The organism is Janibacter sp. GXQ6167 (assembly GCF_041365945.1).
Classification (GTDB): domain Bacteria; phylum Actinomycetota; class Actinomycetes; order Actinomycetales; family Dermatophilaceae; genus JBGFSK01.
On record NZ_JBGFSK010000001.1, the window covers coordinates 227,459 to 340,254 of the forward strand.

Sequence of the window (112,796 nt, forward strand, 5' to 3'; positions counted from 1 at the left end):
CTCGAGCCCGCGAGCAAAGTCCGTGGTGAGGAGGCGGGTGCGCAGGTGGCGCCCGACGAGTCGCCAATGGGCGAGATCCGCCTGTGCGATCTGCGGGCCGGTCAGCCGTTCGGTAGCCATAGGAGAACCGTAGGGGTGATCCCCGTCACGTTGAGCGAACCGGTCCGGGTGCTTCGGCGTCTTTGAGAGTCGAGGACGAGGCGAGAGCGTCGGACTCGACGCCCGGGTGCCGGTGGCCCGCGGGCCCGCGTGAATTTTTGAGTAGAAAAGACGTGTGACGCGATGAACCTGCGGCCCCTGCGCGCGCTCCTTGTCCTCACCACGGCGACCGCCGTGATCGGTGCCTCCGGTTCGGTGGCGACAGCCGACCCGACTCCTGCGCCGGGGGCAAGCGCGACCACGGCTCCCGATTCCACCGGTCTGCCACCGGGCTGGTCGAACACCACCCTGGAGGATGGGCGCCCGGGTCTCGAATGGACCCCGAAGGCCCCGGTCCCGGCACGCTCGGCCGCCATCACCGCGAGGATCGGCGACACCGAGATCCCCGCGCAGCTGACGGCGGCGGGCACCGTCGTGATCCCCGCCGATGGCCTCCCGGCCAACCTCTCCGGGCTGGCCGTGTATTCGGGTGAGACGCCCCTCGCGGACCTCCCGGCGTTGGTCCCGGGGAGCGCCACTCCGCCGAGCGTGGCGCCGCCGGCGGTCGCGCCGAAGCGCTACGACGTCGCGTCGGCCGACTACGACCTCGGGGAGGTCGCGGTCCCGGGGCTGAAGGGTCGCCAGCCCCTCAAGGGCCACGTCGTTGCGCCGAAGGGGGCGCCGGGCGCACGGCCGGTGGTCCTCTTCCTGCACGGTCGACATGAGGCGTGCTACGGCCCGAGGGAGGACGTCGAGGCCCCGCCGTGGCCGTGTGCGAAGGGCGAGAAGCCGGTCCCGTCACTGCTCGGTTACGACTACGCGCAGCGCGTCCTCGCCGGGCGAGGGTACGTCACCGTCTCGATCGATGCCAACGCGGTCAACGCCCTTGATGACGTCACGACCTGGGATTACGGCAACTCGGCCCGCTCCTTCGTCGTGCGAGAGCACCTGCAGCGGCTCGCCGCCTGGAAGGGCGGGGCCACGGCGCCGTGGTCCGGGCGCGGACTGAGCGCTTACGACCTCTCCCGGACGCTGCTCGTCGGCCACAGCCGCGGCGGTGACGGTGTCAACCAGGCGACCGTCGACAGCACCGGCTCGGATCCCTGGCAGGTCAAGGGTTTGGTCCTGCTCGCGCCGACCAACTTCTTCCGGCAAACCGCCCCGACGACGCCGACGCTGACCCTCCTTCCCGCGTGCGACGGGGATGTGACGAACTGGATGGGCCAGCGCTTCACCGACGCGGCGCTCGCGTACGGGCCGGGCGCGGCCCTGCACACCTCGGTGCGGGTCCCCGGAGCGAATCACAACTCGTTCAACACCGAGTGGACGCCCGGCCTCTCCAAGGCGCCCTCCGTCGATGATGGGCAAAACACCGACTGCCGCCGCTCGCAACGAATCTCCTCCTCGGCGCAGCGCTCGGTCGGTGCCGGCTACATCCTCGACGCAGCCGACAGCTTCCTCACCGAGGGCGCGGCGATCCGACCCTCGCTGACCGGCAAGCGCGGATACCCCACGGGTAGCAGCGTGCGCGGGATGGTGGTCACCTCCGTCGGCGGCGGTAGCACCCCGATCTGGCAGGGCCTCACCGCCGGACAGCGCGATGTCGGCAGCCCCCGCGGGGTCGCCAAGCGCTGCGGCGGCGTCAACTGCGCCCCCGAGGCCACTGGACAGGGTCAGCCGCACTGGGCCGGACTCGGACGACGCGATGGCAATGCCCTCAGCGTGAACCTCCGTCGGACCGGCGACCGCGGGGGGATCACCCTGGCCCGCCCGACCGATCTCAGTTCGGGATCGGCCCTCGAAGGGCGCGTGATCGTCCGGGGCCCGCGCGGCGAAGCGCGCCTTGCCGTGCGCCTCACCGATGCCCGCGGCCGGACCACGACCATCGCCCCCGATCGGGGAGCGGTCCTGCGCTCGCTGCCGTACCGCGCCGGGAGCGAGGCCGTCGCGGAGCGTGCTTGGGGCCGCGCGCTTCGGATCCCGCTCACGACGAAGAAGGTCGACCTCCGCCGCATCACCTCGGTCGAAATCGTGAGCACGAAGGGGGCTGCGCGGGTCGTCTTGCTCGATCTACAGCTGGTCGCGGGGTCGACCCCTTCGGCTCAGGCCGCGCCGAAGATTTCCCTCGGCACGCTTCCGCGCGTGCGGGAGGGCTCGACGGTCCGGTGGGTCGACATGCCGCTCACCATCGATCGTCCGCTCACCGCTGACGTCGAGATGGCCGTCACCACCTCGGAGCCCGGATCGGGCGACAGCGGTCAAACGAAGTGGGTCTCGTTGCGCCGCGGGCAGACGAGCGCGAAGGTCCCGGTCCGGATCCCCGGCAATACGACCGACGACGCCGACCACGATCTCGTCGTGGCGATCGAGACGCGGGGTGCGGCGACGGTGCGTACCGCGAGCAGGACGGTCACGGTGGTCGATGACGATCCCGACCCCGTCCTCACCGTCGACCCGCGGAGCGTGAGCGTCACCCCCGGCGGGACGATGCGCTGGACGGTCCGCAGCGATCGCCCGTCGAGTCGGACGATCACGATCGAGGCCGCGGCCATTGAGGTGCCGGGTCGCCCCCTTCGCGGCCGTGACCTCACCGCCAGTTCGCGGGCGGACTGGGGCGTGAAGTCCTCGGCGACCCCACTGGCGCGGGCGAAGGCCAAGCAGGTCGTGGTGATCGAGCCGGGACGTCGCTCGGCGCGGGTGGAGATGGCGACGACGCGCAGCATCGATGGCACACCGCGGCGGGTGAGGGTGCGTCTGACCAGCGAGATGACCCTGCGCACACCCGTTCTGGACGGCGCCGTGCGGGTCCGAACTGGTCGGTAGCCTTCCCCCCATGAGCGGCGCTGCTTTTTTCGATCTCGACCGAACCCTGCTCCGGCACGCGTCCGGGCCCGTGCTCAGCGAGGCGATGCGTGAGGTCGGGGTCGTGAGCGCGAAGCTCCCGCTCGAGGGTCTGCTCTTTGGGGTGTTCAACTGGTTCGGGGAGACGCTGCCCTCCATTGCGCTCGCCCGCCAGGCGGTATTGGTCGCGCGTGGGCGGGAGGTCGGGGCCTTCGATGAGGCTGCCGAACTCGCCGGCGAGCGCCTCGCCGAGCGGGTCGAGCCCTTCGCTCACGCCCTCCTGGAGGAGCACCGGGCAGCCGGGCGCCCGGTGGTGCTCGCGACGACGACCCCCGAGCATCTGATTCGCCCCTTCGCCGAGCGACTTGGTCTCGATGAGGTGATCGCGACGCGGTACACGGTAAAGAAGGGCCGGTACACCGGGGGGATCGATGGCCCCTTCGTCTGGTCGACCGGCAAGTTAGCGGCGGTCAAGGACTGGGCACGGGAGCACAACGTCGATCTCGCCGAGAGCTTCGCGTATTCCGACTCCATCTACGATCTCCCGCTGCTGTCGGCGGTCGGGAATCCCGGAGCGGTGAACCCCGACCCGCGGCTGCTCCCGGTCGCGGCACTGAAGCGCTGGCCGGTGCTCTACTTCGACACGCTGCCGGGCGTGATCAAACTCCCGCTGATCGACCTGGAACTCCAGCAGATCGGGATGATGCTCTCGCGGCCGGAGACCTTCCCGTTCGCGCGCTTCCATATCGAGGGCTTGGAGAACGTCCCCGAAGTAGGCGGGGCGATCATGGCGGGCAATCACCGCAGCTACTTCGACCTCGCGACGATGATGCTCACGATGGGGCGCTCGGGGCGGACCGGGCGCTTCCTCGCGAAGAAGGAACTCTTCGATGTCCCGCTGGTCGGGTCGATCCTGCGAGCCGGTGGGGGGATCAGCGTCGACCGTCAGCACGACGACCCCGATGCGCCCGATCCGCTCACGGCCGCGGCGATGGCCCTGCGCGGCGGCGAGCTTGTCGGAGTGATGCCGCAGGGCACGATCCCGCGCGGGCCGGACTTCTTCGACCCGGTCCTGAAGGGACACACCGGCGCGGCCCGGCTCGCCAAACTCTCCGGGGCTCCGGTCATCCCCTTCGCCGTGTGGGGGACCGAACAGGTCTGGCCGCGCTCGGCCGCCATGCCCAACATGCTGAGCCTGCTCGACCCGCCGCACATCACGGTCCGGATCGGTGAGCCCGTCGAGCTGAAGTTGCGCTCCGCGCCCGCGGACACCCGCCGGATCATGGCGGCGATCAGCGAGCTCCTCCCGGAGGAGGCTCGATCGGGCAAACGGCCGTCGCTCGCCGAACTCGCCGAGACCTACCCAAGCGGTGTCGTGCCGCCGGAGGACCGGGCCTTCGCCTGGGACGGTTAATAGTCCCTGCGGTTTAGCGCAGGTCCTCGACGGCCGAACGCGCCTCTTCAACGATGAGGCGCGCTGCCTCTTCGGCCCGCACCGCATCGCCAGCACCGACCGCGGCGGCGATCTCGACGTGCCAGGCAATCGCTTGCGGTTCGGGGGTTGCCGGCATGAGGTCGTGCGTGGTCCGCCCCGTGAGGGCCTCCTTGACGAGGCCGGTGAGCGAAGCGAGCATCGGGTTCCCGCTGGCCTCGAGCAGGCACTGGTGGAAGTCGACATCGTGCGCCAGGTAGGCGGTGAGGTCCCCGGCGGGTCCCGTCACCGACATGCCGGTGACGGCCGCGCGCAGACGTTCGATCTGATCCCGGCTCGCGCGCTGCGCGGCGAGGGCGGCGGCCACGGGTTCGATGCCACGGCGCAACTCGCTGATCTCGCGCAGGTGATCGAGTCGTCGAGGTCCATCGAGGCGCCACTGAACGATGACCGGGCTGAGCGCCTCCCACGCGTGCTCGGGCTGCACGGTGATGCCGACCCGGCGACGTGAGGTGACGACTCCGAGAGACTGCAAGACCTTGATGACCTCTCGGACCACCGTGCGCGAGACGCCGTAACGGTCTTCGATCTGCTCCATCGTGAGGACGGTCCCGGCAGCCAGCTCGCCGGTGACGAGATCGTCGCCGAGGCGCCGCAAGAGCGCATCGTGCAGGCCAGGCTTACTCATGGGTTTAAGTGTGCCCTGCCCGGGCGGCTATCCGGGTTTTGAACGATTTCTTGCCAAAGATGACATCTTTACTCCATGATGAAGTGATAAATCCCACCAAAGAAGGAGGGGCGAACAATGGTGTTCGTCGACGCCGTGCCCGAACCGGCCTATAGCTCGGGAGTTCTGCTGGGGATCGCCGTCGGCGCCGTCCTGCTGCTCCTCGGGCTGATCATCTACCTGCGGGTTCACGCCTTCATCGCGCTTGTGCTGGTGAGCTTGCTGACCGCGCTCGCGACCAAGGTGCCGGTGGCCGAGATCGTCCCGACGATGCTCGACGGGTTCGGCTCCACTCTCGCCGCCGTCGCCCTCCTCGTCGGCTTGGGCGCGATGATCGGCCGGCTGCTCGAGGTGACGGGCGGTGCTCAGGTCCTCGCCGATACCTTGATCGCCCGCTTTGGGGAGAAGAGGGCGCCGCTCGCCCTCGGTGTCGCCTCCTTGCTCTTTGGCTTCCCGATCTTCTTCGATGCCGGCCTGGTGGTGATGCTGCCGATCATCTTCAGCGTCGCTCGTCGCTTCGGCGGCTCCGTGCTCACCTACGCTCTGCCGGCCGCGGGTGCCTTCGCCGTCATGCACGCCTTCGTCCCCCCGCACCCCGGCCCGGTAGCGGCCGGAGAACTCGTCGGGGCCGACCTCGGGCTGGTCCTTCTCGTCGGCCTCGCCATCGGCCTTCCGACCTGGTTCCTCGGGTCGTACCTCTATGGCCTCTACGCAGGCAAGCGCTTCGAGTTGCCGATTCCCGCCCTTCTCGGGGGCAGCGCCGACGACGAGCCGGTCGGCAACCCGCCGTCCTTTGCGCTCGTACTGTCGATCCTGCTGCTGCCCATGATCTTGATCTTCCTCGACACCGGACTCAATACGGCCATCACGGCGGGCTTCGTCGAAGGTGACCTGGCGTGGGTCGAGGCGCTGCGCCTCGTCGGTAAGACGCCGGTGGCCCTGCTCATCACCTCGCTCTACGCCATGGTCGTCCTCGGTTGGCCGCGTCGGACGAAGTCCGAGGTGGAGAAGATCTTCAACGATGCGCTCGCTCCCGTGTGCGCGATCATTCTGGTGACCGGCGCGGGCGGGATGTTTGGGTCGGTCTTGCGGGCGAGTGGCATCGGTCAGGCGCTCGCGTCCAGCCTGGAGGACACGGGGCTTCCGATCATCGTCGCCGCCTTCGTGGTCGCGACCGCGCTGCGCGTCGCGCAGGGTTCGGCGACCGTCGCGCTCACCACGACCGCGGGTCTGATGGCGCCGGCGATCGCGGCGACCTCGGGCCTGACCGAGCTGGACCTCGCCCTGATCGTGATCGCCATCGCTGCCGGCTCGACGGTGCTCTCGCACGTCAACGACTCCGGCTTCTGGCTCGTTGGCCGCTTCCTCGGGATGGACGAGAAGACCACCTTGAAGACCTGGACGGTGATGGAGACCCTGCTCGGCGGGATCGGGTTCGCCTTCGCCTTCGCGCTCAGTTTGGTGCTCTAGATGGCTGCGTCGCCCCAGCACATTGTCGTCATGGGAGTCTCCGGCTCGGGCAAGACGACGCTCGCCGCGACCCTCGCGGAGCGGCTTGGCTACACCTTCGCCGAGGCCGATGACTATCACCCCCGCGCCAACGTGGAGAAGATGTCCGCGGGGATCCCCTTGACCGATGCGGACCGCGAACCGTGGCTGCGCACGCTCTCGCGCTGGCTGCAGGCTGAGGATGTGGCCGGCCGCAGTTCGGTGATGACCTGCTCGGCGCTCAAGCGGCGGTATCGAGACATCCTGCGCGAAGGGCTCCCCGACCTGATCTTCATCCACCTCGATGGCAGCCTGGAGCTGCTGAGCGAGCGCATGGTTCACCGGATCGGGCATTTCATGCCCGCGAGCCTGCTGCGTTCTCAGCTCCAGACCCTGGAGGCCCTCGAGCCCGATGAGCACGGCATCGTCTTCGACGTCGGCCGCTCGCCGGAGGAGTTGGTGGCCGCGGCGCAGGAGTTCGTGACGACTTGACAGCAGAACTTAGGTCAGGCTTACCTTAACCTCGCCGAGGTGAAATCGCCCCGACATGCCACCAGAAAAATGCCGGGATCAAAGGACCTCGCCCATGCTCGTCAGCAATGCGCTCATCGGCCTGCGCGAAGGCCTCGAAGCGGCTCTCGTCGTCGTCATCTTGATCGCTTTTCTCGTCAAGACCGAGCGCACCTGGGCGCTGAAGTGGGTCTGGACCGGTGTCGCCGTCGCGATCGCGCTGTCGGTCGCGCTCGGCGCCCTCCTCACCTTCGGGACGCGGCAATTGACCTTCGAGGCCCAGGAGTTGATCGGGGGGACCGCCTCGATCCTCGCCGTCGCCTTCGTGACGGTGATGGTCTTTTGGATGAAGTCCGCCGCCCGGTCCATCTCTGGAGAGCTCAAGGGCCGACTCGATCGCGCGATCGAGCTGGGGCCGATCGCCATCGCCACCGTGGGCTTCCTCGGGGTCGGGCGCGAGGGCCTCGAAACCGCCATCTTCTTCTACGCGACAACCCAGGCGGCGGGCGCGGGTAGTTGGGCGCCGATGCTCGGCTGGGTGATCGGGCTCGGCGCCGCCGTGGTCCTCGGCGTGCTGATCTATCGCGGTGCCTTGAAGATCAACCTCGCCGTCTTCTTCAAGGTGACCGGCGTCTTCCTCGTCATCGTGGCGGCCGGGATCCTCGCCTACGGGATCCACGACCTGCAGGAGGCGGCGGTCCTGCCGGGCCTGAACAACCTTGCCTTCGACGTGAGCCACGTGATCGACCCGAGCAGTTGGTACGCCGCGCTGCTGAAGGGGATCTTCAACTTCACCCCCGCGACCACCTGGCTGCAGGCGATCGCCTGGACCACCTATATCGCGATCGTCCTACCGCTCTTCTTAAAGCCCGCCGCTCCGGCTGCGCCCGCCCGCGAGGCTGCGCCGGCGAGCACCGCCACCGCCTGAGCCTCCCGCCACCGATCCCACCGACTCCAGAGAGCACCTCATGAACCGCACGCGCACCGCCCTTCGCTCCACCCCCGCCCTCATCGCCGTCAGCGCGCTCGCCCTCACCGGCTGCGGGCTCACCGAGGACAAGGCCTCCAGCGATGCGAAGGGGGCGATCGCCGTCAAGGCCACCGACGACGCGTGCGAGGTGGCGCGCGCGGAGGCGCCGGCGGGCACGATCGAGTTCACCGTGACCAACAAGGGCAGCAAGGTCAACGAGTTCTACGTCTACGCCGAAGGCGATCGGATCATGGGCGAGGTCGAAAACATCAGCCCCGGGCTCACCCGCACCTTCCATGTCCAGGTCGCCGAGCCCGGCACGTATGAGACGGCCTGTAAGCCGGGCATGGTCGGGCAGGGGATCCGCGCCCCCTTCACCGTCACTGGGGCGTCGGCGGCGCCGAAGACCGAGGATGCCCTGCTTACGGACGCCACCGCGTCTTACCAGCGGTACGTCAACAGCCAGGCCGACGCCTTCCTCACCGAGACCGAGAAGTTCGTCACCCTGGTCAAGGCCAAGGACGTCGACGGGGCCAAGGCGCTCTACCCGACGGCCCGGTCGTACTGGGAGCGCATCGAGCCGGTCGCGGAATCCTTCGGCGACCTGGACCCGAAGATCGACGGCCGCGAGGACGTGATCGATGACGGGATGGAGTTCACCGGCTACCACCGCCTGGAGCGCGACCTCTGGAAGGACGGGCTGCAGGACGATTCCGACGAGATCGCCGATCAGCTCCTCGCCGACACGACGACGCTCGTGGGCCTCGCGAAGAAGGTTGAGCTCAACCCCCTTCAGCTCTCGAATGGGTCCAAGGCGCTGCTCGATGAGATCGCGACCGGGAAGATCACCGGCGAGGAGGAGCGGTACAGCCACACCGACCTCTGGGACTTCCAGGCGAACTTCGAAGGGTCCAAGGCCGCGATCGCGACCCTGCGCCCGTATCTCGCCAAGAACGACCCGGATCTGGTGGCGACGATCGACAAGCGGACCAAGGCTTTAGAAACCGCGCTCGAGCAGCACCGCACCGATGACGGCTGGGCTCTTTACACCGACCTGTCCACCAGCGAGGTGAAGGAACTCTCCGACGCCCTGGATGCTCTCTCCGAAGAGGTCGCGAAGGTCTCCTCGGTCGTCGCCCAGGCCAAGTGATGGCCGAAGGGGTGAGCCGTCGCGGACTCGTCGGGACGGCGGCCGGGACCGCCATCGCCGGCGGGCTCGCGGCCAGCGTCGGGTTCCTCGGCCGGGATGCGAAGGCGCCCGCGGCGCCCACGTCCGGCGGTGACCCCACCGAGGTGCTGCACCCCTTCCGCGGCGCGCACCAGCCCGGGATCACGACCGCGGCACAGGATCGGATGCACTTCGTCGCGCTTGATGTGACGACCGATGACGCTGCGGAGCTGCGCGACCTGCTGACGGCGTGGACTCGCGCCGCCGAACGGATGATGGCGGGAGCCGAGGCGACGCCCGGCGGCGCGGTCGGGGGCGGACCGTACGGCGTACCGACCGATACTGGGGAGGCGCTCGACCTGCCGCCCTCGGGGCTCACCATCACGATCGGGTACGGCGCCTCCCTCTTCGACCGCTTCAACCTCGCCGGGCGGCGCCCAGCGGCGCTGCGCGACCTCCCTCGCTTCCCCCTCGACCAACTCGACCCGAAGCGAAGCGGCGGGGATATCTGCATCCAGGCGTGCGCCAATGACCCGCAGGTCGCCGTCCATGCCGTGCGCAACCTGGTCCGGATGGGTTTCGGCGCGGTCTCGGTCCGCTGGAGCCAGCTCGGCTTCGGCCGGACCTCATCGACGGTGCGCGAGCAGCCGACGCCGCGCAATATGTTCGGCTTCAAGGACGGCACGGCCAATATCACCGCCGATGACACGGCCGGTCTCGACGAGCATGTCTGGATCGCGCCGGCCGATGTGAGTGGCGGAGCGTCCTGGGCCGCGGGCGGCTCGTACCTCGTCGCGCGCCGCATCCGGATGCACATCGAGGTGTGGGATCGGGCCCATCTGCAGGAGCAGGAGACCGTCTTCGGGCGCTCGAAGGGGGAGGGCGCGCCCCTTGGCCAGCGGGCCGAGTTCGACGAGCCTGACTTCGAGGCGCGCGGCGCCGATGGGAACCCGCGGATCGACGTGGCCGCGCATGTGCGGCTCGCGCATTCCGCCAACCTCGATGGCGTGAAGATCCTGCGCCGCGGCTACAACTTCACCGACGGGACCGATGGGCTAGGGCACCTAGACGCGGGCCTGTTTTTCATCGCCTTCTGCCGGGACGCGCATCGTCAGTTTGTCCCGATGCAGCAGGCGCTCGCGCGTGCCGATCTGCTGAACGAGTACATCGAGCACACCGGCTCGGCCCTCTTCGTCATCCCGCCAGGACTCGGTGATGGGTCGAGCGCGCGCCCCAGTGACTGGGGCTCCCAACTCTTCGGGTGATCAGCGACCGGCGCCCGTGCGCACGATGAGGGACTGCTTGTTGACCCCGACGTGGAGGCGACGGGCTTCGCCGAGGACGTCCCCGTCGATCTGGACCGGCTTGGGGTCATCGACCTCGACGATGAAGTCCGAGCCCCGCGATCGCGTCAGTTGGCTCGTCTCCTTCTCGGATTTGCGCAGCACGGTCGCCGCCAGCTTGGACCAGCCGAAGAGGGACTTCGGCGCCACGAAGACGCAGTCGAGGACCCCGTCATCGATCTGCGCGGCCGGCATCAGCTGGATGCCGCCGGTGAGCGTCCCGCAATTGCCGAAGACGACGGTGCGGACCTTCTTCGCCGGCATCTGAGAGCCGTCGGCGCGGACCCGCACGGCGAAGCGCTCGAAGAAGAGCGACCTGATCCCGGTGACGAAGTACGCGGTCCAGCCCACGCTCGACTTCAGTTCCTCGCTGGTGCCGTCCATGATCGCGGCGTCGAAGCCCATGCCCGCCATGACGAGGAAGGGGTGGCGCGTCACCTCGGTCGTCGCGACGGCCTCGTCGGTGATCACCTCCGGGGAGGGGGCGGGCTCGTCGGCGCCGCGCTCGTCGAGATCCACCTCGGCCACCTCGGGATCGAGTTCCACCCAGGCGACATCGATCGCCCGATTGCGTCCCGTGCAGGCGACGCGGAGGCCAGCGGTCACATCGCCGAAGGGGACATCGAGGTTGCGGGCGAGGAGGTTGCCGGTCCCGCGGGGGAGGAGTCCCATGGGGGTCCGGGTGCCCATGAGCACGCTCGCGACCGCTCGGATCGTGCCATCGCCGCCGAGCGCACACACGAGGTCGACCTTCTCGGCGAGCGCCTCGCGGGCCTGCTCGGCGCCGGTCTGCTCGATGGTCGTCTCGAGGAAGAGGGGGTCTTCCCAGTCGAGGTCGCGGGAGGTTTGGGTGAGCTCGGCCTTGGCGATCTCGACGTCATCGAACTTCGTCGGGTTGATCACGATGGCGGCCCGCTTCTTGGCCGCCGGCTGCTCGTGTGCCGTCCGCGAGAACGCCGAGCGCGGAGGCCGAGTCGCCGCGTGACGACCGCCGCGGGCGCCGTAGGTCGAGCCGTTCAGCACGAGCCACGCAGCGGTACCGATGAGGAGCAAACAGATCGCGAGAGCGACGAAGAGGAGGGGCCAGGATCCGGACACGACCCCGAAACTACCCGACGGAGCGGGTCCGACCGGCCTCCGAGGCCTTGCTCCGTCGTGCGGGGGAGGCGGTCACCGGCCCCCCTTCATAGAGTGAGGTCATGCCCACCCCGTCCGCGATCGTGCGAAGCCTGCGCGAATACTTCGCTCTTGACGACGAGTGGCAGCGTCCCGGTGGGCGGATCGACAGGGGCGACATCACCCTGGTCGTGGTGATCGCGACCCTCAGCCTCTTCATCTTGGAACTCATGCGCAGCGTGGGCAGTCTCGACCAGGTCCCGTTGCCCGTCTGGGGGCAATGGGCACTCACCGTCGGCCCCGTGGTCCCGCTCGTCGCCCGCCGCCGGTGGCCGCTCACCGTCGCGGTCGTCGTGAGCGCGACCTTCTTCGCGATCTCGATGTTTAACGAACTGATGGCGAGCCTGCTGTCGACGCAGGTCGTCTACTTCGTCGCGATCCTCTCCGGTGTGGCCTGGGCTCGCAGCCGGGTCCGGATGGCTCAGGTGATGCTGGCCCTCGTCGCCTTCAACTTCATCTGGCTCACCTGGGAAGCTGCCCTCGGCAATGCGATCGGGCGTCAGATTCCAGACGACCTGCGGATCGGTCTCTTTGACGCCCCGGTCGCTGCGGTCCTGCTCGCCTTCGTGATCAACATCGTTTACTGGGGCGGGGCGGTCCTTTGGGGGAACTCCCTGTGGCGCAGCGCCCGCCAGCAGGCGCACCTCGCGGAGCAGGCCGACACGATTGCGGCGCAGGCCGATTCGCTGCGCGATCAGGCGGTGGTCGATGAGCGGCTACGAATCGCCCGGGAGCTGCACGATGTCGTCGCCCATCACGTCGCGGTGATCGGGGTGCAGGCGGCGGCGGGCCGCCGAGTACTCGACGGCGACCCGGATGCGGCGAAGGGGGCGCTGCTGCAGATCGAGCAGTCCAGCCGCGAGGCGGTGACCCAGATGCGGGGGCTGCTCGGCACCCTTCGGGCGGCGGCGTCGGCCGATGACGATCCGCCGGTGGGCCCTGATCGGGCGCCGATGCCAGGGCTCGCCGAGGTCCCCGAACTGGGCTCGTCGTATGCCCCACGCCTGCAGGTCGATCTCGATGTCGTCGAGCACATCCCTCGAGCGATGGACGCAGTCCCGGCGGCGATCGGGCACTCGCTCTACCGCACGGCCCAGGAGGCCCTCACCAATGTGGTCAAGCACAGCACCGCCACGAGCGCGCGTCTGGTGGTTCGCGTCCAACCCCGCTATGCGGAGGTGGAAGTGACCGACGAAGGGCGCGCGCGTCCAGGCACCCTCGGCAGCGGGCTCGGGCAGACCGGGATCCGCGAGCGGGCCCGGTCCCACGGGGGGAGCGTCGAGATCGGCCCACGAGCGCTGGGTGGCTACCGGGTCCGGCTGCGGATCCCCACGGATGAGTGCCCGACCTCATGACCGACCGTCCCGCTGCCCAAGGAGATCGCCGATGACCGCGGCTACTGGCCCCCTTCGGATCCTGCTCGTCGATGACCAAAAACTGATTCGCTCGGGGTTTGCGATGATGCTCTCCGTCGAATCCGATCTGGACGTGATCGGGGAGGCAAGTGATGGGGCGGAGGCGATCACCGCCGCCCGTGAGCTCGATCCCGATGTCATCCTCATGGACGTGCAGATGCCAGTGATGGACGGGATCGCTGCCACCGAGCAGATCGTCACCGAGGGGTTGGCGAAGGTCGTCATCCTCACCACCTTCGACCGCGACGATTATCTCTTTGACGCCCTACGGGCCGGGGCGAGCGGCTTCCTGCTGAAAAACGCCGAGGCCGATCAGTTCGTCGAGGCGGTCCGCGCCGTCGGTCACGGGCACGCGCTCCTAGCGCCGGAGGTCACCCGGCGGGTCATCGAGCAGATCACCGCGCCGGATGACGGCGGAGCCCCCGAGAAGACCGCCGCCGGCTCGCAACCCATCGAGCCACCCGCCCTGGCGCAGCTCACCGACCGGGAGCGCGAGATCCTCACCCACCTCGGGCGCGGGCGGTCCAATGGCGAGATTGCGGCCGAGCTGTTCATCGGCGAGGCGACGGTCAAGACCCACGTGTCGAATGTGCTCGCGAAGTTGCAGTTGCGCGACCGGATCCAAGCGGTGATCTTCGCCTACGAAGCCGGGTTGGTCCGCGCCGGGGATTAAACGCCGCACGCGGCCTCCGCCGAGGGACGAAGATCGAGGCGACGCGGGCGCGGCTATCCCCCGAACGGCCGATTCCCGCGCGGGCCACCGTCGGCCAGGATGGACGGCATGAGCGATGTGGCCATCTCAGCCCGCGGGCTGCGCAAGGTGTACGGGGACCATGTGGCGCTCGGGGGGATCGATCTCGAGGTCTATGCCGGGGAGACCTTCGCGCTTCTTGGCCCGAACGGCGCGGGCAAAACCACCGCGACCGAGATCTTCGAGGGATACCGAGACCGCGACGCTGGCGAGGTCCGCGTCCTCGGCCATGACCCGGCGGTCGACGATCGGGGCTGGCGGGACCGGATTGGGATTGTCCTGCAGACCTCGACCGGCCTGGACCTGCTCACCCCGCGAGAGGCCCTCGCGAGCACGGCCCGGGTCTACTCGCGGCCGCGGCCCGTAGAGGAGGTGATTGACGCGGTCGGTCTCACCGAGAAGGCCGATGACCGGATCCGCAATCTCTCCGGCGGGCAGCGCCGCCGGCTCGACGTCGCGCTCGGGATTATCGGATCGCCCGAGCTGCTCTTCCTCGACGAACCGACGACCGGCTTCGACCCGCAGGCTCGCCGCGACTTCTGGCGGCTGATCCACTCCCTTGCCGACGACGGCACGACGATCCTGCTCACCACCCACTACCTCGACGAAGCCGAGCATCTCGCGGACCGACTCGGGGTGATTGCCGCCGGCGAGATCATCGCCCTCGACACCCCGGAAGGACTTGGGGGCCGGGGCAGTTCGGCCGCCACGGTGTCCTGGGAGGAAGGGGGCGAGCGCCGCATGGTCGAGACCGCGACCCCGACCGCGGTGGTCCGCGACGTGGCCACGCGTCTCGCGCGGCCCGATGGCGAAATCGAGGGCCTCACCATTACCCGCCCGAGTTTGGAAGACACCTACCTTCGCCTGGTTGGGACCGCAGCGCAGACCTCTTCGACGACCCCTTCGACGCTGGCAGGAGCGCGTGCATGAGCGCCGTCGCCTTGGGGTGGGACCGCACCCGCCTCGAGCTCAAGCAGTATTTTCGTGAGTGGGAGGCGGTGGTCTTCAACTTCGCCTTCCCCATCGTCTTCCTCGCCCTCTTCGCGGTGATCTTCTCGGGCAACTTCGATGACGCGGGCGAGATGACGGCCGCCCGCTTCTTCCTGCCGGGGATGATCGCCGCCGGTGTGCTGCTCTCGAGTTTCCAGACGATGGCACTATCGGTGGCCACCGAGCGTGATGACGGGACCCTCAAACGGCTGCGGGGGACGCCCATGCCGCCGCTGGCCTATTTCCTGGGGAAGATCGGGCTGGTGGTGATCACCTCGCTGATCCAGTTCGGCCTGCTGCTCGTGGTCGCCCGGGTCGTCTACGGCGTCGAGCTGCCCACTGACGCCGAGCGATGGGGCCGCTTCGCCATGGTGTTCGTGCTCGGCATCGCCGGCGGGACCGCGCTTGGGATCGCGTACTCGTCGCTGGCGAGCTCGGCGCGCACCGCGGGCGCCATCGTGATCATGCCCGCGCTGATCCTGCAGTTCATCTCCGGGGTCTACTTCCCCTTCAACGATTTGCCCGAATGGATGCAGCAGGCGGCCTCGATCTTCCCGCTGAAGTGGATCGCCCAGGGGATGCGCTCGGTCTTCTTCCCCGACGGTATGGCCGGTCAGGAGATGGCTGGAGCGTGGGAGACGGGGCGCACGCTGATCATCCTCGGCACCTGGGCGATGGTCGGCCTCATCATCTGCGCGACGACCTTCCGCTGGACGAGGCGCCAGTGACCGACCCCGGGGGAGGTGCGGCTCCCCCTTCGCCCGATGCGAGCGAAGGGGGAGCTTCCGCAGCGGCGTTGGACCGGATGTGGGAAGAACAGCAGGTCCGCTGGCACCTCGCCTTCGGTGCGATTACGGCCATCACCGGCGTCATCGGGCTGATCGATATCGACGACGCCCGTGGACGTCTCATCCTGCTCACGGCGTTATCGATCCTGGTCGGGTCGTATGTGGTCTTCGGTCGGCGCGGGTTGCTCGGCGACGGCAGGGCTGCATGGATTCACCTGGCGACCGGCATCGCTGCGCTCCTCGTCATCCTCGGGGTGACCGGGTCGGGCGCCGGGTGGCTGCTCGCCTTCATCCTGATCCCCCAAGCATGGGCGGCCCTGCCCATCCCCGGCGCACTCGCCGCTGTCGTCGTGATGATGTGCGGCGGCGGTCTCGCGCAATGGCGGGCGCACGGCTACGACCGAGAGATGGTGAACCAGCTCGGCGTCACGGTGGTCCTCTCGCTTGCTGCGGCGATCTTCCTTGGGCTCTTTATCAACCGGCTCGTCGAGGAAGCGAACCAGCGCGCCCTGACCATCGATGAGTTGCGTCGGACCCGCGCCGAACTCGCCGCTGCCGAGCGCAGCCAGGGGATCTACGCCGAGCGCGAGCGCCTGGCCAGAGAAATCCACGACACCTTGGCGCAGGGTTTCACCTCGGTGATTGCCTTAGCGCGGGCCACCGAAAGCGCCCTCGCGAAGGGGGATCAGGAGGCCGCCGTCGAGCGCCTCGAGATGATCGAGCAGGCCGCGAGCGACAACCTGAGCGAGGCGCGCCTGCTCGTCGCCGAACTCACTCCGGGGCATCTGACCTCGCGGACCTTGCCCGAGGCGCTCGATCGACTGGCGGGCGCGCTCCGACGTGAAAGCGGCCTGGACGCGAGGTTCGTCCTGATCGGCGAGCCCCAACCGCTCGGCAGCACGGTCGAGGTGGTGATCCTGCGCGCGGTGCAGGAGGCCTTATCCAACGTGCGGCGTCATGCTGCGGCGAAGGGAGTCGAGGTGCGCCTCGACCTCACCGATCGCGAGGTCGTGCGCGTGAGGATCGCGGATGACGGGCGCGGCTACGACACCGAAGCGCGGCGCGATGGATACGGCCTGGACGGGATCGCCGAGCGAGCGCGTCGGCTCGATGGGGCCGTCCAGATCACGAGCAACCCCGGCGAGGGGACCACGTTGACGATGGAGGTACCACGGTGAGCCCCCTTCGACTCCTTCTCGTCGATGACCATCCGGTCGTGCGCAGCGGTCTTGCCGCGATCCTTGGGGACGAGGAAGACCTGGCGGTCGTGGCGCAGGCTTCGGACGGCGCCGAGGCGATCGCCATCGCCGCGAGGCAACCCATCGACGTGGTGCTGATGGACCTGCGGATGCCCATCCTGGATGGGACCGAGGCGACCCGGCGGCTTCGGGAGCGGCCCGATCCCCCGGCAGTGCTGATCCTGACCACCTACGACAATGACGCCGATATCGTGCGGGCGGTCGAAGCCGGGGCGTCGGGATATCTCCTGAAGGACGCGCACCCGCAGGACCTCGCGGACGCGATCCGCGCCGCGGCTCGGGGGGAGACGGTCCTCGCCGAACCCGTGGCCGAGCGCCTCCGCGTCCGCGAGGGCCAGGAGCCGCCGAGCCTCAGTGCCAGGGAACGTGAGGTGCTCTGCCTCGTGGCGCAAGGTCTATCGAATCTGGAGATCGGCCAGCGGCTTTACATCGGCGAAGCCACGGTCAAGACCCACCTCCAGCGCTCCTTCGCCAAACTGGGCGTCGGTGACCGCACCGCCGCGGTCACCGCGGCCTACCAGCACGGGCTGATCGACCTCGCGCGCTAACCCCCGCCGGTACCGACTTTGCTTAAGCAACTCCTCGTTGCTCACCCTGGAGGGTAAGCAACGAGGCCGTGCTTAAGCAGGTGCGTCGCGAAGGGGGACGTGGGGCGCGCGTCAGGGGCGGTCCACGTCTTCGGACGCTTCGATCGTTTCTTCGATGACCGACTCGACTGCCTCGCCGGCCGGGCTGTGGCTCCCCTGGCGGCGGTGGCGCCAGTACTCAAAGACCATGGGGAGCACCGAGACGAAGACGATGAGCAGGATCGCGGCCTCGAGATTGTCGTGAACGAGCGGGATGGAGCCGAGGGCGTACCCGATCAACGTGATGCCGGTGGCCCAGAGGACCGCCCCGACCGCGGACCAGGTGAAGAAGCGCTTGCGGTCCATCTTCGATACGCCCGCGACCACGGTGATGAAGGTCCGCACGATGGGGACAAAGCGGCCAATGACGAGGGCCTTGTTGCCGTGCTTGTCGAAGAAGGCGTTGGTCTTATCGAAGTACTCACGCTTAATGAAGCGGCCATCACGCTCGTAGAGCGGCTCACCGAGTTTGCGCCCGATCTCGTAGCCGGTCACATTCCCGATGAAGGCCGCGAGCGACAAGATGAGGCAGGCGAGCGCGATATGGAGATCGACATCGCCGCGCCGGATGAACAGCCCGACGGAGAAGAGGAGGGAGTCGCCGGGGAGGATCGGAAAGAGCAGTCCGCACTCGATGAAGACGATCGCCACCGATACCCAAAAGAAGGCATTGCCGAACTCTTTGAGCAGCCACTCAGGGTCCATCCAGTTCATGAGGAGCGAGCCTAGGGGGCGAACCTGTGCGCCCGGCGCGCCCACGCTGTGGCCCTCGCCTCATCGCGATGTGAGATGACCGCACGAAGGGCGCCGAGCGGTGGCGCTCGCCGCCCTTCGTCCGGACGCGGGCCTTACAGGTGCAGGTCCTTTTCGATCCGGCCGAGGCGGAAGCGGGCCATGGCGAGGTTCGCGCGGCCCTTGTCGAGGACGAGGTAGAGGAACATCCCGTCCTCCTTGCCGAGCGTGCGAATGATGTGGAACTGGCTGTCGAGGGTGATCAAGATGTCCTCGATCTTATCGTTGAGGCCCAGGTCGCGCATCGTGCGCAGCTTCGCCTGCACCACGCTGCTGTTACCCGCGGCGGCCACCTCGAGGTCGATGCCCACGGGGCTCCCGGCGGTCGCGAGAGCCATGCCGCTGCCGGCGTCGACGAGCGCGACGCCGAGGGCGCCCTCGATCTGCATGGCGTCGGCGAGGGAGGCGTTGTAATCGGTCATGGGGACTTCTCCTGCAGGGGTGTCGTGGTCCGCGGCGGGCGCCGGGGCCGGTTCGGGGACGGTCTCGGGCTCTTCTTCACGGACCGGTTCGGGCTCGGGGTCCGGCGCAAGGTCCGCGGGAGGCGGGATGCTCGGAAGGGGGAAGGCGCCGCGGGGAGGGGGTGGAGCGTCGGGGCTCTCGGGCGCAGGCGCCTCGTGCGACTCGGGCGGGTCCCATCCGCTGATCCAGGCTGCGGATGAGGTCGCAGCCGAGGATGCGGGAGTCTCCTCCGGGGGCGCCGTCACGAGATCGTCGGGCGCTAACGCCCCATCCTCAGATTCCGTTGGTGACCCATCGGGTCGTTTCCACCATGCCACGACGGTAGGTTACCCAGAGGTATCCCCGCTCCGTGACATCGGGGATCGACTCCTTTGACCCACGCGAGACGGAAAAGAGAAGGATCGGGTGCGCGAGCAATTCAAGGTCGACCTGCGCGGAATCGTCGACATCCTGAGTCATCATCTCTACAGCAGCGAGCGCGTCTACCTTCGCGAGATTCTGCAAAATGCGCGTGATGCCATCGAGTCGCGAATTCGCATCGACGAGAGCTTTGTCGGCGGCGTCGCGATCACCCCGGCCGTGGGGAATGCACCGATGGTGATCCGCGATAACGGCGTTGGGTTGACCGATGACGAGATGCGCTCCCTTCTCGCGACGATCGGCGGATCCTCTAAGCGCGACGACTTCGAGACCCAGCGCCGCCTCTTCCTGGGACAGTTCGGGATCGGGCTGCTCTCCTGCTTCCTCGTCGCCGACACGATCGATGTCCGCTCCCGCTCCGCGCGCACCGACGATGCACCGACCATCCACTGGGTGGGGCATTCCGATGGGACCTTCGACATTGCCGAGGCAGCAGATCCGCTCCCGGAGCCGGGGACCGAAGTGCGGATCACCCCGCGGCATGGGGACGCCCACTGGTGCTCCCCGGAGACGGTGACCGAACTGGTCGAACTCTTCGCCGAGCACCTCGATGTCCCGATCACCGTCGATCAGCACGTGCTCTCGCAGCAGACCCCGCCCTGGGGGCTCGACGTCGAGGCGCAATTGCAGTGGTGTCGGGAGCGCTTCGGCTTCGAACCGATGGGGATCGTCACCCTCGACGCCTCGCTGCTCGGGGTGAAGGGGCTTGGGTTCGTCCTGCCGTACAGCGCTCAGCCGGGGCACCGCACGGGCGACCGGCTGTATGCCCGCGGGATGCTCGTCGCCGACACCGACGACAGCCTCCTGCCGGACTGGGCCTTCTTCTGCCGCGGGGTCTTCGACGTCGGTTCGCTGCCGCTCACCGCCTCGCGCGAATCGCTGCAGGAGTCGAGCTCCCTTCGGGTCATCCGCGATCAGCTGGGCCAGCGGATCCTGCAGGAATTGATCCAGGTCCACGGTGCCTACCCCGAGGTGTACGAGCGCCTTGTCACCTTGCACGCCACCGGGCTGAAGTCCCTCTCGCTCGACGGGGTCGACATGCGCGATCTGATCACGTCGACCCTGCCCTTCCCGACAACGCGTGGCCCGATGACCATCACCGAGCTCCAGCGGGCAGGCGACTCGATCCCCTTCGTCACCGACTCCGAGAAGTTCGCGGCGATGAGCGACGTCGCGATCCACGCGGGGATCCTGCTCGTCGATGGCAGCGGAACCCACGATGCCGCGCTCCTGCGGCGAGTCGACGAAGTGGACGGCACCGAGCGCTTCCGGGAGGTCGATGTGGATGCTCTCGTCGAAATGGTCCGGCCAGCCCCCGCAACCGACCAGCGGGCGGGGGCTCGGCTCGCCCGCCGCGTGGAGAGCCATCTCGAAGGGGAGGAACTCCAGGTGCAGGTGAGCGCCTTCGAGCCGGCGGCCCGGCCGGTGCTGTGGTGGCCGTCGCGGGCCAGCCTGGTCGACGGCGGCGAGGTCGCCGGCGACGGCTCGGCAACCCTGGTGCTCAATGCCGCGAACGACGCCGTGCGTGCCCTGATGAGCTCCGATGTGCCCGACTCCGTCGTCGGACCGGCGGCTCGGGTGCTGCTCACGGTCGCGCTGTTGCAGGGCCGCGCGGGGGCGACGGTCGATCAGGCGACTCGACTGAGCGATGCCAGTCAGGCGATGATTCTCGCGGCCGCAGTGGATTCGGCCCCCAACGGTGTCGTTGCACCCCCACCTCCAGGAGCACCATGAGCATCACCCCCCGGCGCGCGACGGTCCTCGCCGCGCTCGTCGCCGTCGCCCTCACCGGCTGCGGCGCCCCGCAAGACGAGGCCGCCTCGACCACGACGACCGGCGCCGACCAGTGCGCCAAGGACAACCTGGCGCTCGTCGCCGACGGCAAGCTCACCATCGGTACCGACAAGCCCGCCTACCCGCCGTGGTTCGTCGATGACGACCCCAGCAACGGCAAGGGCTACGAGTCTGCCGTGGCCTACGCGATCGCCGACCAGATGGGCTTTGCCAAGGGTGACGTCACCTGGACCGTCGTCCCCTTCAACAAGGCGGTCGCGCCGGGTAAGAAGGACTTCGACTTCGACATCAACCAGGTCTCGATCAACGACAAGCGCAAGTCGGCGGTCGACTTCTCCTCGGGGTACTACACCGTCGCTCAGGCGGTCGTGACGACGAAGGGGTCCAAGGTCGCCTCGGCGAAGACCGTCGCCGACCTCAAGGACGCGAAACTCGGCGCCCAGGTCGGGACGACCTCCTATGACGCGATCGGTGAGCAGATCAAGCCGAGCGCCGAGGCCTCGGTCTTCGACACCAACGATGTCGCGGTCCAAGCCCTGAAGAACGGCCAGGTCGATGCCCTCGTGGTCGACCTGCCCACCGCCTTCTACATGACCGCGGCGCAGCTCGACGATGGCGTCATCTTCGGGCAGCTCCCGTCCACCGGGTCCACGCCCGAGGAGTTCGGCGCGGTCCTCGACAAGGGCTCGGCGCTTACCCCGTGCGTCAGCGCCGCGGTCGATGCGCTGCGTGAAGACGGCACCTTGGATGAGCTCGCCAAGGAGTGGCTGGCCAACAAGGGCGCGCCCGAACTGAAGTGACGCCGGACATGACCACCCCGTCGACGGGCGCCGGCGAGCCGGCGCCCGTCGCCACGTCCACAGCCCCCTCGCTCGAGTGGGTTCCGTCGCCTGAGCAACGCGAGCGAGATCGCTGGCGCGCTCGCCGGACCCTGCGTTCGGGCGTCATCGCGGCCCTCAGCACGATCGTCCTGCTCGGGACGGTCACCGCACTCGTGGTGACCTCGCCCGGGTGGCCCCGGGTGCAAGAGACCTTCTTCGACTGGGAGAAGGCGGTGGATTCCTTCCCCGCCGTGTTGCGGGGGCTCTGGCTCAACATCCGGGTCATGGCCGTCTGCGGTATCTCCATCGCGATCCTCGCCATGACGATTGCGTTGATGCGCACCCTGCGCGGGCCGGTCTTCTTCCCCCTTCGGCTCGTCGGCACCGTCTTCGTCGATGTCTTCCGCGGCCTGCCGCTGCTGCTCGTGATCTTCCTGCTTGGTCTCGGCGCACCCGCCCTTCGGCTCGAAGGGCTGCCGAGCAGCGCCCTCTTTTGGGGGTCCGTCGCGCTCGTGCTGTCCTACTCGGCCTATGTCGCCGAGGTCTTCCGGGCCGGGATCGAATCGGTCCATCCGAGTCAGCGCATGGCGGCTCGTTCGCTGGGGCTGAGCTATCCGCAAACGCTGCGCAAGGTCGTCCTCCCACAGGCCGTGCGGCGGGTCATGCCGGCCCTGATGAACGACCTCGTCTCGCTGCAGAAGGACTCCGGCCTGATCGCGGTCCTTGGGGTGATCGACGCGATCCGGGCGGCGCAGATCGAGACGGCGAAGGACTTCAACTTCACCCCCTACGTCGTCGCCGGCGTCCTCTTCATCGCGCTCACGGTCCCGATGGCCCGCCTCACCGACTGGTATGCCCGCAAGAAGGGTTTCCACGGCGCCGGGGGGTTGATGTGAGCGACCCCCTGCTGCGACTGACCGGTGTGCGCAAGTCCTTCGGCGACCACGTCGTCCTGCGCGACATCTCCTTAGACGTGCACCGCGGCCAGTGCGTCGTGCTGATCGGTGCCTCCGGCTCCGGCAAGTCCACGCTGCTGCGCTGCATCAACGTGCTCGAGACCGTCGACGACGGAGTGATCACCCTCGACGGGACCGAGCTCACCGACCCGCGCCTTGATGTCGATGCTGCGCGAGCGCGGATTGGTGTGGTCTTCCAGTCCTACAACCTCTTCCCGCACCTCAGCGTCCTCGACAACGTCACCTTGGCGCCTGTCCTCGTGCACAAGCGCTCCAAGGCCGAGGCCAAGGAGCGCGCGATGGCGATGCTGGAGCGCGTCGGGCTGGCGGACAAGGCACACGCTCGCCCCGACGATTGCTCCGGCGGCCAACAGCAGCGGGTCGCGATCGCCCGCGCTCTCGTCAACGAGCCGGAACTCATGCTGCTCGATGAGGTCACCTCCGCGCTCGACCCCGAGCTCGTCGGTGAGGTTCTCGACCTGCTTCAGCAACTCAAGGCCGAGGGCATGACCATGGTGCTCAACACCCACGAGATCGGCTTCGCCCGAGACGTCGCCGACACGGTCGCGTACCTCCACGACGGGCTTATCCACGAGGTCGGCCCGCCTGCCGAGGTCATCGACAACCCGCAGCAGGAGCGGACGCGGCGCTTCCTGGCCCGGGTGCGTCACTGATGTCCGAGCGTGAAGCGTCGGGCGAAGGGGGTCGCGCCACCCCCTTCGCCGAGACCGTCGGGGTGGGGCCGTGGGACGGACCATGGCCCGATGACGAGCGCTACGACCCGGACCTGCTCCGCGAGGGCGATCGGCGCAATGTCCTCGACCGCTATCGGTATTGGCGGCTCGAAGCCATCGTGGCGGACCTCGACGCGTCCGGGCGCCATGGCTTCCACGTGGCGATCGAGAACTGGGCGCACGACTTCAACATCGGCTCGGTCGTGCGCACGGCCAATGCGCTCGGGGCGGGCGCCTTCCATATCGTTGGCAAACGCCGCTGGAACCGGCGCGGCGCCATGGTCACCGACCGCTACCAACACGAGCACCACCATCCATCGGTGGCGGATTTCGCGCAGTGGGCGCAGCGCGAAGGGGTGACGCTCGTCGGGATCGACAACGTCCCCGGCTCGGTCCCGCTCGAGACCTACCCGCTGCCGGAGCGCTGCGTCCTCGTCTTCGGGCAAGAGGGCCCGGGGATCTCTCCGGAGATGCTCCAGGCCTGCGACGTGGTCCTGGAGATCAGCCAATTCGGCTCCACGCGCTCGATGAACGCCGGCGCCGCCGCCGCGATCGCGATGCACGCCTGGGTGCGCCAGCACGTCTTCGACCAACGCCCCTGAGCCTCCCGCCCTTCGTCGCGGGAAGTTCCGGGATTCTCGTGGAACTCCAGGGGATGTCGGGAGTTTCCGGTGACCCACCCCGAAGGGCGGGGACCGGGCGGTGTCGAGCGCGCCCGGGGCCTCCCGCCCTTCGTCGCGGGAAGTTCCGGGATTCTCGTGGAATTCCAGGGGATTTCGGGAGTTTCCGGTGACGCACCGCGAAGGGGGAACACCACGGCCCGGCGGAGAGGTCACCGAAGGCCGCCGACGTGCCATGCTCGATCCCATGCCCACGATCACCCCCGTCCTCGGCGACATCACGACCCAAGAGGTCGACGCGATCGTCAACGCAGCCAACAACGCCATGCGCGGCGGGGGCGGCGTGGACGGCGCGATCCACCGAGCCGGGGGACCGGACATCTTGCGCGATTGCATCGCCCGATTCCCCGACGGTCTCGCGACGGGAGACGCCGGATGGACGACCGCGGGTGACCTCCCCGCGCGCTGGGTTATCCACACGGTGGGGCCCAACTACGCTGCGGGGCAGCGCGATCGCGCCCTCCTCGAGTCCTGCTACCGACGCGTCCTCGAGGTTGCCGACGAGCTCGGCGCTCGCACCGTAGCCTTCCCACTCATCAGCGCCGGGGTCTACGGGTGGCCGCTTCCCGACGCCGTCGCGGTCGCGGTTGAGACGATCACATCGACTCCCACGAAGGTCGAAGAGGCGCGCCTGGTGGCCCTGGGCGACAACCCCTTCGCGCTCCTTCGCGAGGCCATGCCCCCTTCGGCGTGACGTCGAATCAGGCGGTGACCGCCCGCCGACGCAGGGCCACGGCCACTACAGCGACAGCGACGATGGCCGCGGCGATCGCCACCGCGATCGACTGAGGTTCGGTGGCCCAGCGCCCGTAGGCGATCCACCCGAGCCCCCAGGCCATCGCGCCAGCGACCGCGATGCGACCGCCAAGCGCGCGGGCATAGAGGACACCCAAGCCGGCGACGACGGCGAGCACCACGATGGTGATGATCTCGACCGCGGGCTTACCAGGCTCGACTCCGGCGTCCACCAGCGTCGCGGCGATATTGGCGCAGGTCGCGACGCTCACCCAGCCGAGGTAGAGGCCGAAGGTGCCGTCGGTGATGACGCGGTCGGCAGTCGAGTCGGCCGGATGCGTCGTCAACCGACCAAGGAGCACGCCGAGGCTCAGGACCAGAGCGACGATCACGACGACGCTCACCCACAGCCAACCGGCACGGATCGTGAGCAACCACGCAGCGTTGAGGACCATCGTCGCGGCTGCGAGCCACCCGGTCGCCCGATGCCGAGCTGAGGTCGCCTGGGCGGGGAACCATTGCCAGATCGTGTACGCCGCGAGACCGACGTAGATGACCGACCAGATCGCGAAGGCGGGACCCGCCGGAGCGATATAGGTGGCATCCGCGGCCAGCGCGCCGCCGGCGGCCTCCGGGACCGTCGGGCCGCCGAAGACCCCCGCTCCGATCATGCTCCCGACAACGCACACCACCTGCGCGACGGTGACGGTGATGCGCCGGTAGAGGTCGGTGGACGTCGTCGCTTCGCTCATGGGTCCATCGCACCACAACACCCGGTGCGGCGAAGGGGGGCACGCGCTGGCTGCGGCGCGTGTGCTGAAGTGAGACGGGCGAGTCCCGTGGACCGCGGCGCTAGGCGAAACGGTCCGCGATGGCATCGAGCCTCGTGACGTAGGCCGCCCACTCCTCGGGGTCGTCGGTCGCCATATTGGTGTTGTCGGCGCGCAACCCGACCGCGCCGTCGATCCGTTCGCGCAGGATGTCGGCGTGGCCGGCGTGCCGAGCCAGGTCAAAGAGCACGTGCGTGATGACGCGGTGCAGGCTCGGGTGGCGACGCTCCTCTGGCCACCACCAGACGCTCCCTTCGTCACTTAGGTCGTGGGCCGCGATCGTCGCGTCGGCGTGCTCCCACGCCCGGCGGTACCCGGCGATGATGTCGTCCATCGATTCGTCCGCCGTCGCGTACATATCCTGAAAGGGGTCGGCCTCCCCTTCCCACGTGGGCCCATCGGCAACCGGGCGACCGAAGACCTCCCCCAGGTAGCCGTTCTCGACATAGGTGCAGTGCTTGATCAAGCCGAGCAGGTTCGTCCCCGTGGGAGTCATCGGTCGGCGGACCTGTTCTTCGGTCAGCCCGTCGAGTTTCCAGACGAGAGCCTCCCGAGCGGATTGGAGGTACGAGGTCAGCGTCGCGCGCACGGGGTCCATGCCCCTCGACGATAGGGCCGCTCGAGGGTGCCCGTCGATGATCGGCTCAGGGGTCCCGCGGGTGGGCATCCATCAGTAGGGTCGACCTCGCACCCCAGCGATCAGGAGAAGGGGGACCACGATGACCTACCTCACGATGGAACCGCGCGACGAGGCGGACTACTTCGATGCGCCCGCCATCCCGACGGTGGTCGTCCGCGTGACGGACTACCCGATGGCGCAGATGCCACAGCTGTTCGATCGGGCCTTCTCGGCGCTCTATCCGGCGCTTGCGCGCGAAGGGATCGAGGTGGGTGGCCCCGCCTTCTCCCTGCACTCGCGCATGCCGACGGAGACCGCCGATCTCGAAGTGGGCGTCCCGGTGGTCAGCGCGCTCACTCACTACCTCGAGGTCGGCGAGGTGACGCTGCTGCCCTCGACGCTCCCGCCCGGACCAGTCGCCGTCACGAGTTACCACGGCGGGTACGAGGGTCTCGCGGGAGCGTGGGGTGACTTCATGGAGGCCGTCGGCGCGTCCGGTCGAAGCCCCGACCTGCCCTTCTGGGAGGTCTACGTGAGCGAGCCCAGTCCGAAGGCGGATCCGGCGACGTTGCGCACGGACCTCTACACGAGCCTGCGCTAGGTGAGCCGCCCGACGCTGCGGACGGCACGCCTTGAGTTGCGGCCGATGACGACCGAGCATCTGCCGCTGCTGCAGGTCCTAGACCGAGACCCCGAGGTGATGCGCTATCTGCTTGGGAGAGCGCGCACATCGGAGGAGATCACGACGTATTGGGGGCCGCGATGCGCCGATCAAGACGCCGATGCGCGCGGCTTGGGCTTTTGGGCGGGGTTTGCGGGCGAGCGGTTCATCGGGTGGTGGGACCTCGACCTCGCCGACTGGCGTGACCGTGAGGTGACGCCCGAGACGATCGCCGAAGCTGGCTGGCGGTTGCGGCGCGACGCCTGGGGAGAGGGGCTCGCGACGGAGGGCGCGATGGCGGTGCTCGACTACGGGTTCGACGCTCTAGGGCTCGACCAGGTGTGGGCCGAAACGATGGCGGTCAACGCGGCGTCGCGAGGCGTGATGCGCAAACTCGGGATGCGTCACGTCCACTCCGGCCACCGGCTCACGGATCGCTCCCTTCCCGGTGTCGAAGAGGGCGAGGTCGTCTACGCGGTCACGGCCGAGCAGTGGCGGCTTCAGCGCGCTCGCGGGTGAAGTCGGCGACCCGACGCTGGAAGGACTTCCCGACGTAGTGGCTGAGCGCGATCCCGCCGACGATCGCGATCGCGAGGAGCCCCCATGTCGCGCCGGCGACATACTCATGAGCGACCTTGCCGAGGGTCGCGACGAGCAGGGTGATCCCGCCAGCCCAGGCCGCCGCTCCGATGGCGTTAGCGGCAAAGAACCGGGGGTAGTGCATGCGAAGGGAGCCGGCGAGCGGCCCGGCGACGATGCGCAGCAGGGCGACAAACCGCCCGCCGAAGACCGCCCCCATCCCGTAGCGGCTGACGAGGTGCTCGGCGTAGGCAATGTGATCCGGCGAGAGGTGGCGTGGGAAGCGGCGTCCGAGCTTGGTGAAGAGGCTCGGCCCCATGCGGCGCCCCACCGTGTACCCGATCGAGTCGCCGAGGACCGCTCCGACGAAGGCGGCGATCCCCACCCAGAGAGTCGCGATCGGCGCATGCGGGTGCACGCTGATCAGCGCCGCCCCGATGAGGGTGGTTTCGCCGGGAAGGGGGATGCCGAGGCTCTCGACCCCAACCACCAGTCCGACGACGGCATAAATCACCTCGGGCGGGAGGGCTTGGAGGAGTGACGAGATGTCCATAGGTCGCCTTTCAGGACGGGTCGCGGCCGGTGGGCCTCGCTCACTGTAGGGGCCGAAACCTGTGCTGCGCCTGAGAACCGGCTATGGAGGAGGGCGCGCTAGGCGTCTCTCGGCCGGACATCCCCCTTCGCCGCCCGTCGTCAACGCTCGCCGTGATTACGCTGGTGGGCATGGGGTGGCAGGAGTCGCAGCGTCGGCAACGCGATGTCGCGGAGCAGGCGAAGGCGAGGCCACGCGAAGCAGCGGCTTCCTTCCCCCAGGCCGTGCTCGCCATCACAACCCTTGCCTGGCTCATCGCTGTCGGGTGGCTCGTCGCGACCCTGCCGGAGCGGGTGCCGCTGCACTGGTCGCTTTCCAACGCACCGGACCGGTGGGGCAGTCGCGGTGAGGCGATCGCCTTCGCGGTCCTCATGCCCCTCGTTACGGCTTACCCCTTGATCCTCCTCTCCCGGCTCGCGCTGATCTGGCCCGATGCGATCAACCTCCCGGACAAGAAGTGGTGGCTGGCAACGCCGGAGCGTCTGGTGCGCCTCGAGCGGCTCCTGCGCGAGGACATGATGCTCTTCGCGGCGGTGGTGGTAACGATCCTGGTGATCGCCGACCTCAGCATCGCCGTGGCCGCCCACCACCCGGGCGGCGCCGCTCCGTGGTGGACCTTCCCCGCCGTGGGCGTCGCGCTGGCCGCGTTGGCCGCCGTGATCATCCGCATGGCGGCCGGTGGTCGATACCGGCCCGCCGATGACGGCGCCGACGCTACGCCCCCACGTCAGCGGGATCGGTGAGAGCGCGAAACTGCTTCGGCGTCATCCCCGTCGCCGTGCGGAAGTCACGGGACAGGTGGGACTGGTCGGCGTAGCCCAACTCGGCCGCGAGCTCGGCGAGGCTCGCCGGCTGCTGGCGCAGACGCCCGGAGGCATCGTGGAGTCGGCGCCGACGGATCAGCCATAGCGGCGTGAGTCCCAGCCGCCGGGCCGTCAGTCGTTGCAGGCTGCGCTCGCTCATCGAGAGTTCTTGGCAGAGCTGGTCGACCGTCGTCGGGCCGGACTGCGCCTCCACGAGCTCGACGATCCGGTTGACGAGAAGAGATTCGGCGTCGAGGTCGGTGGGGAGGGCGGCCCGCAGTCGCGCCTCGACGAGTTCTTGACCGCGCCGATGCGCCGACACCGAGCGTGGATCCGGGGTCATTACCGCGCGGATCTCGTCGCCGAGACCGGCGAAGGGGGCGAGGTCGTCCAGTTCTCTCGCGCCATCGGTCACCTCGGATACCGGCCCGTCCAGTAGGAGCCCACCGGCGGCCGGTTGGAACATGACGCCGAAGGCCCATCCCCGTCCGGTGAGCGCTGTGGTCGTCATGCCGCGGTTCGGGCCGATCAAACGGGCATATTCAGGGGTGATCGAGAGCAGGCACACGGGGTACTGCAGGACCTTCTGCTCTGCCGGAGGACCCTTCGGCACATCCCAGACCGGGATCCAGTACCGCCGAACCAGCGAGGTGAGATCTGACGCCGGGGGATAGCGGTGCATGACGAAGGAGCGATCGCGTGGGTCGTGCAGGTGCGCCGGTTCGTCCACGCCGCGCGCCCCCTTCGTGTCGGGAATCCTCAAGACGAGCCTAGGGGCTGGCCCCTAGCGTCGGGCGTGACCGGATCGTGGAACCCGAAAGGACCGTCATGTGCTCCGATAACCGCGCGATGTGGGCTGCCCACGCCGACCCCTTCTCCGCCATGGTGCGGCGGGTCGAATCCTGGCAAGCGCCGAGCCCCTGCGACGGGTGGTCCGCGGCCGATGTGCTCGATCACGTGATGGAGACCCAGCGCGAGTTCTTTGCGCGACACGGCGTGACGATGCCGGTGCAGGAAGGGAGTCCGCCGGAGCAGTGGGCCGCTCACGAGGCCGCAGTGCGCGATGCGGTGGGGGACGACGCGGTGATGGGGGCCGAGTTTGAGTCCCCCTTCGGTCCGCTCGCGGTGGGGGATGCCCTACGGAGGTTCTATGGCTTCGATCTGATCGTGCACCGCTGGGACCTCGCGCGCTCTCAGGGCTGGGATGAGCGGCTTACCGACTCGGAGGTCGACGAGGTCGCGGCGGCCGTCGACGGGTTCGGCGAGATGGCGTATGCGCCGGGGATCTTCGCCGGTCCGTTGACCGCGCCGGAGGGGGCGGACGCTCAGACGGTGGTGCTGGCCAAGGTGGGGCGCGTCGCCTGAAGCGACGCGGCTATCGGCGCAGCAGATCAAGCAGGGTGGCGGCCTCGGCGTCGTCGAGGTGGGTCAGGATCGGCGAGTTCTGGACGAGGGTGGGAACGAGCTCGACCCGCAGCGCCTCCCCCTTCGGCGTGAGGGCCAGGCGACGAGCGCGTCGATCGCTCGGGTCGGTCTCGCGGCGCGCGAGGCCGAGGTCTTCGAGGCTGCTCGCGATGGCGGTGAGGTGGGAGGGCTCACAGCCGGTGGCGTCGGCGACCGCCTGCATCCGTACCGGCTCCGGCAGGTTGGCGATCACCCGTGCCTGCGGGGGCGTGAGTCCGAATGAGTCGGCGACGGTCTCGAGGTGGCGGCGCATCTGAAGTGTTGCGCCCAACAGCGCGTCGAAACAGTCCAGGCGGGTGGGGTCAGTCATGGGCCGCAGTCCTCGTCATTCGGCGGTCGGAAGAGGGTCTGGAGGGGCCAACGTCGAGGGGTCGTTGAACCTTCCCCTGCTTTAGTTCACTGAACGAAGGAATAAGGTTCACTCAGTGAATCGTTGGCGGAGGTGATCGACACCCATCGTCCCACCAGACCAGGAGTTACCCGCACCATGTTCATCGTCACGATCATCCTGTCCGCCCTGCTCGGCTTGGCCTTCGTCGCCGCCGGTTCGGCGAAGCTGCGCACCGCGGAGCCGGTCACTGGCACGCTCGACCGGCTCGAGGTGAGCCGCCCCTTGCAAAAGACCATCGGAGCGCTTGAGGTCCTCGGCGGGATCGGCGTCATCGTCGGCATCTGGTTTGCCCCCCTCGGGGTCGCCGCTGGCATCGGCCTCGCCGCAACCATGGCGGGCGCCATGGTCTACCACCTGCGCGCGCGCGACAACATGAAGGAGTACAGCGGCGCCCTGATGCTGCTCGTCTTCGCGGTCGTCACCGTGCTGGTGCGCCTGCTCACTGCCTGAGCCCGATGGGCCGCGCCACACCCCGGGAGGCGCGGCCCATCACCAGGTTCCACCACGAACCACGCCACCGACAGCGCTGTCGGGGCTCACCACCCCGGTTCCCATACCCCTGCTGACCGAAAGCTGTCCGTCATGTTTTCCCGCGTTCCCTATAAATGGCTCGTCGCCATGGCCTTCGTCATGGGTCTCTTCCTCGAGATCCTCGATATGACGGTGCTCAATACCGCGCTGCCGATCCTCGGCGAGCACTTCGGTGCCGACACCGCGCAACTGCAGTGGCTCATCACCGCCTACCTCGTCTCCCTCGCCGGCTTCATTCCGGCGTCCGGGTGGGTGGCCGACCGCTTCGGTGACAAGCGCACCTTTATCTTCGCGCTCGCGGTCTACACCGCCGCCAACCTCTGGGCTGGCACCGCGGGTTCGGTCAACGAACTGATCTCCGCCCGCGTCGCGCAAGGTATCGGGGGCGGCCTGCTCACCCCGGTCGGCACCGCGATGCTGTTTCGCGCCTTCCCCCCGAATGAGCGCGCTCGCGCCTCGGCGATGCTCGCGATCCCGACCACCCTCGCGCCGATGCTTGGTCCGGTCCTCGGCGGATGGCTCGCCGACAATGTGTCGTGGCGCTGGGTCTTCTTCATTAAGGTCCCGATCGGCGTGATCGGCATCATCTTCAGCGCCCTTGTCCTCAAGCCTGGTGAGCGCACCGCCTCCGGTCGCTTCGATGTCATCGGCTTCCTCACCGGTGGTGGTGGTCTCGCCACGCTGCTCGTCGGCCTCGAGCGTGGAGCGCGCGACGGTTGGGCAGACGCGACCACCCTCGGACTGGTCGCCCTCGGCCTTGCCCTCGCCGCGATCTTCGTGATCGCCGAGCTGCGGGTCCGCGAGCCCATGATCGACCTGCGCCTGCTGAAGGATCGGATGTTTGCCCTCGGCAACGTCTTGATGCTGCCGGCTGCCGGGGCCTCGATGGGGGCGATGTTTGTCATCCCGATCCTCGTCCAGACCCAACGCGGTCTCTCCGCGACCGAGTCCGGGCTACTCACCGCCTTCCAGGCCATCGGCATGCTGATGCTGCTGCCCTTCACCAACCGCCTCTTCCAGCGCTTCGGTCCCCGGCGGCTGCTCGTCACCGGCTTCAGCGTGATCGCGGCGAGCCAGTTCGCAATGATGACCTTCGGCCCGGAGACGAGCCTGAACATCATCCGTGCGTCGATGTTCCTCATGGGGATGGCGGGCGCCATGGTGATGGTCCCGCTCCAGGCCGCGACCTTCTCGCAGATCAGCTTCGCTGACACTGCGCGTGCGTCGGCTCTGTTCTCCACCTCGCGCCAGGTGGCCGCGAGCGTCGGTGTCGCGCTGCTCGCGACAACCCTGACGGTGCGGATGAGCCAGCGCCTGGGTGCGGAAGGTGTCGACCCGGTGAGCGCCTCCTTCGGGGCCTACCACGACGTCTTCTTGGTGAGCGGGCTCATCGGCGTCTTCGGTGTGGCCCTCGCCCTGATGATCCGCGACGCCGACGCCGCGGCGAGCCGGACCCCGTCCCCCGTGGAGCACGCCAAGGTCGATGACGTCCTCACCGCGGTCGGCGGGGACTCGCCGGTCGCGCCGGTTAATGCCAGGCTGGACCCGTCGACGACGACTGGGAGGCAATGATGACCGACTACGGACGCCCGGTGGAGTTCGGCTGGTTCGCTGGCCCCGACGCGGTGAACTCGCGAGAGCTCCTCTCCGCCGCCCGGGTTGCCGACCAGGTCGGGCTGGACCTGATTGGGGTGCAAGACCACCCGTACAACTCCGGTCATCTCGACGCCTTCACCCTGCTGGCCTCGATGGCGGCGGTGACCGAGCGAATTCGGGTCTTCCCCGATGTCGCGAATCTCCCCCTTCGCGGTGTGCCGATGATGGCCCGGGCGATCGCCAGCATCGATGCGCTCTCGGGTGGGCGCGCCGAGCTTGGCCTTGGGACCGGCGTCTTTTGGGATGGCATCGAGGCGCTGGGGACCCCTCGGCGCACCCCCAAGGAGTCGGTCGATGCCGTCGAGGAAGCCCTGGTGCTGCTGCGCGGGTGGTTCGATGCGCAAGGGCGCCGTTCGCTCACCTTCGACGGCCAGTACTACCCGGTGAAGGGGGCCCACGCTGGTCCGCCGACCGCCCACCGCGTCGGGATCTGGTTGGGCGCGAAGGGGCCACGCATGCTTCGCCTGCTCGGCACCTACGCCGATGGCTGGCTGCCGTCCCTGTCGTTCGTGCCGCCCGAGGACCTCGGCGACATGCATGCCCGGATGGACGACGCCGCGTTGGCGGCGGGTCGCTCGCCGAGCGAGATCAACCGGATCTATAACGTCTGGGGCGGAGGGTCGACGGCGCAGTGGGTGGACATGCTCACCTCCTTCACCCTCGAGTACGGCATGAACGCGTACGTCTTCGGCGTCCCGCCGGAGGAGCGGGAATTGCGCCGGATCGGTGAAGAGATCGCCCCCGCGGTCCGCGAAGCCGTGGCGAAGCACCGCGGGGAGGCGTCATGACCCCTTCGACTGGGCAGCGTGCCCGGCGCGTGCCGACTCCGAAATGTCCAATCCGAGATGGCGAGCCCTGCTCGCTGTGCTTCCCCGGCGCGACCGGCCCCCAAGACTGCGGACTGGTCTATCTCGTGCAGTCCGACGATGAACTGCTCGAGCTCAAGGCCGAGATGAAGGCCGCTCGCAAGGGCGAGTAGGTCGTCCGCAACACCGCGCGTGCCGTCCGTCCCCAGGTAAAGGGGCGGGCGGCACGGGCGCGTTTAGGCGGGATCGGTGTCTTCGTACCCGGCGATGAGGCGCTGGCTGAGGGTGCGCAGGGTCTCGGCTTCCTCGGGAGTGAGGGCGAGCCGCGCGGCCACCTCTTCGCGCACCTCGGCGGCCGGGCCGGTCATGTCGCGGCCCGCTTCGGTCAAGGTCACCACGACTCGTCGCTCGTCGGTGCTGGACCGGGTCCGCTCGATCAGGCCCAGCGCCTCCATCCGCTTCAGCAGTGGCGAGAGCGTGCTCGCGTCGAGGTGCAGCCGGGCGGCCAACTCGGCCACCCCCAGCCCGTCATGCTCGGCGACGACGAGCAAGGTGACGAACTGGGGGTAGGTGAGGCCGAGTCGAGCAAGGCCCGGACGGTAGGCGTTCGTCAGTGACCGGGAGGCCGCGTACATGACGAAGCACAACTGGTCACCGAGAAGGGGGGCGTCGCTCACCTCACGATGATCCCACTTCTCGCGCTACCAGTCAGCGAGAGCCGCGCGTCGCCGCGAGAGCCCACGCGACGAACGCGGGCTGGACTGCGAGGCGCACGGTCCGCTTACGGTCGGTGTCGAGCCCGAAGGCACTGGACCGCTCGCGGTACTGGTGGACGTTGGCCGCGGTCACGCCGACGAAGAAGGCGGCGATCAGGTTGCCCAGGGCCCGCTGATGCCGGGGAAGGGCGATCAGCGCGGCGCCTTGAGCGATTTCGGCGGCCCCGGACGCGAGGACGACACCGTCCTTGGAGCCCGGCACCCAGTCGGGAACCATCTTCGCGTACGCCTGACGACTGCCGTCCTTAAAGTGCATGGATCCGGCAAGGACCAAGAAGGCGCCGAGACCCAGGCGGGCGGCGGTGCGGGGGATTCTCATGGGGAACTCCGTTTCTGCTCGAGGTCTTTGTCGTCAGGCGATCGTCGGGTAGTCGGTGTAACCGTGCGCGCCGCCGCCGTAGAAGGTCGACGGGTCGGGGTCGTTGAGCTCGGCGTCGCGGGCCCACCGCGCCGGCAGGTCGGGGTTGGCAAGGAACGGCCGCCCGACAGCGACCAGGTCGGCGGCGCCGCTCGCGACGAGTTCCTCCGCCTCGGTCCGGGTGGTCACCGTGCCGAAGCCGGAGTTGAGAACCACGACACCACCGAAGCGGCGGCGCAGGTCGGTGGTGAGTTCCGCGCGGGGGTCGGCGAGGATGCTGAGGTAGGCCAGGCCCAAGGGGGCGATGCCGTCGACCAGGGTCTCGTAGGTCTCGCGGGTCTGCTCGGCGTCGTCTTCGATCACGCCCTGGATGTTGTGGGCGGGCGAGATCCGCATCCCGACCCGGTCGGCTCCGATCGCCTCGGTGACCGCGCGAGCGACCTCGATGACGAACTGGGCGCGGGCCTGCGGCGAACCGCCGTACTCGTCGTCGCGCTGGTTGCTCGACGGCGCGAGGAACTGGTGGAGCAGGTAGCCGTTGGCGGCGTGGATCTCGACTCCGTCGACTCCGGCTTCCATCGCGCAGCGGGCGGCGTGGACGAACTCGTCGATGACCCCCTTCAGCTCATTGGTCTGAAGAGCGCGGGGGGTGACCATCGGCTTCTCGCCATCGGCGGTCACGATGGTCCCGGGCGCGGCGATGGCGCTCGGGGCGACGGTCTCCAGGCCGTCCTTGTTGTCGGGGTGGGCGATCCGGCCGACATGCATGAGCTGGACGACGATCCGACCGCCGCGCTCGTGCACCGCGTCAGCGACGAGACGCCAGCCGGCCACCTGCTCGGGGGAGTGGATGCCGGGGGTGTTGAGGTACCCCTGGCCGACGGCGCTCGGCTGCGTGCCCTCGGCGACGAGGAAGCCGCCAGCGGCGCGCTGGGCGTAGTACTCGGCGTTGAGCTCGATCGGAGCCATGCCAGCGCCCGCCCGGTTCCGGGTGAGGGGGGCGAGCACGATGCGGTTCGGTGCGGTGAAGGCGCCGACCTGGATCGGGTCGAAGAGCGTGGTCATAAGGGGGTCTATCTCCTACGGGTTGAGGGGCGGCGATAAGCATTGCACACAAACTAATCGTGAACAATCTAATCCGCGTGGGGCGGGCCGAGTGGCCCGCTGGCATCTCGGGAAGTTCCCGATTTCTCCTGGAGTTCCGCGAGAAAACGGGAGTTTCCGGGGTCGACTCTGGCGAAGGGGGCGTGCTCGTCAGGTGACCCGACCCTCACCCTCGGCGACGCTGGGGAGTCCCGGGGCGCGTAGGGCGAGGCCCTCGACGTCGACCTCACGCCAACGCGCCACGACCTCGAGTCCGCTCTCCTCGCAGGCGATCCGGTGCGCTTGGACCCCGTCGCTCGGCCAGCCGTCGACCGAGCGCTGCCAGTGGACGAGCACGAGGGTGCCGGTCGGGGTGAGCGACTCGGCGGCCCGTGCCAGGGTGCTGCGCCACTGCTCCTCGGTGAGGAAGTAGGCGACCTCGCTGATAAGCACCGTGTCGAAGGACCCGCCCGGCCACTGCTCGGGGATCACGGCCGGGACGATCTCGACGCTCCCGTCCAGGCCGGCCTCCGCGACGGATTTCCGGGCGAGGGCAACCGCCCGGGGGCTGATGTCCACAGCAATCACCGAGGTGGCTCGTTGCGCTAGCTCCACCGTCAGCAGGCCTGTGGCACAACCGATTTCGAGAGTGCGTCCGAGGTTGCGAGAGGGGAAGAGTGCCATCGTGAGCGCGCGCTTGCGTTCCTCGTACCACGACCCCTGAAAGCGCCACGGGTCATCGCCGCGGTCGTAGAGGTCGTCGAGGCTAAAGCGTTGGTCGACACCGCAGTCAATGAAGACCTCCACGCCCTGCGAGAAGGCGCGCACGACCTCTTCGGGCACGACCTCTTCGTCGCGAGGATCGGCGGACAGCGGCGAGATTTGGCTGGTGTGTTTGCCGATCGCGGCGGCTTTCGCCGCCCGCGCATCCGCCGGGAGGCGAAGGGCGACGGCTCCCTCGTCGATCTCGAAGGGGGCCTGCCAGAACCACGCCCAGAGCGGAGCCTGGAGGAGGCGCGAGCCCGTCCGCGCGCTCACCAGGGAGGCGACTCGGGCGACCGCCTCGTGGTCGGGATGGCCATCCTTGGCGTATGTCGTGACGATCATCGATCCGCGTCCGAGGGCAGCCTGCAGGCTTCGGGCGAGCACGTCCTCGTAGGCGGCCAGTCGCCCGTCGGGCAACCCCAGCCGCACGAGCGTCGCCGCCGGGTTGAGCGCGGTCACCGCTGCCGCGACCTCTTGGCGGCGCAACCGCGCCAATTGCGCCGACGAGTGGGTCGGGCTGTGCGGGTGGGATGCCTCACCGTCGCTTGCGACGATGACGACGACCTCAGCGCCCACCTCGCCCGCGCAGGCGATCAGGCCACCGGCGAGGAGGGTCTCATCGTCGGGGTGGGCCACCACGACCACGATCCGCCCGGCGGCGATCAGATCCTCGGGGACAAGAGGTTGGGCCGATTGGGCGACGTCGACCAGATGAGCCTCCGGCTGCGTGAGGTGGCGCAGATAGGCCGCGAGCCCATGCGGTGCACGGGCGTGGAGGCGGGCAGAGGTGAGGACGCGCGGTCCCGCAGTCGACTCCACGGTCAGCCCTGCGGCGCGGGCGGCGTCGACCAGGGCCACGTCTTCGTGCGCCGAGATGGCGGCGAACCCGCCGAGCTGGTCATACGCGTCGAGAGTGAAGCCAAGGTTCGCGCCGTAGACGTGCGGATGTCCGTCGCCGACATCGAGTTCCGGGCCGAGGAGATCTTGCAGGCCGGGGGTCGCTTCCTCGCGGTCGATCGAGACCATCCCGACGACCATGTCCGTCCCGGCCTCTGCGGCGTCGAGGTGAGCGGTGAGCCAGTCGGTCGGGACGGCGCTATCGGCGTCGGTGTTGGCGATCCAGAGCCGGCGGCCAGTCCCCCTGTCGCGCAAGGCCTCCACTCCTTCGCCGCGAGCGGCCCCGACCACCTGAGCGCTGGTCGTGACGGTGGAGATCCCCGGGTAGCCGGCCACGATGTCTGCGGTCGCGTCGGTGCAGGAGTCGAGGACGACGACCACGCGGACGGTGACATCAGGGCGTTCGGCGTTCAGGGCGTCGATGGCGCCCGTCACCGAATCGAGGCAGCGCGCAATGAGGTCCTCTTCGTTACGCGCCGGGATGACGACGCCGACCTCCCAGTCCGCGCTCATCCGGTCACCACGGGCAGGTGCCCGCCGCGCGAAGGCGTGTCCCGAGGGCTACCTGGTCGTGCTCGGCGTGGTCCTGGCGGAGATAGACCCTCAAGTCCGCGACGCGGCGAGCGTGAGCTTCGTCAGCGGTGAGGGGTCCCGGGCCAAGCCCGTGGTCGGCGCGCCAGAGCACCTCTTCGGCGACCCGATGCACGCTTTGACGAGCGCGCGACGCGAGGGTGGCGGCGTGACCCCCTTCGGCGCCGTTGTCCGCTTCGTCGCCGACCTGGTCGAGTAGCGCTCGTGCTCCGGCGATCGCGGTGTCAACCGCGCCGAGGTGCATGAGGGCAATCTGGTCGGGTTCGCGGTGCTCGCTCGCTTGCCACAGGCGGCGGGCCACCCCGATCGCACCGCCGAGCCAGATCGCGGCGACTCCCGCTCCGCCCCAAGCGAATCCGGGACGCGTGAGGTACCACCCGACGTCCCCGACGGGCATCGCCGCGCGCTCGTCGAAGATCACGGTGGGGCTCTGCACGAGGCGCAGGCCACGGGGGACCCAGGGGGTGGGTTCGATGCGGTAGCCGCTGGCGTCTGATTGCAGACCCTCGACGAGGAAGAGGCGGCGCTCGCGATCACTGACCCAGGCGGTGACCAGCGCCGACGTGACTCGGTCGGCGAGGCTGCACCACGGCTTGGACCCGCTGAGGCGCCAGGTGCTCCCTTCGCCTTCGGTGGCCGTGAGCCGCGCGCCCGGACCCTCCGCCGCGAAGACGCCGAAGAGCCCATCAGCAAGGTCCGGGCTGTCGAGGCCCGCCTGCGCAAGGATCGCGGTCGCGTCGAGGTGGGGCTCGACGATCCGGGCGAGCGTGAGGTCGAGGGCGCCGAGCTCACTGAGCGAGCGCCACAGCTGCGGCGTCTGGCCAGCCGCCGGAAGGGGGAGCCGCTCGGCGAGTCGAGGCGCGGCCGCGATGGCTCGCTCGAGGAGATCGCTATCGCTGAGGTGTGGCCAATCCACCTCGGGTAAGTCGGCGAGCCCGGGCGCAGAGGTCACGAGGAGGAGGGGAGGCGTTGCGCGATGCTGCTCGCGACGGCCTTGACGGCGGCCTTCGCCGTGTCGAGCCCCCCGTGGGAACTGCCGGCCCAGTCAGGGTCGTACGGCATCGGCCCGAGCGGATCGCGGTTGGCCGGATCGGCCTCGAGATCGGGCGCGGCCAGGGATCGGCGGATGGACTCTTCGAGGTCGACCAGCTCGTGACCGCCGGGCAGGAGGTCTTCGACGAAGTCATCGTCGGCAACCACCATGTCGTGGTGGAGGCTATCTATGAGCGCCTCGACGGTGGCGGAGTCCACATCGGTGATCGACCCGGCGAGCACCCCGACGACATCGCTGGAGACGCCCGGAAGGGAGACCTGCGACCGCTTGATGCCAGCGACCTCGCAATAGGTCTGGAGCAGGTCCGCGTACGGCAGGGCGGTCGGACCGCCGACGTCGTAGGCGTGGCTCGGCCCATCGTGGGCGAAGGCCCCGACAATCGCGGCCGTCACATCCGTGACCGCGATCGGCTGGACCGTCGAGTCCATCCACTCCGGCACCGCGTGGACGGGGAGCCGCTCGGAGATCTGTCGGATGATCTCGAAACTCGTCGACGCCGAGCCCATGATGACCGCTGCGCGCAGGGTGATGGTCGGGACGCCCGAGTCGGCGAGGGTCCGCTCGACGCTCAGGCGAGAGGTGATGTGTTCGGACAGTTCGGACTCGTCGACATCGGGCACGATGCCGCTGACGTAGACGAACTTCGAGACCCCGGCGGCAGCGCCCTCTTCGGCCATGGTGCTCGCGGCCTGATCGTCCTTCTCGGCGAAGTCGTCGCCGTCCATGCTGTGGATGAGGTAAAGCACGCCGTCGACCCCGGCAACGGCCGCGCGCACGGAGTCGGCATCAAATACGTCGAACTCCTGCACCTCGACGCGGGGGTGGGTGGACCACCAGAAGGTGGGGGCCTTGTCGGGCGAGGTGAACGCCGCACGGACGTCATGTCCGGCATCGAGAAGGGCGGGCACGGCGCGGCTACCGATGTAGCCCGTCGCGCCGGTAACGAGGATGCGCATGCGCAACTCCATCGGGTGGGCGTGGATCAGGGGGAGGCAAAACTGCACGCGAGGTGCGCCTTTCACCCTTCAGCACCGCTCACCTCCCCACACCCCCCTAAAGGGCAGTCCTCGTCGTGGCCCCTCGCGCGGCGTTAGCCCGAATTGCGCGCGAGAGCTTGGAGGGCGGCACGAATCCCAGGATCGGCCAGGGTGAGTTCGGCAACGTCCGCGGGCGTGAACCACGCCAGGTCGTCGTGTTCGTCGGGCGCGGCGTTGGTGGGCTCGCCCTGCCACCGCGTCACCACGAAGGCTGTGATGGTGAGGCTCGGGTCGGCGAATGTGATGTCGATCGGCTCGGGGTCGTTGATGGTGACCGCGAGTTCCTCACGGCACTCGCGTCGGACGGCCTCCTCGGCGGTCTCACCGTCCTCGACGTGGCCCCCGATCAGGTCCCAGCAATCGGGATACCACCGGCGAAGGGGGTGCCGGTGACCCAAGAGCACCCGACCGTCGCGCACGAGCGCAGCGACAGCGATCCGGATCCTCATGACGCCGAGTCTCCCAGCACTTGATCAGCCAACCGCTGATCAAGCGGCTCTACCGAGCTGTAGGTTCCGGTGCCTCGCCGAGCCGTTAACTGCATTGGGCTCCTCGTGCCCGTCTTGTCGCCGCTGGATTCGTCATCGGCGGGGGCTGGATACGGACCGAGGGTTGGGCCGGGCCGATCGAGTCGCATGCGTCCGGGGCTGACCGGGCGATCAGTTGCGCAGCGCGTTGCGCAACTGGCGCACGACCGAGTGTGTCGTGAGCCTCACACTTGATCGGGTCGTCGCGCCAGCCTTTCCCTGGCCGTGGCTGGACTGCTGATGCACTCATATGGGACCTCCGGGCGGTGAGCGCCAACCACTGCCCTTTGTTTCTCTCCGAGACGCGGTGCAGGGCTCTTCTACTTTTCTCACTCTGGAACGGCGCACGGGGCCCTCGGCGCCGCCCCGCGACGGCCATGGCATTCAGAGTTCTCCCGTCGCAGCCAGAGGCGCGGAAGTGGTATGCCGTGACATACGGTGCCCGGAGGTGACAGGTTGCATTGGGACTTGCACACGGGTGTCGGTTCCCGGCTGGCTTGTCACGGGTAGCGCGTCGCTGACCTGGGGCGATGACGCATCATCCGCACCACCGTCAAACCCCCGTTCGTGTCCGAAGCCTCAGCGGCCGGAGTCAGCACGATCATCGGCGGTCGTGGTTTCACGGATCTGTCATGACAAGACGTCAACACCGCGGGTCGTGTTCGTCAGGGCAGGTCATCCCATGGCACGGGCGTGGTGGTGCCGGATTCCCAGTCGCTGCGGAGGATGGCGTATCCGACGGCGTCCAGGGCGGGCCCCTCTTCGCTCGGCCATCCCTGGCGGTAGTGGGCCTCTTTGACCCATCCCCCAGCTTGGAAGGTGCGACGCATGGCGACGTTGTCGGCGCGGGTGGTCCCCTCGAAGCGGTGCACCTGCGGCATCGTCGTGAACACGTGGCGCGTGCCGGCCCGCAGCGCCTCGACGCCGTATCCGTGGCCGCGCGCGGACTCACCGAGCCGCAGGTCGAACAGCGGCGAGCTGGTCAAGTCCTCGAACCGAATAAAGCCGATCCTTCCCACCTCGTCGTCATCGACCCAGTACGTGTCGTTCCCGTCATCGCGGTAGCCGCCGCTGTCGATGACCGCGGCTGCATCGTCATGGCTGCGGTGCGTGGCACTGTGAAAGGGCCAGGTGTTCGACACGAGGAAGTCGATCAGGGCGGTGCGGTCAGCCCCAGTCGGATCCAGCCGGGTCAACGTGACGGTCATGGCCAGACTCTAGAGGCGCACCCACGTCGACTCCTTCCGCTATCGCCGGTGTCTGGGGTGGCCGCGCTCGCCCGCTCGTGCCCCGATGGTGCGGGTCCAGGGCCGCATTGAGCTACCCGCTGATGGCCGCGGCGGGCCTGATCTGGACATGTGTGCCGGGTGCTGGCCGCGAAGGCCGGTGTCGACGACCCATCACGCCGCGGTCGGGACGTTCGCGAGTCGCCAGTGACGCATCGGTGGGACCGATGACAGACCGGTGACCACTCCGATGGGACGGTGACATCGTCGATGGGATCCGACAGTTATGGCCGCACGGGTCGGCAAAAAAAGTTTGGCGAAGGGGGAACATCTCACCCCTTCGCATAGTTGAGTCATATGTACTCAAGTTTTCGACGCTGGGGTTGCGCACGGCCACGAAGCCAGGCAACCTGAGTGAAGACAACTCAACTTCTGCGGCGGAGCCATCCGGCCCTGCCGTTGCCAAGCACAGACGAAGGAGCATCACATGGCCCGTGCAGTCGGTATCGACCTCGGAACCACCAACTCGGCCGTCGCTGTCCTCGAAGGCGGCGAGCCCACCATCATCGCGAACGCCGAGGGCGGTCGCACCACTCCGTCGGTCGTCGCCTTCACCAAGGGCGGTGAGGTCCTGGTCGGCGAAATCGCCAAGCGCCAGGCCGTCACCAACGCCGACCGCACCATCCGCTCGGTCAAGCGCCACATGGGGAGCGACTACAAGACCGAGGACATCGACGGCAAGCGCTACACCGCGCAGGAGATCAGCGCGCGCACGCTGCAGAAGCTGAAGCGTGACGCCGAGGCCTACCTGGGCGAGGACGTCACCGACGCGGTCATCACCGTGCCGGCGTACTTCGACGACCACGAGCGCCAGGCCACCAAGGAAGCCGGCGAGATCGCGGGGCTGAACGTCCTGCGCATCGTCAACGAGCCGACCGCCGCCGCCCTCGCCTACGGGCTCGACAAGGGCAAGGAGGACGAGCTCATCCTCGTCTTCGACCTTGGCGGTGGAACCTTCGACGTCTCGCTGCTCGAGGTTGGCAAGGACCCCGACGACGGCTTCGCCACCATCCAGGTCCGCGCGACCTCTGGTGACAACAAGCTCGGTGGCGACGACTGGGACGACCGGATCGTCGAGCACCTCCTCACCACGGTGAAGAACACCTCCGGCGTGGACCTGTCCAAGGACAAGATCGCGATGCAGCGCCTCAAGGACGCCGCGGAGCAGGCGAAGAAGGAACTCTCCAGCGCCAACTCCACTTCGATCAACCTCCAGTACCTCTCGATGGGCGAGAACGGCCCGATCCACCTGGACGAGACCCTCTCCCGCGCCCAGTTCGAGAAGATGACCAAGGACCTCCTCGACCGCACGAAGGCCCCCTTCAAGAAGGTCATCGAGGACGCCGGGATCAAGGTCTCCGACATCGACCACGTGGTCCTCGTCGGTGGCTCGACCCGTATGCCGGCCGTCACCGAGGTCGTGAAGGAACTGACCGGCGGCAAGGAGCCCAACAAGGGCGTGAACCCCGACGAGGTCGTCGCGCTCGGCGCGGCCTTGCAGGCCGGTGTGCTGAAGGGCGAGCGCAAGGACGTGCTCCTCATCGACGTCACCCCGCTGTCGCTCGGTATCGAGACCAAGGGTGGCCTGTTCACCAAGCTGATCGAGCGCAACACCGCGATCCCGACCAAGCGCTCCGAGGTCTTCTCGACCGCCGAGGACAACCAGCCGTCCGTGCTGATCCAGGTCTTCCAGGGTGAGCGCGAGATCGCTCAGCAGAACAAGCCGCTCGGCACCTTCGAACTCTCCGGCATCGCGCCGGCGCCGCGTGGCGTGCCGCAGATCGAGGTCACCTTCGACATCGACGCCAACGGCATCGTCAACGTCTCCGCCAAGGACCGGGGCACCGGCAAGGAGCAGAAGATCACCATCTCCGGTGGCTCTGCCCTCTCCAAGGAGGAGATCGAGCGCATGGTCAAGGAGGCCGAGGCGCACGCCGACGAGGACAAGCAGCGTCGCGAGGAGACCGAGGCGCGCAACAACGCCGAGAACCTCGTGTACTCGACCGAGAAGTTCCTCACCGACTCCGGCGACAAGCTGACCGACGAGCAGCGCAAGCCCGTCGACGACGCCCTCGCCGCGCTGAAGGAGGACCTGAAGCCCGAGTCGACCGCGTCCGTCGAGGACATCAACGCCAAGGTCAACACCTTGAACGAGGAGTCCCAGAAGATGGGCGCCGCCCTCTACGCGGCCCAGGCCGAGGCCGAGCAGGCCGGTGGCGAGCAGCCGCAGGCCGACAGCACCGGCGCGAGCCAGGATGCCGACGATGACATCGTCGACGCTGAGGTCGTCGAGGACGACGAGGAGAAGAAGTGACCGACACCCCCCGCGACCAGAGCCCCTCGACCGAGGAGCCGGACGTCACGGTCGGCGAGGCGGGCCCGGACGGGTCCGCCTCCGCCGGGGGTCCTGAGGGCGGCCAGAGCGCCGCGCCGCAGGCCGAAGGGAGTGAGCCCGTCGCCTCGCAGGAGGCGGCGGGCTCCGCCCCATCGGAGGCTCCCGCCGGTTCGACCGGTCCCGACGACAACGCTCCGACGGTCCCGCTCGATGAGCACCAGCGCTTGATGGCCGAGTACGTCAACTACAAGCGCCGCGTCGACCGCGACCGCGCCGACATCCAGCAGCGCGCCATTGGCGATGTGCTCGAGTCCCTCCTGCCGATCCTTGACGAGATCCACCTCGCCCGTGAGCACGGCGATCTGACCGAAGGCACCCCCTTCGCCTCGATCTCCGACAAGCTCGAAGGGGGACTCGGCAAGTACGGTCTGGAGCGCTTCGGCGCCGTCGGGGAGTCCTTCGACCCGGTCTTCCACGAAGCTCTGATGAACGCCCCGTGGGACGACTCCAACGAGGCGCTCCCGAAGGATGCGACCACCACGACGATCGTGACCGTGCTCCAGCCCGGCTACCGCACCGGCGACCGCGTGCTGCGGCCCGCTCGGGTCGCGGTGGCCGACCCCAACTGATTCGCGGCAACCGCCGCCTGACCCTTCCGAGAGGAGGAGGACATGGCCAGCCAGGACTGGTTTGAAAAGGACTTCTACGCCATCCTCGGCGTCCCGCAGGACGCCGACGCCGAGGCGATCAAGAAGGCCTATCGCAAGCTCGCCCGCAAGTACCACCCCGACAAAAACCCCGGGGACGATGCGGCCGAGCAGAAGTTCAAGGACATCGGTGAAGCCCACTCGGTGCTCTCCGATCCCAAGCAGCGCGAGGAGTACGACGCCATCCGCCAGATGGCGCGCGGCGGCGCCCGGTTCACGGCCGGTGGTCCCGGAGGCGCCGGCGATGCCGGTGGCTTTGAGGACGTGTTCTCGCACATGTTCGGCGGGGGAGGCGGCGGGACCCGCGTGCGGTACTCGACCGGCGGCGGTTCCCCCTTCGGCGGGGGCGGCTACTCCGGTGGCGCCGACGAGCCCGACATCGAAGACATCCTCGCGATGTTCGGCCAAGGCGGCGGCGGTTCCCCCTTCGGCGGCGGCCGTGGCGGTGCGGGTTTCCGCGCCCCCCGCGGGCCGCAGCGAGGGCCGGACCTCACCGCGTCGACGACCCTGCCCTTCCGCGATGCCGTGGAGGGTTCGACGGTCACCCTGACCGTCAACGGCGAGCAGGTCCACGCCCGGATCCCCGCCGGGGTCAAGGACGGCCAGAAGATCAAGCTGCGCGGGAAGGGGGGTCACGGTGACCCCGGTGCCGAGCGGGGAGACCTCATCTTGAAGGTGAGCGTCGAGCCGCACCCGGTCTTCACCCGCGACGGCAACAATCTCGTGGTCGACCTCCCGATCACCTTCGCCGAGGCCACTCTCGGGGCGACCGTGCAGGTGCCGACCCTCGACGGGAAGCCGGTCAGGGTCAAGGTCGCGCCGGGCACTCCGAGCGGACGATCGCTGCGCGTGCGCGGCCGCGGAGTCCACCCGAAGTCCGGCACTCCCGGTGACCTCATCGCCAAGGTGCAGATCGTCGTTCCGACCGAGCTCACCGACGCCGAGCGCGAGGCCGTCGAGGCCCTGCGCGCCGACGACACCGACCCCCGCGCGGACCTGATCGCCAAGGCCCGCGCCTAACCCCCTGCCTCCCCGCCTCCCCCCCAACCCCTTCGTCCTGACTTTGCTTAAGCACCGCCTCGATGCTCACCCTCGAGGATGAGCACCTGGGCCGTGCTTAAGCAAAGTCGGGAAGGGGGTGCCAGAATCCGACGCCGCAGCTGCGAAAGGAGATGTCGGCGATGGCCACAGGTCCACACGTTTCGGGGATGACCCCCGAGGACAACACCCCCGTCTATGTCATCTCCGTCGCCGCCGAGCTCGCGGGGATGCACGCCCAGACCTTGCGGCAATATGACCGGCTCGGTCTCGTCACCCCCTCGCGAACCCGCGGTGGAGGACGTCGGTACTCGGCGGCCGATGTGGCCCGGTTGCGCGAGGTCCAGCGCCTCTCGCAGTCCGAAGGGGTCTCGCTCGCCGCGATCTCGCAGATCTTTGACTTGGAGCATCAAGTCGAGGCGCTGCGGGCCCGGGTCGCCGAGCTGAACGCCGAGGTCGACGCTCTCCGGGCGGCGACCGGGGTTGGCGCTCGCTTCTTCGCCGTCGGTGCTAACGGTGACGTCGTCGCCCTTCGCGCCGGCGAGCGCCCCCGCGCCCGTCGTGCGGGTCAGGACGTCGTTCCGTGGCGGCCGAGTCGGGGCTAGCAGCCGGATCCCGCGCCGCTCATGGCGCGCTTAATGTCAGGTGCCGCGGAAACATCCGCGGCACCTGACATTTTCCGGCGCCGAAGGGGGCGAGCTCACGCCGACGCCTCACCGGGCGCCGACGGACGCCGCCACCGAGCGACCCCGCCAACCGTCGATCGCTATCGAGGCAAGGGCTGGCCCGGTGGCATGAACCCCGCGAAGGGGGGAGCCTCGTCGGCCCGGTCACGGGCGAGCCGCTTCATCCCATCGGCCGGGTGGATGGGCTCGGGCCACTTCGGCCGGAGCGTGTCCCCTTCGTAGACGCCGGTCAACCGACGCTTGACCAAGGGGAGCATCTCGGTCCGCACGAACTTCGCCTCCGCTCGCGCCGCGTGCCGCAACCCACGAGGTTCATGCGGCACGAGATCGCGCAGCTGGAGGGTGTGGGGAATCTCGAGCGCCGTCAGGACATGCGCGGCCATTCGCTTGTGGCCGTAGCGGGACATATGAATCCGATCGCGTGACCACAGCGCCGGGTCCTCGTATTCGCGCATCAACGTGTGATCGAGCAGATGAGCGCCCCGCGCCGCGGCGATCTCACGCACACCGTTATTGAAGGCGAGCACCCGCCGCCGCAGCGGTTCCAGCAACGGCGAAGCGCGGGTGTCGAAGGCGGTGAACGCGAGGACGTGCGCGCCGCTCGCGACCAGGCGTTGCAGCGCCTCGTCATAGCGTCGAAGGAGCGACGGCAGGTCGGTGCGGAAGGTCAGCAGATCGTTGCCGCCCGCGTAGAAGGAGATGTGCGTGGGGGAAAGCGCGAGGGCCGGCTCGATCTGGTCGGCGACGACCTGCCCGAGGAACTTGCTGCGGATCGCGAGGTTGGCGTAGCGCCAGTGCGGGTCGGCGCGACCCAGCTGTCGCGCCATCCGGTCCGCCCAACCGCGAACACCGTTGGGGTAGTGCAGGTTTGGGTCCCCGACACCTTCGGTGAAGGAGTCTCCGATCGCGACGAATAGCCCAGCCATGATGTGCCTATCGCAGCCGAGGACGAAACCGCAGGGCAAGCCCAGGATGGGGTCCCGGGCAAGGATTCGACCGACCGTCATCGCGCGTGCCGGAGCCTGTTGCCGGGCGTTCACCGCACGCCCGAGCGTCCCGACCTCGCGGCCGCGCCGCAGTCCCCCTTCCGCCGAGTTACACCCGGCCCGATCCCCCGACGATCGGCCAAAAGCCCGACCCGCCTAGATCACGAATAGGTCTCAGCGGCGCGGTGTGCCACCATTTCCAGGGTTGGCCGTTCCGCCTGCCCGGAAATGGCGGTCCGATGAAGTTGGGTGAGTGTTGGAGCCGGAGTACCAGGAGCGCACGCGCCGTGGAGAGCGAGGCCTAGCCGCCCGCCGCCGCGCCCGCGAGGTCCGGCGTTTTTACGTCCTGACCTTCGCGAGTTTGCTGATCCCCGGATTGGGTCTCATCCGCTCCCGACGCCGCCTCGGCATCGCGATCGTGACCTCCTTCGTGGTCGGCACGCTCGGCCTGTTGATCTACGCGCTGACGAAGGGGGTCACCCGTTCGGTCCTCGAGGTTGGCCTCAGTCGATCCGCGCTCGCCTGGCTGATCCCGCTGATCCTGCTCTCCTGCGCCATCTGGATCACGGGCATCGTGCTGACCGCCCGCGACAATATGCCGCGGACCGCGAAGGGGGCGCCGCGGGTCGCGATGGTCGTCTTCGCCTCGATCGCCTGCCTGCTCGTCTTCGCCCCGGCCGCGCAATCGGCGCGCTACGCGGTGATCCAGCGCGGCCTGATCAATGACGTCTTCACGAGCGTGCGACCCTCTGGCGCGGTCGGTCCCACGGCCGGCAACGACCCCTGGGCCGGCACGGAGCGGGTCAACGTCCTGCTGATCGGCTCGGACGCGGGGCCCGACCGCATCGGGATCCGCCCCGACTCGGTGATGGTCGCGAGCATCAACACCCAGACGGGCGACACCGTCCTCTTCGGCATCCCCCGCAACCTGCAAAACATCCCCTTCTCTCCCGAGAACCCGATCAGCAAACTGTGGCCCAACGGCTATAACTGCGGCTCCGAGTGCCTGATGGAGTACGTCTGGACCCTCGGCTCGGAAAACGCGAACCTCTTCCCGAAGGGGGAGGAGCCGGGGCTCGTCGTCACCAAGGACGCAGTGAGCCAGATCCTCGGCCTGAAGGTCGACTACACGACGATCGTGGACTTGAAGGGCTTCCGGGCCCTCGTCGATGCCATGGGTGGCGTCGAGGTCAACGTCCACGAGCGGCTCTGCATCGGCTGCAAGGTCGAAAACGGGCAGGTCGTCGGCACCACGGGCTATATCGAGCCCGGTCGGCAGCGCCTCGACGGCTACCACGCCCTCTGGTATGCGCGCTCGCGCGCCGACTCCGCCGACGGCGACTTCTCCCGGATGCGGCGCCAGCGCTGCATGGTTGGCGCGCTCGTCAACCAGGTCGATCCGATCAATATGCTCGCCCGCTACCCGGCCCTGGCGAAGGTGTTGCAGGAGAACGTCGATGTCGACATCCCGCAGCAAGATCTCCAGGCCTGGGCGACGCTCGTCTTGCGAATCCAAGACGAGGGCTCGATCAAGTCGCTCCCGCTCACCAACAAGGTCGTCGACGTGACGAACCCCGATTACGACGCGATCCACAAGAAGATCCAGGCGGCGATCAAGCCCAAGGCGAAGAAGACGCCGACCAAGACGTCGACTCCGTCACCGACATCATCGACCACGCCGAGCCAGCCATCGCCGACGACCCACGATGACGAGCTAAGCGACATCGCCACCACCTGCTGAGCGCGCTCCCCGGTAGACCTCCCCTCCGGTGCCGCCACCACGGGCTGCGATGATGCGTAGCTATGACTGCTCTACACCCCGACCTGGAGCCGGTGCTCGACGAGGTTTTGCGCCGCAATCCCGGAGAGAACGAGTTCCACCAAGCCGTCCGAGAGGTGCTCGAGTCCCTCTCCCCGGTGGTGGACCGTCGGCCGGAGTACGCGCAGGCCTCGATCATCGAGCGGATCTGCGAGCCGGAGCGTCAGATCATCTTCCGGGTCCCGTGGGTCGATGATGACGGGGGCGTGCGGATCCAGCGCGGCTTCCGAGTCGAGTTCAATTCGGCGCTTGGCCCCTTCAAGGGCGGCCTGCGCTTCCACCCGAGTGTCTACCTCGGGATCGTGAAGTTCCTCGGCTTCGAGCAGATCTTTAAGAACTCCCTCACCGGGCTGCCCATCGGCGGCGGGAAGGGCGGTTCGGACTTCGACCCGAAGGGGCGCAGCGATGGCGAGATCATGCGCTTTTGCCAGTCCTTCATGACCGAGCTCTATCGCCACATCGGCGAGTACACCGACGTCCCGGCCGGCGACATCGGGGTCGGCGGGCGCGAGATCGGCTACCTCTTCGGGCAGTACAAGCGGATCACCAACCGCTACGAGGCGGGGGTCCTGACAGGCAAGGGGCTCACCTGGGGCGGTTCCCAGGCGCGGACCGAGGCGACCGGTTACGGCACCGTCTTCTTCACCGAAGAGATGCTTCGGGCGAAGGGGGAGAGCCTCGACGGCAAGCGGGTCGTCGTCTCCGGCGCGGGTAATGTCGCGATCTACGCGATCGGGAAGGTCCACCAGCTCGGCGGGCGCGTCATCGCCTGTAGTGATTCTTCGGGGTACCTGCTCGACGAGGCTGGCATCGACCTGGACCTGTTAAAGGATGTCAAGGAGGTCCGCCGAGGACGCGTGGCGGACTACGCCGCCGAGCGCGATGGGGCCACGGTCATCTCCGACGGTTCCGTCTGGGATGTCCCCTGCCAGATCGCGCTGCCGTGTGCGACCGAAAACGAGATGGACGAAGAGGGCGCCGCCGCACTGATCAAGGGCGGAGTCGAGATCGTCGCCGAGGGTGCCAACATGCCGTGCACGCCCGGCGCGATCCGGGCCCTGCGTGAGGCCGGTGTCGGCTTCGGCCCGGGCAAGGCCGCCAATGCCGGCGGGGTTGCGACGAGCGCGCTGGAGATGCAGCAAAACGCTTCGCGCGACTCGTGGACCTTCGAGTACACCGAGGAGCGGCTCCACGAGGTGATGAAGGGCCTGCACGACAACTGCCTCACCACCGCCGACGAGTTCGGCTCGCCCGGTGACTACGTGGCGGGCGCCAATATCGGCGGGTTTATCAAGGTCGCCGACGCGATGCTCGCGATGGGTGTGATCTAGCCAGACCTGGCTGGCGATCGGCTTTAGGGCAGGCGCGCTCCGCGACCGACGCGGATCGGCCCGCGGGCATCGCGCCCGACCTCTTCTCCCTTCTGGGTGATCACGACGACCTGCGAATCGGCGAGGTCGAACGCCAGTTGGCGGGCAGCAGTCGAGACCGACCGCCAGTGGTCGCCGCCAACGATCCGGGCGACTTCACTCGGGCAGACCGTCCCCTGGCGGTGGCGCAGCAGTGCCCGATAGGCGGCGGTCATCCGATCGCGGCGCCCCTCGTCGGTCGGCTCCCACCACGGCTCGCCGCGTTCGCCGAGCGCGACCTTGGCGTCGTTGACGCGGTGGCGGACCGCGTCGCCTTCGGTCTTCACGAGGCGACGTGCGGCCATCAACTCCGAGACCAGTTCGGCCCGTAACTTCTCCGGGATCTCGGGGTCGCTCGCGCGCCACCGTCGCCCGTCAACGACGATGTAACGGCCATCCTCGGTGCGATCAGGGGATGTCACGACTGGTCCGTCCTCCTCGTCCAGTTGCAGGGAGGCCCCGAAAGAACCACCCCTTGGTGGAGCGCCCGGAACCCAACTCCAGGGCTAGCGTGGCAGAGGTACCACGTCCATGTGGCGCCGCGCGCGCGGGCGGATCCGCGACCTGGCCGAAGGCGCTGAGCTCTTAATGGCCCGTCCTCCCACTTCCACCATGGCCCTACCGGCCCTCCTTGAGGAGCAGGCCCGCCACCAGTTGCAGACCGCTCCCGATGCCGACATCTTGGACGCCCTGCGGACCATGGTTGACCACCCCGATTACCCCTGCCTCGGCGCCCGCTCGGTCTTCCGACGGGAGAGTGCCGATGTGATCGTCCTGGACGACCTTGGTGACACGAGCGACGGGGGCAGCCTCGACCTGCTCGGTGAGAAGCTCCAGGCGTTCGGCACCCGCAGCGTCGATGCCGGCACGTCGATGGGCGACCTGGTCTCGCTGATCGCCGTCTTCCGGGAGCCGGTCACGAGGAGTGAGGAGCAGTTCGAGACCCTGCTGTGGGCTGCCCTTCGGCGCCTGCACCGCTTCGATGAGCAACCGTGGGCGCCTGAGGTTTCCGCGGACCCCTCCTCGGCGCATTTCTCCTTCAGTTACCACCAGACCGCCTACTTCATCGTGGGGCTCCATCCGGCTGCGTCGCGGATCGGCCGCCGGACGCCCTTGCCGACGCTGGTCTTCAACCTCCACGCCCAGTTCGAGCAGTTGCGCAGCGACGCCCGGTTCACGCGGATCCGCGAGACGATTCGGCGCCGCGACGAGGCGCTCAACGGGTCGGTCAACCCGATGGTTGATGATTACGGTGATAGCTCGGAGGCGCGCCAGTACTCGGGGCGCGCCGTGCCGCCGACCTGGCTCGCCCCCTTCCCGAAGGAGCCGTGAGTGAACCCAGCCCGCACCCGTCATCAGGCTCGCCTGACCCGAACGCAGCCCTACCCGGGAGACGCCGAGCGGCCAGCGGAGGGGTATGTCCGGATCGCGCCCCAGCATGGTGCGGCGGTGGTCCTCGCCGAAGGGGATGAGCTCACCATCGTCGACCCCCTCGGCGAGCAGGTGAGCGACCTCTATCCGGTGCTGCGCGACGATCCCGCGGAGCAGTTCTCGTCGGGGCGCACCATCGACTACGGCAACTCGCTCTACCTCAGCGTCGGCACCACGCTGTACAGCCAAAACAGCAAGCCGCTCGCGATGGTCGTTGAAGACACGGTCGGTGTCCACGACATGACGCTGACTCCCTGCAGTCAGGACACCTTCGACCTGCTGTACCCCGAATTCGGTGGGGCGCCGCACCGGTCCTGTCACGCGAACCTCGTCGAAGCGCTCACTCCTCATGGTGTGGCGCCGGGGTCGATCGGCACCACAGTGAACGTCTTCATGGACGTGTGGACCGACAGCGACGGTGAACTCCACATCGATCCGCCGCCGACGACACCGGGCGATCGCTTCACGATCCGCGCGCTCGCCCCGATCGTCGTCGGGATCACGGCGTGCTCGGCGGAGAAGTCGAACAACGGCGAGTGCACGCCGATCGACTACCTGGTGACGCGCGCATCCCGCTGAAACGTCGGTGAGTGCAAGGTCGGGGGCCTGACGCGCGGTTCAGGTGCGCGGAAGTGTCGGTTTGTGCACAGTCGACGACCTCACTGACCCTTCGCGCCCTTCCCCGTCGCTTCTCGAATCAGGGCGCGGGTCTCCTCCCCGGCTTCGATGATCCGCACATCGGTGCCCGTGGCCACCCCTTCCTCGCGGAAGTCGGCGAGGACCCGCCGGATCACGGCGTGCGTCGCTTCCTTGGTGTCCAGCTCTCGGGCTCCGGACCAGAACCGCATCTCCATCCGGACCGTGTCGGTCCCGATCTCGGTGAGCAGGGCCTGCGGAAGGGGGTCGTCGAGCACCTGCGGGAGCATGCGCATCGCGGCGAGGGCGACCTTGATCGCCCGGTCGAGGTCGGTCGTGTCGTCGAGGTCGACCGCGATGGTGGAGCGGACCTGCTCGAAGCCGGTCTGGACGATGACGGGTTCGGAGTGCAGCACCCCGTTGGGGAAGACCACGAGTCGACCGTCGAAGGTGCGGACCGACGTCGACGTGAGCCCCATGTGCGAGACGGTCCCGCGGTGATCGCGGATCCCGATCTGATCGCCAACCCGGAAGCGATCCCGGCCGAGCAGGACCAGGCCCGCGAACATGTTGCCGAGTACGGTCTGGAAGGCGATACCGGCGGCGATCGAGATGACCCCGACGCCGCCGAGGATGTTGACCGGCTTCACGCTCGGGAAGACGATCGTCAGAGCTGCGGCGACGCCGAAGCCGATCACGATCCAACTCGCCACTCGGCCGAAGACATCGGCCGAGCTCGGCCCCCTTCCCCTCAGGCACAGCACGCGCCGGACGATCCGCCGGAGCAGCCACGCGAGGATCATCGCGACCGCGAGGACCCCGAGTCCCCACCGCAGCGCTTCGCCGCTGACCGCTGGGAGGTCGAAGACGAAGGGGGACGAGGCGATCGGAGTGAGCATCAGGACTCCTGGAGCGTCCCGCACGTCTCGTCGAGGACCTCAAGGCGCCGCTGCAGAGCGGGCCGGTAGCGCGGATCGGCGATCTCGAGCAGGTCCGTGTACATCTCCCGGAGCCGTCGCGGTACCTGGACCGACTCGCTCGCGTAGTGCTCGATCTCCTCACCGGAGAGGGCGATCAGGTCCTCGATGAGTTGCGGCCGGTGGACCACCCGCACGACCTCTTCGTCATCGATCAGGTAGGGGCTTGGGGAGGCGCGCCGGACGAGGACCCGCAGGATCCGGTGGATCTGATGGATCACCTGGGTGGCGGTCGTCGGGTCGTTCACGCCGGGGGAGAGGGCCTTTTCGGCGATGTCGACGAGTTGGCGCATCCCGAAGCCGACCTCTTGGTACATCGAGCGGTCACTGTCGAGGGTGATGCAGCGCCCGATGGTCGCGAGGTCGCTTTCGTCGAGTTCGCGAGCGCCCCAGACGTGGGCGAGCTTTTGATCCTCCACCACGTAGGTGCCGATCTCCTCGCCCACGGAGATGACCGCGTCGAGTTCTCGGGCGAGGTCGATCAGGCGGGAGTAGTTGATGTAGCTGATGTAGCCGTGCCGCCCCACCGCGAGGACATCCTGGCGGCTGGTCCCGGCCTCGGGCGACCAGGTCCGTCCGAGGCGGTTGTCCTGCTCGTCGGCAGAGACGGGGTAGAGCCGGTCCGTGAGCTTCAGGGTGTGACTGCCGATGGCAGCGATCACATTGGTGACCTGGATCGAGGAGGTGATGTGGTGGATGAAGGCGAGGAAGAGGCCGACGCTCGCGAGGACGAGAAGAAAGGCGACCGAGACCGACAGTTGCGGCACGAAGATCGAGTTGGTCTCCTCGCCGCGGACCGATCGCAAGACGGTCAGGGCGAAGACGAAGGATGCGGTGAAGACGCCGAGGGTGGCCTGGGTGATGCGGCTGGAGAGGAAGGTCCCGAGCACGCGCGGCGTGAATTGGCTGCTCGCCAACTGCAAGACAACCATCGTGATCGAAAAGACGAGACCAGTCACCGAGATCATCGCGGTGGCGATGGTGGTGAGGATCGCGCGGGCTCCGTCTGGGCCCCCTTCGAAGATGAAGGGGAGGACACCCGAAAGCGCCTTGTCGACCATCGGGAGGGCGAAGCCGAGGATCAGGGCACCAATCACGATCCACAGCGGCAGCATCCAAAAACGCGCCCAGAGTCGGTCCCACCAGGTCTGCGATGGGATGTCGGGGATCTCCCCGCGCGCTCGGGAAGTGCTGCTGGCCTGCGATGACGCCACGGATTCTCCAATCTCTACCGCCAGGTAATACCCGTCAACTTAACCGGGTCAGCCCACAGCGGGCCGAGCGACGAGCGTGGATTCACCGAATGGGTCGAGACTGTGATGAGGCCGTAACCCGCAGAGAGCCGCAGATGGGTCAGGCCCGGCTCATCTCCCTTCGGCATGAAGGGGGACGAACCGGGCCTGATCCTTGATACGGCGCTTTAGTGAAGCGAAGGCCGCGCGAAGGGTGCTAGGACGCCTTCAGGTGGTGCGGGATCTGCGGCTTGACCTTCTTCGGCTTGGGGCCGTTACCCGGACGCGGGTTGGTCTTGCCGTTGACCGCGCTCGTGTCGATGGCGAGCGACATGGTCGCGTACCCGACGGCCTTGCTCATGATCCGCAAGGCATCGACGTTGATGTTGGTGAGGTCGTCGGCCGGGGTGTGGTAGTTCGGGTCGTAGAGCTCACCCTCGGTCCCACCGAAGAGACGCACCTCTTCGGCGGTCTTGCGACCATCCGCGCCGGTGAAGAGGCCAGAGGCCGGGACACCGTTAAGGATGAAGGCTTGGTAGTCAGAACGACCCGAGAACTCGGTGTCGACCCACGGCTGATCGATCTTGTCGAAGTAGTCGGTGAAGACCTGCTCGGTCTCGGCCGAACCCGGGGGCACCGGGACCGGCGCCTGGTGGGTGGACTGGTCCGCGTCGTACACGCCGATGATGTGGTTCGGCGAGCCGATCATGTCGAAGTTGAGGTAGGTCGCGATCTTCTTCAACTCCGCCGGGTTGTTCTCGACGAGGTCGTTGACGTAGTGGGTCGACCCGATCAGGCCGAGCTCCTCGGCGCCCCACCAGGCGAAACGCACCTTGTTGTTGTACTTCTTGGACTTGTTGAGCTTGATGGCGGTCTCGAGGATCCCGGCGCTACCAGAGCCGTTGTCATTGATGCCCGGCCCGCTCCCGACGCTGTCGAGGTGGGCGCCGACCATCACGACGTTGTCGGCGCGACCGCGGCTGGAGTCCGCGATGATGTTGAAGGTCTGACGCATCTCCATCGTCTTGTCGAGGATGAAGGTCATGGTGACCGGACCCTGCGCCATCTTCGCGAGGAGAGCCTGACCGTCTGCCTGGGTCATGCCGGTGGTCGGGATGTTGGCATCGCTCACGCCGCCGAGGGTGCCGTTCAAGGCGCCCGGAGCGTTGTTGTAGATGATCGCGGCGTCGGCGCCCGCCTGACCGGCGACCTGGGACTTCTGCGCAAACGAGCACGTGCCGCGGCTCACCAGAGCGATCTTGCCGGTGAGGTCGGCGCCTGCGTAATCGCTGATCGCACAACCGGTCGCGACCTGGGGGGCGGCGAGCTCGCCGGTCACACCGGAAGCACCGGTACTCGGGGCATACGACATCGGGTTGTTCGGCCATGCTCGCTGCTCGGGAGAGGTCTCATTGAGCGACGTGGCGTTGACGCTTTCGAAGAAGAAGTCGAAGTACTGACGCTTCGGGGCGAAGCCAGCCTTGCGCAGCTCCTTTTCGACGTACTGGGCGGTGGCCTCATATCCCGACGTGCCCGCGGCGCGGTTGCCGTCGTGGTCCTTGGCGATCCGCTCGAACTCTTGGAGGTGCTTCATCACGTTTTCGACCTGGATGGAGCGCGCCATCTGGTCGGCGGTGTTCACATTGGGGTGGGGCGGCTTGTCGGCCTGGGCCGGTGCGCTGACCGCGGCAGTGGCGGCCAAGGCGAGGCCAGCAAGCGCGGCCGTACCGGCCTTGCGGTGGGTTTTCATGTCGCTCCTCGTGGGTGCTTGTGCAGGGGTAGCAACCGGCTGTGATCCCGGTCACGTGAGGTGCACCTTACCGACGACGGTGGACGGGCGGAACCCTCCTGCGCCACCCTGGAGGTGGCGAGAGGCGCCGGGGAGGGGCCGCCAACCCTTCTTTCAAAGTTGAGTGGAACAAACTCAACTTTGCGGGCGTTATCCCAGGTGAAGACGTGACTCCCCCTGCCTCAAAAGGAGATGAATCAAGTGGAGCTCAAGCCGACCACCAAGGTCGCCGAAATTTTGGCTATCGCGCAGCGTGCCGCCCAGACGGGGGGTCATGCCGAGATCACCGCAGCGCACATCGCGCGGGCCACGACCCTGCTCGCCGACGCGACGACCACCGCGCTCTTAGAAGCTGCCGGCACCACGGTCGCCGCCGCTGGCGACGCCGCCGAGCGCACGATCGCCGCCCTGCCGAGCATCAGCGGCTCGGCCCAAGACCCGACCTTCAGCCGTGACGCGCTCGCGGTCCTGCAGCAGGCCGACACCTTGATGAAGGCGAAGGGGGACACGCACCTCGCGGTCGACATCCTCCTCCTCGCGCTCGTCGAGCGGGGGGTCATCGCGGGCAACGCCGCAGCGATGGAGGCGAAGATCGATGAACTCCGGGCCGGCCGCAAGGTCACCTCGGAGACCCCGGCCGAAGGGGGCGAAGCGCTGGAGAAGTACGGCACCGACCTCACCCAGGCCGCCCGAGACGGCAAGCTTGACCCGGTCATCGGCCGCGACAGCGAGATCCGCCGAGTGATCCAGGTCCTCTCGCGGCGCACCAAGAACAACCCCGTCCTGATCGGTGAGCCCGGCGTCGGGAAGACCGCTGTCGTCGAGGGGCTCGCTCAGCGCATCGTCGATGGCGATGTCCCAGAGTCCCTGCGCGATAAGCGCCTGATCAGCCTCGACCTCGGGGCGATGGTCGCGGGCGCGAAGTACCGCGGCGAGTTCGAAGAGCGCCTCAAGGCGGTCCTCGAGGAGATCCAGGCGAGCGACGGCCAGATCATCACCTTCATCGATGAGCTCCACACCGTCGTCGGTGCCGGCGCCTCCGGTGAAGGCGCGATGGATGCGGGCAACATGCTGAAGCCCCTCCTCGCGCGTGGCGAACTCCGCCTCGTCGGCGCCACCACGCTCGATGAGTACCGCCAACACATCGAGAAGGACCCCGCCCTGGAGCGCCGCTTCCAGCAGGTCTATGTCGGCGAGCCGAGCGTCGAGGACACGATCGCGATCTTGCGTGGCCTGAAGGAGCGCTACGAGGCGCACCACAAGGTCGCCATCGAGGACTCCGCCCTCGTGGCCGCCGCGAGCCTGTCGGATCGCTTCATCACGGGACGCCAACTGCCGGACAAGGCGATCGACCTCGTCGACGAGGCCGCATCTCGCCTGCGCATGGAGATCGACTCCTCGCCCATCGAGATCGACGAGCTCCAGCGGTCGGTGGACCGGCTGAAGATGGAGGAGATGCACCTCGCGCAGGAGTCCGACGACGCCTCCAAGGAGCGCCTCGAGCGCCTGCGCGAAGACCTCGCGGAGAAGACCGAGGAACTCTCGATGCTCAACGCGCGGTGGGAGTCCGAGAAGGCGGGCCTCAACCGGGTCGGTGACCTCAAGGCCGAGCTCGATGACCTGCGGACCCAGGCCGAGCGGATGCAGCGCGAGGGCGACTACGAAGGGGCCTCGCGGCTGCTCTACGGGCAGATCCCGGCCCTCACCCAGCAGGTCGAAGAGGCCGAGGCCGCCGAGAGCGCACGCGCCGCCGAGCTCATGGTCAAGGAGCGCGTCGGGGCCGACGACATCGCCGAGGTCATCTCGGCCTGGACCGGAATCCCCGCAGGCCGTCTCCTGCAGGGCGAAACCGAGAAGCTGCTCAACATGGAGGCGATCATCGGGTCGCGCCTGATCGGTCAGGCCGCCGCGGTTACTGCCGTCAGCGACGCAGTGCGCCGCAGCCGGGCCGGCATCGCTGACCCGGACCGCCCGACCGGCTCCTTCCTCTTCCTCGGTCCGACCGGTGTGGGCAAGACCGAGCTGGCGAAGTCCCTCGCGGACTTCCTCTTCGACGACGAGCGCGCCATGGTGCGGATCGACATGAGCGAGTACCAGGAGCGGCACTCGGTCGCGCGCCTGATCGGTGCGCCTCCCGGCTACGTCGGCTACGAAGAGGGCGGACAACTCACCGAGGCCGTGCGGCGCCGCCCCTACTCGGTGGTGCTCCTCGATGAGGTCGAAAAGGCGAACCCAGAGGTCTTCGACATCCTGCTCCAGGTCCTCGACGATGGTCGCTTGACCGATGGTCAGGGACGCACCGTGGACTTCCGCAATGTGATCCTCGTGCTCACCTCCAACCTCGGCAGCCAGTTCTTGATCGACCCGGATCTCGACCTGGATGCCAAGCGCGAGGCCGTGATGGCGACGGTGCGCTCCTCGTTCAAGCCGGAGTTCTTGAACCGGCTCGATGAGATCGTCATCTTCGACCCGCTCAGCCAGGACGAGTTGGCGCACATCGTCGAGCTCCAGGTCCGGGCCCTCGCGACCCGCCTGGCGGACCGCCGGATCACCCTCACGGTGACCGACCCCGCCGCCGAGTGGCTCGCCGAGCAGGGTTATGACCCGGCCTACGGAGCACGACCCCTGCGCCGCCTCGTGCAGAAGGAGGTCGGTGACCGCCTCGCGAGCGCGCTGCTTGCCGGCGCGGTGCGCGACGGCGATGAGGTGGTCGTCGACATCGATCCGAAGGACCCGACGCACCTCACCTTGGTCTGACCGGAGGGTGAAAGGGGGTGAGCCGCGGCTCACCCCCTTTCGCGCGTCCTCGCCCGACCCTGGCCGGTAGCGTGAGCGCCATGCGACGACGCGCCCTGCTGGCTTCAGCCGTCTTGATTCCCTTCACCATCGCGGTCACAGCGGCGTGCTCCGGCGGGACCGAGGCCAAACCGCCCGCCGAGGCGATGAAAACCGCCCAACAAAAGCTGGAAACCGCCAAGGCCGTCACGATCGATCTGCGAGCGGACTTGCCGAAGGGGGTCAACGGCGTCTCCCGCGCGAACGGGACCGGGATCATCGACGAGAAGGAGCCGAAGTTCAAGGGCCAGGTCACGGGCGTCATCAAGGGCAACCCGGCCGGGGTCGACCTGATCGCGATCGATGACAAGACCTGGATCACCTTCTTCACCAAGGACTACACCGAGATCGACATCGAGAAGGAGCTGAGCGCCCCGAATCCGGCCGAGCTCTTCCGGCCGAGCAGTGGCGTCGCGACGCTGCTCCCGGCGACCACGAACGTCAAGGCTGGTGAGCAGGAGCGCAACGGCCAGGCCGTCCTGCAGCGCTACACCGGAACCCTGCCGGCCGCTCCCATCCAAAAGCTGCTGATGCTCGGCGACGACGCAGAGACCTTCGATGTCACCTACGGCGTCGACGTGGAGTCCGAAGAGTTGCGCAGTGTCGTGATCACCGGCGAGTTCTACCCCGGCGAGAGCACCACCTTCACCCTGAACCTGAGCGGCTACGGCAAGACCGTTGACATCCAGGCTCCCTAGGGCTCACCCACGGCTGCTCCTCACTGCCGCTGGAGCCGCCGTCGCGCTCGCCGCCGCGGACACTTATGTGGTCGTCCTGGCCCTCACCGACATGATGGCCGGCGTCGGCCTTGGCCTAGACAACCTGCAAAAGGCGACCCCGATCATTTCGGGCTTCCTCCTCGGCTACATCGCCGTCCTGCCGCTCATCGGGCGGCTCGCCGACCTCGTCAATCGCAGCCGGGTCCTGCTGATCTGCATGACGATCTTCATCATCGGTTCGGGTGTCACCGCGCTCGCCACCGACCTCAACACCCTCGTCGCGGGCCGCGTTGTGCAAGGCGTCGGAGGCGGTGGCTTGGTCCCCGCAACCCTCGCCCTCGTCGCCGACCTGTGGCCAGCCGATCGAAGGGGGCTGCCGCTCGGCGTCGTCGGTGCGGTCCAGGAACTCGGCTCGGTCCTCGGGCCGGTGATCGGTGCGATGATCCTCGCGATCGCCGACTGGCGGGCGATCTTTTGGGCCAATGTCGCCCTCGGCGTGATCCTCGCGGTCGCGCTCTGGGCGATTTCGCGGCATGACGTTGGGACGGTGAAACCCCGGCCCATCCCGGTGATCTTCGCGGTCCTCGCGATTGCCCTCTGGTGGCTGGCGCTCGCGGCGCCGCGCGCGCTCGCGACCGATGTGACGCTCGGCCTGCCCTTTGTCCCCTTCGGAGATCACACGGCTCGGTTGATGACGCCGATCGGCGTCGCCGCGATCGTGGTGAGCCTGCTGGCGCTGGTGCTCAGCTGGTCGACTTGGTGGACCCCCCTTCGGCACGCCGATCTGCCCGGTGCACTCCTGCTCGGTGGGGCGCTCGGATGCCTGGTGCTCACCTTCGCCGCCAGCGACCCCGAGACCGAGGTCGTCGGCCCGCTCGGGTACGCGCTCCTGCCCGTCGGGGCGGTCCTCGCCGCGCTCTACCTGTGGCGGCATCGCGTGGCGGAGGAGCCGCTCGTCCCGCGCGGCACCGTCCGGGGCCGAACCCCGTGGGCGCTCATCGTGAGCTTGCTCGTCGGGGTCGCGCTCGTCGCGGTTATCGTCGACGTCCCGCTGATGGCGCGGCTGACGCTCGAGGACGGGACGCAGATTGCCGCCGCCATGGTGCTGGTCCGCTTCCTCGTCGCCGTCCCGGTCGGCGCGCTCGTCGGCGGGTGGCTCCTACGCCGCCTTGGTGACGGCGCGGTCGCGGGGTCCGGCCTCGCGCTCACGGCTGCTGGCCTAGTCCTGATGTCTCGCTGGGGCGAGGGTTCGCTCGAAGAGGCCACCTCGACGGTCATCTTGGTCCTCGTCGGCTTCGGGGTTGGCCTCGCGCTCGCGCCGGTCAACAACGCGGCCCTCGCGGATTCGCCCCAGACGGCGCACGGCACCGCATCGTCGCTCGTCGTGGTTGCCCGGATGATCGGGATGGTCGTGGGGCTCGCGCTGCTGACCGGCATCGGCCTGCACCGCTACTACCAGGCCGTCGACGCCCTTCCTCCCGAGCTGCGCACCGACGGCCAGGCCCTCCTCGACGCGGCCCTGCTGCAAGTCCACACGGTATTTCTCGGAGCGGCTGGAGCTGCCGTCGTCGGGGCGCTCATCGCCTTCGCGCTGCTCGGCGTCCGGCGGCGGTCCGACGCGGTGGCCCACGACGCCTAGACGAAGGGGGCTAGTCGAGGTCGACGATCACCGGGGCGTGATCGCTCGCGCCCTTGCCCTTGCGCTCCTCGCGGTCGATCGCGGCACTGGAGACTCGCGCGGCGAAGGCAGGTGAGCCGAGGACGAAGTCGATCCGCATCCCCTGGCGCTTAGGGAAGCGCAGGCGCTGATAGTCCCAATAGGTGTAGACGCCCGGTCCCGGCGTATGAGGCCGCACGACGTCGACGAAGCCCGCGTCGAGGAAGGCGGCGAAGGCAGCCCGCTCCGGAGGGGAGACGTGCGTGCTCCCTTCGAAGACCTCCATGTCCCAGACGTCATCGTCCTGCGGCGCGATATTCCAGTCGCCGGTGAGGGCCAGGGGAGTATCGGGGTGCGCCGCGACCCAGGCGATCGCCTGCTGGCGCAGCACCTGAAGCCACTGGAGTTTGTACGGCAGGTGCGGATCGTCGAGGGTGCGCCCGTTGGGGACGTAGAGCGACCAGACCCGCACGCCTGCGCACGTGGCGCCGATCGCGCGGGCTTCGGGTGCGAGCGGCTCGCCCCAGCCCGGCATCTGATCGAAGCCGATCTGCACATCCGAGATCCCGACCCGGGAGGCGATCGCGACGCCGTTCCACTGGTTGAGGCCGTGATGGACGACTTCGTACCCGATCTCGCGGAAGCGTTCGTAGGGGAACTGCGCGTCCTTGGCCTTGGTCTCTTGGATCGCGAGGACGTCGACATCAGAGCGCTCCAGCCAGGCGATCACCCGATCGACGCGGGCACGGATCGAGTTCACATTCCAGGTCGCGATACGCACGCCGCCTACCCTAAGCGGGTTCGCAGGGCCCCGGGGTGAAGGGGGCATCTGGCCCGCCATCGCGGGGGATGAGGCCGGACCCGAGGATCAGGGTCACCTCGTCGAGGAAGGCCTGTGGTGCGCGTGCGGCCGACTCCTCGACCAGACCGTCGAGGCACAGCATGACCGCTCCATGGACCATCGCCCAGGAGGCCCGCGCGTACGCGCCGGGGTCCCCCGAACCCATCTGGCCAGCAGCCTGGGAAGCGCGCACCGCATCCTCGACGACCTGGTAGCCCGCCTCGGCCGCGGCCGCCACCGAGGCACCACGGCGCAGCTCCGAACGGTTCATCAACCGGAAGAGGGCGACGTGATCGAAGGCGAAACGCGCATAGGCAAGGCCGCTCGCCCGGAACCGGTCCAGGGGTTCGCCGCCACTGGTCGCGGCCTCGCGCATGTGCGCAGCGAGGACCTCGAAGCCGCGGATCGTGAGCGCCTCGATCATCTCGGCCTTGTCGGCGAAGTGGTGATACGGCGCGGCATGGCTAACGCCCGCTGCGCGTGCCACGGCTCGCAGGGAGAGGGCGTCCGGTCCGTCCGCGGCGAGCAGGTCGACGGCGGCGTCGAGCAACGCATTGCGCAGGTCACCGTGGTGATACGCAGCGGTCGCCATCTCGTCACCTCCTTGCTTCTTGACACCGTCTAGATCATCTTGCCATTGTCTAGTTATGGCGGACCGCGACCACGATTTCGACGCGATTGTCATCGGATCGGGCATAGGTGGCCTCGCCGCAGCGAGCCTACTGGCCCGCTTTGAGGGCGCCCGGGTGCTGGTCCTCGAGCGGCATTTCCGGCTCGGCGGGTTCACTCACGAGTTCCGGCGCGGGCGCTACCACTGGGATGTCGGGCTGCACTATGTCGGGCAGATGGGCCGGGGTTCCTCGGCGCGCGGAATGATGGATCTCGTCACCGGCGGCGCCGTCGACTGGGACCCGATGCCGGATGACTTCGACGTCTTCCATTACCCCGACATCACCCTGGCGGCGAACGCCGATCGACAGATCTATCGCGATCGGTTGATCGCGGCCTTCCCCGACGAGGAAGAGGGCATCGACGCCTATTTCGCCGACGTGAAGAAGGCGGCGGCCTGGGTGGGCCGTGAGACCTTCTCCTGGGTGATGCCGAGCCCCCTTCGCCGTCCCTACGCCCTCGCCACCAGGTCGGCGCGCCGCCTCGCCACTCGGACGACCGCGGAGCAGATCGGCCGCCGCGTGCTCGACCCCAAGCTCCAGGCGCTGCTGGCGTCGCAATGGGGCGACTACGGACTACCGCCCGGGCGCAGCGCGTTCGGGATCCACGCGCTCATCGTCGACCACTATGCGAAGGGCGGCTGGTACCCGCGGGGTGGATCGGAGGCGATTGCCGAGGCGGCCCGCGCGGTGATTGAGCGGGCGGGTGGGTCCTGCCGGGTCAATCACGAGGTGCACGAGATCCTGATCGAGCAGGGCCGGGCGGTTGGGGTTCGCGTGCACGTCCGCAAGGGTCGCGGCGGCTCGGAGGCCATCTTCCGCGCACCCCTCGTGATCAGCGACGCTGGGGCCCACACCACCTATGCCCGCCTCCTCCCTCGGGGGCATGCCGATCACCTGCTCGCGGCGATTACCGCAACCGGCGCGTCGACCTCGGCGATCACCCTCTACCTCGGGCTGCGCGAATCCCCCGAGCGCATCGGCCTCACGGGTGCGAACCACTGGCACTTCGCCGGGTACGACCACGACGCCAGTGCCATCGATGGTGGTGGAGTGCTCGACGGTCGGCCCAGCAGTGCCTATCTCTCCGTGCCATCGGTCAAGGACCGCTCAGCGGGCGCGCATACGGCCGAGATCATCACCTTCGGACCGGCAGCCGCCTTCGCCCCCTGGCAGGGCACGGAGTGGATGCGCCGGGGCGCAGACTACGAGGCGTTGAAGGAGCGAATCGCGCACGGGCTGATCGAGCTGATCGAGCGGCATCACCCCGGCCTGCGGGCCCTGATCGACCACGTCGAGGTGTCCACACCGGTCACCGTCGAGACCTTCACCGGGCATCGCGAGGGCGGGATCTACGGGATCGCCGCGACGCCCGAGCGCTTCGAGCGACGCCTGGTCTCGGCGCGATCTCCAGTTCCCGGGCTCGTCCTCGCTGGAGCCGATGTGTGTTCACCGGGCATCGTCGGCTCTCTCATGGGTGGAGTCTTTGCCGTCGGCGCGGCGCGCGGGATGCGTGCGGTCGGGCGGATCATGCGGGCCGCGGGACGACGCGGCTCGTGACGAGGTGACCGAGGTCACCTCAGGATGTGGCACCGTGGGGGGATGACGACGGCATTAATCACGGGGGCGACCGCTGGAATCGGTCGTGAGTTCGCCGAACAACTCGCGGCGCGAGGTCACGATCTGGTGATCGTGGCGCGCGATGAGTCGCGGCTCGCGGAAGTCCGTGACGAGATCACCGCGAGGTACCAGGTCGCGGTCGAGGTGCTCGCCGCCGATCTCTCCGATCGCACCGCGACCGAACGAGTGGCCCAGCGGGTCAGCGATCGCGAACGCCCCATCGACCTGCTCGTCAACAACGCCGGGTATGGCCTTCCCGGGTCCTTCCTCGAGACCGATATCGATGACGAAGAGGCGTTGCTGGATGTCCTCGTCCGGGCGGTCCTTGTCCTTAGCCACGCGGCGGCGCAGGCGATGGTGTCGCGCGGCCGGGGCCAGATCATCAACGTTGCCTCGGTCGCTGCGTACCTCGCGAGCGGGACCTACTCGGCGGCGAAGTCCTGGGTCGTCGTCTTCTCCGAGTCCCTCTCCGGGCAACTCGATGGGACCGGCGTGGGGGTAAGCGTGCTGGCGCCGGGCTTTGTGCGCACCGAGTTCCACGAGCGCGCCGCCATCGATGTCGGTGACCGCGAGGGCACCTTGTGGCTGGACCCCACGATGACCGTCCAGACCGCCCTCGACGATGCAGGTGCGGGCAAGGTGGTCTCGGTGCCGGGGCTGCAGTACCGAGCGATCGTCACCCTGCTGCGCCATCTGCCGCGACGTGTGATCCGGCACCCGGGCGTCGTCGGGCGCCAGCGGCCCCGATAAGGGCCAGCGCATCCCCCCTTCGGCCACCTAGTGGTGCGAGTACTGCTTGACCTCGCCGCGTTGGACGCGGTCGTAGTAGCCGAGGACCTCTCGCCGAACCACCGTCGCGAGGAGGTACAACCCGATGAGGTTCGGGATGCCCATGAGGAAGATCATCGAGTCGGAGAAGTTGATGACCGGCCCGAGGGCGGCCGCCGACCCGACGACGGTGAAGATCAAAAAGATGCCCTTGTAGATCGACTCCGCGAGCACCGAGTCGCCGAACATGTAGCCGAGGGCCTTCATCCCGTAGTACGACCAGCTGATCATCGTCGAGAAGGCGAAGAGGACCACCGCGACGGCGAGCACATAGGGGAACCACGGCATCACCGATTCGAACGCGCGGGAGGTGAGGCCGACCCCGCCGATTGACTCGGCGTCGGGGTCGTCCCAGGCGCCGGAGATGATGATCGCGAGCGCGGTCATCGTGCAGATCACCACGGTGTCGATGAAGGGCTCGAGCATCGCGACGAAGCCCTCGGTGGCCGGCTCATTGGTCTTGACCGCAGAGTGCGCGACCGAGGCCGAACCGAGCCCCGCTTCGTTGGAGAAGGCCGCGCGCTGGAAGCCGATGATCAGCACGCCGATGAGGCCACCGGCGACGCCATCGGGGCTGAAGGCGCCGCTCACGATCGAGCCGAAGGCCGACGGGATCGAGCCGAGGTTGGCGCCGAGCACGATGAGGCATGCGAGCACGTAGAGGATCGCCATGAAGGGGACGACCTTCTCGGTCACCCGGGCGATCGACTTGATGCCGCCGATGATGACCGCGCCGGCGAGGGCCGCGAAGATCAGTCCAACGATCCAGGGGGCGCCGGCGAAGATGCTGTCCTCGCCGCCGGTGACGCCGATGATCTGCGACGTCGCCTGGTTGGACTGGAACATGTTGCCGCCGCCGAGCGAACCGCCGACCATGCAGATCGCGAAGATGACCGCGAGCACCTTGCCGAAGCCGGCCATCCCGCGCTCGGCGAGCCCGTACTGCAGGTAGTACATCGGGCCGCCCGAGACGCTCCCGTCTTCGCGCACCCGCCGGTACTTCACGCCGAGGGTGCACTCCGCCATCTTCGTCGCCATGCCGAGCAGGCCGGCGAGGATCATCCAGAACGTCGCGCCCGGCCCGCCGAGGCTGATCGCGATCGCGACCCCGGCGATATTGCCGAGGCCGACAGTGCCAGAGACGGCGGTGGCAAGCGCCTGGAAGTGGGAGACCTCACCGGCGTCGTCGGGGTCGGAGTACTTGCCTCGGACAAGGTCGATCGCGAGTTTCGGACCGCGGAACTGCATGAAGCCGAACCACACGGTGAAGAAGCCGCCGGCGATCACGAGCCAGAGGACGATGAGGGGCACCTCGGTGCCGAAGAGTGGGACGGCGTAGAAGACCGTCGTCGTGATCCAGTCCGAGAGGGTGTTGAATCCCTCGACCAGGCGGTCCATTACGGCATCACCGTGACGGGGACGGGCGCGTGCTGGACGAGCCGACTGGCGACGCTGCCGAAGACCGCTTCCCGGAGCCCGGAGTCACCCGTGCGCCCCACGATGATGTGGACGGCACCGCGCTCCTTGGCGAGGTCGATCATCGCCTCGGACGGGCGCCCGTGGATGATGACGTCGTCGTGGGAGACGCCGGCCTGATCGAGGATCGCCGCCATCGGGGCGATGATCTGGTCCTGGGCGGCCTCGATCTCCTTGGTGCGCTGCCGGTGACGGTGCTCGTTTTCCGATGGAGTTTGGAAGGAGTACGGCGACCACGGGATGACGTGGACCAGCACCACCTTCCAGTCATTGCGCAGCGATCGGTCCGCAGCGAACTCCACTGCCCGGGTCGACACCTCGCTGTTATCGACTCCAACCACGATGGACTCCATGAGGCACTCCTTTGTGCTCAACTGCGCGTCGGGTGAGTGGTTCACGACGAGGGTGTGACAGAGGTCACCTTAGCCGGGTCGATGGTGATCTGTAGAGGGCTTCGTCAAGGGGTGTTTCGCGGCCAGCCGTACGATGGGGCGCGTGACCGACCGCGACCGCCTGCTCCAGATCGTCACCGACCGCGCCATCGTGCATGGCCGGGTCACGCTCTCCTCCGGGCGGGAGGCCGACTACTACGTCGACCTGCGCCGGATCACCCTCGACGGCGAGGCGGCGCCGCTCGTCGGTCGGGTGATGCGCGAACTCACCGCGGACCTGGACTACGAAGCGGTGGGTGGGCTGACCCTCGGCGCGGACCCGGTTGCGACCTCGATGCTCCATGCTGCGGCGGCCTCGGGAGAGCGGCTCGACGCCTTCGTCGTGCGCAAGGCCGGTAAGGCGCATGGCCTCCAGCAGCGGATCGAAGGCCCGTCCATCGCTGGGCGCCAGGTGCTGGTCGTGGAGGACACGACGACCACTGGGAACTCGCCCCTTGACGCGGTTGCGGCCGCCCGAGAAGCAGGCGCGGAGGTCGTGGCGGTCGCGACGATTGCCGATCGGGAGACCGGCGCGGGGGAGCGGATCGAGGCGGAAGCGGGGGTGCCGTACCTCTTCGTCTACTCGCTCGCCGACCTCGGACTCGCCGACTCGACCACCTGACGCGTTCCCCCTTCGCTCGCCTGCTCCTGGCTACAGTTGGGGCCACGACGACCTGCGAGGAGGGCCTCCCGTGAGTGCCGCCATCACGATGCTGTTTATCCTGCTCGGGCTCCTGATTGTGCTGATCGTGGGAGGGGTCTTCATCTACAACGGCCTGATCGGGCTGCGCAACAAGGTCCAAGAGGCGTGGCGCCAGATCGACGTCGAGTTAAAGCGTCGCCACGACCTCATCCCGAATCTGGTGGAGACGGTCAAGGGCTACGCCTCCCATGAGCGCGGGACGCTCGAAGAGGTCATGCGGGCGCGCGGCGCGGCGATGGCCGGAGGGCAGACCCCGGCGCAGCAGGCTCAAAGCGAAGGGATCCTCTCTCAGGCTCTCGGCCGGCTCTTCGCGGTCGTCGAGGCCTACCCGGACCTGAAGGCCAACCAGAATTTCCTCGCCCTGCAGACCGAGCTCACCTCGACCGAAGACCGGATCGCGAACGCCCGGCGCTACTACAACGCTCTGGTGCGCGAGCTCAACACCAAGGTCGAGACCGTCCCGAGCAACTTTGTGGCCGGGATGTTCGGCATCCACCGCGAGGAGTACTTCGAGACCGAAGGGGGCGAGCGCGAGGCGCCGCAGGTGGACTTTGGCTCGGCCGGCCCTCAGGGCGGATCGGGTGCTACCCCAGCTACCGCACCGGTCGAGGCTCCCGCACCCGGCACTGCTGCGATCCCGCCGCAGGGACCGCCGCCGGATCGCGAGTCCTCCCCGGGTACGGGCGCGGCTTCGCCCGGATCTCCACCGGTTTCTTAGGGCGAATCGACCTCATTTCGTCGAACGTCCAGCGGCCCGAGACGACACGTTGGTGTCATCTCGGGCCGTTCGCGTTGCGGCGGGACATTCGTAAGTTAGGGTCGCCTAAGTAAGGCAACCCTAAGGAAAGGCCCAGCCCGAATGTCCAGCCCCCTTCGTCGCCGCCGTGTGGTCGCGGCCAGCGTCGCCCTCATCGCGACTGCCTTTCTCGCCTCCTGTTCGACCGGCCCGGGCGCCACGGCGACCGACGCGCCTGCTGGGTCGGGCGTTGCGGCCGACGAAGGAGCCTTCCCGGTCACGGTTCAGCACGCCTTCGGTGAGGCGAGGATCGATGTCGAGCCCAAACGGGTGGTCACCGTCGGATGGACCGATCACGAGACGGTCGCCGCGCTCGGGGTCACCCCGGTGGCAGCCACCAAGATCACCTGGGGCGGCAACGCCGACGGATCGACTGACTGGTTCGACGCGAAGGTCAAGGAGCTCGGAGGCGCGGAGGTCGTCCGCCTTGATGAGACCGACGGAATCGCCGTCGATGAGATCGCTCAGCTCAACCCAGACCTGATCCTCGGCACCAACTCCGGGATGACCAAGGCCGAGTACGACAAGTTGTCCAAGATCGCGCCCACGGTGGCGTACCCCAAGGCACCCTGGACCACTCCCTGGCGGGAGTCGCTCTCCACCGTGGGTCAGGCCCTCGGGCGCACCTCCGCGGCCACGGAGGTGCTCGCCCAGACCGAGAAGGTCATCACGGAGGCCGCCGCGAGGAACCCCGAGATCAAGGGCAAGAGCGTGGCCTGGGGGTGGGTCACTCCGACCGACCTGTCGAGCATCGGCTTTTACGCGAGCGAGGACCTTCGTCCGCAGATGCTCCGCGAGTTCGGGATGACCGACGCCGGCATCGTGCGCACCAATAGCGACGGCAAGCAGTTCTCCTTCACCGTCTCGGCGGAGAAGGCCGCCACGATCGACGCCGACGTCCTGATCTTTTACGCCGATGACAAGGTGCGCGCGAAGACCTTGACCGAGGACCGTCTGCTGAGCAAGATCCCGGCGCTCACCAAGGGCCAGTACGTCGCCAGTGCCGACAATGCGATCGCGGTCACGATGTCCTCCCCGACGCCACTGTCGATCCCGGTCGCCGCTCGGGACTTCCTTCCGAAGGTGGCTCAGGCGGCCCAGGGCACGCCAGCGCGGTGACGACTACCGCCACTACCTCCCGCGGGGGCGCGGCGTCAGCTGCCTCGCCCGCGCGGGTCCCCCCGACCTCCCGTGTGAGCACTGGCAGCATCGTGGTCACCGGTGCGCTCCTGGCGGCGGCAGCCGCGACTGGGTCGCTCCTCGTGGGGGCTCAAGCCGTCTCACCGGCCGACGTGCTCTCGGCCACAGCAGCACTTGCGCGCGGTGAGGCCGGGGTGGGGGAGGTCGAGGCGGTCACCGCTGCCCGCCTCGGCCGCACCCTCTTCGCCATAGTGATCGGGGCGGCACTCGCCCTCGGCGGGTTGACGTTGCAGGGGCTGACCCGAAACCCGATCGCCGACCCCGGGATTCTCGGGCTGCAAGGTGGGGCGAGTCTGATCGTCGTCCTCGGGCTCCAGGCCGGTCTTGTCGGCGCGGCGACCGACTACTTATGGGCCGCACTGGTCGGCGTCCTCGCCGCTGGCCTCCTCGTGCATGCGATCACCCTCACAGCGCCGGTGAGCCGCCAGCCGGTCACCGCCGCGCTCGCCGGAGCGGCGGTGATGGCGATGAGCGCGAGCGTGATCGGCGCCATCATGGTGACCGACCGCGGCACCTTGGACACGTTCCGCTTCTGGCAGGTCGGATCGGTGGGTGGTCGCGATCCGCAGGCTCTCGCCACGCTTGCCCCCTTCCTCATCGTCGGGCTTGTGCTCGTCCTGACGAGTGCGCGCACCCTCGACGCGATCGCGCTGGGTGATGACCTAGCCCGGGCTCTCGGGCAGCGGGTGTTGCTGCATCGCGGCGCCGCCGCTGCGGGGGCTCTGTTGTTGATTGCCGTGGCGACGGCGCTCGCCGGACCGATCGGGTTCGTGGGGCTCACCGTCCCGCACCTCGTGCGTTTACTGATCGGGCCGGCCCACGGTCGCGCGATGATCGGGTGCCTCTTCGGCGGTCCGGTCCTCGTAATCCTCGCCGACACCCTCGGTCGAGTGATCGCCCCGCCGTCGGAGATCCAAGCGGGGATCGTGACAGCAATCATCGGCGCGCCGGTGCTGATCGTGATCGCGCGGAAGGCGCGGCGCCGATGACGACGGGCGAGACGCTCTCTCGAGTCCGGGCCGCCCGCGCGAGTACGAGGCGGCGCGCGCGGCGCGTGTCCCTCGGTCTGGTGATACTTCTCGCGCTCGCCTGGTCGGCGCGTGTGCTCCTCGGTGATTACACCGTGACGGTGCCGGACTTCGTGCGCATCCTCGGAGGTGAGCAGATCCCCGGGGCACGTTTCATCGTCATGGAATCCAAACTTCCTCGGGCGGTCCTCGGCATCGTCGTCGGCGCGGCACTGGGAGGCGCCGGGGCGCTCGTTCAAGACCTCCTGCGCAATCCACTCGCGAGCCCTGACGTCCTCGGGATGAGCATCGGCGCGAGCGCCGCGGCCGTCATCGCCGTGGTGCTCTTCCACGCCACCGGAATCTCGGTCACGGTCGCGGCCCTGGCTGGCGCTCTCGCCGTGGCCGGAGTCCTGGTCGCTCTCAGCCGCGGGCGGGACGGGACCTACACGATGATCATCGTGGGCGTCGGCCTCGCGGCCATGCTGACAGCTGTCATCCACTGGGTGCTGCTGCGAGCCGATCTCTATCGGGCACATGAGGCGATGCTCTGGCTCACGGGATCACTCACCGCTGCGACCTGGGCCGAGATCGGCCGCCTCTCCATCCTGATCGCGATCGTGCTTCCTCTTCTCGTCCTGGTCCACCGCGATCTCGCCCTCGTGGCTCTTGGCGATGACCTTGCGGTGAGCCTCGGGGTCCCCCTGCGGCAGGAACGAGCCCTCGCCCTCCTCGGGGTCGTGGTCCTCGTCGCGGCGTGCGCCGCGGTGTGCGGCCCGATCGCCTTCGTCGCCCTGCTGAGTGGTCCCGTCGCGCGCCGACTGCGCGGCGGCCGACCCAGCATCGTGGCGGCCGCTCTGGTGGGCGCATGTCTCGTCGTCGTCGCCGATTACCTCGCCGCCTACGCCATCCCCGGCACAAACCTGCCCGTGGGGGTCGTGACCGGTGCCGCCGGTGCCCCCTTCCTGCTGTGGTTGCTGGTCGCCCGCAACCGAATCGGTGAGGAGACCACCTGAAATGACCGCACTACTCCCGCGAGAGGTACCCGATCTCGCCCGTCCCTCCGCGCCCCCTGCCCTTCGTGCCCATGACCTCGGCCTTGGCTACGCGCATCGCACCATCATCGATGGGCTCGACCTCCAGCCGCCCCCCGGCGCGATCACCGCCATCGTGGGTGCCAATGGCTGTGGGAAATCCACTCTGCTGCGCGGCTTTGCCCGGCTGCTGCGCCCGAGCAGGGGTGAGGTGACGCTCGGGGCGGTCGACATCTCGCGGATACCGACCCGCGAGGTCGCGAGAACGATTGGTCTGCTGCCGCAGAGCCCAATCGCGCCCGAGGGGCTCACCGTCGCTGAACTCGTCGGGCACGGTCGCCACCCGCACCGATCGATCCTGCGGCGCCACCGCCCCGAGGACGATCAGATGGTGGCTGATGCGCTCGACGCGACGGGCACGTCCGAACTCGCGGCTCGGCCGGTGAGCGAGCTGTCCGGGGGTCAACGCCAACGGGTGTGGATCGCGATGGCGATCGCTCAGTGCACCGACATCTTGCTCCTCGATGAGCCCACGTCATTTCTGGACATCGCTCACCAGATGGATGTGCTCGACCTGGTCCGGGAGGTGAACCTCACCCGTGGAGTCACCGTCGTCATGGTGATCCATGATCTTGCGATGGCGGCTCGCTACGCCGACCACCTGGTCGCCCTGCGCGACGGCCAAATCGTCGCGGCCGGCCCCCCGGCCGAGGTCGTCACCGAAGAATTCGTCGCTGCGGTCTTCGGGGTGCGGGCTCGGGTGATCGCCGACCCCGATACCGGCAGCCCGGTCGTCCTCCCACGCCCACGCGAAAGCGCGTTGGCGCAGCACACCCCCCTTCCCGTCCATCGTGAGGAGACCCCATGAGCCAGGACACCCTGCGCGATCACCTGAGCCGGAGGCTGGCGCGGACTTATGCCCGTACCCAGATGGCTGCGCCGCCGGAGCGGTCCGCTCACTCTCAGTTTGAGATGACGGTCTCGGGGGTCACTGATCTGAACGCGCACCTTCGGCGGCTCACCTTTAGCGCGGCGGAGTTCGCCGACCTGAGCCTCGTGAGCTCGGACGAGTACTTCGGGCTGATCATGCCGCCGGCGAGGGGACCGCTCGTGATGCCCGACGGTGATCGCACCAATATCCGAGCGGCCATCGCCGACCTGGCGGACCCACCCACCCTGCGCTGGTACACGATCCGTGCCCACCGACCGGTGGAGCAGCAGATCGACGTCGATGTCGTCACCCACGCGCACCCAGGCCCGGGGTTGGCATGGGTGATGCGCGCAAAGGTCGGTGACCGTGCGGGTTTCCGAACTGGTGGCGGGTTGTATCGCGGCGGCTCGGTCGGGCAGCCACAGGTGCTGATCGGCGACGAGACCGCGGTGCCAGCGATCCTCGCCATCTTGGACGGGCCCGAGGTCCGGTCGGCGGGCCCCCTTCGGGTGCACCTGGAGGTACCCGACGTGACGTATCTCGACGGTGTCGAGATCCCGGCTGAGGTCACGATCCATCTCCGTGGGGACGAGCTGCCGGGGACTGCGTTGCTCGACGCTCTCGCCACCAGCGCGGACCTTGACGATCTGGGGTACGCCTGGGTCTGCGGTGAGTCCTCGCTGGCCACGGGTCTGCGCCGCCATCTCGTGCGTGAGCGCGGGCTGGACAAGCGGCAGGTCCTCTTCTCGGGTTATTGGAAACTCGGCCAGGCTCGGGGGTGAGCCCTCCCCCCGACGGGGGAGGTAACCGCCGATGATCAGCCCGCCGATTTCCCTCGGCGGGCTGATCCGTCTGATCGGGTGGCTGCCTAGCGTTGCTCACATGAACGGATCAGAGATGAGCAGCGGAGTCACGATTGCCGTGGACGGGCTCACCCGGCGCTTCGGCGAACTGACCGCGGTCGACGCGGTGAGCTTCACCGTCCCTGCGGGGCAGATGACCGGCTTCGTCGGCGGCAATGGTGCGGGCAAGACGACCACGATGCGGATGATCATGGGGGTGCTTGGGATCCACTCCGGCGACGTCCGCTGGAATGACCGGCCGATCACGACCGCGGACCGCCGCCGGATCGGCTATATGCCCGAAGAGCGCGGTCTCTACCCGAGTCAGCCCGTCCTCGACCAGTTGATCTACCTCGGGCAGTTGAAGGGGATGTCGGCGCGCTCGGCCAAGGCGGTCGCCACCGACTATCTGGAGCGTCTCGGTCTCGGCGAGCGGACCGGCGACAAGGTCGAAAAGCTCTCCCTCGGCAACCAGCAGCGGGTCCAGATCGTCGCGGCCCTGATCAGCGAGCCGGCGGCCCTCGTGCTCGATGAACCCTTCTCGGGACTCGACCCGAGCGCCGTCGACGCGATGGTTGACCTCCTGCGCGAGAAGACGGCGAAGGGGGTGCCCGTCCTCTTCTCCAGCCACCAACTCGACCTGGTCGAACGGCTCTGCGACCAGCTCGTGATCATGGCGAGCGGGCAGGTGCGGGCCCAGGGCAGTGTCGCGGGGCTGCGATCTGGCACCACGACCCGGCACCGCCTCGTCCTCGGTGGCGATGCGGGCTGGGTGCGGGAACTCCCCGGCGTGCACGCCGTCGATGTCGACGGACACCGGGCGCTGCTCGAACTGACCGACGCAAGCGATGACGCGCGCCGCGAGACGATCTCGCGGCTGCTGACCGAAGGGGGTCACCGCGGTGGGGTGGAGGAGTTCCACCAGGTCGTGCCCTCCCTCGCCGAGATCTACCGAGAGGTGACCGCGTGATGACGACCGCTACCCGAACCGAGACCCAGACGCCCCCTTCGAGCGTCACCGACTCGCCCCCGACCTCGTCCGTGCGCGCCATGTGGGCGGTTGTCGCCCGTCGCGAAGTGGCGGTCAAACTGCGCGATCGGGCGTTCATCATCGGCAGCCTCGCGATGCTCGCCGTCATCGTCGGTGCCCTCGCCCTCCAGGTGTGGATGGCCGAACGCGAGCAGACGTATACCGTCGTCGCGACGGGATCTGCCGAGCAGATGTCCACTGCGGTCGCCCAGGCGGCCCCTCAGCTCGACGACAAGATCACGATCGAGGTGAAGGGGGCTGGCGACGACGCAGCCGCCCGCGCCGAACTCGCCAATGGCACCGCTGATGCCTGGCTGCGCCAAGACGGGGACCGCGGCTGGGTCCTCACCGGCCAGGAGAGCGTCCCGAGCGGGCTCGAGACCGTGATGACGCAAGGCATCGCGGCGCAGGTCACCGCGGATAACGCCCAAGAAGCCGGCCTCACGCCCGAGCAACTGACCGCTGGCAGCGCCGTGCACACCGCTCTCGTGGTCGGCGATGCGGAGCAGCGGACCGTGGCCATGGTCATCTCGATCGTGCTCGCGATCCTCTTCTATTTCTCGGCCGTGATCTTCGGTCAGCAGCTCGCGAACAGCGTCGTCGAGGAAAAGCAGTCCCGGATCGTCGAGATCATCTCCACCTCGATCCCGGTGTCCCAGCTCCTCATCGGCAAGTTGGTCGGCAATATCGTCCTCGCGGTGGGGCAAATGGCGATCTATCTCGGGGTCGGGCTTGCCGGCCTCAGCCTCACGTCCTACTCGAGCATCCTCCCGAGCATCGCGGGCGGCATGGGTTGGTTCCTTGCCTTCTTCCTCGCTGGCTTCACCTTCATCGCGGCGATGTTCCTCGTCGCCGGAGCGCTCGCGAGCCGCACCGAGGACGTCCAGAGCACGGCGATGCCGGCGACGATGGTCGCGATGCTGATGTTCTTCGGAGCCCTGTTTATGACTGGGTCCATCCAGGCGATCGCGTCGTGGATTCCCCCCTTCTCGGCCATCATCATGCCGATGCGGGTCATTGAGGGGACGGCGTCGTGGTGGCAGGCCCTGATCGCTCTGGTGCTGCTCGTCGCCGCCACCGCGGCCACGCTCGTTGCGGCGAGCCGAATCTACCGCCGCGCGTTGCTGCAGACCTCCGGCAAGCTCAGCATGCGCGAGGCCTGGACCGCCGAGACGTGAGCACCAAGCGTGGAGCCCGGCCGGTGACGAGGCAGTTGCGCTGCAGCGCAACGCGAGCGGCACGTCGGTAGGGTCGCGACATGGCTCATCTCGTCGCCCTCGATATCGACGGCACCACGATCACGCACACCGGTGAACTGCGCGAACCCGTCCGCCTTGCGATCCGCGATGTCGTGGATGCCGGGCACCACGTGGTGATCGCGACCGGGCGCTCGATCGTCGCGACCACACCGATCCTGCACGCGCTCGAGCTGACCCACGGGTGGGCGGTCTGCTCCAACGGGGCGGTGACGCTCGCGCTCGACCCGGCGACCGAAGGCGGGTACCAGATCCACGATGCGGTGACCTTCGACCCCCGGCCGGCTCTGGAACTCATCCGTACGGGCCTGCCGGAAGCCATCGTCGCGGTGGAGGAGCTGGGTGTCGGTTTCCGCGTCAACCGTCCGTATCCCGACGGTGAGCTCATGGGTGAGCAGATCCCGACCGGATGGGAGGAACTGATGGCCCGCCCGACCACGCGTGTGACCGTGCGTGACCCGGACGCGTCCAGTGAGGATTTCATCCAACGCGTCGAGCAACTCGGGCTGCATGGCGTGAACTACAACGTCGGGTACACCGCGTGGCTCGATATCGCGCCCGAAGGGGTGTCGAAGGGGTCCGCGCTGGAGTTGATCCGCCGCGCGCTGCATGTCGAGCCTGATCACACGCTCGCGGTGGGCGATCAGCGCAACGACCTGGAGATGCTGCATTGGGCGGCGCGCGGCGTCGCCATGGGTAACGCGCCCGAGTCCGTCAAGGAGGTCGCGAACGAGGTCACGGGCACCGTCGACGAGGACGGGCTCGTCCCCGTGCTGCGCTCGCTGCCGGGGATGCGGGAACGCTCCCGGGATCTGTTCGGCTGATCTCGCCTCAGTCGGGGTAACGGGCATCGGACGCGGTTGTTACCGCGCCCGATGCCCGTTCCCGCGTCATCAGCGGGTCCGAGGAGCGCTCGCTCATCCGCGCGCCCCCCAACCACCACGCGATCGCCGCCGCGCTCGCCGCTCCGATCAGCACCCCCGCGATGACATCGCTCGGGTAGTGCACGCCGAGCACGACCCGGTTCAAGACGGTGATCACGACGATGGCGAGGCCCAGCAGCGCAAGGGCGAGGCGCGCCGTCGCTCCCTTCACCACGGCGAAGAGGAGCACCCCGATCAGCGCGATCGCCAGGGTCGCATTGAGGGCGTGACCGGACGGGAAGGAGAGGTACTGGACGTCGATCAGTTGTGGGCCGGGGCGCGGTCGATCGACGATCACCTTGGTGACCGATCCAAGCCCCCAGGTGATCCAGGCGAGCGGCAGGATCGCGAGGGCACGGCGCCCGACCGCCCCCGCGAGGACCAGACCAATCGCGACGAGGGCAAGCAGGCTCTGCATCACCCACGGATAGGTCGCCTGGCTCCACATGTCGGCGCCGTCGACGAAACCGGGGTGGCTGACGGCCCAGCGGGTCGCATCGTCGACGAGCGCGGTGTCGAAGGGCGGAGGGGCTTCCCCCTTCACGGTGAGGACTCCGAGGCCAGCGGCGAGAGCAGCGATGGCGATCAGGGCACCGAGAGCGAGGAGCCAGCGGCCAAGGTCCTGGCGGCGAGTTGGGGGCATGGGTCCAGTTTCGCTGGTCCGTGCGGCATGCTGGTCCACGCCATGCCTGACGTGATCATCACTTCCCCGTCGAACGCTCGCCTGAAGGACCTCCTCGCCCTGCGTCGCCGCCGAGTCCGCGAGGAATTGGCCGAGACGCTGCTCGAAGGGCTCGAGGAGACCGAACTCGCCCTCGACGCCGGCGTCGCCCCGCGGGCGATCTATCACTGCCCGGAACTCATGCTCGACCCGGATGTGGGCGCGGCGCTCGTCGAGCGGGCTCGTGCGGCGGGAGCCGAGGTCGTCGAGCTCGGCCGCACCGCCTTCGAAAAGGTCGCTTACCGCGAGGGTCCCGACGGCATCCTCGCCAGGGTCCCGTCGCCAGGGCTCGCTCTCGACGACGTGGAGTTGCCCCCTGACGCCTTGGTCCTCTACTGCGAAGGGGTGGAAAAGCCCGGCAATCTCGGGGCGATGCTGCGCACGGCCGACGCCGCCGGCGTCGCGCTCGTCATCTCGGCCGACCCGGTGACGGACTGGGGCAACCCTAATGTCATCCGCGGTTCGAAGGGGACGGTCTTTTCGGTCCCGGTCGCCGCGGCGCCCAGTACCGAGGCGCTCGACTGGCTGCGCCGCCATGGTGTCGCGGTCGTGGCGACGACCCCGGATACCGATGTGCTCCACACCGAGGCCGACCTCACCGGGTCGATCGCGATCGGGGTCGGGTCGGAAAAGTACGGGCTGATCGAGGACACCCTGGCCCGAGCCGACCGCCGCGTGCGGATCCCGATGGTCGGCAAGGCCAACTCCCTCAACGTCGCCACGTCGGCCGCCATCGTCGTCTACGAGGCGGTCCGGCAGCGGGATCTCGCCCGCGAAGCCCGCTGATCTCTCGTCGCGCGTCGCATCGAAGGGGGGCCGATTCGGTAACCGGAGCGCGGCGCTTTACCATCAACCTATGCGCGTAGACCACGTCTCGTATGCAGCAGAGCACAGCGGCCTGCAGGCCACAGCCGCCCGGCTGGGAGAGTCGATCGGGGTGACCCCGATTGACGGGGGGATCCACCCCCGTTTCGGCACGCGCAACATGATCTTGCCGCTCGCGCACGAGCGATACATCGAGGTTGTCGAGGTGCTGGACCACCCGTCCGCAGACAAGGCCCCCTTCGGCCAGGTCGTGCGCGCTCGGTCCGAATCCGGCGGCGGCTGGGTGGGCTGGGTCGTGCGCGTCGAGGACCTCGAGCCGGTCGAAAAGCGCCTGTCCCGCAACGCCGTTGCCGGTAACCGCCGGATGCCCGATGGCCGCGAGTTCAAGTGGCAGCAGATCGGGATCAAGGGCACCATGGCCGACCCGCAGCTGCCCTTCTTCGTCAAGTGGGACGCCGACTCGCCGCACCCGTCGGCCGATGCCACCTCCGAGTCCGAGGTGACGATCGAGTCGATGATGCTCGCGGGGGACCCCGAGCGGGTCCACGAGTGGCTGGGCCTGCCGGCGTCGAAGACCTCCACGGTCATCGACTTCGAGTTCGTCGGCCCGCACGGCACCCCGGGTCTGATCTCGGTCACCCTCAACACCCCGAACGGCCGCGTCACCATCTAAGCCGGCTGCACCCTCCCCCTTCTTCTCACAAATGCCCGGGCATTCTTCACGAAAAATGCCCGGGCATTTGCGACGACGAAGGGGGGCTAGGCGTCAGGGAGAGCCCGGCGCAGCCGTAGGGAGTTCGTCACCACGAGGACGCTGGAGAGTGCCATCGCGGCGCCAGCAATCATCGGGTTGAGCATCCCGGCCATCGCGAGCGGGATCGCCGCCGTGTTGTAGCCGAAGGCCCAGCCGAGGTTCTGCTTGATGATCCGCAGCGTGGCCCGGGAGAGCTCGATCGACTGCGGGACAGCGGCGAGATCGGAGCGCGCGAGGACGATGTCCGCCGACTCGGCCGCCACATCGGTCCCGGTCCCCATCGCGAGACCGAGGTCGGCCTGGACGAGAGCGGCGGCGTCGTTGATCCCGTCACCGACCATCGCGACGACCTTGCCGTCCGATTGGAGGCGGGAGATCACCGCGTGCTTGTCCTGCGGCATGACCTCGGCGATGACGTGCTCGGCGTCGATGCCGACCTCGCCGGCCACGGCGGTCGCGTTTGCAGCGGTATCGCCGCTCAGCAGCCACACATCGAGACCCTCGGCGCGCAGGTCAGCGATGGCCCGCGCGGACCCGTCACGGACATCGTCGGCGACGGTGATCACCGCCCGAGCCTGGTCGCCCCAGCCGACATAAACGCTCGTCCCGGCTTGTCCCGCAGCGGCGGCGGTGAGTTCGGCCGGGACCGCGGAAAAGAGGTTGGCGCGACCGACGGTCACCTCGGTGGCCGTATCGCCGGTACCGACGGTCGCGATCGCGCCCGCCCCCGGCAGGGCGCGGAAGCCGGTCGAAGGGGGCAGCGCCACCCCCTTCGCTTCGGCCACGATGGCCCGTGCGATGGGATGCTCGCTCCCGGACTCCACCGCGGCGGCGGCGCGCAGGGCGGCCTCATCTTGGAGCGGTCCGGCGGTCGTCAGGTCGGTCACGCGGGCGAGCCCGGTCGTGATGGTCCCGGTCTTGTCCAGGACGACCGTGTCGATCCGGCGGGTGTCCTCGAGGACCTGGGCGCCCTTGATCAGGATGCCGCGCTGGGCGCCGCGCCCGGTGCCGACGAGCAGCGCCGTCGGGGTCGCGAGACCGAGGGCGCAGGGGCAGGCGATGATGAGGACCGTGACGGCGACACCGATCGCGGTCGTCGCGCTACCGCTGCCGATCCACCAGCCGATGAAGGTCAATAGGGCGAGGACGAGGACGACGGGGACGAAGACCGCCGAGATCCGGTCGGCGAGGCGCTGCACCCCGGCCTTCCCGGTCTGAGCCTGCTCGACGAGCCGGGTGATCGCAGCGAGCGTCGTATCGGCACCGACCGCAGTGGCCTCGATGACCAAGCGACCATGGGTGTTGACCGTCCCGGCTGTCACATCGCTCCCGGGCCCGACGTCGACCGGGATCGACTCACCGGTCACCAGCGAGGTGTCGAGGGCGGACTGCCCATCGAGCACCACGCCGTCGGTCGCGACCTTTTCGCCGGGGCGCACGACGAAGTGGGCGCCCACGGTGAGGTCATCGATCGGGAGGCGACGTTCGCCCCCTTCGGTGAGGACGGTGACCTCCTTGGCGCCGAGGTTCATCAGCGAAGTGAGGGCCGATCGGCCCTGGTCCTTGGCGCGGGCCTCGAGCCAGCGGCCAAGGAGGAGGAAGGCGGTGACGACCGCAGCGGTTTCGAAGTAGTAGTGGGCGTGCATGCGGTCGCCGTGCTCGCCGCCGGTGATGAGGGCGGCGACTGACCAGAGGTAGGCAGCGGTGACGCCGATGCTGACGAGGGTGTCCATGGTGGACGCACCGTGGCGCGCGTTGATCGCGGCCGCACGGTGGAAGGGCCAGGCCGCCCACAGCCAGACCGGGGTCGTGAGGGCGAACTGCAACCACGGGTTCGCGGGGAAGCGCCACGGGCCCATCGCGAGAACCATCACGATCGCGGCCAAGACCCCGGCGACGAGCGCTCGCCGCGCGAGATCGGCCCGGCGCAGTTCGGTGTGCGCGGGTGGAGCAAGCCGCTCGTCGGGCTCGATCACGGTGGCGCCGTAGCCGGTGCGCTCCACCGCGGCGACGATCTCACCCTTGGTCATCGATCGGGGGTAGGTGATGTGCGCCTTCTCGGTGGCGAGGTTGACCGTCGCGGTGACGCCGTCGAGCTTGCCGACCTTCTTTTCGATCCGGGCCGCGCACGAGGCGCAGGTCATGCCGGTGATCGCGAGGTCGACCGATTGCTCGTCGAGTTGCTCCGGGGCGGTAGGGGTGGCCGTCATGAGAAGGACACCGTGTAACCCGCTTCATCGACGGCTTCGGTGATCGCGTCCTCGGTGAGCGGGGCATCGCTGGTGACCGTCACGGGGGAGGCGCCGCCGGTCACCAAGTCGACCTTGACGTCGGTCGCTCCGATCTCGGTCAGTTCTTCGGTGAGGTGGGCGACGCAGTTGCCGCAGGTCATGCCGGTGACGGTGAAGGTGCTGGTGGTCATGGTCGTGCCTTTCGGTCGTAACGGGATGGCGAAGGGGCGAAGCGGTGGTCAGGTGCGCACGAGCCGGGCGATCGCGTCGGCGGCCTCGCGGACCTTCGCCTGCGCGGCCTCGTCAGATTCGCGCGCGGCGTCGACGACGCAGTGACCGACGTGGTCCTCCAGGAGGCCGAGGCTGACGGCTTGGAGGGCCTTGGTCACGGCACTGACCTGGGTGAGAATGTCGATGCAGTACTTGTCCTCTTCGACCATGCGCTCGATCCCGCGGACCTGGCCCTCGATGCGGCGCAGGCGTTTGAGATAGGCGTCCTTGGAGCCGGTGTATCCAGCCATCTCGGGTCCTCCTTGATGGGTCCTCAGGCCACCAACTCTATACCCCTATGGGGTATTCCGGCCAGCCGGTCAATCCGGCGAAGGGGGGTGACGGACCGGGCTCTCCTCGCTAGGTTGTGGTGCCAATACCGATGTGGGGAGGCGTAGATGGCGGCCATGGGCGGCAACCGCGACGTGGCCGCTCAGTTGGGAGAGCCGCCGAACCAGCGCACGCTGTGGGCTAAGCGCGCTCTCGGCCTCGTCCTCGGTGTGCTCGCATGGTGGGTCCTTGCGGGCACCGATCTCTCCGGCGACGCGCGGGTCGTTGCGGGGATCGCGGTCCTCATGGCGACGTGGTGGATGACCGAGGCGGTCCCCCTTCCCGTCACCTCGATGTTGCCGCTGATCCTGATCCCGGCGCTCACCTCGATCTCGCTCGGAGAGTCCAGCGCCCCGTACGCGCAGCCGATCGTCTTCCTCTTCCTCGGTGGCTTCCTCATCGCCGTCGCCATGCAGAAGTGGAACCTGCACCGGCGCTTCGCCCTGCACACTCTGCGACGCGTTGGGACCTCGCCGCGGCGGATCATCCTCGGGATGATGGTCGCGACGGCCTTCTTGTCGATGTGGGTCAACAATGTCGCGACGACCCTCATGATGCTCCCGATCGCGATCAGCGTCCTTGGCCTCGTCGCCGAGCGAGCCCTCACCGAGAAGGAGGGGGTCGATGAAGAGCACGTGCGCGAGGCGATGGAGCAGATCGAAGAGGGTGGCTCGATCAGCGATGTCCTCGACGATCGCAATGTGCGCCTCTTCGGCGTTGCCCTCTTCCTAGCCGTCGGATGGTCAGCCTCGATCGGAGGCCTCGGAACCCTCTTCGGCAGCGTCCCCAATGCCTTCATCGCCGCCTACTTAAGTAGCGAGTTTGACCGGAGCATCGGCTTCTTCCAGTGGATGCTGCTCGGTTTCCCGCTCGTCATCGCCTTCATCGCGATCGCGTGGTTCCTCATCACCCGGCTGCTCTTCCGCTTCCGGCTCGACACCGTGCCCGGTGGTGACGAGATGGTGCGCAAGGAGATCGACGAGCTCGGGTCGATGGGACGCGGTGAGCGGATGGTCCTCGTGGTCTTCGCGAGCGCAGCCTTCCTCTGGGTCGTGCCGAGCCTGCTGATGAACATCTCGGCGGTCGAAGAGGCAGCGCCGTGGCTCGGCGAGCTGCAAGACCCAGCCATTGCGATGACCGCTGCCGTGTCCCTCTTCCTTCTGCCGGGGGACAAGGGGCACCCGGTCCTCGAGTGGGAAGACGCCGAGAAGGGGCTCCCCTGGGGCGTGCTCCTCCTCTTCGGTGGCGGCCTCAGCCTCGCCGCGGCGATCGCCTCGACCGGTCTCGACGAGTGGTTCGGTCAGAACCTCGAGGCGCTCGGGACCCTGCCGGTCCTCGTGCTCGTCGCTGGCATCGCCTTCATCATCTTGATGCTGACCGAGGTCACGAGTAACACCGCGACAACCGCGGCCTTCATCCCGATCCTCGCGGGCGTCGCGGTGGCCATCGATGTCGATCCGATGCTGTTGATGGTCCCTGCCGCCCTCGCTGCGACCTGCGCCTTCATGTTGCCGGTCGGGACACCACCGAACGCCATCGTCTTTTCGACCGGCGCGGTGAAGATCGGGGAGATGGCCCGCGGCGGGTTGGTCCTGAACATCACCGGGGTCATCCAGATTACGATCGCGACCCTGCTGATCGGCCCCTGGGCGCTCGGGATCGCTCTCGGCTAGCCCCGGACGGATCAGGCGAGCGGTGGGAGTCCGGCCTTCGACGGGTGATCGATCGCCCACCGCATCGTCGAGGTGACGGCGCGCCCCGCGAACCGGCCCCAGGTGGGGGCGCTGCGCCACCGCGGATGCCGATCGAGCCCGACCATCTCGCGTGCCCAGGGTGGGGTGATCGCGATCGCCGCACCAGCGAGCGCGCGATAGGCAGGAAGCGCTGCCGCGGGCAGGTCGGGCTCGTCAAGGACGAAGGCGATGGTCGAGCGAGCGGCGGTCGTCGACTCCAGCTCGGGGCGGTACCGAGCGAGCACTCCGTCGAGGGCCGCCGCCGATGTCGGTGCGCCGATCACCCCGAGGCGCTCGCTGATGGCCCCCATCTGCGTGACGTACGCGTCCTCTTCGGGCCGCGTCAGCCGCGTCGCGCCGTACGCGCGGTACGCCTGCAAGAAGCTGTGGCATTCGGCGGCGTGGACCCAGCCGAGGAGATGGGGATCGCTTGCGGCGTAAGGGCGTCCGGCGGGGTCGGTGCCGACCACTTGGGTGTGCACGGTACGGATCGCTTCGAGCATCGCCTCCGCGTCGTCGATCCGGCCATAGGTGGTCGTGGCGATGAAGAGGCTGGTGCGCTGCAACCGACCCCACGGGTCGCCGCGGTAGCCCGAGTGCTGGTCGACCCCGGCCATGGCGAGCGGATGGAGGGATTGCATGATGAGCGCGCGCAACCCGCCGACGAACATCGCCGGGTCCTGGTGCACCCTCCAGATCGGGTCGTCCGGTGTGTGCCACCGTGGCCCGGGCGCTCGCCAGATGCGCTGCTCCAGGGCGTCGCGGTTGGCCCCGCCGATCCGCGAGCGGACCGCATCTTGGATCGCTCGTCGAACGGGTCGAAGGGGGTCCATGGCGCCTACTGGATGAAGCGGAAGAGGGGACTTGTCGGCTCGATGCGTTCGATCCGAAGGGGGGAGGAGTCCATCCGCGAGAGCAGCGGACCGAGGTCGGCGGCCGAACCGAGCTCGATGCCGACGAGCGCGGGCCCGGTCTCGCGGTTGGACCGCTTGACGTATTCAAAGAGCGCGATGTCGTCGTCGGGTCCAAGAACGGTGTCGAGGAAGGTCCGCAGGGCGCCCGGCTCCTGTCGGAACTCGACGAGGAAGTAGTGCTTGCGGCCTTCATGAATGAGAGCTCGCTCGTGGATCTCGGCATAGCGGGAGACGTCGTTATTGCCACCGCTCACGATCGCGACGACCGTCGCGTCCGCAGGGAGGGCCCCGAGATCGATCTGGGCCAACGCGGCCGGGGCCAGGGAGCCGGCCGGCTCGGCGATGATCCCGTCCACCTGGTACAGCGAGAGCATCTCGACGCAGACCGCCCCTTCGGCCACCCCGAGGACCTCAGGGTCGTGCGGAGCCGCCGCGGCGAAGGTGAGGTCGCCGACGCGGCGGACGGCCGCACCATCGACGAAGCTATCCATCTCGTCGAGCACCACCGGTCCCCCAGCCCGCAGGGCGGCGTGCATCGAGCGAGCGCCCTCGGGCTCGACTCCGACAATTCGGGTCGTCGGATGGTTCTCGGAAAACCAGGCGAGGACGCCACCGAGCAGTCCGCCCCCGCCGACAGGGACCACCACCACATCGGGCGCGTATCCGAGCTGACGGACGATCTCGGCGGCGACGGTGCCCTGTCCGGCCATCGTCGCGGCCGCGTCGAAGGCGGGGACCACGGTCGCGCCGCTGCGGGCCGCATCGGCGAGCGCCGCGCCCGCGGCATCGTCATAGACATCTCCCTGGACGACGACCTCGACCGCATCCCCGCCGATCGCTGCCACCCGATCGCGCTTCTGCTTCGGGGTCGTCCGCGGGAGGTAGATCCGGGCCGTGACGCCGAGTCGTTGACAGGCGAAGGCGACGCCCTGCGCATGGTTCCCGGCGGAGGCGGCGACGACCCCCTTCGCTCGCTGCTCCTCGGTCAGGCCGGCGATGAAGGCATAGGCGCCGCGGACCTTGTACGAGCGCACCGGCTGGAGGTCCTCGCGCTTGAGCAGGATCTCGCGGCCGTGCGCGCTGGTGAGGCGCTCACTGCGCTGCAGCGGAGTCGGTGCGAGGACGGTGCTCAGGAGGGCGTCGGCAGCGTCGACCTCGGTGGCGGTCAGGACGGTCACGATGCCCCACGCTAGTCGTCGAGCCGGTGAGGTGATGCATCGCCGCCGTCGCGTGAGCCCTAGAGGATGCCGTTCGCGACCAACTCGTCCTCGGTCATCATCCGCGACCGGATCAGGAAGCGCACCCCTTCGGGGGCCTCGACCGAGAAGCCGGACCCGCGGCCGGGCACCACATCCACGGTGAGGTGGGTGTGCTTCCAGTACTCGTATTGCGAGGCGCTCATCCAAAACTCGACCGGCGTCGCCGACCCGGCCTCGAGTGTCCCGAGCAGGACATCGACATCGCCGGTGATGAACTCGCCTGCGGGATAACACATCGGGGCCGAGCCGTCGCAGCAGCCACCGGACTGGTGGAACATCAGCGGCCCATGGCGCTTTTCCAACTTCTCGATCAAGGCGATCGCCTCATCGCTGAGATCCACTTTTGAGGTCATCGTCGGCCTTCCCTTTCGTTCGGGCCCGCACTGGGCCCAGTGCTCACGTGATGAGGGGCGCGAAGGGGGAGGCCGCGACCTCCCCCTTCGCCGCTCATCACCGCCCGTTCGGCTTAGAAGAAGCCGAGCTTGTCGGGCGAATACGAGACGAGCAGGTTCTTCGTCTCCTGGTAGAGGTCGAGCATCATCCGGTGGTTTTCGCGGCCGATGCCGGACTGCTTGTAGCCACCGAAGGCGGCGTGCGCCGGGTAGAGGTGGTAGCAGTTCGTCCAGACCCGCCCGGCCTTAATCCCGCGGCCCATCTGGTAGGCGATATTGCCCGAGCGAGACCAGACGCCGGCGCCGAGGCCGTAGAGGGTGTTGTTGGCCTGGGCGAGCGCGTCGTCCTGGTCGGTGAAGGAGGTGAGGGCAAGGACCGGACCGAAGATCTCCTCCTGGAAGATCCGCATCTCGTTCTTGCCCTCAAAGACCGTCGGCTGGACGTAGTAGCCACCCGCGAGGTCACCGTCGAGTTCGAGCCGGTCGCCACCGGTCAAAACCTTCGCGCCCTCTTCCTTGCCGATCTCGAGGTAACTCATGATCTTTTCGAACTGGTCGTTGCTCGCCTGGGCGCCCATCATCGTCTCGGTGTCGAGCGGGTTGCCCTGCTTGATCGCCTTCACCCGCTCGATCGCGTCGGGGACGAAGGAGTCGTAGATCGTGCCCTGGACGAGCGCGCGCGACGGGCAGGTGCAGACCTCGCCCTGGTTGAGCGCGAACATCGTGAAGCCCTCGAGCGCCTTGTCGTAGAAGGCGTCGTTTTCGTGGGCGACGTCGTCGAAGAAGATGTTGGGGCTCTTGCCACCGAGCTCGAGGGTCACCGGGATGATGTTCTGGCTGGCGTACTGCATGATCAGTCGGCCGGTCGTCGTCTCGCCGGTGAAGGCGATCTTGCCGATCCGCGGGCTCGAGGCGAGCGGCTTGCCGGCCTCCGCGCCGAAGCCGTTGACGACGTTGAGCACCCCGGCCGGCAGTGCGTCGCCGATCAACTCGATGAGCTTCAGGATCGACCACGGGGTCTGCTCGGCGGGCTTGAGCAGCACGGCGTTACCGGCGGCGAGCGCGGGCGCGAGCTTCCACACCGCCATCAGGATCGGGAAGTTCCACGGGATGATCTGCCCGACGACGCCGAGCGGCTCTTGGAAGTGGTAGGCCACGGTCGTCTCGTCGATCTGGCTGATCCCCCCTTCCTGCGCGCGAATGCATCCGGCGAAGTAGCGGAAGTGGTCGATCGCCAGCGGCATGTCGGCGGCGAGGGTCTCGCGCACGGCCTTGCCGTTGTCCCACGTCTCGATGACGGCGAGGTCTTCGAGATTGGCCTGCATGATGTCGGCGATGGTGTTGAGGACCTGGGCCCGCTCGGCGACCGAGGTGCGGCCCCAAGCGTCGGCCGCGGCGTGCGCTGCGTCGAGGGCGGCCTCGATGTCATCGGCGTCACCGCGCGCGATGTGCGTAAAGACCTGGCCGGTCACGGGCGTGATGTTCTCGAAGTAATCGCCCGACTTCGGGGGGACCCACTTGCCGCCGATGTAGTGGTCGTAGCGCTCCTTGACCTCGATCGCGGAGTCTGCTGAACCAGGTGCGGGGAAGACGGGCATTGTGCCTCCAAGCGTGATCGCGCGGCGCTCCGTTGCGTCCGCGGCGGTCAATCCAGGTTAGCCCGGTCTGTGATGGCGGCCACACCTTTTGAGCCTTCGTGCAGTTCCTTCACAGGGTGCGTTGCGGCTTCGCGATTTCCGCGGTCGAAGGGGGAGCCGCTAGCCTGGATGCTTCAAGCACAGGGTTTTCGCGCTTCTGTTGGGTGGGTTGGAAGTGCACGTCCCTTCGTGCACCCCAAGGAGTCCGATGGCCAACGGCCAGTTCCTGTCCCTTTTCGCGCTGACCGGCCGCACCTTCGTTGTCGTCGCGCTGCTCGCCCGTCTCCCGCTCGCCATGAGCCAGCTGGGCACCCTTCTGCTTGTCGCATCGGTCACTGGTTCCTACGGCGCCGGTGGCGCTTCGGCGGGGGCGCTCGCCATCGCCAATGCGCTCGGAGCGCCGGTCGCTGGGGCGCTCACCGATCGCTACGGGCAGCGCTGGATCCTCCTGATCCAGTCGCTGGTCGGCGGCGCTGGCCTCGTGGCACTTGTTGCCCTGTCACACACCGACGTCTCGTGGACCGTGCTCGCTGTGACCGCTGCCGTCTCGGGCCTCTTCCTGCCGCAGATCGGCACGATGGCCCGCGTGCGTTGGCGCGGGCTCGGCGAACGCCGCGAGGCCGACCGTGACGCCGTGATCAATACCGCCTTCTCGTATGAGGGCGCTGCCGATGAGGCGTCCTTCGTGCTCGGCCCGGCCCTCGTCGGGCTGCTCGCCGCGGCCATCGACCCGCGCGGGGCGCTGCTGCTCGCCGCGGGGATGATCTGGGTCTTCGGGGTCTGGTTCGCCGTGCACCGCACGGTCGCGCTGGCGCTCCCGTCCGGTGAGCAGATCGCCGTCGCAGGCGGGAAGTTGCTCAACGCCCCCTTCATCCTGCTGCTCGCGATGTTGCTCGTCGTGGGGCTCGTCTTCGGTTCGGTCCAGACCGGATCAGCGGTCCTCGCAACCGACGCCGGTCAGCCGGGCCTCACCGGTCTGCTCCACGCCCTGCTCGGTGTCGGCAGTGTCACCGCGGGTCTGCTGCTCCCGCGTCTGCCAGCCAAGTACCGACTCGAGGATCGCCTCGTCGTCTTCGCTGGCGGCCTCTTCGTCCTGGCGCTGCCGCTCCTCTTCGTCGGCTCCATCACGATGCTGATCCCCGGGCTGCTCGTGCTCGGTGTCTGCATCGCGCCCTACATGATCACGATCTTTACCCTCGCCGAGCGGGTCGTACCCGCGCATCGGCTGGGCGCCGCGATGACCGCACTCGCGGCGATCACCGGGCTCGGGTACGCGCTCGGCTCCTCGATCGCCGGTCGTCTCGCCGACTGGGGCGGGCACACCCCGGCCTATGCAGTGACGGCCGCGGCAGGCCTGCTGGCTCTGCTGCTGACCACCCTCGGGCGCAGCGCCCTTCGCCGCGCACAAGCGACCGCCCGCGACAGCGCCGACATCGTCGACCCGAACGCCGCCCTCCTCCCCGCCTAACCCTTCCCCCTTCCTGACTTTGCTTAAGCACGTCCTTGATGCTCACCCTCCAGGCTGAGCATCAAGGCGCTGCTTAAGCAAAGTCGGGGAGAAGGGAAGCGCGGGCAGGGGCGAAGGGGGTCAGCCGAGGGCCGCTGAGACGACCTCCTTGGCCTCGGCTTGGACCTCGGCGAGATGCTCGGCGCCCTTGAAGGACTCCGCATAGATCTTGTAGACGTCCTCGGTGCCCGAAGGGCGAGCGGCGAACCACGCCGACTCGGTCGTGACCTTCAGCCCGCCGATGGCGGCATCGTTACCGGGCGCCTTCGTCATCGCCGCGGTGATCGGCTCACCGGCGAGGTGCGAGGCCGTGACATCGGACGGCGAGAGCGAGGCGAGCCGAGCCTTTTGCTCTCGGGTCGCCGGGGCATCGATCCGGGCATACGCGGGCGCGCCGTGCTTGTCGGTGAGGTCGGCGTACAACTGGCTCGGGGTGCGTCCGGTCGCCGCGAGGATCTCCGAGGCGAGCAGGGCGAGGATGATCCCGTCCTTGTCGGTGGTCCAGGTCGTGCCGTCCATCCGCAGGAAGGATGCGCCAGCTGACTCCTCGCCGCCGAACCCGACCGTGCCGTCGAGCAGTCCGGGCACAAACCACTTGAATCCGACCGGCACCTCCCAAAGCTCCTTGCCGAGGTCTGCTGCGACGCGATCGATCATCGACGAGGACACGAGGGTCTTGCCGACGCGGCCGCTGCTCCATCCCGGGCGCGCGCCGCCATAGAGGTACTGGATCGCGACGGCGAGGTAGTGGTTCGGGTTCATCAGGCCCGCGTCGGGGGTGACGATGCCGTGCCGATCCGAGTCGGCGTCGTTGCCCGTCGCGATGTCGTACCGGTCGCGCGCCGCGATCAGCGAGGCCATCGCGGACGGCGACGAGCAATCCATCCGGATCTTGCCGTCCCAGTCCAGCGTCATGAAGCGCCACGTCGCGTCCACGAGCGGGTTCACGACCGTGAGGTCGATGCCGTGGCGCTCGGCGATCGCCCCCCAATACTCGACGGCTGCCCCACCGAGCGGGTCGGCGCCGATCCGCACACCAGCGTCCCGGATTCGTTGCAGGTCAACGACATTGGGTAGATCGTCGACGTAGGTCCCCATGAAGTCGTAACTCCCGGCGTGGGCACGAGCCGTGGTGAAGGGGGTACGCGCGACCCCCTTCAAGCCGGCGCGCAGGTAGGCGTTCGCAGCGTCGGCGATCACCTTCGTCGCGTCCGTGTCGGCCGGGCCGCCGTGCGGCGGGTTGTACTTGAAGCCGCCGTCGGTCGGCGGGTTGTGCGACGGGGTGACGACGATGCCGTCGGCGAGGCCCGGGCCGCCCTCGGACTTGCCGCGGTTCGCGGTGAGGATCGCGTGCGAGACGGCCGGAGTCGGGGTCCACCCGTCGTGGTCGTCGACGAGCACGGTGACGTCGTTGGCGGCGAGGACCTCAAGGGCGCTCACCCACGCCGGTTCCGAGAGGCCATGGGTGTCGCGGCCGAGGAAGAGGGGACCGTCGTACCCCTTCTCCCGCCGGTAATCGACGATCGCCTGGGTGGTGGCGAGGATGTGCTGCTCGTTGAACGAGGTCTTCAGCGACGATCCACGGTGGCCGGAGGTGCCAAACGCCACCTGCTGATCAACATTGTCGGGGTCCGGCTGCCGGGAGTAGTACGCGGTGACGAGGCCCGCGAGATCGACGAGATCGGATGGCTGCGCCGGCTGACCGGCCCGTTCGGAGGTCATGTATCGACACTATCGACGCGCGGGTTCACCGGACACCCCCGGGGCCATCTGCTCGCGGCGTGCGGGGTGCGAGGCGAAGGGGGTGCGTGCGTAGGGTGGCGCGCATGAGTGAGGACTGGACCGCCGCCGGGACCTTGGCCTGGGAGCCGGCCGCGGAGCACCCCGAGATCGTCGCGCCGCCGGTCGCCGCAGCCCTGTCCTCGGTGCCGAGCGCTCGCGTCGCGACGATTGACCCCGAGCTCGCCGACACCGCCGCCTTCTGCGAGGCCTACCAATCGAACCCAGCGCACTCGGCCAACTGCGTCGTCGTCGCGGGACGCCGCGCGGGCGAAACCACCTACGCCGCGGTGATGGTGCTCGCGACCGACCGCGCGGATGTCAACGGGATCATCCGGCGCCACCTCGGCTCACGCAAGATCTCCTTCGCACCCATGGATGACGCGGTCGAACTCACCGGGATGGAGTACGGCGGGATCACCCCGGTCGGGCTGCCCGACGGCTGGCCGATCCTGGTCGATGAGGCCGTCGCGGCAGCGGGCGAGGTCGTGATCGGGAGTGGCGTGCGGGGGAGCAAGCTGCTGGTGGACGCCCGCGAGCTCGCCTCCCTTCCCGGCGCGGAGGTCATCGCGCTCACGCTGCCCCGCTGAGCGCCCCCAGTTACCCCCATCCGGATGGTGCTGTAAACCGTTGCGCGCGTGCGAAAATCGCTTCCCGTGACGACCAACTCGAACCCTGCCCCCCTCGTCGCTGAAGTGGGCGCGAGCTTCGCCTACGGGACGAAGGGGGTCTCGCGTGCGCTGCTGTCTTTTGCCGTCGCCAAGGGCCTCACCGTGCTCGAGGAGGATCTCGTCGTCCACGTCGCGGGAGCGCGCGTGGAGCCGACCGTGGTCGACGGACTCCACGGCACCCGCCTGCACCAGATCGATGAGGTGCCAGACGGTTGGCTTGAGGTGAGCTATCGGGCGCGCGTCGACCTGTCGGTGCAGCCGACCTCACCGCAGGGCACGGTCGCCGACCTTGAACGCTGGACCTACACCCGGCCGAGCCGGTACGCCGAGTCGGACCGGCTCGGTCCGATGGCGGCGCGGACCTTCCCCGGGCTCGTCGGGATGGAGCTGGTCACCGCCGTCGAGGAGTGGGCTCACCACAACCTCACCTACACCTCCGGTTCGTCGAGGGGCACCGATGGTGCGGTGGACACGCTGCTGCTCGGCGAAGGGGTGTGCCGCGACTTCGCGCACGTCGTGGTCGCGTTGCTCCGCGGACTTGGAGTGCCCGCGCGACTCGTTTCGGTCTATGCACCGGGGCTCGCGCCGATGGACTTCCACGCCGTCGCCGAGGCCTGGGTGGACGGTGCCTGGCACGTGGTCGATGCGACGAGGTTGGCGCCGCGCCAGTCGATGGTGCGGATCGGCACCGGCCGGGACGCTGCGGACACCGCCTTCCTCACGACGTCCGGTGGGGTGGCGCGGTACGACCGTCAGCGGGTGACGGCGGCGATCGTCGAGGGCGAGTTGCCCGTCGACGACCCCGGCGTGCCCGTGCGGCTCGCCTAACGCCCACGCTCTCCCACCGCCTGCCGCGGCTCCCCCCTTCCCGCGCTGGGTCGATGTTTTCCGCCGCCATTAACGACGGCCGGATACATCGATTCGCGGAAGGGGGAGAGGGCGCCAGGTCGTGAGAAGGGGGTCGACGCTGAGGCAAGCCTCTACTACTGTCGGGTAACCCCCGTGTTCCCTGCCTGGAGGTCCTGTCGTGCACCGTCGCGCGCTGACCATGTTGTCCGCCCTTGCTCTCGCTGGATCGGCGGTGATCGTGACCCCTGCAGCGGCCGGTGCCACGCCTCCCGCCGCGTTCGCTGGGGCCCCGCTCTCATCGAACGCTGACACCGAGCCGACGGCCGTCCAACTCGGCGACTCGTATTCGGCGGGCAATGGCGCAGGGGCCTACGTGGAACGCACGTGTTGGCGATCGCCGCTCAACTACGGCGCACCGGCGGCCGCGGCGATGGGGGCGAAGTACGTCAACGTCGCCTGCAGTGGCGGAGTCGTCAAGGACATCCTGGAGCCGCGCTCGTTCGGCGGCTCATTCCTGCGGACCAAGACCTATCGCGTCCCGCGGAGCCTCCCGGATCGACGCGCGGAGTGGATGCGCCAGGCGAAGGAGGCGAACCTGTGCGGGGTCCCGGCGCAGGCCGATTGGTACTACGCCTACAACCGCATCGCGTCGTCGACCGCGGGTGACTACTACACAGCGACCGTGCGCTGCCGGCTGTGGGCCAAGCCGCAGATCGACGCGGTGAACGAAAACACCTCGGCGGTGTTCCTCACGATCGGCGGCAACGATGTCGGCTTCACCGAGATCGTCACCCAGTGCATCGCGCTGCGGGACGAAGGGGGATGCCGCCGCCAGATCGAGTCGGCCCAGTCGCTCGTGCCGACGATGAAATCGCGCACGAAGGATGCGCTGCGCCAGGTCCACGAGCGCTCGGGAGGGCGCGCCAAGGTCTACCTGCTGAGCTACCCCTACCTGCTGAAGAGGGAGAGCTACCGCTTGCCCGATCTCGCTCCTCGTTACGACGCCGGTGCGGCGTTGAACCGCCTCCAGGACTCCGGTGACCAGGCCCAGGCCGAGCTGATGAGCGAGCTCAACGCCGAGACCGGCACCGACCACTTCGTCTACGTCGACACGGTCAAGGACGAGTGGGGCGGGCGTACCCACTCCATCGATACCCGACTCGGCGCGCACAACCACGGCGCGTGGCTGTGGCCCATCCTCGCGACCGGGCGTGAGTTCGCCGAGTGGATGCACCCCAAGCCCGAGGGCTGGGCCGCGAGCAGCCGCGCTCTCCAAGGCAAAATCCGCACCTCCTGACCGAGCGTGTTCCGTCCCGGGGAATCGCCGACGCCGATCCTCGACTCGACCGGTTGAGTAACCGCATGGGCAGCACGCGTGTGATCAACGGGATCGAGACCTACCTGACCGATGCGGGCGAGGGCGCCCCGGTACTGCTCCTCCATGGCAGCGGCCCGGGCGTGAGCGCCATGGCGAACTGGCGACTCACCACCCCGGCGCTCACCGGTGCCGGCCTGCGGGTCATCGCACCAGACCAGATCGGCTTTGGTGCGACGGTCCCCCCTTCCGATCACGAGTACTCGATGGAGTCCTGGCTCGCGCATACCGTCGCTCTGCTCGATGATCTCGGCCTCGACCGGGTCGACGTGATCGGCAACTCCTTCGGTGGGGCCGTCGCGTTGCACCTCGCCGTACACCACCCCGAGCGGGTCGGGCGGCTGGTGCTGATGGGCTCGGTCGGGGTCCCCTTCGAGATCACCGAGGGACTCGATGCGGTCTGGGGTTACGAGGCGTCACCGGAGGCGATGAAGCGGCTCCTTGGGATCTTCGCCTACGACACCGACCTCATGACCGATGACTTAGCGCGCGACCGGTACGAGACCTCGATCGCCGGTGGAGCCAACGAGCGGTTCGCCGCGATGTTCCCCGCGCCGCGACAGCGCTGGGTCGATGCGATGGCCCTCACCGAGGAGCAACTCGAAGGGGTGGTGCAGCGCACCCTGATCGTCCACGGCCGCGACGATCAGGTCATCCCGCTCGCGAACTCCCTCTCCCTGCTCCGGCTCATCGACGACAGCCGGTTGCACGTCTTCGGCCGCTGCGGGCATTGGACCCAGATCGAGCATGCCGACGCCTTCAACGCCCTGGTCGTCGACTTCCTGACGCAGGCGCCGTAGCAAGGACACGGAGGGGTCAGGCGGGGTCGTCGGGGTCGTAGCCGCGGGCGATGAGGGCGTCGCCTAACTCGTCGGCGATCTTCACCGACCGGACGATGATCGGCACCCCGAGCGCGACGACGGAGCGGTCCTGGCCGCGGGCGAGGCGCGCTTCGTTGGAGGTCCGGACGGTGGCGATCAGCAGCGGCACCGAGCGGATCGCGAGCGCAATCATCATGGCGACCTTCTCGGGATTGACCCGCAGGGCGCGAAGGGGGCGAAGGGCGGCGAGGAGTACGGCGAGCATGTCCGCCACTCGAGTCGTGAGAGAGACCGTCCAGGCGACGAGCACGAGGGTCAGCAGGCGAGCGATCGCGAGGAGGGCATCGTGCCAGCCGACCTGCCACCACATGAAGAGGGCGAGCGCCGAACCCATCACGCCCACGACGATCAGTGGCCGGCGCAGGACGCGTAAGTCGACGCGCGAGCTCAGCAGGACGACGAGCGCCACTGCGAGGAGGCCGAGCATGACAAAGGGGGAGCGAATCGCGAGCGCTGTGATCGCGATGACGAGCAGCCCGAGGACCTTGGTCCAGGCAGGGAGTCGGTGTAGCCACGAGTTCCCCGCGAGGTAGACGCCGACGAGGTTCATCGCGGGTCTCTCGCCCTCGGCATCTGAGTTGCCATCGGAACGCCGGTCACGCCATCGCCCGCTCGTAGTGGGCGATGACTTCTGCGGGAGCGCCGTCGGCTGCGACCACCCCTTCGGCGATGAGCAGGACGCGGTCGAAATCACTTAGCACGTCGAGGTGGTGTGTCACGAGGACGAGCTGTTGCGTGAGTGCTGCAAACCGGGCCCGCGCCGCCCTCAGGTTCCGCAGGTCGAGCAGTGTGGTGGGTTCGTCGGCGACCACGATCTGCGGGTCGACCAGCAGCACGGCGGCGAGCGCGAGCTGCTGTTGCTGGCCGGAAGACAGGAGATGGCAGGGGTGGTCCGCGTGCGACTCGAGCCCTTGGGAGACAAGGGCCGCATCGACCCGGGCCGTTTTCTCCTCTTCGGAGAGCCCGAGGCCGCGAAGGGAGAAGGCGAGGTCTTCGCGCACCGTCGGCATGACGATCTGCGCCGAGGCGTCGGGGAAAAGGAAACCGACGCGGCGACGGGCCCCCTTCGGGTCCGTCGCCACGTCGGTTTCGTCGATCAGCACCCGGCCGCTCGTGGGGGCGACGAGGTGATTGATGGTGCGCGCGAGGGTGGACTTGCCGGAACCGTTCTCCCCGATGATGCCGATGCGGCGCTCGGTGAGGTCGGCGGTGACGCCTCGTAGGACGGAGCGTTCACCGTAGGCGAGGTGGACGTCCTCGAAGCGGATCCGAGAGGGCGCCCCACTCACCGGCAGTCCAGCCCCCTTCTCAGCGGTGGCGCTCGGCGAGAGCCGGGAGGGCCTTGAAGACTCCCGCGGAGACGAGGGCGGCAAGCGCGCTCTTGATGATGTCGCCGAGGATGAAGGGGGTGACCGCGGCGGCGATGGCCGGGCCGAGGCTAAGGCCGGTGACCGCCATCAGCCACGCGGTCCCGATGATGAAGAGCGGCACGGTGCCGGCCAGCGCGGCGAGGAAGAGCAGGAAGGTGTTGGCGTTCTTGTGCCGGATCACCCAGGTGGCGAGGAGACCGGTGACGGCGGCCTGCACGAGGAAGCCGACGAGGAAGCCGCCGGTCGCGCCCGCGAAGACCCCGAGGCCGCCGACGTACCCGGCCGCGACGGGCAGACCGATCGCGATCAGCGCGAGGTAGATCGCCACCGAGATGGTGCCGCGACGGGCGCCGAGGACGATCGCGGCGAGCGAGACCGCGAAGGTCTGCAGCGTGATCGGCACGGGGGTGAAGGGCAAGACGATCGCCGGGAAGAGGGTCAGGGCGACGATGAGGGCGGCGAAGACGGCGACGTAGGCGATTTCGCGAACGGCCGAATCCGACTGCGTGGCAGGCGAAGTGGTCATACGGTTCGGGTGCTCCTGGGTCGGGTAGATACGGGGACGAAGGGGGTGAGTCCCCCTTCGTCCTTAGGACAGGTGGTCGACGAGCGCTGCCGCCGCCCCGGTGTACGTGGCCGGGGTGAGAGCGAGCAGGCGCTGCTCGGCGTCGTCGGTCAAACCGAGCCCGGCGACGAAGACACGGTAGTCGTCCGCGGTGAGGCGACGACCACGGGTCAGTTCCTTGAGCCGCTCGTAGGGCTCCTCCATGCCGGGGTGGCCGGCCGCGCCGAGGGCGCGCATGGCGGACTGGACGGGTTCGCCGAGGACTTCCCAGTTGGCGTCGAGGTCGGCGGCCATGGCTTCGGGCACGGCGTCGAGGCCGGCGAGACCACGGGCGACGTTGTCGATCGCGAGCAGGCTGTGGCCGTAGGCGGTGCCGATGTTGCGCTGCATCGAGGAGTCGGTGAGGTCTCGCTGTAGGCGCGAGGTGACGAGGGTGCTCGCGAGGACGTCGAGCAGGGCGGTCGAGACCTCGAGGTTGGCTTCGGCGTTCTCGAAGCGGATGGGGTTGACCTTGTGCGGCATCGTGCTCGACCCGACCGTGCCCTGCCCACGGACCTGCGCGAAGTAGCCCATCGAGATGTAGGTCCAGATGTCGGTGCAGGCGTTGTGCAGGATGCGGTTGAAGCGCGCGATGTCGGCGTAGAGCTCGGCCTGCCAGTCGTGGGACTCGATCTGGGTGGTGAGCGGGTTCCAGGTGAGGCCGAGATGCTCGACGAAGGTGCGGCTGATCTCCTGCCAGTCCGCGCCGGGGACTGCGGCGAGATGCGCGCCGTAGGTGCCGGTCGCGCCGTTGATCTTGCCGAGGTACTCGGCACCCTCGATGCGGCGGAGCTGACGGCGCAGGCGGTGGGTGATGACCGCGAACTCCTTGCCCATGGTCGTCGGCGTCGCCGGCTGCCCGTGGGTGTGCGCGAGAAGGGGGACGTCGCGCAGGTCACGCGCCATGGTCGCGAAGGCGTCCGCGAGGCTGGTCGCGCGCTCCAGCCAGACCTGCGTGGCCCCCTTCACCATCAGCGCGTAGGCGAGGTTGTTGATGTCCTCGCTGGTGCAGCAGAAGTGGATGAGCTCGGCGAGGCCCTTGTCCTCCTCGGCCGGGGCGATGTCCTTCAGGCGAGACTTCAGGAAGTACTCGACAGCCTTGACGTCGTGCTGCGTGACCCGCTCGGTCGCGGCCATCTCGGCGATCTCGTCGGGGCCGAAGGTCTCGACCACGTCGCGAAGGGCGGCCTGCTCGGATTCGGTGAGAGCGCGCACGCCCGGGACGACATGGTTCGTCGACAGGTGAATCAGCCACTCGACCTCCACATGGACGCGCATGCGGTTCAGCGCGGGCTCGGAGAGGTGGTCGATCAGCGCGGCGACGGCGGGCCGGTACCGGCCGTCGAGGGCGCCAAGGGCGATCTGCGGAGTGGCGTCAGCGAGCGAGTGCATGGGGCGATTCTCGCAGGCTTTCGGCGCCGCTTTGATCCCGGTTGGGCGCTGACGTGGGAGCATGTCCGGCACGGATTGTCGTGGCTGCTCCCCTCTGGGGATGATCCGTTGGCGGCCTAGGCCGGATGTGCTCCCCGCCTGCGCGGGGTTGACGGAGCGCCGCGCAGCCCGGCGCTCCGCTCCTTCACCGCTCGTCGGTGCACCGCTCTAGGTTTGAGGCATGACACCCCTCGGTGCTGCCGCGCGAGCCGCGTGGGCGAAGTCCTTGAACGAGTCTGGCGAACATCTAGCGCTCTACCAGCACCTGGACGATACGGCGTCGGTGATGAGGTGGTTACTGGATCACTGGGCCAGTTCCGCTGCTCTGGTTGGCGCCGCACGGGCGTCATCGATCGACCCTCAGGATCTACGGGAGATCGCGATCTTCCTGGCGTCAATCCATGACATCGGCAAGGTCACGCCTGTCTTCGCCCGGATGGATCAGGTTCTAGCCGCTCAGATGGCCGAGGCAGGCCTCGTTGACACGACAAGCCTCGATCAACGCCTACATCACACACGGTCGGGATACCGAGCAGTGGTCGAATGGCTGGTCGGGAAGGGAGCGGACCCCCGAGTCAGCAGATCGTGGGCGCTCGTGATCGGCGGCCATCACGGGGATCCGCCCACGATCATGGAGATCAGAGATGCCGACCCTCAGCGGGTGCCCGCTGTTTACGGAGGCGAACCGTGGAGCGAAGCTCGTCGGCAGCTTCTCGAGTGGCGCTGGTCCGAGTCCGGGCTGGAGTTATCCCACGTCCGCCTCTTGCACGAACCGACAATCGCGTGGATCACCGGGCTTGTGATCATGGCCGACTGGATCGCGAGCAATGAAGAGTTCTTCCCTTATACATCGGCGACGGGCGATCGCGCGGTTGCTGGGATCAGCGCCCTTGGGCTGCCCCCTCCGTGGCGGGCGGAACACACTCCGCGAGAGGCGAAGACGCTCATCGCCGAGCGTTTTGATCTCCCTCGCCGCGCGGTGCCCCGGCCGAGTCAGATCGCTGCCGTGGAAGCGGCCTGGGCGATGCCGGAACCGGGACTGATGGTGATTGAAGCACCGATGGGTGAGGGGAAGACCGAGGCAGCGCTCGCCGCTGCGGAGGTCCTGGCGCATCGGTTCGGTTGTGGCGGCGTCTTCTTTGGGCTCCCCACCCAAGCGACGACGGACGCGATGTTCGGACGAATACTGAAGTGGATCGATCATCTGCCTACGGACGACCTTCACGTGGGAGCCTCGCTGGCGCTCATCCATAGCAAGGCGAAACTAAACCCGCAGCTGTCTGAACTCCGGGGTGGTCCGGCGTCGAGAGGGATCGATATTGATAGCGGAGAGCGCGGACGCGACCGCGCAGAGGTTGCGTCGCGCGCCATGGTGCACTCCTGGATGCAGGGTCGGAAGAAGGCGGTGCTCGCCTCGATTGTCATCGCCACGGTTGATCATTTGCTGTTTGGGGCGCTTCGCTCCCGGCATCTCGCCCTCCGGATGGTCGGGCTGATGGGCAAGGTCGTCATCGTCGACGAGGTCCACGCCTACGACACGTGGATGTCGACCTATCTGCATCGAGCCTTGGAGTGGCTCGCCTCCGTTGGAACACCGGTGATCCTCCTGTCCGCGACGTTGCCCTCGAGGCAGCGACGGGAGTTGGTGGAGGCATACACGGGAAACTCGGCGGGTGAAGACAGCCCGAGTGAGACGGGGTACCCCCGCATCACCACCGCTACGAGCGCGGGATCTGAAGTCGTCGTTCCTGATCCAGCCAATGAGCCTGTAGAGGTCCGCATCGAGATGGGCGGGTTTGGAGGCGATGCCGAGGTCGTCGCCCTCATCGAGGAGGTCGCCGATCGTCAGGGCTGCGTACTGGTAGTCCGGAACACCGTGCGGCGAGCTCAGGCAACGGCGCGCGTGCTCCGAGATGTGTTCGGTCCCGACGTCGTCACGGTGAGCCACAGTCAGTTCCTTGCCGTCGATCGAGCGCGCAAGGATCGCGAGCTGCTGTCGCGGTTCGGACCCCCGGGAGCCTCGACTCGGCCGCCTTTCCACATCGTCGTCGCGACGCAGGTCGTCGAGCAGTCCTTGGACGTGGACTTCGATCTCCTGATCACAGACATCGCGCCGATGGATCTGATTCTGCAACGCTGCGGCAGGCTCCACCGGCATGAGCGCGAACGGCCGCCACGCTTGCGAACGCCGCGCTGCATCGTGGTCGGGTACTCGATCGAGACTCTCGATTTCCCGGGAAGTGAGCGCGTCTATGGGCGCCGAGCTCTTCTCGCGAGTCTTGCGGTCATTGAGGCCAAGGGGTCAGTAGTCCTCTTCCCCCAAGACATCCCCGGCATGGTGGACCTGGCGTACGGGGAGCCGCCGATTCCGCCAGGGTGGCATGAGGCGTGGCGGGAGGCGACGGAGCGTGCGTCGAAGGAGCAAGAGCAGGCACGAGTTAACTCCCGGACGTTTTGCATCGCTCCGCCGGATCACCGATCGATCAGCGGGTGGGGGAGTGCCACGGTCGGTGACCCGGAGAGCGACTCGCGGGCGCTGGCGGCGGTGCGCGACATCGACCCGACGCTCGAAGTCATCGTGGTCGTCGCCGACGGAGACACCTGGCGAACGCCGGACTGGATCGGCGAGGGTGCTGGCCTTGTCGTTCCTCAGGACCGCCCGCCATCTTCCACCCGACGTCGGCGAAGCGTGTGCGTCTCGCTTGGGGTCGGCAGTACCACCACGTTCCGTCCGAGCAGACCGAGGAGAAGTGACATGGCCCTATTCATCGAGTTGCATGCACTGCAAACCGTGCCGCCGAGCAACATCAACCGCGATGACACCGGTAGCCCGAAGACCGCAATCTACGGTGGGAGCAGAAGGGCGCGGGTATCGAGTCAGGCATGGAAGCGTGCCATTCGAGTGGACTTCGAACGCAGGTTGGATCCGGCCGCATCGGGGGTGCGGACGAAGCGCGTCCCTGCTCTGTTACGGGATGCGATTGTTGCAATCGACCCCGCCCTCTCAGATCGTGCCGGGACGCTCGCGGAGACGGCCGTGGAGGCAGCCGGCCTAAAACTCGAGAAGTCCAGGCGCAAGGACGTCGCCGATGACGCGCTTCGCGAGACGGGGTACCTCGTCTTTCTCAGCCGTCGCCAGATTGCCAGGATGGCAGAGATGGTCGTGGCCAATCGAGACGAGTCAGACCTCGCGAAAGCCCTCAAGTCAGCGGGTATTCGCCGGGTCGCGGACCAGGACCATTCCTTCGACATCGCGCTGTTCGGGCGTATGGTCGCGGACCAGGCCGATCTCACGGTCGATGCGGCAGCGCAGGTTGCGCACGCGATCAGCGTCCACGCGGTCGATAACGAGTTCGACTACTTCACGGCCGTGGATGATCAAAATAGCGAAGAAGAGACTGGTGCCGGGATGATCGGGACGGTCGAGTTCAACTCATCAACTCTCTATCGGTACGCGACCGTTAACGTCGATGGCCTGTACGAAAATCTCGGCGACGCCGGTGCCACCGCAGCGGCTGTTGAAGCCTTCATTGAGAGTTTCGTGCGGTCGATCCCGACTGGGAAGCAGAACACCTTCGCCCACGGAACCTTGCCGCAGGCGGTAGTCATCACTGCCCGCACCACCCAGCCGATCAATCTGGTCCAGGCGTTCGAGCGTGCCGTTGTCCCGGTGGGTGAGGCCAGCCGGGTGGAGGTCGCCGCGAAGCGTTTGGTTGAGACATCCGTTGGGATCGAGTCCGCGTACGGTGAGGCGCCCGAGCGGGTTTGGGTGGTTCGCTCAAGCGATGACGCCGCACCCCTCGATTCGTTGGCGGCTCCGTCGCGACTCAGCGACGCGGCTAGCGACGTGCGTGATCTCGTCGTCCAGACTCTCAACGCTGATGTCGCGGACCATGACTGAGAGGTCAAGTCTGAGCCTGGTTTTGGCCGGTCCGTTGCAGTCCTGGGGCACCTCGTCCCGCTTCGCGACGCGGTCCACCTCTCTGGAGCCTTCGAAGTCGGGCGTGCTCGGGCTACTGGCCGCCGCCCAGGGGCGCCCGAGAACTGCGGACATTCAAGACCTCGTCGCGTTGCGGTTCGGAGTGAGGGTGGACCAGCCAGGTTCCTTGGTCCGCGATTTCCAAACGGAAAGGCGGACTGAGGCCGTCCGGGGCGGGAGCAAGGTGGTCTCGCTGCCGCTGTCACACCGGTACTACCTGGCGGACGCTGTCTTTGTTGTTGCAGTGGAGGGCCCAGCGAACCTGATCGGCGATCTTGCTGCTGCTATTCGCTCACCTCGGTTCCCGCTCTATCTAGGGCGGCGAGCCTGCCCTCCGGCAGGCCCTTTGATCCCCGAGGTTCATCGGGAGACTCTCGAGGTCGTTCTTGAGTCTTTCCCGTACTCGGCGTCCGATCGCAGAGCAGCTCGCCAAGCACTCGATGTCCGCTTGCCCGTGGTCCGTGACCCTCTTCCTGGAGAACGTGCAAGTTCGAGCGAGCAGGACGTCCCGATCTCCTACGACCCAGCGCACCGGAGGTACGCCAAGCGCGACACGATCCGCACAGAGGTCGTCGTTCGCAACGTACGGGGCAGGGCGTCGATGGATTCGCACGATCCCATGAGTGCGGTGATCGGGTCGTGACGATCCTGACCCAACTCAGTCTGAATATGCAGCGCCGCGGCGCGAAGCGACTGGTGTCTTCTCCTGCCGCTATGCACGCCATGATCGAGGGGGCGTTCGCACCTGGTGTGCCTCGTATCGCAGAAGGCCGGAACCTGTGGCGAATCGACCAGACAGGGCACTCGGCAACGCTCTACGTCGTCAGCCCCAGCGCGCCTGATCTCACCGCAGTGGTCGAAGAAGCCGGGTGGCCACACGGCGACACCTGGCGCAGTGCGGATTACCGCCCGTTCCTTGATCGTCTCGTCAAGGGCCAGGAGTGGGGCTTCCGGTTAAGGGCTAACCCGGTCCACTCCGTGCGGACGGCACCAAACCAGTCCCGGACCAAACCCACAGCCCATATTTCTGCGAGGCATCAGTTGGGTTGGCTCCTCGGTAGGGCAGATCGGCTCGGGGTGTCCTTCGGGCCGCAAGACTCATGCACAGCCCATGTAGTGGGTCGGACCAATGTCGCGTTTCGGAAGTCAACTGGCACCGTAACCCTCTCCCAGGTCGATTACGGCGGGTCCCTTCGGGTGGAGGATCCGAGGGCGCTGCGCTCAGCACTGGTCGAGGGGGTTGGGCGGGGCAAAGCGTACGGGCTGGGATTGCTCACTCTGGCGCGGCCATGAGCCTCGCTCAGCGACCAACGTCAGTCCGGGAACTCTTTCGCCTTTCCGATCGCATTTCCTTCCTTTACGTCGAGCGCGGTGTCGTCAATCGGGAGGCCAATGCCATCACCGTGGCTACACCGAAGGGTGTCGTCCACGTCCCGTCAGCCGCCATAGGTTGCCTCCTCATCGGCCCTGGAACGTCGGTGACCCATCAAGCGATGTCCTTAATGGCACAGAGTGGGATGACGTCAGTTTGGGTCGGAGAAGCAGCGGTGCGGTACTACGCTCACGGAGCGCCGCTCACTCGGTCTAGTCGGTTAGTCGAGGCGCAGGCTCATCTCGTTAGCCGCCCGAAGGATCGTCTCCGAGTAGCTCGAGAGATGTATCTACGGCGCTTCCCGGGCGAAGCCGTCGGAGGCCTGTCGATGGAGCAGCTTCGAGGCCGAGAAGGAGCCCGGGTGCGCGCTGCTTACAAATCCGAGTCCGAAAGGACTGGCGTACCTTGGCGCCGAAGACAGTACAACCCTGAGGACTTCGCGACTGGGGACGCAGTGAACCAGGCATTGTCGGCGGCTAACCACTGTCTGTACGGCATCGTCCACACGGTGATCGTTAGCCTCGCGTGCTCTCCAGCACTGGGGTTCGTTCACAACGGAACCGAGCGGGCCTTCGTCTTCGACATAGCCGACCTCTATAAGACTGAGATGACGGTGCCGGTGGCGTTTGAGGTAGCGGCGATGGCCAATGAGGACACCGAGTTAGACATCCCTGCCGCTACTCGAAGACTGTTTCGCGACCGTCAGCATAGTGGCGGACTTCTCGGTCGCTGCACGAGAGATGTTAAGGAACTCCTGTTGGGTCCGGACGAGGCGGCATCGGAGCCGATGGGGGACGTCGTCATGCTGTGGGACGAACGGGGGGCGTCCGTCGCTGGCGGGGTCAACTACGACGAGGTTTACGAGGTGCCGTGGTAGTTCTCGTCCTTACGGCAGTCCCCCCAGGCCTACGGGGCCACCTCACCAGGTGGCTCCTGGAAATCGCCCCGGGCGTCTTCGTTGGGAGATTGGGGCGGCGTGTGCGGGACGAACTATGGGATCGGGTGCTGGAGCACTCCGGCGAGGGTCGAGCACTAATGGTCTACAACGCGATAGGGGAGCAAGGTCTGACCTTCGTCACTCACAACCATGACTGGACTCCCGTCGATCTGGACGGAGTTCAGTTGATGCGGCGTCGCGAAGAGCAGTACGAAGAGGCACCCGTTCGCCCAAGTCGAGGAGCCCCACGTACTGCTATGGATTCAGCGGAAGTCCGGCGACGCCGTCAGCGGCGGAAGAAGTTCTCCTAGCCAAAATCTGGCCTCATCGCGCTGTATCGTCGCAGGTGAGGAAGTGTGCTCCCCGCCAGCGCGGGGATGGTCCGGTCCGGATCTGGCGGCAGACCTCGATGCCGTCGTGCTCCCCGCCAGCGCGGGGATGGTCCCTCGATGACCGGCGGCGGCGGGTCGCTGTTCGGGTGCTCCCCGCCAGCGCGGGGATGGTCCGGCTGATGAGCAAGCGCGGGCGGCGGGGGCTGACCGCCGCCGACCTGTGCTCCCCGCCAGCGCGGGGATGGTCCGACCAGGTGGTCGATGCGGTCAAGGATGTCGGTGTGCTCCCCGCCAGCGCGGGGATGGTCCGCGATGGCCAAGCGCGACAAGATGCTCCGCGACCTCGGGGCGTCCGTGCTCCCCGCCAGCGCGGGGATGGTCCGCGCAGCGCACCGAGGTACACATCACCCTCGGAGTGCTCCCCGCCAGCGCGGGGATGGTCCCGCGCCCTGACACCGCTCGGGCGCGGCGCTGGCGAGGTCGTGCTCCCCGCCAGCGTGGGGATGGTCCGGTTCCCATCGGCTCTAGGCCCGGGTAGTTGTCGTGCTCCCCGCCAGCGCGGGGATGGGCCCGCGCCCTGACACCGCTCGGGCGCGGCGCTGGCGAGGTCGTGCTCCCCGCCAGCGCGGGGATGGTCCGGTCCCCATCGGCTCTAGGCCCGGGTAGTTGTCGTGCTCCCCGCCAGCGCGGGGATGGTCCGGTGGTCAGACTCGGGCCTGCCGCGGATCTCGCGTGCTCCCCGCCAGCGCGGGGATGGTCCCTCCAACTTCAGGCGCTCGTACTCGCCCTCGTTGTGCTCCCCGCCAGCGCGGGGATGGTCCCCGGGGCCACATGCACGACGTCGCCGCGCACCGGTGCTCCCCGCCAGCGCGGGGATGGTCCGGGCAGGAGGCCCACCCAAGACTCCGAAGGGGAGTGCTCCCCGCCAGCGCGGGGATGGTCCCTTGGCGAAGATCGCCCGCCGCCCGCCTCGCACGTGCTCCCCGCCAGCGCGGGGATGGTCCCTTGGCGAAGATCGCCCGCCGCCCGCCTCGCCCGTGCTCCCCGCCAGCGCGGGGATGGTCTCGCCCGGTCGAGGGGGAAATGGACCCAGCCGTGGTGCTCCCCGCCAGCGCGGGGATGGTCCCGCGCGGGAGGGGAGGGGGTGGCAGTAGCAGGGGTGCTCCCCGCCAGCGCGGGGATGGTCCCGCGCGGGAGGGGAGGGGGTGGCAGTAGCAGGGGTGCTCCCCGCCAGCGCGGGGATGGTCCCGCGCGGGAGGGGAGGGGGTGGCAGTAGCAGGGGTGCTCCCCGCCAGCGCGGGGATGGTCCCGCCCGGTCGAGGGGGAAATGGACCCAGCCGTGGTGCTCCCCGCCAGCGCGGGGATGGTCCCAGGACACGACGGAAGAGGCACGCCGTCAGTTGTGCTCCCCGCCAGCGCGGGGATGGTCCGTCCACAGTCAGGTGAGGCCGACCATCCTCTGGGTGCTCCCCGCCAGCGCGGGGATGGTCCGGAGTTTGCACGGGAGTGGCAGCGGGTCGAGCGGTGCTCCCCGCCAGCGCGGGGATGGTCCCGTCAACACTCGACATCACATACACCTCTCACTGTGCTCCCCGCCAGCGCGGGGATGGTCCCCTAGCCAGACCCACCGACAAACACCATCCCAAGTGCTCCCCGCCAGCGCGGGGATGGTCCGGCGTGGACGGGGGAGAGCCGGCATGCACGGAGGTGCTCCCCGCCAGCGCGGGGATGGTCCGCCCGTGGGACTCCGAAGTTGCCTACGGACCGGGTGCTCCCCGCCAGCGCGGGGATGGTCCACGGATGCGGTGGTTGTTGGCATATCGCTCGTCGTGCTCCCCGCCAGCGCGGGGATGGTCCCTCAGCGAACTGACCAACATGCTCCCGTCGTGGGTGCTCCCCGCCAGCGCGGGGATGGTCCCGCCTGCTCGCCGACGCGCTCGCTATCGGTTGCGTGCTCCCCGCCAGCGCGGGGATGGTCCCCCGGCCTAGCCAACCCCCCGCGCGAGAAGCCCGTGCTCCCCGCCAGCGCGGGGATGGTCCGCAGTTGCAGCGCAAGTTGAAGGTGACGGTCGAGTGCTCCCCGCCAGCGCGGGGATGGTCCGCGCATCCCCGGGGTCCGGTACCTGCTCCGGACGTGCTCCCCGCCAGCGCGGGGATGGTCCGGCCCTGCAGCATGGTGGGCTCGATAACGCGTTGTGCTCCCCGCCAGCGCGGGGATGGTCCGAGCGGCGAGGACTCGTCGATGGGGTCTGGGATGGTGCTCCCCGCCAGCGCGGGGATGGTCCCGAGGGATACCCGCAGTGAGCCTGACGAGCCGCGTGCTCCCCGCCAGCGCGGGGATGGTCCTGTCGAACGCGCGTCCTCTTCATCGGTAGCGGAGTGCTCCCCGCCAGCGCGGGGATGGTCCCCGGGCGGGTGTTCCACCGTTGACTCCCTGATAGTGCTCCCCGCCAGCGCGGGGATGGTCCTGTCGAACGCGCGTCCTCTTCATCGGTAGCGGAGTGCTCCCCGCCAGCGCGGGGATGGTCCCCGGGCGGGTGTTCCACCGTTGACTCCCTGATAGTGCTCCCCGCCAGCGCGGGGATGGTCCCCTCCAGCGCACCACCTTCAACGCTGGACTTGTCGAGTTGTGCTCCCCGCCAGCGCGGGGATGGTCCTGGCTAGGAGCGGCACCAGGCTCCACATGTACCGTGCTCCCCGCCAGCGCGGGGATGGTCCGGTCGAGATGCGGGCGATGATGTTCAGGTAGCGGTGCTCCCCGCCAGCGCGGGGATGGTCCGCGTATCCCCGGGGTCCGGTACTTGCTCCGAACGTGCTCCCCGCCCGCGCGGGGATGGTCCCTCCATGACGTCATCACCGACGGCGACCGTCGCGGTGCTCCCCGCCAGCGCGGGGATGGTCCGCGTATCCCCGGGGTCCGGTACGTGCTCCGAACGTGCTCCCCGCCAGCGCGGGGATGGTCCCTCCATGACGTCATCACCGACGGCGACCGTCGCGGTGCTCCCCGCCAGCGCGGGGATGGTCCGGGGGGACAGTCGTGACCCGCCGCGCCATCGATGTGCTCCCCGCCAGCGCGGGGATGGTCCCTCTGGTCGGGCCAGAAGGCGACCCAGGCGAACGTGCTCCCCGCCAGCGCGGGGATGGTCCTGGAGCCCATGCAGACGCCACGAGACGCCCACCGTGCTCCCCGCCAGCGCGGGGATGGTCCGGGGGCGGCGTCCAGCGGCTCCAGATCGGGCGAGTGCTCCCCGCCAGCGCGGGGATGGTCCGGCGGGCCCTTCTCACAAAGGGGCGGCCTCGCCGTGCTCCCCGCCAGCGCGGGGATGGTCCGTGGGCGTGGTCTATTCCGCAGGCTGCGGCGTGGTGCTCCCCGCCAGCGCGGGGATGGTCCGCGGGCCGCGCCGCCTCAACCAGGCCACCCTTGTGTGCTCCCCGCCAGCGCGGGGATGGTCCGCGCCTGGACGACCTACGCGCACTCAATGCGGAGTGCTCCCCGCCAGCGCGGGGATGGTCCCCGTGGCTGTGAAGCGCTGCCCATTGACGAGGAGTGCTCCCCGCCAGCGCGGGGATGGTCCAAAAGTCGTGGGGCGAGGCGGGGAGTGTGTATCGGTGCTCCCCGCCAGCGCGGGGATGGTCCCCTGCAGGTTCTTCCAAAAACGGCCAGGTCCGAGTGCTCCCCGCCAGCGCGGGGATGGTCCGTTTGGAAGACTTTGGCGACGAGTTTCGCGGTCGTGCTCCCCGCCAGCGCGGGGATGGTCCCACGATTTCTATGCCACACCCGGCCCGGTGTCCGTGCTCCCCGCCAGCGCGGGGATGGTCCGTATCGGCATGGTGGCTCGACGAGGGCGTGTCGGTGCTCCCCGCCAGCGCGGGGATGGTCCCATCGTCGACGACGATCTCCACCTGACGCCGACGTGCTCCCCGCCAGCGCGGGGATGGTCCTGTGCACATGGAATACAGCCCTGACCCCCGGCGGTGCTCCCCGCCAGCGCGGGGATGGTCCGGCCCCGCCGGGAGCGACCTGGTGGTGAAACCGGTGCTCCCCGCCAGCGCGGGGATGGTCCCTCCGCGACGAACTCGACCTCGCCAGCGCCGCGGTGCTCCCCGCCAGCGCGGGGATGGTCCGGGCCTACAACCCGCTCGGGAGTAGGGCGAAGGGTGCTCCCCGCCAGCGCGGGGATGGTCCGGAGGGTTCCCAGGTCTACAGCAACCTGCGTGCGTGCTCCCCGCCAGCGCGGGGATGGTCCCGAGGCCGTTGGTTTCGTGCAGCGGTGCGCGGAGTGCTCCCCGCCAGCGCGGGGATGGTCCCTCGGCATTGTGTATGCGCTTATCCGTTCTGCCGTGCTCCCCGCCAGCGCGGGGATGGTCCCCTCGGGAACGAATCGCAAGCCAAGACTAAGCCGTGCTCCCCGCCAGCGCGGGGATGGTCCCCGCCCAGGTCGTCGGTGTCTCGGGCATGACGATGTGCTCCCCGCCAGCGCGGGGATGGTCCCTCGGCATTGTGTATGCGCTTATCCGTTCTGCCGTGCTCCCCGCCAGCGCGGGGATGGTCCCCTCGGGAACGAATCGCAAGACAAGACTAAGCCGTGCTCCCCGCCAGCGCGGGGATGGTCCCCACCCAGGTCGTCGGTGTCTCGGGAATGACGATGTGCTCCCCGCCAGCGCGGGGATGGTCCCCACCCAGGTCGTCGGTGTCTCGGGAATGACGATGTGCTCCCCGCCAGCGCGGGGATGGTCCCGTGTGGATCGACTGGACCCACACCAACGAGGGGTGCTCCCCGCCAGCGCGGGGATGGTCCGGACTGTCGCGAAGGGGGCGTCGCGTCGCGGGGGTGTTCCCCGCCAGCGCGGGGATGGTCCTTCACCCTGCTGGAGGCGTTCAGCGCCGAGGTGGTGCTCCCCGCCAGCGCGGGGATGGTCCCTAAAAACGCGCTTCCACATGCCGAAGATGAACGTGCTCCCCGCCAGCGCGGGGATGGTCCGGAACCTCTGGAGGTGTGGGGCGACCCGAACGGGTGCTCCCCGCCAGCGCGGGGATGGTCCCGCCTTCGCCACCGGACACGCGATCGTCGACGGGTGCTCCCCGCCAGCGCGGGGATGGTCCAATCTGATGCGCCGCCACGACAGTTGTCACCGCGTGCTCCCCGCCAGCGCGGGGATGGTCCGCGGCGGCGGCCTCGTCTAAAGCGGCTTCCACCGTGCTCCCCGCCAGCGCGGGGATGGTCCGCGGCGGCGGCCTCGTCTAGAGCGGCTTCCACCGTGCTCCCCGCCAGCGCGGGGATGGTCCGCGGCGGCGGCCTCGTCTAAAGCGGCTTCCACCGTGCTCCCCGCCAGCGCGGGGATGGTCCGACGATCAGGGCCATGGGGTCAGCTCCGGCTGTGTGCTCCCCGCCAGCGCGGGGATGGTCCCTCCACGATCCCGCCGGGGCTCTTCTGCGAGTGGTGCTCCCCGCCAGCGCGGGGATGGTCCGGCGCTCAACGATCCGGTCAAGGGCATGACCTCGTGCTCCCCGCCAGCGCGGGGATGGTCTGCGGTCCTGCTGGGCACGACAGAATCCGGCGAGGTGCTCCCCGCTAGCGCGGGGATGGTCCGATGCGCGTCTCGTGGCAACTAGCCGGCGAGCGGTGCTCCCCGCCAGCGCGGGGATGGTCCCCCCGCCACCTGGGACGACCAGGACGAGGCGCAGTGCTCCCCGCCAGCGCGGGGATGGCCCCCTGTCGCCGCTCCAGCGGAGACTGCCCCTCGGGTGCTCCCCGCCAGCGCGGGGATGGTCCCCCCCGTCAACCGTCGACACAAACGTCCCGTCGGGTGCTCCCCGCTAGCGCGGGGATGGTCCGGGGGCGCGCTTGACCTCGAGCCTGGAGACGATGTGCTCCCCGCCAGCGCGGGGATGGTCCGATTTCGTGCCGGCGAGCTTGAAGGCGCTGGAGTGCTCCCCGCTAGCGCGGGGATGGTTTCGGCAGATGCTCCAAGGTCTTGGCGTGGGCCGGAGCTCCTCATCCCAGTGGCGACTACCCACGGCGGCGCGCGCGTCGCAGTGTCTCAGCGCGTTCATCCGGACCGCAGCACCGCGGGGGTCAGCCGCGCGCTTCGAGTTCGCGCTGGACGTGTTCGACGATCCCGTCGGCGGCGGCCACCACTTCGTCGTAGGTTTGCTCGAAATCAGAGTCGTCGCCATACCAAGGGTCGTCCATCCCGAGGCCGACAGACTTCGGGTCGAAGTCGCGGAAGAGGACGACCTTGTCCCGGTCTTCTGGCGTACGCGCGAGACGGCGCAGTGTCGAGTAGTGCCCGTGGTCGGCCGCGAGCACGAGGTCGAGGTCGGGGAACCACGCCCGCTCGAAGGACCGCGCTCGGTGCGAGCGGTAGGGCTCGATGTCATGACCGTGCCGCTCCATCACCGCGAGGGTGCGAGGGTCCGCCGGATTACCGACCTCCCACTGGGTCGTGCCAGCGGAATCGACCACGACGACATCAT

The 112,796-nt window shown here is 68.3% G+C and carries 104 protein-coding genes, 1 pseudogene and 1 CRISPR repeat array (2 of these 106 running past the window's edge); of the genes and pseudogenes, 64 read left to right on the forward strand and 41 right to left on the reverse strand.

Going from position 1 to position 112,796, the window contains the following annotated elements:
* Positions 1-120 carry the beginning of a VOC family protein gene (locus AB8K43_RS01050; RefSeq protein ID WP_370890484.1) on the reverse strand. The gene continues 534 nt to the left of window position 1, outside the view, so the window shows 120 of its 654 coding nt (coding positions 1-120); the start codon lies at positions 118-120; its stop codon lies beyond the left edge, outside the window.
* 162 nt (positions 121-282) lie between these two features.
* Between AB8K43_RS01050 and AB8K43_RS01055 the strand changes: the two genes are divergently transcribed.
* Both AB8K43_RS01055 and AB8K43_RS01060 read left to right on the forward strand, forming a co-directional pair.
* Complete coding sequence (locus AB8K43_RS01055) at positions 283-2,961, forward strand: hypothetical protein (protein ID WP_370890486.1); 2,679 nt, start codon at positions 283-285, stop codon at positions 2,959-2,961.
* Positions 2,962-2,971: 10 nt separating this feature from the next.
* Positions 2,972-4,393 (forward strand): HAD-IB family hydrolase, encoded by a 1,422-nt coding sequence (locus AB8K43_RS01060; RefSeq protein WP_370890488.1) that lies wholly within the window; start codon positions 2,972-2,974, stop codon positions 4,391-4,393.
* A gap of 13 nt (positions 4,394-4,406) precedes the next feature.
* On the opposite strand, the gene AB8K43_RS01065 is transcribed toward AB8K43_RS01060, so the two are convergent.
* Entirely contained in the window at positions 4,407-5,099 is a 693-nt protein-coding gene (locus tag AB8K43_RS01065; RefSeq protein ID WP_370890490.1) for a FadR/GntR family transcriptional regulator, read from the reverse strand.
* Between the two features lie 117 nt (positions 5,100-5,216).
* On the opposite strand from AB8K43_RS01065, the gene AB8K43_RS01070 reads away from it, so the two are divergent.
* From AB8K43_RS01070 to efeB, 5 genes are all read left to right on the forward strand, one after another.
* On the forward strand, positions 5,217-6,608 hold the full coding sequence (locus tag AB8K43_RS01070) for a GntP family permease (RefSeq protein ID WP_370890492.1): 1,392 nt from the start codon (positions 5,217-5,219) through the stop codon (positions 6,606-6,608).
* A complete protein-coding gene (locus AB8K43_RS01075; protein WP_370890494.1) occupies positions 6,609-7,118 on the forward strand; it encodes a gluconokinase in 510 nt (169 codons plus the stop codon).
* Positions 7,119-7,212: 94 nt separating this feature from the next.
* Positions 7,213-8,064: an iron uptake transporter permease EfeU gene (gene efeU, locus AB8K43_RS01080; protein WP_370890495.1), complete on the forward strand. Its 852-nt coding sequence runs from the start codon at positions 7,213-7,215 to the stop codon at positions 8,062-8,064.
* 40 nt (positions 8,065-8,104) lie between these two features.
* Positions 8,105-9,256, forward strand: coding sequence for an iron uptake system protein EfeO (efeO, locus tag AB8K43_RS01085; protein WP_370890497.1), 1,152 nt, complete (start codon positions 8,105-8,107; stop codon positions 9,254-9,256).
* An 11-nt stretch (positions 9,257-9,267) separates the two neighbouring features.
* The gene (gene efeB / locus AB8K43_RS01090; protein ID WP_370890499.1) at positions 9,268-10,539 is read left to right on the forward strand and encodes an iron uptake transporter deferrochelatase/peroxidase subunit; all 1,272 of its coding nucleotides are present in this window, start codon (positions 9,268-9,270) and stop codon (positions 10,537-10,539) included.
* Here the strand turns inward: efeB and AB8K43_RS01095 are convergent, their stop codons facing one another.
* Complete coding sequence (locus tag AB8K43_RS01095) at positions 10,540-11,715, reverse strand: diacylglycerol kinase family protein (RefSeq protein WP_370890501.1); 1,176 nt, start codon at positions 11,713-11,715, stop codon at positions 10,540-10,542.
* 101 nt (positions 11,716-11,816) lie between these two features.
* Between AB8K43_RS01095 and AB8K43_RS01100 the strand changes: the two genes are divergently transcribed.
* The 6 genes from AB8K43_RS01100 (at position 11,817) to AB8K43_RS01125 (ending at position 17,544) form a co-directional block, all read left to right on the forward strand.
* The gene (locus tag AB8K43_RS01100) at positions 11,817-13,148 is read left to right on the forward strand and encodes a sensor histidine kinase (protein WP_370890503.1); all 1,332 of its coding nucleotides are present in this window, start codon (positions 11,817-11,819) and stop codon (positions 13,146-13,148) included.
* A gap of 31 nt (positions 13,149-13,179) precedes the next feature.
* Complete coding sequence (locus tag AB8K43_RS01105) at positions 13,180-13,881, forward strand: response regulator (protein ID WP_370890505.1); 702 nt, start codon at positions 13,180-13,182, stop codon at positions 13,879-13,881.
* Positions 13,882-13,989: 108 nt separating this feature from the next.
* The gene (locus AB8K43_RS01110; RefSeq protein WP_370890507.1) at positions 13,990-14,889 is read left to right on the forward strand and encodes an ABC transporter ATP-binding protein; all 900 of its coding nucleotides are present in this window, start codon (positions 13,990-13,992) and stop codon (positions 14,887-14,889) included.
* A complete protein-coding gene (locus AB8K43_RS01115; RefSeq protein WP_370890509.1) occupies positions 14,886-15,677 on the forward strand; it encodes an ABC transporter permease in 792 nt (263 codons plus the stop codon). The genes AB8K43_RS01110 and AB8K43_RS01115 overlap by 4 nt, the downstream gene beginning before the upstream one ends.
* On the forward strand, positions 15,674-16,915 hold the full coding sequence (locus tag AB8K43_RS01120; RefSeq protein WP_370890511.1) for a sensor histidine kinase: 1,242 nt from the start codon (positions 15,674-15,676) through the stop codon (positions 16,913-16,915). Before AB8K43_RS01115 ends, AB8K43_RS01120 begins: the two co-directional genes overlap by 4 nt.
* A complete protein-coding gene (locus AB8K43_RS01125; protein ID WP_370890512.1) occupies positions 16,912-17,544 on the forward strand; it encodes a response regulator in 633 nt (210 codons plus the stop codon). Before AB8K43_RS01120 ends, AB8K43_RS01125 begins: the two co-directional genes overlap by 4 nt.
* Before the next feature lie 111 nt (positions 17,545-17,655).
* On the opposite strand, the gene AB8K43_RS01130 is transcribed toward AB8K43_RS01125, so the two are convergent.
* Both AB8K43_RS01130 and AB8K43_RS01135 read right to left on the reverse strand, forming a co-directional pair.
* Positions 17,656-18,336 (reverse strand): DedA family protein, encoded by a 681-nt coding sequence (locus AB8K43_RS01130; protein WP_370890514.1) that lies wholly within the window; start codon positions 18,334-18,336, stop codon positions 17,656-17,658.
* Positions 18,337-18,470: 134 nt separating this feature from the next.
* On the reverse strand, positions 18,471-19,121 hold the full coding sequence (locus tag AB8K43_RS01135; RefSeq protein ID WP_370890516.1) for a hypothetical protein: 651 nt from the start codon (positions 19,119-19,121) through the stop codon (positions 18,471-18,473).
* A gap of 160 nt (positions 19,122-19,281) precedes the next feature.
* Between AB8K43_RS01135 and AB8K43_RS01140 the strand changes: the two genes are divergently transcribed.
* The 6 genes from AB8K43_RS01140 (at position 19,282) to AB8K43_RS01165 (ending at position 24,975) form a co-directional block, all read left to right on the forward strand.
* Positions 19,282-21,030 carry an HSP90 family protein gene (locus AB8K43_RS01140; RefSeq protein WP_370890518.1) on the forward strand — a complete coding sequence of 583 codons (1,749 nt, stop codon included), beginning with the start codon at positions 19,282-19,284 and terminating at the stop codon, positions 21,028-21,030.
* Positions 21,027-21,890 carry an ABC transporter substrate-binding protein gene (locus AB8K43_RS01145; protein WP_370890520.1) on the forward strand — a complete coding sequence of 288 codons (864 nt, stop codon included), beginning with the start codon at positions 21,027-21,029 and terminating at the stop codon, positions 21,888-21,890. The genes AB8K43_RS01140 and AB8K43_RS01145 overlap by 4 nt, the downstream gene beginning before the upstream one ends.
* A gap of 8 nt (positions 21,891-21,898) precedes the next feature.
* Positions 21,899-22,807: an amino acid ABC transporter permease gene (locus tag AB8K43_RS01150; RefSeq protein WP_370890522.1), complete on the forward strand. Its 909-nt coding sequence runs from the start codon at positions 21,899-21,901 to the stop codon at positions 22,805-22,807.
* Positions 22,804-23,541 (forward strand): amino acid ABC transporter ATP-binding protein, encoded by a 738-nt coding sequence (locus AB8K43_RS01155; RefSeq protein ID WP_370890524.1) that lies wholly within the window; start codon positions 22,804-22,806, stop codon positions 23,539-23,541. Before AB8K43_RS01150 ends, AB8K43_RS01155 begins: the two co-directional genes overlap by 4 nt.
* Positions 23,541-24,203 carry a TrmH family RNA methyltransferase gene (locus tag AB8K43_RS01160; protein ID WP_370890525.1) on the forward strand — a complete coding sequence of 221 codons (663 nt, stop codon included), beginning with the start codon at positions 23,541-23,543 and terminating at the stop codon, positions 24,201-24,203. Before AB8K43_RS01155 ends, AB8K43_RS01160 begins: the two co-directional genes overlap by 1 nt.
* Before the next feature lie 265 nt (positions 24,204-24,468).
* The gene (locus AB8K43_RS01165; RefSeq protein ID WP_370890527.1) at positions 24,469-24,975 is read left to right on the forward strand and encodes an O-acetyl-ADP-ribose deacetylase; all 507 of its coding nucleotides are present in this window, start codon (positions 24,469-24,471) and stop codon (positions 24,973-24,975) included.
* Between the two features lie 7 nt (positions 24,976-24,982).
* Here the strand turns inward: AB8K43_RS01165 and AB8K43_RS01170 are convergent, their stop codons facing one another.
* Positions 24,983-25,768 carry a tryptophan-rich sensory protein gene (locus tag AB8K43_RS01170; RefSeq protein WP_370890529.1) on the reverse strand — a complete coding sequence of 262 codons (786 nt, stop codon included), beginning with the start codon at positions 25,766-25,768 and terminating at the stop codon, positions 24,983-24,985.
* 100 nt (positions 25,769-25,868) lie between these two features.
* The gene (locus AB8K43_RS01175; protein ID WP_370890531.1) at positions 25,869-26,444 is read right to left on the reverse strand and encodes a DinB family protein; all 576 of its coding nucleotides are present in this window, start codon (positions 26,442-26,444) and stop codon (positions 25,869-25,871) included.
* A 121-nt stretch (positions 26,445-26,565) separates the two neighbouring features.
* Here AB8K43_RS01175 and AB8K43_RS01180 point away from each other — a divergent pair, with 121 nt between their 5' ends.
* Positions 26,566-27,066 (forward strand): GyrI-like domain-containing protein, encoded by a 501-nt coding sequence (locus tag AB8K43_RS01180; protein ID WP_370890533.1) that lies wholly within the window; start codon positions 26,566-26,568, stop codon positions 27,064-27,066.
* Positions 27,067-27,645, forward strand: a complete 579-nt coding sequence (locus AB8K43_RS01185) for a GNAT family N-acetyltransferase (protein ID WP_370890535.1) — start codon at positions 27,067-27,069, stop codon at positions 27,643-27,645.
* Here AB8K43_RS01185 and AB8K43_RS01190 read toward each other — a convergent pair.
* On the reverse strand, positions 27,605-28,258 hold the full coding sequence (locus AB8K43_RS01190) for a DedA family protein (protein ID WP_370890537.1): 654 nt from the start codon (positions 28,256-28,258) through the stop codon (positions 27,605-27,607). The two genes, AB8K43_RS01185 and AB8K43_RS01190, sit on opposite strands and share 41 nt — an antisense overlap.
* Before the next feature lie 170 nt (positions 28,259-28,428).
* Between AB8K43_RS01190 and AB8K43_RS01195 the strand changes: the two genes are divergently transcribed.
* Positions 28,429-29,040 carry a DUF1648 domain-containing protein gene (locus AB8K43_RS01195; RefSeq protein WP_370890539.1) on the forward strand — a complete coding sequence of 204 codons (612 nt, stop codon included), beginning with the start codon at positions 28,429-28,431 and terminating at the stop codon, positions 29,038-29,040.
* Here AB8K43_RS01195 and AB8K43_RS01200 read toward each other — a convergent pair.
* Entirely contained in the window at positions 29,012-29,830 is an 819-nt protein-coding gene (locus tag AB8K43_RS01200; protein WP_370890541.1) for a helix-turn-helix domain-containing protein, read from the reverse strand. The two genes, AB8K43_RS01195 and AB8K43_RS01200, sit on opposite strands and share 29 nt — an antisense overlap.
* 98 nt (positions 29,831-29,928) lie before the next feature.
* Between AB8K43_RS01200 and AB8K43_RS01205 the strand changes: the two genes are divergently transcribed.
* Positions 29,929-30,465: a maleylpyruvate isomerase N-terminal domain-containing protein gene (locus tag AB8K43_RS01205; RefSeq protein WP_370890542.1), complete on the forward strand. Its 537-nt coding sequence runs from the start codon at positions 29,929-29,931 to the stop codon at positions 30,463-30,465.
* Between the two features lie 10 nt (positions 30,466-30,475).
* Here AB8K43_RS01205 and AB8K43_RS01210 read toward each other — a convergent pair whose 3' ends face one another.
* Positions 30,476-30,874, reverse strand: coding sequence for a MarR family winged helix-turn-helix transcriptional regulator (locus AB8K43_RS01210; protein WP_370890543.1), 399 nt, complete (start codon positions 30,872-30,874; stop codon positions 30,476-30,478).
* 177 nt (positions 30,875-31,051) lie between these two features.
* Here AB8K43_RS01210 and AB8K43_RS01215 point away from each other — a divergent pair, with 177 nt between their 5' ends.
* The 4 genes from AB8K43_RS01215 to AB8K43_RS01230 all read left to right on the forward strand — a co-directional run bounded on the left by AB8K43_RS01215 (position 31,052) and on the right by AB8K43_RS01230 (position 34,121).
* Entirely contained in the window at positions 31,052-31,405 is a 354-nt protein-coding gene (locus tag AB8K43_RS01215) for a DoxX family protein (protein ID WP_370890545.1), read from the forward strand.
* 132 nt (positions 31,406-31,537) lie between these two features.
* A complete protein-coding gene (locus tag AB8K43_RS01220) occupies positions 31,538-33,058 on the forward strand; it encodes an MDR family MFS transporter (protein WP_370890547.1) in 1,521 nt (506 codons plus the stop codon).
* Complete coding sequence (locus AB8K43_RS01225; RefSeq protein ID WP_370890549.1) at positions 33,058-33,930, forward strand: LLM class flavin-dependent oxidoreductase; 873 nt, start codon at positions 33,058-33,060, stop codon at positions 33,928-33,930. The genes AB8K43_RS01220 and AB8K43_RS01225 overlap by 1 nt, the downstream gene beginning before the upstream one ends.
* Complete coding sequence (locus AB8K43_RS01230) at positions 33,927-34,121, forward strand: DUF6767 domain-containing protein (protein ID WP_370890550.1); 195 nt, start codon at positions 33,927-33,929, stop codon at positions 34,119-34,121. Before AB8K43_RS01225 ends, AB8K43_RS01230 begins: the two co-directional genes overlap by 4 nt.
* Positions 34,122-34,184: 63 nt before the next feature.
* Here AB8K43_RS01230 and AB8K43_RS01235 read toward each other — a convergent pair whose 3' ends face one another.
* The 8 genes from AB8K43_RS01235 to AB8K43_RS01270 all read right to left on the reverse strand — a co-directional run bounded on the left by AB8K43_RS01235 (position 34,185) and on the right by AB8K43_RS01270 (position 42,244).
* Positions 34,185-34,625, reverse strand: a complete 441-nt coding sequence (locus AB8K43_RS01235) for a MarR family winged helix-turn-helix transcriptional regulator (protein WP_370890552.1) — start codon at positions 34,623-34,625, stop codon at positions 34,185-34,187.
* Between the two features lie 31 nt (positions 34,626-34,656).
* Entirely contained in the window at positions 34,657-35,043 is a 387-nt protein-coding gene (locus tag AB8K43_RS01240; RefSeq protein ID WP_370890554.1) for a hypothetical protein, read from the reverse strand.
* A 33-nt stretch (positions 35,044-35,076) separates the two neighbouring features.
* Positions 35,077-36,147 carry an alkene reductase gene (locus tag AB8K43_RS01245; protein ID WP_370890556.1) on the reverse strand — a complete coding sequence of 357 codons (1,071 nt, stop codon included), beginning with the start codon at positions 36,145-36,147 and terminating at the stop codon, positions 35,077-35,079.
* 189 nt (positions 36,148-36,336) lie between these two features.
* A complete protein-coding gene (locus tag AB8K43_RS01250) occupies positions 36,337-38,340 on the reverse strand; it encodes a PIG-L family deacetylase (protein ID WP_370890558.1) in 2,004 nt (667 codons plus the stop codon).
* 4 nt (positions 38,341-38,344) lie between these two features.
* Positions 38,345-39,370, reverse strand: a complete 1,026-nt coding sequence (locus AB8K43_RS01255; RefSeq protein ID WP_370890559.1) for an acyl-CoA dehydrogenase — start codon at positions 39,368-39,370, stop codon at positions 38,345-38,347.
* Positions 39,367-40,476 carry an NAD(P)H-binding protein gene (locus AB8K43_RS01260; protein ID WP_370890561.1) on the reverse strand — a complete coding sequence of 370 codons (1,110 nt, stop codon included), beginning with the start codon at positions 40,474-40,476 and terminating at the stop codon, positions 39,367-39,369. Before AB8K43_RS01260 ends, AB8K43_RS01255 begins: the two co-directional genes overlap by 4 nt.
* A gap of 86 nt (positions 40,477-40,562) precedes the next feature.
* Complete coding sequence (locus tag AB8K43_RS01265; protein ID WP_370890563.1) at positions 40,563-40,958, reverse strand: NUDIX domain-containing protein; 396 nt, start codon at positions 40,956-40,958, stop codon at positions 40,563-40,565.
* 743 nt (positions 40,959-41,701) lie between these two features.
* On the reverse strand, positions 41,702-42,244 hold the full coding sequence (locus AB8K43_RS01270) for a GNAT family N-acetyltransferase (RefSeq protein ID WP_370890565.1): 543 nt from the start codon (positions 42,242-42,244) through the stop codon (positions 41,702-41,704).
* Positions 42,245-42,749: 505 nt separating this feature from the next.
* Here AB8K43_RS01270 and dnaK point away from each other — a divergent pair.
* From dnaK to AB8K43_RS01290, 4 genes are all read left to right on the forward strand, one after another.
* Complete coding sequence (dnaK, locus tag AB8K43_RS01275; protein ID WP_370890568.1) at positions 42,750-44,636, forward strand: molecular chaperone DnaK; 1,887 nt, start codon at positions 42,750-42,752, stop codon at positions 44,634-44,636.
* Positions 44,633-45,286: a nucleotide exchange factor GrpE gene (grpE, locus tag AB8K43_RS01280; RefSeq protein WP_370890570.1), complete on the forward strand. Its 654-nt coding sequence runs from the start codon at positions 44,633-44,635 to the stop codon at positions 45,284-45,286. The genes dnaK and grpE overlap by 4 nt, the downstream gene beginning before the upstream one ends.
* Before the next feature lie 42 nt (positions 45,287-45,328).
* Positions 45,329-46,384: a DnaJ C-terminal domain-containing protein gene (locus AB8K43_RS01285; RefSeq protein ID WP_370890572.1), complete on the forward strand. Its 1,056-nt coding sequence runs from the start codon at positions 45,329-45,331 to the stop codon at positions 46,382-46,384.
* Between the two features lie 161 nt (positions 46,385-46,545).
* Entirely contained in the window at positions 46,546-47,007 is a 462-nt protein-coding gene (locus AB8K43_RS01290; RefSeq protein WP_370890574.1) for a heat shock protein transcriptional repressor HspR, read from the forward strand.
* Positions 47,008-47,168: 161 nt separating this feature from the next.
* Here AB8K43_RS01290 and AB8K43_RS01295 read toward each other — a convergent pair whose 3' ends face one another.
* Positions 47,169-48,014 carry an SGNH/GDSL hydrolase family protein gene (locus tag AB8K43_RS01295; RefSeq protein WP_370890576.1) on the reverse strand — a complete coding sequence of 282 codons (846 nt, stop codon included), beginning with the start codon at positions 48,012-48,014 and terminating at the stop codon, positions 47,169-47,171.
* Positions 48,015-48,327: 313 nt separating this feature from the next.
* On the opposite strand from AB8K43_RS01295, the gene AB8K43_RS01300 reads away from it, so the two are divergent.
* Both AB8K43_RS01300 and gdhA read left to right on the forward strand, forming a co-directional pair.
* Positions 48,328-49,815 carry an LCP family protein gene (locus AB8K43_RS01300; protein WP_370890578.1) on the forward strand — a complete coding sequence of 496 codons (1,488 nt, stop codon included), beginning with the start codon at positions 48,328-48,330 and terminating at the stop codon, positions 49,813-49,815.
* Positions 49,816-49,877: 62 nt separating this feature from the next.
* Positions 49,878-51,224: an NADP-specific glutamate dehydrogenase gene (gene gdhA / locus AB8K43_RS01305; RefSeq protein ID WP_370890580.1), complete on the forward strand. Its 1,347-nt coding sequence runs from the start codon at positions 49,878-49,880 to the stop codon at positions 51,222-51,224.
* A 23-nt stretch (positions 51,225-51,247) separates the two neighbouring features.
* Here the strand turns inward: gdhA and AB8K43_RS01310 are convergent, their stop codons facing one another.
* The gene (locus AB8K43_RS01310) at positions 51,248-51,724 is read right to left on the reverse strand and encodes a DUF3253 domain-containing protein (RefSeq protein WP_370890582.1); all 477 of its coding nucleotides are present in this window, start codon (positions 51,722-51,724) and stop codon (positions 51,248-51,250) included.
* Positions 51,725-51,914: 190 nt separating this feature from the next.
* Here AB8K43_RS01310 and gntA point away from each other — a divergent pair, with 190 nt between their 5' ends.
* Positions 51,915-52,634 carry a guanitoxin biosynthesis heme-dependent pre-guanitoxin N-hydroxylase GntA gene (gntA, locus tag AB8K43_RS01315; RefSeq protein WP_370890583.1) on the forward strand — a complete coding sequence of 240 codons (720 nt, stop codon included), beginning with the start codon at positions 51,915-51,917 and terminating at the stop codon, positions 52,632-52,634.
* Positions 52,635-53,312 carry a DUF1989 domain-containing protein gene (locus tag AB8K43_RS01320; protein WP_370890585.1) on the forward strand — a complete coding sequence of 226 codons (678 nt, stop codon included), beginning with the start codon at positions 52,635-52,637 and terminating at the stop codon, positions 53,310-53,312.
* A gap of 80 nt (positions 53,313-53,392) precedes the next feature.
* Here the strand turns inward: AB8K43_RS01320 and AB8K43_RS01325 are convergent, their stop codons facing one another.
* The 3 genes from AB8K43_RS01325 to AB8K43_RS01335 form a co-directional block, all read right to left on the reverse strand.
* Positions 53,393-54,268: a mechanosensitive ion channel family protein gene (locus tag AB8K43_RS01325; protein ID WP_370890587.1), complete on the reverse strand. Its 876-nt coding sequence runs from the start codon at positions 54,266-54,268 to the stop codon at positions 53,393-53,395.
* A complete protein-coding gene (locus AB8K43_RS01330) occupies positions 54,268-55,560 on the reverse strand; it encodes a DUF2254 domain-containing protein (protein WP_370890589.1) in 1,293 nt (430 codons plus the stop codon). The genes AB8K43_RS01325 and AB8K43_RS01330 overlap by 1 nt, the downstream gene beginning before the upstream one ends.
* 235 nt (positions 55,561-55,795) lie before the next feature.
* Positions 55,796-57,328: a M20/M25/M40 family metallo-hydrolase gene (locus tag AB8K43_RS01335; protein WP_370890591.1), complete on the reverse strand. Its 1,533-nt coding sequence runs from the start codon at positions 57,326-57,328 to the stop codon at positions 55,796-55,798.
* A gap of 240 nt (positions 57,329-57,568) precedes the next feature.
* On the opposite strand from AB8K43_RS01335, the gene clpB reads away from it, so the two are divergent.
* The 3 genes from clpB to AB8K43_RS01350 all read left to right on the forward strand — a co-directional run bounded on the left by clpB (position 57,569) and on the right by AB8K43_RS01350 (position 62,560).
* Entirely contained in the window at positions 57,569-60,124 is a 2,556-nt protein-coding gene (gene clpB / locus AB8K43_RS01340; RefSeq protein ID WP_370891165.1) for an ATP-dependent chaperone ClpB, read from the forward strand.
* Between the two features lie 80 nt (positions 60,125-60,204).
* The gene (locus AB8K43_RS01345; protein WP_370890593.1) at positions 60,205-60,900 is read left to right on the forward strand and encodes an LppX_LprAFG lipoprotein; all 696 of its coding nucleotides are present in this window, start codon (positions 60,205-60,207) and stop codon (positions 60,898-60,900) included.
* Positions 60,881-62,560, forward strand: coding sequence for an MFS transporter (locus AB8K43_RS01350; RefSeq protein WP_370890595.1), 1,680 nt, complete (start codon positions 60,881-60,883; stop codon positions 62,558-62,560). Before AB8K43_RS01345 ends, AB8K43_RS01350 begins: the two co-directional genes overlap by 20 nt.
* A 10-nt stretch (positions 62,561-62,570) precedes the next feature.
* Here the strand turns inward: AB8K43_RS01350 and AB8K43_RS01355 are convergent, their stop codons facing one another.
* Positions 62,571-63,359 carry an exodeoxyribonuclease III gene (locus AB8K43_RS01355; protein ID WP_370890597.1) on the reverse strand — a complete coding sequence of 263 codons (789 nt, stop codon included), beginning with the start codon at positions 63,357-63,359 and terminating at the stop codon, positions 62,571-62,573.
* A 10-nt stretch (positions 63,360-63,369) separates the two neighbouring features.
* A complete protein-coding gene (locus tag AB8K43_RS01360; RefSeq protein ID WP_370890599.1) occupies positions 63,370-64,011 on the reverse strand; it encodes a TetR/AcrR family transcriptional regulator in 642 nt (213 codons plus the stop codon).
* A 55-nt stretch (positions 64,012-64,066) separates the two neighbouring features.
* Between AB8K43_RS01360 and AB8K43_RS01365 the strand changes: the two genes are divergently transcribed.
* Positions 64,067-65,647: a phytoene desaturase family protein gene (locus tag AB8K43_RS01365; protein WP_370890601.1), complete on the forward strand. Its 1,581-nt coding sequence runs from the start codon at positions 64,067-64,069 to the stop codon at positions 65,645-65,647.
* Between the two features lie 42 nt (positions 65,648-65,689).
* The gene (locus tag AB8K43_RS01370; protein ID WP_370890603.1) at positions 65,690-66,457 is read left to right on the forward strand and encodes an SDR family NAD(P)-dependent oxidoreductase; all 768 of its coding nucleotides are present in this window, start codon (positions 65,690-65,692) and stop codon (positions 66,455-66,457) included.
* A gap of 27 nt (positions 66,458-66,484) precedes the next feature.
* Here AB8K43_RS01370 and AB8K43_RS01375 read toward each other — a convergent pair whose 3' ends face one another.
* Both AB8K43_RS01375 and AB8K43_RS01380 read right to left on the reverse strand, forming a co-directional pair.
* A complete protein-coding gene (locus AB8K43_RS01375; RefSeq protein WP_370890604.1) occupies positions 66,485-67,933 on the reverse strand; it encodes an alanine/glycine:cation symporter family protein in 1,449 nt (482 codons plus the stop codon).
* A complete protein-coding gene (locus AB8K43_RS01380; RefSeq protein ID WP_370890606.1) occupies positions 67,933-68,364 on the reverse strand; it encodes a universal stress protein in 432 nt (143 codons plus the stop codon). Before AB8K43_RS01380 ends, AB8K43_RS01375 begins: the two co-directional genes overlap by 1 nt.
* 142 nt (positions 68,365-68,506) lie before the next feature.
* On the opposite strand from AB8K43_RS01380, the gene pyrE reads away from it, so the two are divergent.
* The 10 genes from pyrE to AB8K43_RS01430 all read left to right on the forward strand — a co-directional run bounded on the left by pyrE (position 68,507) and on the right by AB8K43_RS01430 (position 78,065).
* Complete coding sequence (gene pyrE, locus AB8K43_RS01385; RefSeq protein ID WP_370890608.1) at positions 68,507-69,064, forward strand: orotate phosphoribosyltransferase; 558 nt, start codon at positions 68,507-68,509, stop codon at positions 69,062-69,064.
* A gap of 88 nt (positions 69,065-69,152) precedes the next feature.
* Positions 69,153-69,863, forward strand: coding sequence for a LemA family protein (locus tag AB8K43_RS01390; protein WP_370891169.1), 711 nt, complete (start codon positions 69,153-69,155; stop codon positions 69,861-69,863).
* Positions 69,864-70,004: 141 nt separating this feature from the next.
* The gene (locus AB8K43_RS01395; protein WP_370890610.1) at positions 70,005-71,060 is read left to right on the forward strand and encodes an iron-siderophore ABC transporter substrate-binding protein; all 1,056 of its coding nucleotides are present in this window, start codon (positions 70,005-70,007) and stop codon (positions 71,058-71,060) included.
* A gap of 74 nt (positions 71,061-71,134) precedes the next feature.
* On the forward strand, positions 71,135-72,130 hold the full coding sequence (locus AB8K43_RS01400; protein ID WP_370890612.1) for a FecCD family ABC transporter permease: 996 nt from the start codon (positions 71,135-71,137) through the stop codon (positions 72,128-72,130).
* Positions 72,127-73,164 (forward strand): FecCD family ABC transporter permease, encoded by a 1,038-nt coding sequence (locus AB8K43_RS01405; protein ID WP_370890613.1) that lies wholly within the window; start codon positions 72,127-72,129, stop codon positions 73,162-73,164. Before AB8K43_RS01400 ends, AB8K43_RS01405 begins: the two co-directional genes overlap by 4 nt.
* Before the next feature lies 1 nt (position 73,165).
* Positions 73,166-74,050: an ABC transporter ATP-binding protein gene (locus AB8K43_RS01410; RefSeq protein ID WP_370890615.1), complete on the forward strand. Its 885-nt coding sequence runs from the start codon at positions 73,166-73,168 to the stop codon at positions 74,048-74,050.
* Positions 74,047-74,895, forward strand: coding sequence for a siderophore-interacting protein (locus AB8K43_RS01415; RefSeq protein ID WP_370890616.1), 849 nt, complete (start codon positions 74,047-74,049; stop codon positions 74,893-74,895). Before AB8K43_RS01410 ends, AB8K43_RS01415 begins: the two co-directional genes overlap by 4 nt.
* Positions 74,896-74,995: 100 nt before the next feature.
* Positions 74,996-75,925 (forward strand): ABC transporter ATP-binding protein, encoded by a 930-nt coding sequence (locus tag AB8K43_RS01420; protein ID WP_370890618.1) that lies wholly within the window; start codon positions 74,996-74,998, stop codon positions 75,923-75,925.
* Positions 75,925-77,163, forward strand: a complete 1,239-nt coding sequence (locus AB8K43_RS01425) for an ABC transporter permease (protein WP_370890620.1) — start codon at positions 75,925-75,927, stop codon at positions 77,161-77,163. Before AB8K43_RS01420 ends, AB8K43_RS01425 begins: the two co-directional genes overlap by 1 nt.
* An 80-nt stretch (positions 77,164-77,243) precedes the next feature.
* Entirely contained in the window at positions 77,244-78,065 is an 822-nt protein-coding gene (locus AB8K43_RS01430; protein WP_370890622.1) for an HAD family hydrolase, read from the forward strand.
* Between the two features lie 7 nt (positions 78,066-78,072).
* On the opposite strand, the gene AB8K43_RS01435 is transcribed toward AB8K43_RS01430, so the two are convergent.
* Positions 78,073-78,807: a phosphatase PAP2 family protein gene (locus AB8K43_RS01435; protein WP_370890624.1), complete on the reverse strand. Its 735-nt coding sequence runs from the start codon at positions 78,805-78,807 to the stop codon at positions 78,073-78,075.
* A 42-nt stretch (positions 78,808-78,849) separates the two neighbouring features.
* On the opposite strand from AB8K43_RS01435, the gene AB8K43_RS01440 reads away from it, so the two are divergent.
* Positions 78,850-79,671 carry an RNA methyltransferase gene (locus tag AB8K43_RS01440; protein WP_370890626.1) on the forward strand — a complete coding sequence of 274 codons (822 nt, stop codon included), beginning with the start codon at positions 78,850-78,852 and terminating at the stop codon, positions 79,669-79,671.
* Between the two features lie 70 nt (positions 79,672-79,741).
* Positions 79,742-80,383 (forward strand): VOC family protein, encoded by a 642-nt coding sequence (locus AB8K43_RS01445; protein ID WP_370890628.1) that lies wholly within the window; start codon positions 79,742-79,744, stop codon positions 80,381-80,383.
* 86 nt (positions 80,384-80,469) lie between these two features.
* On the opposite strand, the gene AB8K43_RS01450 is transcribed toward AB8K43_RS01445, so the two are convergent.
* The 3 genes from AB8K43_RS01450 to AB8K43_RS01460 are packed head-to-tail and all read right to left on the reverse strand — an operon-like array spanning position 80,470 to position 83,216.
* Positions 80,470-82,674: a heavy metal translocating P-type ATPase gene (locus AB8K43_RS01450; RefSeq protein WP_370890630.1), complete on the reverse strand. Its 2,205-nt coding sequence runs from the start codon at positions 82,672-82,674 to the stop codon at positions 80,470-80,472.
* On the reverse strand, positions 82,671-82,886 hold the full coding sequence (locus tag AB8K43_RS01455) for a heavy-metal-associated domain-containing protein (protein ID WP_370890632.1): 216 nt from the start codon (positions 82,884-82,886) through the stop codon (positions 82,671-82,673). Before AB8K43_RS01455 ends, AB8K43_RS01450 begins: the two co-directional genes overlap by 4 nt.
* A 48-nt stretch (positions 82,887-82,934) precedes the next feature.
* The gene (locus AB8K43_RS01460; RefSeq protein WP_370890634.1) at positions 82,935-83,216 is read right to left on the reverse strand and encodes a metal-sensitive transcriptional regulator; all 282 of its coding nucleotides are present in this window, start codon (positions 83,214-83,216) and stop codon (positions 82,935-82,937) included.
* A gap of 147 nt (positions 83,217-83,363) precedes the next feature.
* Here AB8K43_RS01460 and AB8K43_RS01465 point away from each other — a divergent pair, with 147 nt between their 5' ends.
* Positions 83,364-84,968, forward strand: a complete 1,605-nt coding sequence (locus AB8K43_RS01465) for an SLC13 family permease (protein WP_370890636.1) — start codon at positions 83,364-83,366, stop codon at positions 84,966-84,968.
* Between the two features lie 11 nt (positions 84,969-84,979).
* On the opposite strand, the gene AB8K43_RS01470 is transcribed toward AB8K43_RS01465, so the two are convergent.
* From AB8K43_RS01470 to AB8K43_RS01485, 4 genes are all read right to left on the reverse strand, one after another.
* Complete coding sequence (locus tag AB8K43_RS01470) at positions 84,980-85,861, reverse strand: oxygenase MpaB family protein (RefSeq protein WP_370890638.1); 882 nt, start codon at positions 85,859-85,861, stop codon at positions 84,980-84,982.
* 5 nt (positions 85,862-85,866) lie between these two features.
* Positions 85,867-87,120: a threonine ammonia-lyase IlvA gene (gene ilvA, locus AB8K43_RS01475; RefSeq protein ID WP_370890640.1), complete on the reverse strand. Its 1,254-nt coding sequence runs from the start codon at positions 87,118-87,120 to the stop codon at positions 85,867-85,869.
* Positions 87,121-87,179: 59 nt separating this feature from the next.
* Positions 87,180-87,554: a DUF779 domain-containing protein gene (locus AB8K43_RS01480; protein WP_370890642.1), complete on the reverse strand. Its 375-nt coding sequence runs from the start codon at positions 87,552-87,554 to the stop codon at positions 87,180-87,182.
* A 113-nt stretch (positions 87,555-87,667) separates the two neighbouring features.
* Complete coding sequence (locus AB8K43_RS01485; RefSeq protein ID WP_370890644.1) at positions 87,668-89,191, reverse strand: aldehyde dehydrogenase family protein; 1,524 nt, start codon at positions 89,189-89,191, stop codon at positions 87,668-87,670.
* 247 nt (positions 89,192-89,438) lie between these two features.
* Between AB8K43_RS01485 and AB8K43_RS01490 the strand changes: the two genes are divergently transcribed.
* Positions 89,439-90,698: an MFS transporter gene (locus AB8K43_RS01490; RefSeq protein ID WP_370890646.1), complete on the forward strand. Its 1,260-nt coding sequence runs from the start codon at positions 89,439-89,441 to the stop codon at positions 90,696-90,698.
* Positions 90,699-90,818: 120 nt separating this feature from the next.
* Here the strand turns inward: AB8K43_RS01490 and pgm are convergent, their stop codons facing one another.
* The gene (gene pgm / locus AB8K43_RS01495) at positions 90,819-92,459 is read right to left on the reverse strand and encodes a phosphoglucomutase (alpha-D-glucose-1,6-bisphosphate-dependent) (RefSeq protein WP_370890648.1); all 1,641 of its coding nucleotides are present in this window, start codon (positions 92,457-92,459) and stop codon (positions 90,819-90,821) included.
* Between the two features lie 104 nt (positions 92,460-92,563).
* Here pgm and AB8K43_RS01500 point away from each other — a divergent pair, with 104 nt between their 5' ends.
* The 4 genes from AB8K43_RS01500 (at position 92,564) to AB8K43_RS01515 (ending at position 96,211) form a co-directional block, all read left to right on the forward strand.
* Positions 92,564-93,106 carry a YbaK/EbsC family protein gene (locus tag AB8K43_RS01500; protein ID WP_370890650.1) on the forward strand — a complete coding sequence of 181 codons (543 nt, stop codon included), beginning with the start codon at positions 92,564-92,566 and terminating at the stop codon, positions 93,104-93,106.
* Between the two features lie 66 nt (positions 93,107-93,172).
* Positions 93,173-94,015 carry a transglutaminase family protein gene (locus AB8K43_RS01505; protein ID WP_370890652.1) on the forward strand — a complete coding sequence of 281 codons (843 nt, stop codon included), beginning with the start codon at positions 93,173-93,175 and terminating at the stop codon, positions 94,013-94,015.
* A gap of 220 nt (positions 94,016-94,235) precedes the next feature.
* On the forward strand, positions 94,236-95,333 hold the full coding sequence (locus AB8K43_RS01510; protein ID WP_370890654.1) for an SGNH/GDSL hydrolase family protein: 1,098 nt from the start codon (positions 94,236-94,238) through the stop codon (positions 95,331-95,333).
* A 65-nt stretch (positions 95,334-95,398) separates the two neighbouring features.
* Positions 95,399-96,211, forward strand: coding sequence for an alpha/beta fold hydrolase (locus AB8K43_RS01515; protein ID WP_370890656.1), 813 nt, complete (start codon positions 95,399-95,401; stop codon positions 96,209-96,211).
* Positions 96,212-96,227: 16 nt separating this feature from the next.
* Here the strand turns inward: AB8K43_RS01515 and AB8K43_RS01520 are convergent, their stop codons facing one another.
* From AB8K43_RS01520 to purB, 4 genes are all read right to left on the reverse strand, one after another.
* On the reverse strand, positions 96,228-96,842 hold the full coding sequence (locus tag AB8K43_RS01520; RefSeq protein ID WP_370890658.1) for an energy-coupling factor transporter transmembrane protein EcfT: 615 nt from the start codon (positions 96,840-96,842) through the stop codon (positions 96,228-96,230).
* Positions 96,843-96,888: 46 nt separating this feature from the next.
* Positions 96,889-97,581: an energy-coupling factor ABC transporter ATP-binding protein gene (locus AB8K43_RS01525; RefSeq protein ID WP_370890660.1), complete on the reverse strand. Its 693-nt coding sequence runs from the start codon at positions 97,579-97,581 to the stop codon at positions 96,889-96,891.
* A gap of 19 nt (positions 97,582-97,600) precedes the next feature.
* Complete coding sequence (locus AB8K43_RS01530) at positions 97,601-98,188, reverse strand: biotin transporter BioY (protein ID WP_370890662.1); 588 nt, start codon at positions 98,186-98,188, stop codon at positions 97,601-97,603.
* Between the two features lie 63 nt (positions 98,189-98,251).
* The gene (gene purB, locus AB8K43_RS01535) at positions 98,252-99,658 is read right to left on the reverse strand and encodes an adenylosuccinate lyase (protein WP_370890663.1); all 1,407 of its coding nucleotides are present in this window, start codon (positions 99,656-99,658) and stop codon (positions 98,252-98,254) included.
* Between the two features lie 220 nt (positions 99,659-99,878).
* Here purB and AB8K43_RS01540 point away from each other — a divergent pair.
* The 6 genes and pseudogenes from AB8K43_RS01540 to cas2e all read left to right on the forward strand — a co-directional run.
* Positions 99,879-100,526, forward strand: a pseudogene (locus tag AB8K43_RS01540) (CRISPR-associated endonuclease Cas3''); the annotation flags it as partial.
* Between the two features lie 177 nt (positions 100,527-100,703).
* A complete protein-coding gene (cas7e, locus tag AB8K43_RS01545; RefSeq protein WP_370891173.1) occupies positions 100,704-103,598 on the forward strand; it encodes a type I-E CRISPR-associated protein Cas7/Cse4/CasC in 2,895 nt (964 codons plus the stop codon).
* Positions 103,591-104,319: a type I-E CRISPR-associated protein Cas5/CasD gene (cas5e, locus tag AB8K43_RS01550; protein WP_370890665.1), complete on the forward strand. Its 729-nt coding sequence runs from the start codon at positions 103,591-103,593 to the stop codon at positions 104,317-104,319. Before cas7e ends, cas5e begins: the two co-directional genes overlap by 8 nt.
* A complete protein-coding gene (gene cas6e / locus AB8K43_RS01555) occupies positions 104,316-104,969 on the forward strand; it encodes a type I-E CRISPR-associated protein Cas6/Cse3/CasE (protein WP_370890667.1) in 654 nt (217 codons plus the stop codon). The genes cas5e and cas6e overlap by 4 nt, the downstream gene beginning before the upstream one ends.
* Positions 104,966-105,925: a type I-E CRISPR-associated endonuclease Cas1e gene (gene cas1e, locus AB8K43_RS01560; RefSeq protein WP_370890669.1), complete on the forward strand. Its 960-nt coding sequence runs from the start codon at positions 104,966-104,968 to the stop codon at positions 105,923-105,925. The genes cas6e and cas1e overlap by 4 nt, the downstream gene beginning before the upstream one ends.
* Positions 105,919-106,296, forward strand: coding sequence for a type I-E CRISPR-associated endoribonuclease Cas2e (gene cas2e / locus AB8K43_RS01565; protein WP_370890671.1), 378 nt, complete (start codon positions 105,919-105,921; stop codon positions 106,294-106,296). The genes cas1e and cas2e overlap by 7 nt, the downstream gene beginning before the upstream one ends.
* Positions 106,297-106,341: 45 nt before the next feature.
* A CRISPR array of direct repeats spans positions 106,342-112,275; the repeat unit is 28 nt; unit sequence GTGCTCCCCGCCAGCGCGGGGATGGTCC.
* Between the two features lie 120 nt (positions 112,276-112,395).
* On the opposite strand, the gene AB8K43_RS01570 is transcribed toward cas2e, so the two are convergent.
* Positions 112,396-112,796, reverse strand: partial view of a low molecular weight protein-tyrosine-phosphatase gene (locus AB8K43_RS01570; protein WP_370890673.1) — the 3' portion only. It continues 103 nt past the right edge of the window; the window shows 401 of its 504 coding nt (coding positions 104-504); the start codon falls outside the window, past its right edge; the stop codon is at positions 112,396-112,398.

What these genes read in the sequence shown, in the direction of transcription:
- AB8K43_RS01055 (WP_370890486.1), top strand. Translation starts at nt 283, where the DNA reads ATGAACCTGCGGCCCCTGCGCGCGCTCCTTGTCCTCACCACGGCGACC.
- AB8K43_RS01060 (WP_370890488.1), top strand. Translation starts at nt 2,972, where the DNA reads ATGAGCGGCGCTGCTTTTTTCGATCTCGACCGAACCCTGCTCCGGCAC.
- AB8K43_RS01065 (WP_370890490.1), bottom strand. Translation starts at nt 5,099, where the DNA reads ATGAGTAAGCCTGGCCTGCACGATGCGCTCTTGCGGCGCCTCGGCGAC.
- AB8K43_RS01070 (WP_370890492.1), top strand. Translation starts at nt 5,217, where the DNA reads ATGGTGTTCGTCGACGCCGTGCCCGAACCGGCCTATAGCTCGGGAGTT.
- AB8K43_RS01075 (WP_370890494.1), top strand. Translation starts at nt 6,609, where the DNA reads ATGGCTGCGTCGCCCCAGCACATTGTCGTCATGGGAGTCTCCGGCTCG.
- efeU (WP_370890495.1), top strand. Translation starts at nt 7,213, where the DNA reads ATGCTCGTCAGCAATGCGCTCATCGGCCTGCGCGAAGGCCTCGAAGCG.
- efeO (WP_370890497.1), top strand. Translation starts at nt 8,105, where the DNA reads ATGAACCGCACGCGCACCGCCCTTCGCTCCACCCCCGCCCTCATCGCC.
- AB8K43_RS01100 (WP_370890503.1), top strand. Translation starts at nt 11,817, where the DNA reads ATGCCCACCCCGTCCGCGATCGTGCGAAGCCTGCGCGAATACTTCGCT.
- AB8K43_RS01105 (WP_370890505.1), top strand. Translation starts at nt 13,180, where the DNA reads ATGACCGCGGCTACTGGCCCCCTTCGGATCCTGCTCGTCGATGACCAA.
- AB8K43_RS01110 (WP_370890507.1), top strand. Translation starts at nt 13,990, where the DNA reads ATGAGCGATGTGGCCATCTCAGCCCGCGGGCTGCGCAAGGTGTACGGG.
- AB8K43_RS01115 (WP_370890509.1), top strand. Translation starts at nt 14,886, where the DNA reads ATGAGCGCCGTCGCCTTGGGGTGGGACCGCACCCGCCTCGAGCTCAAG.
- AB8K43_RS01130 (WP_370890514.1), bottom strand. Translation starts at nt 18,336, where the DNA reads ATGAACTGGATGGACCCTGAGTGGCTGCTCAAAGAGTTCGGCAATGCC.
- AB8K43_RS01145 (WP_370890520.1), top strand. Translation starts at nt 21,027, where the DNA reads ATGAGCATCACCCCCCGGCGCGCGACGGTCCTCGCCGCGCTCGTCGCC.
- AB8K43_RS01150 (WP_370890522.1), top strand. Translation starts at nt 21,899, where the DNA reads ATGACCACCCCGTCGACGGGCGCCGGCGAGCCGGCGCCCGTCGCCACG.
- AB8K43_RS01160 (WP_370890525.1), top strand. Translation starts at nt 23,541, where the DNA reads ATGTCCGAGCGTGAAGCGTCGGGCGAAGGGGGTCGCGCCACCCCCTTC.
- AB8K43_RS01165 (WP_370890527.1), top strand. Translation starts at nt 24,469, where the DNA reads ATGCCCACGATCACCCCCGTCCTCGGCGACATCACGACCCAAGAGGTC.
- AB8K43_RS01170 (WP_370890529.1), bottom strand. Translation starts at nt 25,768, where the DNA reads ATGAGCGAAGCGACGACGTCCACCGACCTCTACCGGCGCATCACCGTC.
- AB8K43_RS01175 (WP_370890531.1), bottom strand. Translation starts at nt 26,444, where the DNA reads ATGGACCCCGTGCGCGCGACGCTGACCTCGTACCTCCAATCCGCTCGG.
- AB8K43_RS01180 (WP_370890533.1), top strand. Translation starts at nt 26,566, where the DNA reads ATGACCTACCTCACGATGGAACCGCGCGACGAGGCGGACTACTTCGAT.
- AB8K43_RS01190 (WP_370890537.1), bottom strand. Translation starts at nt 28,258, where the DNA reads ATGGACATCTCGTCACTCCTCCAAGCCCTCCCGCCCGAGGTGATTTAT.
- AB8K43_RS01195 (WP_370890539.1), top strand. Translation starts at nt 28,429, where the DNA reads ATGGGGTGGCAGGAGTCGCAGCGTCGGCAACGCGATGTCGCGGAGCAG.
- AB8K43_RS01205 (WP_370890542.1), top strand. Translation starts at nt 29,929, where the DNA reads ATGTGCTCCGATAACCGCGCGATGTGGGCTGCCCACGCCGACCCCTTC.
- AB8K43_RS01210 (WP_370890543.1), bottom strand. Translation starts at nt 30,874, where the DNA reads ATGACTGACCCCACCCGCCTGGACTGTTTCGACGCGCTGTTGGGCGCA.
- AB8K43_RS01215 (WP_370890545.1), top strand. Translation starts at nt 31,052, where the DNA reads ATGTTCATCGTCACGATCATCCTGTCCGCCCTGCTCGGCTTGGCCTTC.
- AB8K43_RS01220 (WP_370890547.1), top strand. Translation starts at nt 31,538, where the DNA reads ATGTTTTCCCGCGTTCCCTATAAATGGCTCGTCGCCATGGCCTTCGTC.
- AB8K43_RS01225 (WP_370890549.1), top strand. Translation starts at nt 33,058, where the DNA reads ATGACCGACTACGGACGCCCGGTGGAGTTCGGCTGGTTCGCTGGCCCC.
- AB8K43_RS01230 (WP_370890550.1), top strand. Translation starts at nt 33,927, where the DNA reads ATGACCCCTTCGACTGGGCAGCGTGCCCGGCGCGTGCCGACTCCGAAA.
- AB8K43_RS01240 (WP_370890554.1), bottom strand. Translation starts at nt 35,043, where the DNA reads ATGAGAATCCCCCGCACCGCCGCCCGCCTGGGTCTCGGCGCCTTCTTG.
- AB8K43_RS01245 (WP_370890556.1), bottom strand. Translation starts at nt 36,147, where the DNA reads ATGACCACGCTCTTCGACCCGATCCAGGTCGGCGCCTTCACCGCACCG.
- AB8K43_RS01250 (WP_370890558.1), bottom strand. Translation starts at nt 38,340, where the DNA reads ATGAGCGCGGACTGGGAGGTCGGCGTCGTCATCCCGGCGCGTAACGAA.
- AB8K43_RS01265 (WP_370890563.1), bottom strand. Translation starts at nt 40,958, where the DNA reads ATGAGGATCCGGATCGCTGTCGCTGCGCTCGTGCGCGACGGTCGGGTG.
- AB8K43_RS01270 (WP_370890565.1), bottom strand. Translation starts at nt 42,244, where the DNA reads ATGACCGTCACGTTGACCCGGCTGGATCCGACTGGGGCTGACCGCACC.
- dnaK (WP_370890568.1), top strand. Translation starts at nt 42,750, where the DNA reads ATGGCCCGTGCAGTCGGTATCGACCTCGGAACCACCAACTCGGCCGTC.
- AB8K43_RS01285 (WP_370890572.1), top strand. Translation starts at nt 45,329, where the DNA reads ATGGCCAGCCAGGACTGGTTTGAAAAGGACTTCTACGCCATCCTCGGC.
- AB8K43_RS01290 (WP_370890574.1), top strand. Translation starts at nt 46,546, where the DNA reads ATGGCCACAGGTCCACACGTTTCGGGGATGACCCCCGAGGACAACACC.
- AB8K43_RS01295 (WP_370890576.1), bottom strand. Translation starts at nt 48,014, where the DNA reads ATGGCTGGGCTATTCGTCGCGATCGGAGACTCCTTCACCGAAGGTGTC.
- gdhA (WP_370890580.1), top strand. Translation starts at nt 49,878, where the DNA reads ATGACTGCTCTACACCCCGACCTGGAGCCGGTGCTCGACGAGGTTTTG.
- gntA (WP_370890583.1), top strand. Translation starts at nt 51,915, where the DNA reads ATGGCCCTACCGGCCCTCCTTGAGGAGCAGGCCCGCCACCAGTTGCAG.
- AB8K43_RS01325 (WP_370890587.1), bottom strand. Translation starts at nt 54,268, where the DNA reads ATGCTCACTCCGATCGCCTCGTCCCCCTTCGTCTTCGACCTCCCAGCG.
- AB8K43_RS01335 (WP_370890591.1), bottom strand. Translation starts at nt 57,328, where the DNA reads ATGAAAACCCACCGCAAGGCCGGTACGGCCGCGCTTGCTGGCCTCGCC.
- AB8K43_RS01345 (WP_370890593.1), top strand. Translation starts at nt 60,205, where the DNA reads ATGCGACGACGCGCCCTGCTGGCTTCAGCCGTCTTGATTCCCTTCACC.
- AB8K43_RS01360 (WP_370890599.1), bottom strand. Translation starts at nt 64,011, where the DNA reads ATGGCGACCGCTGCGTATCACCACGGTGACCTGCGCAATGCGTTGCTC.
- AB8K43_RS01365 (WP_370890601.1), top strand. Translation starts at nt 64,067, where the DNA reads ATGGCGGACCGCGACCACGATTTCGACGCGATTGTCATCGGATCGGGC.
- AB8K43_RS01370 (WP_370890603.1), top strand. Translation starts at nt 65,690, where the DNA reads ATGACGACGGCATTAATCACGGGGGCGACCGCTGGAATCGGTCGTGAG.
- AB8K43_RS01375 (WP_370890604.1), bottom strand. Translation starts at nt 67,933, where the DNA reads ATGGACCGCCTGGTCGAGGGATTCAACACCCTCTCGGACTGGATCACG.
- AB8K43_RS01380 (WP_370890606.1), bottom strand. Translation starts at nt 68,364, where the DNA reads ATGGAGTCCATCGTGGTTGGAGTCGATAACAGCGAGGTGTCGACCCGG.
- AB8K43_RS01390 (WP_370891169.1), top strand. Translation starts at nt 69,153, where the DNA reads ATGCTGTTTATCCTGCTCGGGCTCCTGATTGTGCTGATCGTGGGAGGG.
- AB8K43_RS01395 (WP_370890610.1), top strand. Translation starts at nt 70,005, where the DNA reads ATGTCCAGCCCCCTTCGTCGCCGCCGTGTGGTCGCGGCCAGCGTCGCC.
- AB8K43_RS01405 (WP_370890613.1), top strand. Translation starts at nt 72,127, where the DNA reads ATGACGACGGGCGAGACGCTCTCTCGAGTCCGGGCCGCCCGCGCGAGT.
- AB8K43_RS01410 (WP_370890615.1), top strand. Translation starts at nt 73,166, where the DNA reads ATGACCGCACTACTCCCGCGAGAGGTACCCGATCTCGCCCGTCCCTCC.
- AB8K43_RS01415 (WP_370890616.1), top strand. Translation starts at nt 74,047, where the DNA reads ATGAGCCAGGACACCCTGCGCGATCACCTGAGCCGGAGGCTGGCGCGG.
- AB8K43_RS01420 (WP_370890618.1), top strand. Translation starts at nt 74,996, where the DNA reads ATGAACGGATCAGAGATGAGCAGCGGAGTCACGATTGCCGTGGACGGG.
- AB8K43_RS01425 (WP_370890620.1), top strand. Translation starts at nt 75,925, where the DNA reads ATGACGACCGCTACCCGAACCGAGACCCAGACGCCCCCTTCGAGCGTC.
- AB8K43_RS01430 (WP_370890622.1), top strand. Translation starts at nt 77,244, where the DNA reads ATGGCTCATCTCGTCGCCCTCGATATCGACGGCACCACGATCACGCAC.
- AB8K43_RS01435 (WP_370890624.1), bottom strand. Translation starts at nt 78,807, where the DNA reads ATGCCCCCAACTCGCCGCCAGGACCTTGGCCGCTGGCTCCTCGCTCTC.
- AB8K43_RS01440 (WP_370890626.1), top strand. Translation starts at nt 78,850, where the DNA reads ATGCCTGACGTGATCATCACTTCCCCGTCGAACGCTCGCCTGAAGGAC.
- AB8K43_RS01445 (WP_370890628.1), top strand. Translation starts at nt 79,742, where the DNA reads ATGCGCGTAGACCACGTCTCGTATGCAGCAGAGCACAGCGGCCTGCAG.
- AB8K43_RS01450 (WP_370890630.1), bottom strand. Translation starts at nt 82,674, where the DNA reads ATGACGGCCACCCCTACCGCCCCGGAGCAACTCGACGAGCAATCGGTC.
- AB8K43_RS01455 (WP_370890632.1), bottom strand. Translation starts at nt 82,886, where the DNA reads ATGACCACCAGCACCTTCACCGTCACCGGCATGACCTGCGGCAACTGC.
- AB8K43_RS01460 (WP_370890634.1), bottom strand. Translation starts at nt 83,216, where the DNA reads ATGGCTGGATACACCGGCTCCAAGGACGCCTATCTCAAACGCCTGCGC.
- AB8K43_RS01465 (WP_370890636.1), top strand. Translation starts at nt 83,364, where the DNA reads ATGGCGGCCATGGGCGGCAACCGCGACGTGGCCGCTCAGTTGGGAGAG.
- AB8K43_RS01470 (WP_370890638.1), bottom strand. Translation starts at nt 85,861, where the DNA reads ATGGACCCCCTTCGACCCGTTCGACGAGCGATCCAAGATGCGGTCCGC.
- AB8K43_RS01480 (WP_370890642.1), bottom strand. Translation starts at nt 87,554, where the DNA reads ATGACCTCAAAAGTGGATCTCAGCGATGAGGCGATCGCCTTGATCGAG.
- AB8K43_RS01485 (WP_370890644.1), bottom strand. Translation starts at nt 89,191, where the DNA reads ATGCCCGTCTTCCCCGCACCTGGTTCAGCAGACTCCGCGATCGAGGTC.
- AB8K43_RS01490 (WP_370890646.1), top strand. Translation starts at nt 89,439, where the DNA reads ATGGCCAACGGCCAGTTCCTGTCCCTTTTCGCGCTGACCGGCCGCACC.
- pgm (WP_370890648.1), bottom strand. Translation starts at nt 92,459, where the DNA reads ATGACCTCCGAACGGGCCGGTCAGCCGGCGCAGCCATCCGATCTCGTC.
- AB8K43_RS01500 (WP_370890650.1), top strand. Translation starts at nt 92,564, where the DNA reads ATGAGTGAGGACTGGACCGCCGCCGGGACCTTGGCCTGGGAGCCGGCC.
- AB8K43_RS01510 (WP_370890654.1), top strand. Translation starts at nt 94,236, where the DNA reads ATGTTGTCCGCCCTTGCTCTCGCTGGATCGGCGGTGATCGTGACCCCT.
- AB8K43_RS01515 (WP_370890656.1), top strand. Translation starts at nt 95,399, where the DNA reads ATGGGCAGCACGCGTGTGATCAACGGGATCGAGACCTACCTGACCGAT.
- AB8K43_RS01520 (WP_370890658.1), bottom strand. Translation starts at nt 96,842, where the DNA reads ATGAACCTCGTCGGCGTCTACCTCGCGGGGAACTCGTGGCTACACCGA.
- AB8K43_RS01530 (WP_370890662.1), bottom strand. Translation starts at nt 98,188, where the DNA reads ATGACCACTTCGCCTGCCACGCAGTCGGATTCGGCCGTTCGCGAAATC.
- purB (WP_370890663.1), bottom strand. Translation starts at nt 99,658, where the DNA reads ATGCACTCGCTCGCTGACGCCACTCCGCAGATCGCCCTTGGCGCCCTC.
- cas5e (WP_370890665.1), top strand. Translation starts at nt 103,591, where the DNA reads ATGACTGAGAGGTCAAGTCTGAGCCTGGTTTTGGCCGGTCCGTTGCAG.
- cas1e (WP_370890669.1), top strand. Translation starts at nt 104,966, where the DNA reads ATGAGCCTCGCTCAGCGACCAACGTCAGTCCGGGAACTCTTTCGCCTT.